We start from the raw sequence: 111,440 nt of genomic DNA, 5'->3' as shown, positions 1-111,440 counted from the left end.
ATTTACCCCCGCCTCGGGGCCTTCATCGAGGGTGCTAATGGCAGTCAGGTCCTCCTCATCCAGGGCGAAGTCGAAGACGTCAATGTTCTCCTTCATCCGCTGGGGATCGGAGGACTTGGGGATGGCCACCAAGCCCTGCTGTACGTGCCAGCGCAACACCACCTGGCTCACCGTTTTGCCGTGTTTGCCGGCGATTCGTGTCAGGACTGGCGCGGACAGCAACCCCGACCCCGCACCGAGCGGGCTGTACGATTCTGTAACGATCCCGTGCCGCTCGTTGTAGGCGCAGTCCGCGGAGCGGTTCACCGAGGGGTTGAGCTGTATCTGGTTGACGGCCGGCACCACCTCGGTCTCCCACATGAGCTGTTCAAGGTGAGCCGGCTTGAAGTTCGATACTCCGATCGACCGGACTTTCCCCTCGCCCTGCAGCCGCTCAAAGGTCTTCCAAGTGGAGATGAATTCTCCGCGGCGGGGGAGCGGCCAATGGATCAGTAGCAGGTCCACATAGTCCAGGTTGAACCGCTTCAGCGAGCCCTCAAGGCCTGCGACAGCCAGATCCCCTCCCTGGAATTCGCCGTCCAGCTTGGTGGTGATGAAAAACTCCGTCCGGTCCAGACCGCTATCACGGATCCCGGATCCGACGCCGGCCTCGTTCCCGTAGCGGACGGCGGTATCGATATGCCGGTACCCGGCTTCCGCAGCCCGTACGACGGCGTCACTGACCTCCCGGTCGTTCAGCGGCCAGGTGCCGAGACCGATCTGCGGTATCCGGTTGCCGTCATTCAGCTCGATGACTGGTGCTTGTGCCATGCGGAAGAGTCTTTCCTATCGGGGGCAGTTTGCCCAGACCCCGTTTGCTGCCTTGAGTGTCCATTCTTGCTATCTTCCGAGGTCAGGCCGGGGCACTCTTGGACCTCCCGGTTGTTACGATGAGCGCAAGGGAGGCATATGCAGATCTTGCTCGCTAGGCGTGCCGTGGTGGACGTAGCCGTTGCCATGGCTGTTTTCCTTGTGTCCGGCAGCTGGATCCTCGCCGTCGCAGGTGCTCAAGCAACCTACTTCCTTGCCGCCATGGGCGCCGGACTGGCGGTGGTGGGAAATGCCGCGACCTCTGTCCTAAGCCGCAAGCCCCGGCTGACGACAGCCGCGGACCGCGTTACCCTGATTCGCGCTGTGTTGGTTTCGTGTTGCGCGGCGATGGCGGTTCCAGCGTCGTTTGGCGGAACCGGAACCGGGCCCGGCGTGCCGGTGGTGGTGCTGGGTGCGGCGGCCTTCCTTCTTGACGCGGTGGACGGGGCCGTTGCGCGGCGGTTTGCCTGCGAGAGCCCGGCGGGAGGCCGGCTGGATGTCCAGACCGATGCGGCGCTTGTCCTCGTACTGTCGTGCGCGGCTGTACCCATCGTCGGTCCCTGGGTCCTGGCCATCGGACTCATGTGGTACGCCTTCGTAGCAGCCGGATGGTTCCGGCCTGAACTGAAACGAACTTTGCCTGTTAAGCGGTTGCGCAAGGTTATTGGTGCGTACCAGCCCTGCGCCTTGCTGCTGGCGCTTACGCCGGGGGTGCCCGGTGGAATCAGCACCGTTGCCGTTGTCCTGGCGCTTGTTGCGCTACTGGCTTCGTTCGGCCGGGACGTCGTGGAACTGGAGCAAGGCCACCGGAATTGGACCGGCCGGCACTCGAGCACCGAACTGGTGAACTGATGGCCTCGGCTCAACTGGCTCTTCCGCCACTTCTCGCTGGCCTTGGTGCTCTGGACTAACCACGGCCCCGCTGGTAATCCTTGGAGTGGCCCGGCAAAAGAAAATCCTGGCCCTTCCAACAGCTAAGGATCCAGACCATGAGCGAAACGCCCGCCAACGCGGAGCGGAACCCGGCTGACCAGAACGAGGACCAAGACCAGCCCAGGGACGCTTCGCCCGAGGGCTTCCCCTTCGACCCCAGCCAGGACCCGCCCCAGGAAGAACCTGCAGTTCCTCACCAGGACAACCCCGGACCGCCGACCGGCCCGGACGGCGAACCTGATGAGCCGGCGCTGGAGGATCCCCAGCGGCCCCCGGCCCGATGAGAAACGCCCGGTAGAAACCGCACGGCAGGAAGCCCTCATGCTGCCGCCGGAATGGCTGCTCCAGGGTTGGCGATGCTAGAAGGGCCGCCGGACCCACTTGATGAGATTCTCGCTCATATCCATGAATCCGTGGTCAACCACCTGGAGCTTCGGCTGAGAGTCGTGCCATTGCACCACCTCGCGCGCACCGGAAGAAAACGGCACGGTTGCCGCAAAAGTGGGCACCAGTGTCTTGATCTTGGAATTGTCGAACAATACGGAGTGTGACCGGTCGCCGAGCAGCCAGGGGCCGCGGACGGGATCAAGGGCGGCGATGGTTTCCGAGGCAACGTGAACCAATTCCGGCTCGGCAACCCCTGCCGCCTGGGCGAATTGACGGTAAATCGCGTCCCATGTCAGGAACTCGTCCGAGGTGATGGTGTAGCTTTCACCCACTGCTTGGTAGCGGCCCAGTAACCCCACGAAAGCCTTGGCGAAGTCGCGGCTATGAGTGACAGTCCACAGCGACGCCCCGTCGCCGTGCACCACAACGGGCAAACCCGCCCGCATCCGGTGGATGTCCGTCCATCCTCCCAGCAGCGCGATCTTGGTCCGGTCGTACGTGTGTGATGGGCGCACCACCGTGACCGGGAAGCCCTCCTCCCGGTACGCGTGCAGCAGGAGATCCTCACACGCGATTTTGTCCCGTGAATACTGCCAGTGGGGATTCCGCAGCGGAGTTGATTCCAGGATGGGGAGCCGGGATGGCGGCTTTTGGTAGGCCGAGGCCGAGCTGACGAACACGAACTGTCCGGTGCGGCCGCGGAACTGCTCCACTGCGGCGTTGGCGTGCTCTGGAGTGAACGAGATGAAGTCTGCGACGGCGTCGAATTCACGTGTACCCAGAGTGCTGCGGACGGCTGCGGGATCGCGAATGTCCGCCTGTAGGAGCTCCGTGCCGGCGGGCGCCGGACGGTCGACCGATTGTCCCCTATTTAGGACGGTTACCCGGTGCCCAAGCTCCACCGCGTGCGCGACTGTCGCGGCGCTGATCACGCCGGTTCCGCCGATGAAAAGAAGGTCCAGCGCCGCAGCGCCCCGGGAGCGTTCCTGAGCCGACATGAGGTCTTCCGCGCCGGTCACCAGGCATAATCCTCGGGGGCGGTGCGGTGCCCTGGGAAGATGGCATCTAGCCGCTTGAGGGCATCCTCGTTCAGCGGCACGTCCACGGCCCGGATGGCGGCGTCGAGCTGTTCCTGGGTACGGGGGCCGACGATGGGGGCGGTCACGGCGGGCTGGTGAAGCAGCCACGCGAGAGCTACGTCTCCGGGCTCATGGCCCAGTTCCTCGGCGAAGTCCTCATACTCCCGGACCTGGCCGTGGTGTTTCTTCAGAGTTTCTGCCGCCCGCCCCTCAAGGCGCCGGACGCCGTCGCGCTCTTTTTTGAGCACCCCGCCAAGGAGCCCGCCGTGCAGCGGAGACCACGGGATGATCCCCAGCCCGTACTGCTGGGCGGCGGGAAGGACCTCCAGTTCCACGTTCCGGGTCAGCAGGTTGTAGATGGACTGCTCGCTTACCAGTCCGGTGTAGTTGCGGCGGGCGGCGGCTTCCTGTGCCTGCGCGATGTGCCAGCCGGCGAAGTTGCTGCTGCCCGAGTAGAGGATCTTGCCCTGCTGGACGGCCACTTCGATGGCCTGCCAGATTTCGTCCCACGGCGTGTTCCGGTCCACGTGGTGGAACTGGTAGAGGTCGATGTAGTCGGTTTGCAGCCGCTTGAGGCTCGCATCCAGGGCGCGCCGGATGTTCAGGGCCGAAAGCTTGGACTCGTTGGGGCGGTCCGTCATGGCGCCGTAAAGCTTGGTGGCCAGCACGGTGCGCTCTCGGCGCTCGCCTCCTTTGGCGAACCAGCGGCCGATGATCTCCTCGGTCCAGCCGCGGTGTTCGGTTCCGCCGTAGACATTCGCGGTGTCAAAGAAATTGATCCCGGCGCCGAGGGCGGAGTCCATGATCGTGTGAGCGGCGGATTCCTCGGTTTGCGGGCCGAAGTTCATGGTGCCGAGGCAAAGCCGGGAAACCTTCAGGCCCGAACGGCCCAGATGTGTGTACTGCATGGTTGGTTGTCCTTTGGCTTAGAGCTGGGAAAAGGCGGCGACGGCGGGATCTGCGCCGATGCGGGACCCGGCCTCCAGTGCGTTGATGGACTCCACTTCAGCGGCGTCAAGTTGGATCGCCGCAGCCGCGAGATTTTCCCGCATACGGGTGGAGTCCGCGGACTTGGGTATGACGATATTGCCGGAGGCCAGGTGCCAGGCCAGGACAATCTGCGCGGGTGTAACCCCGCGTTCCCTGGCAAGACTGGTGACGGCCGGTGCGTCCAGGTCCGCGCCCTGCCCCAGCGGGCTGTAGGCCTCTACTGCGATTCCGTGGGAGCGGCTTTTGGCGGCAAGGGGGGCCTGCTGGAATGTGGGGTGGAGTTCGAACTGGTTCACCGCCGGCACCACCTCTGCGTCCGCGAGAACGGTTTCCAGGTGCTGCTCCAAAAAGTTTGAGACTCCGACTGCACGGGCCTGGCCGGCCGCGTAGATTTTTTCCAGTTCCTTCCAGGCCTCACCATAGAGTCCCTGCGACGGCACCGGCCAGTGAATCAGGTAAAGGTCAACGAAATCCAGCCCCAGGGCATTGCGGCTGTTCTGGAATGCCTCGTGCGCGTTGCCCTGCTCACCGTTGCGGAGCTTCGTGGTGATGAAGAGTTCCTCGCGCGGGATGCCCGAGGCGGCGATGGCCGCGCCCACCCCGGCCTCGTTCCGGTAGGCCGCTGCGGTGTCAATGTGGCGGTATCCGGCTTCAAGGGCATCCTCGACGATCCGCTGCGTCTCCTCTGGCGGCACCTGGAACACGCCAAATCCCAATTGCGGGATGGAGACGCCGTTGTTGAGCGCGAGTAGCGGGATCTCCAAGTCCTGCGGCACGGAACGCTGCCGGGACGTTTGAGCGCTGGATTCCGGGGTCTGCGACATCTGATTCTCCTTGTTGCATTTGGGTGGCTGGTTACGAGCCTATGCATCCGGAGCCCCCGAGTCAGCAGCTGTGGCTGTCCCTGTTTTTCCTAGGTTTGCCAGTCCTACCATCGTTGTAGAAAACCAGGTCCCGAAGGCGTCAGAATGGAGTCCATGGGTCAGAGCGCCGAATTCGGCAAATTCCTCAAGGCAATGCGGTCGCGGCTGAAACCGGAAGTGGCCGGCATCACTGACGGCGCCGGGGCAAGGCGCGTCCCGGGGCTGCGGCGGGAGGAGATCGCCCGGCTGGCCGGTGTCAGCACGGACTACTACACCAGGCTGGAGCAGGGCCGGAACATCCACCCGTCGCGGGCTGTGCTGGATTCGGTGGGGCGGGCCCTCAGGCTCGACGCCGGAGAGCAGGCCCACATGATGGACCTCCTGGAACACTGCGCAGAATCGACGCGGTCGCCGCTGCCCGTCCAGGCGGTTCGGCCAGCGCTGCGCCAGCTGCTGGAAGCCGTGGGCGACGTGCCCGCGCTTGTCCTGGGGCGGCGCACGGACGTCCTGGCGGGTAACCGGATGGCCTTCCTGCTGTTTGCTGACTTTCCGGAGCTGCCGCAGGGGAAGCGGAACCTGACCCGCTGGCTCATCCTCGATCCGCGGGCCCGTGAGCTTTTCCGGGACTGGAAGTCAGTGGCGGCGGAGGCCGCGGGGGCGCTTCGGGTCGACGTGGGGCGCCATCCCAATGACGCTCAGGCAAACCAGCTGGTGGGAGAGCTGGCCGTGCACAGTGATCATTTCCGCCAATGGTGGGCGGGCCACCGCGTGGCCACCCGTTCGTCGGGCAGCGTGCGGCTCCATCATCCTGCGGTTGGCGATCTGGAACTGAACTTTGAAAATCTGGTCCTACCGGACGACGCCGACCAGATGCTTCGCATTTATTCGGCCAGGCCCGGCTCGCCGTCCGCGGACGCCCTGACCCTGCTGGGCAGTCTCGGCGCGGGCACCACGGCTAACAGCAGGGTTGGAAGCACGACGCCGGAGGAGGCTGCCGCTTTCGGCACGCCGGAGGCGGCGTCCAACGCTGACGTTAGGCCGAACCCCACCGGTCCCTGACCGGCTTCCCCGCCGGGCACGCTTCGCGGTCAGACCATCCGGGCCGGACGCCTGTGCTGATGCCCAGCTGGAGCTCAGGATTCTATCCATTCGCCCATTGGGCCGGTGTGGCGCGTTTCATAGCCTTGGGGGAGGAACTTCCACCAGCCCTCCGACCTAAGGATGACATTCAACGATGAAACGCATCGCACTGCTTCGGGAACGCCAGACACCCTCTGCTTCGACCGGAACCCACTGCCCGGCGTCGGGGATGTGGGCCCCTGCCGACTTGCCGGACGAGGCACACGCATTCTTTGAAGGACAGGTATTTCCCGCGTTCCAGGGGATTCCCACCGTGTGGCGCCGGAGAACTGTCGGCCAGGATTAAGCAAATAATGCGGCGCCGGCTGGACCCCAACCGGCGCCGCATTACTCGTTGCGCTAAGGCCCGGTCAGTCCGGGTATCGCTCGGTCAGTCCCGCTCCAGGCGGAACCCGAGCTTGAGGGTGACCTGCCAGTCCGCCACCTGGCCGTTCTCAAGGTGGCCGCGGACCTCCTTGACTTCGAACCAGTCCAGGTTGCGCAGCGTCTTCGCGGCGTCGGAAATGCCGTTGCGGACGGCCGCGTCGATGCCTTCGGTCGAGGTTCCGACAATTTCAGAAATGCTGTAGGTGTTATTAGACAACTTCGCTCCTCGTGATCGCCATCGATACCCGGCTGCGGGCCGTTCCTGCAGAGTATCGGACGCGGCGCCCGGGGACTAGGCTTCCAGCACGTAGCTTCTGAGGTCGCTAAGGGTCTGCTGCATGTGAGCGTCCATGGCACTGCGGGCCTGCTGGGGATCCCGGGCAGCCAGGGCCTCGTAGATGTTCTGGTGGTGCCCGATCGCATGCTCCTGGATATCCGGCACCTTCGAGGTTTCGGTCCGCCCCTTTTCGAGAACGCGGTGCAGCGGTTCAAAGAGGACGGCCACAAAGACGTTCTCAGACGCCTGCAGTATCTGGTCATGGAAAGCCAGATCGGCGGCAACAAAGCTCGCCACGTCATTGTTCTGGTGCGCCTTCCGCATGTCCGCCACGCAGTCCCGAAGGCCTTCAAGCTCGGCGTCGGTAATGCGCTGTGCCGCGAGCTCGCAGGCGCCCGTTTCCAGCATCCGGCGCAACTCGATCAGCTGGACCGCGGCGGCCGGGCCGTTCTGCCCCTCGGAGGTGGCCCGCAGTACTGCCTCGAGAGACGACCAGCGGTTCAAAGGGTTCACGAACGTGCCGCGGCCCCGTTCCACACTAAGGATGCGCTGCGCCTCGAGGGTCTTCATCGCCTCCCGGACTGTCATGCGGCTGACGTCGTGCCGTGCGCTGAGTTCCAGTTCTCCCGGCACGCTGCTGCCCGGCGGAAACTCGCCGGCGATGATGCGGTCAAGGAGTTCGTCGGCGACGACGCCCACCAATGATTTGCGTGCCATTTGTTCCGTTCAGCGTGTGGGGCCTCTACAGCCGGAGATGTCTGCACAAAGTGTACTTGCGCGCGTGCTGTGCGTTATGCCACACTAGCACCAAACAACAGATGTCTGACATCTGACAAGTTATCCGCAAGACAGTTTCGACACAACGGAGTGCACAGTGCCCCTCGAATCCGACGTTCTGGCCGCCTTTCCCGCCGAGCTCCAGATCCTTGCCCGGCAGGTGGCCGACGCTGTTGCGGCCACTGCTGCCACGTCCCCGCGCGTCCTTGTGGTGCTCGACGACGATCCCACCGGCACGCAGTCGGTGGCGGATCTCCCTGTGCTCACCCGCTGGGAAGTCGAGGACTTCCAGTGGGCCCTCCATCAGGGTAAGCCCGCCGTGTATGTGCTGACGAACACCCGCAGCCTCGACCCCGCAGAAGCGGCTGAACGCAATGAAGAGGTGGTGCGCAACGCCCTTGCCGCTGCCCGCGACGGCGAAGGAGAGGTAAAGCTCGGCTTCGTGAGCCGCAGCGACTCGACCCTCCGCGGACACTTCCCCTTGGAACCGGACGTCATTGCCGCGACGGTGGCGGCCGAAAGTGGCGAGTCAACGGACGGCGTCGTGATGGTTCCGGCATTTCCCGACGCCGGCCGCGTCACCATTGGCGGCGTGCACTATACGCGCGGCCCGGAGGCCGGCCAGCTGACGCCGGTTGCGGAGACTGAATTCGCCAAGGACGCCACCTTCGGCTTCGTTAATTCCGAGATGGCCAAGTACGTGGAGGAGAAGTCGCAGGGGCGGTTTGCCGCAGACTCCGTGATTGTGCTGGACCTGAACATCATCCGCGCCGGTTCCGCCACCGGCCAGGCTGAGGTGTCGGCCAAGGCAATCGCTGACGCGATCGAGCCGGCCGCGCAGTCCACGCCCATCGTGGTGGACATCGTCACGGAAAACGATATGCGCGCCCTGGCCCTGGGCCTGGAGGAGGCCGAGCGCCGCGGCAAGAAGCTGCTCTATCGTGTGGGCCCGCCGTTCATGCGCGCCCGGATCGGCCAGGACATCAGGCCTGAACTCAGCGGCGAGGAAGCGTACGCGGGGAACACGCCCTCCGAAGCCGGCGGCCTGATCGTCGTCGGCTCCCACGTGGGCGTTACCAGCCGGCAGCTCAAGGTGCTCACCGAGCGGCACAGCAGTGCGCGCATTGTGGAGATCGACGTCGAAAAGCTCCTGGGCGAGGGGGCAGACGCCTACCTGAACCAGACGGTGGAGTCCGTCGTGGAGTCGCTGCGCAGCGGCGACGTCATTGTCCACACGAGCCGCCTGCTCATCAAGACCGATGACCCGGCCGAAAGCCTGCGGATCGCGCGCACCGTGTCCGCCGCCGTCGTCGCCGTGGTGAACAGGACGCTGAAAACCTTTCCGCCGCGGTTCGTCATCGCCAAGGGCGGGATCACGTCCTCGGATGTGGCGGCGCACGGGCTGGAGATCCGGCATGCGATCGTCCGCGGGCCCATGCTGCCGGGCATCGTGAGCCTGTGGGAACCGGTCGACGGCCCGGCCAAGGGGATCCCGTACATCGTTTTTGCCGGCAACGTCGGCGATGACGAGTCGCTCGCCCAGGTCACCAGCAAGCTCAGCAACACCTTCTAGCAACCGCTGGTCGAGCTTGTAGAGACCGCGATTTCGACGAGCTCAATCACCGGTCCCCTATGCCACTCTCATTGGAGAACACACCATGACCTCGAATTACACAGTCACCGTCCTCGGACTCGGTGCCATGGGACTGCCCATGGCGACCCGCCTCGCCAGCCAGTTGACCGTCCACGGCTTCGACATTGCCGAACCGCGCCTGCGCCTCGCCGAGGAATCCGGTGTGAAGACCTTCGCTTCCGCCCGGGATGCCGCCCAGGACACTGACGCGCTGCTGCTCGCCGTGCGCAACAGCGAACAGCTCGACGACGTCCTGTTCGGCGGAAACGGCGTGGCCTCCGTGCTGAAGCCGGGCGCCGTCGTCATCCTGACCAGCACCGTGGGCACGGAGGCCATCCCGTCCACCGTCGCCCGCCTGGCCGAGTTCGGCGTCGGGCTCGTGGACGCCCCGCTGTCCGGCGGTCCGAAGCGTGCAGGCGAAGGTGACCTGCTGATCGTCGTCGGTGCCGAACCCGCAGCGCTGGAATCGGCGCGGCCGGTTCTGGAGCTGCTCGCATCCACCCTGACCGTCGTCGGCGACAAGCCCGGTGACGGGCAGGCGCTCAAGACCGTCAACCAGCTCCTGTGCGGCATCCACATCGCGGCGGCTGCCGAGGCAATGGCATTGGCCGATGCCCTGGGCCTGGACCAGGCTAAGACCCTGGCCGCCCTCGAGGCCGGCGCCGCGGGCTCCTTCATGCTGTCCAACCGAGGCCCGCGCATCCTGGAGGCCTACACCGAGGAAGGCGCCGAGGTGCTCAGCCGCCTGGACATCTTCGTTAAGGACATGGGCATCGTGGGCAAGGCCACGCGCAGTGCAGGCCTCGCCACCCCCGTTGCCGCCGCCGCCGAGCAGCTGTACCTGCTGGGACAGGCCCACGGGCTAGCCGGCGCCGACGACTCCGCCGTCATCAAGGTGGTTGCCCCCACCAAGCGCACCTTCGGGGAAGGCTGATGCGGGCGCAACTCGACGAGCTGGTGGTTTCAGCGCTTAAACAGGGGTCGGCTGTGCCGGCGTTCACCTGCTACGACTTCACCACGGCCCTGGCCGTGGTGAGCGCCGCGGAGGAAGCAAAGCGTGGCGTCATCCTGCTGGTGGCGCCGAAGACGGCCGGCACAGCCAACGGACTGAGGCTCATCTCTGCGCTCCGGGGCCTGGCGGACGCCGCGTCCGTGCCGGTTGCCGTGCAGCTCGACCACGCCTCAGACCTCGACGTCATCACTGCCGCCGTCGCGGCTGGGGCGGATTCCGTCCTGGCGGACGGTTCGGCGCTGCCGTACGAAGAGAACATCGCCTTGGTGAATGCAGTGCGGTTCGCGCTCGAGGCCCAAGGCCATGCCGGTGTGGTCCTGGAGGCCGAACTCGGCGGCCTGGCCGGCGACGAGGACAAGGCGTTCGGCACGGAGGGCGACGGGGCGGGCAACGAGGCTGCCGGGCTCACCGACTCCGCCCAGGTGGAGGACTTCGTGGCTCGGACAGGCGCGCAGCTGCTCGCCGTGGCCGTGGGCAACGTCCACGGAAAGTACAAGGGCGAGCCCCGGCTGCGCTGGGATGTCCTGCAGGACATTGCCGTGCGGACGCACATCCCGCTGGTGCTCCACGGCGCTTCCGGCATTCCGGCGGACGAACTGGCCAAGGCCCCTGCCATGAACGTGGGCAAGGTCAACTTCAACACCGAACTCCGCACCGGCGTCCTCGCCACGCTCGAGGAACAGGTTCCCGCGCACCGGGCCGACGGCGAGAACCTGCAGGGGCTGCTGGCCCGGTGGAACGCCGCCGCGAAAGACTTTGGCGCGAGCGCACTGGCGACCCTCAGCCGCTGACGGGATCTCGTCCACGTATCGCGACTTCGGGGGCCTTTAGCGGCCAATATGTGGACAAAAACTCCAGACCCCACATGAGGGGCAAGTTGGCGCACAATGGAAACTACAACGACGTAAGCGAGTTCCAGTGGTGGGGGCGCCATGAAGAATTCCACGGAGCCGGCGGCGGGGACGGACGTGGCCGGGCCCGCCCGGGACCTGGCCATCGATTTCGCGCGCTTAGTTTGCCTCGCCCTGGTGGTGGTGGGGCACTGCATGATGACCAGCCCGGTGCTGCACCCCGACGGCACTGTCACCACGGAAAACACCCTGGCCGAGCAGGACTGGTTCGAGCCGGTCATCTGGGTCTTCATGGTGATGCCGCTGTTCTTCGTGGCCGGAGGCATCACCGGGGCGCAGTCCTGGCTCCGCATGCAGGCGCGCGGCGGCAGCGGCTTTGAGTTCATCCAGTCCCGGCTGCTGCGCCTGGTCCGTCCGGCGGCAGCCCTGCTGGCGGTCATGTTCGTCGGCCTGTGGGGCGCGCTGCTGGCCGGTGTGGATCCGCAGGTGGTGCAGCTGCTGGCCAGCGGGGCCGGCATGCCGCTGTGGTTCCTCGCGGCCTATCTGGCGGCCCAGCTGAACATTCCGCTCCTGGTGGGGCTACACCGGCGTGCCCCCTGGCTGACTCTGCTGGGCCTGGTGGCGTGCGTGGTGACGGTTGACTGCTTCCGCGGGGCTTTCCCGGCGCTCGCTTACATCAACATGGTGTTCGTGTGGTGTGCCGCGCAGCAACTCGGGTTCTTTATGGCGGACGGCTGGCTGGACCGGTGGAGCGGGTCGCAGCTGGCAGGGCTGATCGCCGCGAGCAACCTGCTGATGCTCGTTCTGGTGGTGCTGGGCCTATACCGGGACAACATGCTGGTGAACCTGAATCCGCCCAACCTCAGCCTGTTCCTGCTGGGTATCTCGCAGGCGGCGGTGCTGCAGCTGTCCCGGCCGCTGCTGAATGCACTGGCCGAGGTGCGCTGGATCCGTGCGGTGATGGTCGTCGCCGGCCGGCATGCCATGACTGTCTACCTTTGGCACCTGCCGCTGCTGGCGGCCATGACCGGGCTGCTCCTGTTGACCGATTTCCCCAAACCCGCCTCGGGCAGCGCGGAATGGTGGTGGTCACGCCCGCTGGTTTTTGTAGGGGTGGTAATCCTCCTGCTGCCGGCGGTCCTCCTGTTCGGGCGGCTTGAGGAACGGCCGACGCCGGCCCTGCACTCACGCGGCCGGGCGCCGGGCGCTGTGGTGACCGCCGTCGTCGTCGTTTTTGTCCCGGTTGCTGACGCCGCCGTCAACGGCCTGACGCTGGGACTCCTGGGCGGCGGTGCCGCCTGCTTCGTCCTGGCCGTGCTGTTGCTGGGGCGCGTTCCCGCGCGCGGAATTCGACCATTGCCAGCACAGCCATTAAGTGCCAATGTCGAACCATGACCGAGAACACGACAGCCCCCGAGGACCAATTCACCCCGGACGTCACAACCTTCCGGAATGATGCCCTCCACCGCTACGAACTGCACGTGGGCGGGAAGCTGGCGGTGGAGGTCAGGTTCGAAGACAAGCCTGGGCATGTGGACTTCATCCACACCCAGACGTCCGAGCAGTTCCAGGGCCACGGTCTGGCCAAGGTGTTGATCCACTTTGCCCTCGACGACGTTGTGGCGGCGGGCAAGCGGATCATCCCGCACTGCCCGTTTACGGCCCGTTACCTGCGCAAACACGAGGTGTACACGCAGTGCATCGACTGGCCCGAGGCAGCCGCGCCCAAGCTTCTGGGCACCTGAAGAACCCACGCGGCAGGGTCACTACATGCTGTGAACAGCGGTACTTGTGACCGCGGGGACATTTCCGTACGATCGGGCGAGGGCTATGCAGTTGGCCTTCAGACTCTCTATTTTGGGGATCCCTTTGAACAACAACTGCGGGTGCCGGGATGGCTGACGCCCTGATGAACGAAGAAGCTATGCCTGAAGACGTAGCCGGCGGTCCCATGACGGACGAGGAACTGTGCCGTCTTCTGGACGGGTGCCTGAACGAGGCCGTGGACCCGGGTGCAGCCCTCGCATCGATGCCGGATGCCGCGTTGGCCCGGCTTGCGGACGGGCTGTACCGGCATTTGGACACGCCCAGCCCTGCTTTCGGTGCGCGCTTCTGGTACGTCCAGGTCACCGAGGAGCTCCGGCTGCGCCACCTTGGCTCGTACCAGCCGGCCGCCGTTGTTCCGGGCGCCGTCGCAGCGGCAGGCCCGGTGGCGAGCGAGGTCCCGGCCGGGTAGGTGCGGGTGCTCAACTGTCCGTTCGCGCTGGGTGGGGATTACGACGGCGGGGGCTGCTTTGCCCCGTTCCGTTGCCGATGCGTCCGTTGCCATTGCGCCGCGTGCCAGAAAAGCAGGCCAAGGGCTCCGACGAGCCCGGCGAAAAGGATCTGCGGCGCGAACGTGATCCACATGTAACTGACGGGCATGACCTGCGGCTCGGTACCTGAATTCAGTGATTCCTGCGCGAGCGTGAAGACTCCGAACGGCGACACCAGCAGGATCGCCACGAGAACCCACAAGGCGGCGATGAATGGGTTCACGGCGAGGCGGCTCCGCTGCCCGGAGTCCACCGCCTCGTAGGGTGCGAATCCTGGTTGCCCGGAAGCGGTTGGCTGCCCGGCGCCTTGGTATCCAGCGCCTGGTTGTCCCGGCCCAAAGCCCGGCTGCCCAAATTCCTGCCTGCCCTGGCCAGCTATTGAATGGCCGAGCCGGCCGTCAGCGGCGGGCCTCAAGCGCCCGTATCCGGTGGGATTCCCCTGCGGATCGACTTCGCGAAAATTTATCGGATCATGCTCACTGCCGGACATGTCCCCCTGCTTTCTGCTGCGGTCGACGCCTCGTGCCAGAAACTCTACTCCGCCTGTCCCGCACTGTCCCCGGTGGCACCGGCGCTGTCACGGGACGGGCATTATGTGCGGTTCGGCCTCGTCGGGAAAGTCAATGACCCCGGATATCCACGAAAGTCCCCGATCTGGGCAGGTCGCTTGAATTACATCACGGAAGTTTGACTAAAAGGCTCCTAAGTAAGGCTGTCCTTGCTTGGTCCCGTTGCTGGTGCCTGGTGCATATCCCGCCGAAAAAAGGATGAACTATGAAGCTGCTGCCCGACGTGGACGAGCCACGCGCGGACTTCGAGGCCGGTACCGGAATTGAGGCCCAAAACCCGTATGCCCGAGGCGCCGGCCTGGCTGCTTCCAGCCTCGACTTCGGGTCCGGCGTCGAACTCGCCCTCGCCGCCAGCAACCAGCTGTTCAATGCCCGGAATGCGCCGCGCTACGTGGCCCAGGTGCTGCAGGGCGTCAACGCTGTGGCCACCAAACTCGAGCGGACCTCGCAGCCGTTCACTGGCATCGGCCCGGCCGAGATGAAGCGCCGCGTGGACGCCGTGGACCTGGAGCGGCCGCTGCCGGATACCGCGGCTGCACTCGAGGAGCTGCAGCACACCTACCTGCGGGACGCCGTGTACTTCCATGATGCGAAGTACGCCGCGCACCTGAACTGCCCGGTGGTCATTCCCGCCCTCGTGGGCGAGGCGGTGCTCTCGGCCGTGAACTCGTCCATGGACACATGGGACCAGAGCGCGGGCGCCACCATGATCGAGCGCCGCCTCATCGACTGGACGGCAGAGCGGCTCGGTCTGGGGAATGAGGCCGACGGCGTGTTCACGTCCGGCGGCAGCCAGTCCAACCTGCAGGCACTGCTCATTGCCCGCAACCATGCGGTGGCCAGGCTGCGGCAGGATCCGGCGAACGAGGGGCTCCGTCTCCCGCTGCTGCTGGAGAAGCTGCGGATCTTCACGTCAGTGGACAGCCACTTCAGCATCCAGAAGTCCGCCTCCATGCTGGGACTGGGATTCGACGCCGTCGTATCCGTCGCCTGCGCGGCGGACCACCGGATGGATCCGGCCGCTTTGGCCAGCGCGCTGGCTACGGCCCACGACGACGGCCTGATTACCATGGCGGTTGTGGGTACGGCCGGGACCACTGACTTCGGCGCCGTGGATCCGCTGACCGACCTCGCCGCCCTGGCCGGAGCCTACGGCGCATGGTTCCACGTTGATGCTGCGTACGGCGGTGGGCTCATGGTCTCCAACCGCCACCGCCACCTCCTGGACGGCATCCGGCTGGCGGACTCCGTCACGGTGGATTTCCACAAGACCTTCTTCCAGCCGGTCAGTTCCAGCGCCCTGCTGGTCCGCGAGGGTGCAATGCTGCGCCACATCACCTACTACGCCGACTACCTCAACCCGGAAGCTGCCGCGCGCGCCGAGATCCCCAACCAGGTGGACAAAAGCATCCAGACCACGCGCCGGTTCGACGCCCTCAAGCTGTGGCTCACGCTCCGGATCATGGGCGCCGATGCCGTTGGCGCCCTGCTCGACGAGGCCATCGACCTGGCTGCCCGGGTGGGCTCGGTACTCGCTGACGACAATGACTTCGAGTTGGCGGCCGAACCCCAGCTGAGCACGCTGGTTTTCCGGTACCGTCCCGTCCTGGCAGACGGAACGCGGCTTTCGGAGGGCACGGCCGATGAGCTGAATCCGGCCATCCGCGCGGCCGTGTTCGCGTCCGGCCAGGCTGTCGTGGCGGGCACCACGGTTGCCGGACGGCACTACCTGAAATTCACGCTCCTCAACGCCGAGGCAGCGCTCGAGGACATCGGCGAGATCATCGGCCTGCTCCGAAGCACGGGCGAAAGCCTGCTGGACGCCGGAGTCTGGTCTGCCGGTCTTCCGGGTGCCGGCTCCGCCGCATGGACGGAGGCGCACGCATGAGCACGCCATCATTCAGCACCCCTGCATCGAGCACCTCAGGCAAAGGCCGCGTTTACGACTTCGCCGGGATCGGCGTCGGGCCTTTCAACCTGGGGCTCGCCGCGCTGAGCGAACCGATCGAAGGCCTGGACGGCGTGTTCCTCGAGCGCCGTGAATCCTTCGACTGGCATCCCGGCATGATGCTGGAGCCGGCCCATCTGCAGGTGCCGTTCATGGCGGATCTGGTGACTCTGGCGGATCCGACTTCACCGTACTCGTTCCTGAACTTCCTCAAGCAGACCGGGCGTCTCTACCGCTTCTACATCCGCGAAAACTTCTATCCCCTGCGGGCAGAGTACAACCAGTACTGCCAGTGGGTCGCGGGCCAGTTGGGGTCGGTCCGGTTTGGCGCGGACGTCACCGAGGTGACGTACGACGGCGGCGTGTACATACTTTCGGTGGACGGCCCGGCCGGTCCGGAGGTGCTTCGTGCGCGCCGACTGGTGCTCGGTACCGGAACATCGCCCTACATCCCGGACGCGTGCCGCGGGATCCTGCGGGCCGGGGGACCGGTCCTCCACAACGCGGACTACCTCGCGCGCAAGGGCGAACTCCAGCAGCAGCGCAGCATCACCATCGTCGGCAGCGGGCAGAGTGCGGCGGAGATCTACTACGAGCTGCTTCAGGACATCGATGCGCACGGGTACCAGCTCAACTGGGTCACCCGCTCGGGCAGGTTCTTCCCGCTGGAGTACACCAAACTCACCCTGGAGATGACCTCGCCGGAGTACGTCGACTATTTTCACGGACTCCCGCAGGACCGGCGCGACTTCCTGATCAGGAGCCAGAAGAACCTCTACAAGGGCATCAACTCCGAGCTCATCGATTCGATCTACGACCTCCTGTACACCAAGAGCCTCTCCGGCATGGTGGACACCCGGCTGCTCACGCATTCGACCGTGACGGGTGCCGGCTGGAACGCCTCCACCGGGTCCCACACCCTGGAGCTGTCCCACGGGGAGCAGGGCGCCGACTACTCGCTGGAGACGGAGGCGGTGGTCCTGGCCACTGGATACGCGTACTGCGAGCCGGCATTCCTGGCTGGCGTGCAGGATCGCATTGCCCGGGACGGCGACGGAAGGTTTGCCGTGCGGCGCAACTACGGCACCGGCGTCGAACCCGGCGAAATCTTCGTGCAGAACGCCGAACTTCACACCCACGGTTTCGTCACACCCGACCTCGGCATGGCCGCCTACCGGAACTCGTGCATCCTCCGGGAAATCGTGGGCCGCGAGGTCTATCCGGTGGAACGCAACATTGCCTTCCAGGAGTTCGGCGCGCCCTCGGAGGCGGACGAGGCGTCGCCAACCGGAGTAACTGCACAGGCGGAGGTGCCCGCATGAGCTTCACGTTCCGCTGCCTCGACGCGGCCGCCGACGCACCGCTCATCCACAGCTGGGTCACCCGCCCGTACGCCTCCTTCTGGGGGATGCTGAAGGCGACGGTCGAGGACGTCGTGGAGGAGTATTCCAAAATCCAATCCAGCGGACATCACCACGCGCTGCTGGGGATCGACGACGGCGTTCCCGCCTTCCTGATGGAGGAGTACCTGCCGGATTCATCGCCGCTCTCGGGCGTCTACGCCGTCCAGCCCGGCGACATCGGCATGCACCTGCTCGTGGCTCCGCCGCAGGGAACGCCGCGCAACGGGTTCACTGCCGGCGTCATGGAGTCCGTCCTGGACCGGCTCTTCCAACAGCCCGGCGTGGAGCGCGTGGTGGTGGAGCCCGACGCCCGCAACACCAAGATCCACGTCCTCAACGCGCGCCTGGGCTTTGAGCCCGCCGGCGAGGTGGCCCTTCCGGACAAGCAGGCCCTCCTGAGCTTCTGCACGCGCGAGTCGTTCCACTCCGCCCGTGCCGCCCGTTCTTCCACCCCGATCAACCAGGGAGCATCACTGTGACCACACTTGAACTTGAAACTGCCCTGGCGGCCGGAAATTCGGCAGCCCACCTCACACCCGAACGCTGGGCTGCTGCCAACAGGCACCTGGTCCGCAAGGCGCTCGCCGAGTTCTCGCACGAGCGGATCCTGGTTCCGGAGCCGGTCAGTGACAGTTCGGGGAACGGCGACGGCGGGTTCCGGGTCCGGAGCGATGATGGCACCGCTGAATACCGCTTCGCCGCCCGGATCCTGCACCTGGACCACTGGTCCGTCGACGCGGCTTCCATTACCTGCAGCCGCGACGGGCAGGACGCCCCACTGGATGCGCTGCGGTTCATCACCGAATTCTCCGGCACCCTCGGCATTCGCCAGGAGATGCTCCCGGTCTACCTTGAGGAGATCAGCAGCACGCTCTCCAGCCACGCGTTCAAGCTATGGGTGGGCCAGCCGTCGTCGGCCGAGCTGGCGGCCGGCGTGACCCGCGGAGCGGATGCAGCCATGGACTTCCAGACGATTGAACGCAGCATGACCGAGGGGCACCCGTGTTTTGTGGCCAACAACGGCCGGCTGGGCTTCGGAATCGGAGACTACCGTGCCTTCGCCCCGGAGGCAGGAGCCCCGGTGCAGCTGGAATGGCTCGCGGTGCACGGCAGCAAGGCTGACTTCACCTCCAGCGCAGGACTGGACTACGCCGCCCATCTTGAAGCCGAGTTGGGCACGGGCGCGCTGGCTTTCTTCGACGCCAAGCTCGGTGCCCTGGGCCTCGACCCGGCCGAGTACGTCCTGATGCCGGTGCATCCGTGGCAGTGGGAGAACAAGCTGACGGTCACGTTCGCGGCAGAGATCGCGCAACGGCACATCGTCCACCTCGGGATCGGGGCCGACAACTACCAGGCACAGCAGTCCATCCGCACGTTTTTCAATTCCACGGCGCCGGAGAAGACGTACGTGAAGACAGCCATGTCCGTCCTCAACATGGGGTTCATGCGCGGGCTGTCGCCGCAGTACATGAAGGCAACGCCCGCGATCAATGACTGGCTCCAAGACCTGATCGCCGGTGACGAGGCGCTCCAGGGCAGGGGGCTCGCCATGATCCGCGAAGTGGCGGCCATTGGCTATCACAACGGCTATTTCGAGGCAGCCGCTGCGAAGGAATCGCCTTACCGCAAGATGCTGTCCGCGCTGTGGCGGGAGAGCCCGCTGCCGCTGCTGAAGGACGGGCAGCAGCTGGCCACCATGGCCTCGCTCCTGCACGTGGACGCCGCGGGCAAACCCATGGTGTCCGCGCTGATCGAGCAGTCGGAGCTGGAGCCTGGCGCGTGGCTGCGGCAGTACTTCGAGGCGTACCTCGTGCCGCTGGTACATTGCCTGTACCGCTACGAGCTCGCGTTCATGCCCCACGGCGAGAACGTGATCCTGGTCCTCGAGAACGGCGTGCCAGTCCGCGCCGTCATGAAGGACATCGCCGAGGAGATTGTGGTGATGGGGGACAGGCTCGACCTGCCCGAAGCAGTGTCCCGGATCAAGGCGGACATTCCCGACGGCGACAAGGTTCTGTCCATCTTCACTGATGTGTTCGACTGCATCTTCCGTTTCCTTGCGGCCCTTCTGGAGCACGACGGCGTGCTCAGCGGCGAGGAGTTCTGGCGCACGGCGGCGGCCGCGGTTCGCGACTACCAGGGTGAACACCCGGAGCTGGCTGACCAGTTTGCCCGCCACGACCTGTTTGCCCCGGACTTCGAGCTGTCCTGCCTGAACCGGCTGCAGCTGCGCAACAACCAGCAGATGCTGGATCTGGCCGACCCGTCGGGGGGCCTGCAGAAGGCAGGCAGGCTCGCGAATCCGCTGGCCAAATTCGACTGAACTCCGCCGCCCGGCGGGGCTGATCTCAGCGGCGCGGCGGGGCTAGGCTGTTGGCATGACGCCCAACACCGCCAAACCCACAGCCCTCGTCACCGGCGCCACCGCGGGACTCGGCGCAGAATTCGCCCGCCAGCTTGCCGAGCAAGGGAACAACCTCGTTCTCGTGGCCCGCGACACGGCGCGGCTGCAGGCGACAGCGGACGAGCTGCAGCGGCGGTACGGAACCACGGCTGAGGTGCTGACCGCGGACCTGACCGACGACGGCGGCGTGGCCACCGTCGTCGGACGCCTTTCCGACCCCTCACGGCCGGTGGACATGCTGGTGAACAACGCCGGGATCGGGCTGCTGCACAACTTCGACGAGAACCCGATCGAGGATGAGAAGAAGCACCTGAGGCTGCATGTGCAAACTGCCATGGAGCTTAGCCATGCCGCCCTCCAGGGAATGCTGGCCCGCGGTTCCGGCCGGATCATCAACGTTGCCAGCGTGGCGGCCTTCCTGCCCCGCGGTTCCTACTCGGCGGCGAAGGCGTGGCTGCTCAGCTTCAGCCGCTGGGCGAACCTCGCCTACTCGCCCCGCGGCGTGAAGGTGACCGCAGTCTGCCCCGGCTTTGTGCACACCGAGTTCCATGACCGGATGGGGATGGACAAGTCCGTGGCACCGGGCTGGACCTGGCTGCGGCCGGGCCGCGTGGTCCGCGAAGCACTGTCAGACAATGAGCGCGGGAAGGCTGTTTCCATCCCGACCAAGCGCTACAAGGTGCTGGCCGTCGTCGCCCGCGTGATGCCGGACAGGTTTACGGCAGGGCCGCCGCGCCGGCCGCAGGAGCCGGGCGTCGGTTCCGCCGCGAGCGGATAAGCACCACCACGAGGATTCCGGTGCCGGCCCCGACCACGGTCTCGACGGCGCGTTCGATAATGAGCACCTGCGGGTCCGCCGGGGCCGCCAGTTGGGTCATCAGCAGGATGACCGGAGTGAACCAGACCATCGCCAGCCCGTAGTGCCGGGTCATGAACAGTTCGGTGCCGAACTGGAAGACGATCACCAGCAGCGCCAGCACCGCGGCCTCCGCTCCCGGGAAAAAATGCAGCGGAGCCCAAGGCCCCGGCAACAGTACGACGGCGACCAGCACCAGCCCGAGGAACGTCCCCATCATCCTGTGGATGCCGCGGTGGACGCTGCTGGGCAGGTCCGCGCCGGCGAGCGGAACCGCGGCGGCCGCCATCGCCCAGTGCGGGTGGCCGCTTCCGGTCAGGACGCCTATGGTGCCAGCGGCCCCGACAGCCAGCACATAGCGGGCAGCGTGTATTGCCGCGTGGCGCCGAAAAGTTCCATGGAGGCGGACTGCCGGACGCACCGCGCCGGGATGCCAGGCCCTGCCGCGGACCCAGCCGCCGAATCCCACCAGCAATGAGAACGCCGCGGCGCCGCCGGCGATGAGCAGCGCAACATACCAGGGCACGGCAGTGGGAACGGATGCGCAGGCGCCCAGGGCCAGGATCCCGAAGAAGGGGCCGTTGGGCCGCAGCCGCACCTTGTCAGAATAGACAGACCCCACGCCCGCCAGCAGGGCTTCGATGCCCACAAGCCACCAGGAGTGCAGGCCGTTGACCGACAGGACCACGCCTACGGTCACGCCGGACAGCAGAACCAGTGCCGCCTGGAGCTGGTGTGTGAGCCGGAGCTGGTGAGGTTCAGAGCGGCCGTACATGCCGGTGAGCGCGCCGAACACGGCGTAGATGGTGAGCTCCGGCCGGCCGAGAAGCAGCAGGACGAGGGAGGGGACGGCCACGCTGATGGCCACGCGCCATGCCGAAAGATGGTCATTGTTGGCAGGGCCAAAGCTGTGCAGCTGCCGCAGATGGTGAACTACAGACTGCACCGGCACGACCCCCTTCATCCTACGAAATTAGCATTACAGCAAAGATCTCACCGCGTGCTGCGTCACAAAGTGAGGCAGGCAACAGGGCTGCCTCGACTGGGCAACTCTGGCAGCGCGGGCGGCGTGGCAGCGCGAAGGCCCGCCGGGCGTGCCCCCGCGGAAAGGGGCATACCGGACGGGCCTTCAGTCGCGTCAGCCATCAGCCGCAGCGGGCTGTAGCAGCATCAGGTGCGGGCGGGCACCTTTTTCAGGTCGTCGTCGAGTTCCTTGTCCAGATCACTTTCCTTACCCAGACCGCTGTTCAGTTCATCGACGGCCTCAAACGGCAGTTCGTCGAGGTCGATCAGCGGGTTCTCGTCCTGGGTGGCCACGAGTTCACGGGCCTCGGCCGGAGTGTCCACGCTGGGCATGGAGCCGGGCAGCGGGCGCTGGGCGGATTCTTTGAGGAAGTAGATGGCCACGGCACCAACGGCCGAGGTGGCCATCAGGTAATAGGCAGGCATCATGTCGTTGCCGGTGGCGCTGATGAGGGCAGCCACGATGAACGGCGTGGTGCCGCCGAAGATTGCCACGGAGAAGTTGTAGGCAATGCCCATGGCGCCGTAGCGGCTGGCCGTGGGGAACTGCGCCGGCAGCGCGGAGGCGAGGTTCGCCACGTAGAAGGTCACGGGGAAGGCGATCAGCGACAGGCCGGCCAGGGTTGACCAGACGCTGCCGATGCCGATCAGCATGAACGCCGGGGCAGCCAGGACGACAGTGCTGACGGCGCCGATCCAGAGCACCGGGCGGCGGCCGATGCGGTCCGAGAGCTTGCCGGTCAGCGGAATGCAAAGGCTCATGACCACGAGTACCGGGATGGTGAGCAACGTGCCGTGGACGGGGTCGTAACCCTTGGACTCGGTAAGGTACGTGGGCATGTAGGAGGTCAGTGCGTAGCCGGCGGTGTTGGCCGCCGCCACGAGGATCATGGCCACGATGATGGAGCGCCAGTAGGCCTTGACGATGCCCACCGGACCCTTTACTGCAGCCTCATCACCGGCGGCAGCGTCCTTGGCGAGTTCCTCCTGGGCGTCCAGGGTGGCCTGGAACTGCGGGGACTCCTCAATCTTGCTTCGGAAGTACACGGCGATCAGGCCCAGCGGACCGGCGATCAGGAACGGCAGGCGCCAGCCCCAGTCCTCCATGGCGGCCTGGCCCAGCGTCAGCTGCAGCACGGATACCAGCGCGGCACCCAGGGCGAAGCCGAGGTAGCTGCCCATGTCCAGGAAGCTGGCGAAGAAGCCGCGGCGCTTGTCGGGCGAGTACTCGCTCACAAAGGTGGTGGCACCGGCGTATTCGCCGCCGGTGGAGAAGCCCTGCACGAGCTTGAGGACCACCAGGAGGGCCGCTGCCCACATGCCGATTTGCGCGTAGCCTGGCAGCAGGCCGACGGCGAAGGTGCTTGCCGCCATCAGCATTAGCGTGGCCGCAAGGACCTTCTGGCGGCCAACCTTGTCGCCGAGCCAGCCGAACACGACGCCGCCGAGCGGGCGGGCGATGAAGGTGGCAGCGAACGTGCCCAGCAGGAACAGCGTCTGCACGCTCTTGTCGGCCTCCGGCAGGAACACCGGACCCATGGTGGTGATGAGGTAGCCGAATACGCCGACGTCGTACCACTCCATGGTGTTGCCCACGATGGTGCCGCCCAGGGCCTTCTTGAGCATGGGCTGGTCTACGACGTTAACGTCGGATACCTTGAGCCGGCGCCGCGCGAGCAGCTTTGGTTTCTTCGCACTCTGGGGTGCGGCCTGGTCAGTTCCGCTGGCGTTCCTGGCGCCTGCTGAAGAGTCGGTCGTGCTTCGGTCTGTGGGCATTTGGGCAACTCCTGTGGAGGTCATTTGCTTGCGACTTATAGCTGCCCCGCTCCGGGCAGGCCTTCAATTTTACGTGATTTCCATGGATTTCGAGAGTTCGGTGCCGTATGATCACCCGGTTTAGGGCGCAAAAAGGCCGTGAAGCCAGATTTGTTTTGGCCGATCTGACCCCGCCATCCTGCGGATTTACCGCGGCAGGGGCGATCGTTATCAACCTTTTTCTGGAACAGGGCTCTTCGGGCCCGATTTCACGCCGAATCCGGCCCTCCGGGCGCCCCGAATCCGGCGCCGCCGGCGGTGTGTGCACGGCGGCCGAGGGGCTGTGATTGAACCGAACCGCGGCGGTACTCGTCTGATTGGTTAGGTCCAGGTTCAGGACCCGGGACGGTGGACCGGGAGGCCGGGACTGAGCGTTCATAACTTCCAGACGGTTTTTATTACTTCCAGACAGGGTGCTCGCCATGGACTACGAGATCAGCGGTTTGCCGATGCATGTGTTGCTCGTCCACGCCACGGTGGTCTTCGTTCCGTTGGCGGCCCTTTGCACGCTGCTCAGCCTTCTCTGGCCCGCCGCCCGACGGCGTTTGGGGATCGTCACACCGCTGGTGGCCCTTTTGGCTCTGATCCTGGTGCCGGTTACGGCAGCGGCCGGCGCGTGGCTCTTGGACCGTGTCGATGTCACACCGCGGATCAACACCCACATGCAGCTCGCCGGGATGCTCCTGCCGTGGGTGGTGGGCGTGTTCCTCGTGGCCCTGGCCCAGTGGCTGTGGTTCCGCTACGGCACCTCGCAGGAAGAGGGGATGAGGCGGCGAATGGGCACCGCCGGGTCCCGCATCGCGCGGATTGTGGCCGTCGTGGTCGCCCTGGTGCTCTGCGGTGGTGCCGTAGCCTCCGTGGCGATCATCGGGGAAGCGGGATCCCGGGCGGTGTGGGAAGGATCCTTCCGGACCGGGGCCGACGACTGAGAACTTAGTCTCTTCCCGGACGGCGTGATTCTGCCTAAGGTGGACCCATGGGAACACTGATCTTCGAGTAATGGACGCGCCATGACGGCCGCAGTTCGCGGTTGACCAGTTCGCTGTTGACCAGTTCGCTGGTGACCCGCTCGCGGCTAACCAGTCGACTGTTGGCCGCCGTGCCCGGCATTCACCGCCGCAACTAACTCCGCCTTTCAGGTTTCTGCCTTCGCAATGCTTCTTAACTGGAGCAGGGCTTCTTTGCTACCCGGTGACGGCGGACTTACGGATCTAAATATGGGGAACAACTTCATTTCATCGCGGAAAGGAAGAACAAATGGCCGACTCCTACAACGGAAGCAGCATCAAGCCGGACGTCGCTGCGCATCTGGCGGAATCGATGGATAGGCCGGCGCTGCCCACTCCCGAGACCCTGGCCGTGACCGCGGCCATGGGCGGGGCAAAGCAGTGGCCGGATGGCAACGGCAAACGGCGCCACCCCAAGGAACACGGCGCAAGCCCCGGACGCGGGGGACAGGGCGCTGCTGTGACGGCAATCCACCGGACCGGCCGCCCACAGATGCCGCACTCGTCCTGACCAGCTGAGAATACGAACAGCCTGGCTTCGCCCAATATCGGGTGTCGCCAGGCTGTTTGTCTTTGGCTGGCAGGGCTGGTTCTTCAGGACTGCGGGGATTCCAACACCACCTCCGCCGGTTCCTTGTCCAGCCGCCAGCCGCGCCATACCGGGTGGCGAAGCTTGCCGCTCCCGGTCCACTCACCGAAGGTCACCTCACCCACCAGGGCCGGGTTCACCCAGCGCGCGTCCGCCCCGTCCGCCGAGGGAACGTCACCGAACGGCGATGCCTTCTGCGCCAGACCCTCCATCTTTTTCCGCAGTTCCTCAAGTTCACGCATGCTGAAGCCGCTTCCCACGCGGCCCACATACCGCAGAGTCTTGCCGTCCGGAATGCCCACCAGCAGGGAGCCCACGGTGTTGGACCGGTCGCCTCTGCCCGGACGCCAGCCGCCCACCACCACTTCCTGGGTCTGTTCGATCTTGAGCTTGATCCATGTGTGGGTCCGTTGCCCGCTCACATAGCGGCTGTCCGCGCGCTTGGCCATCACGCCTTCCAAGCCCAACTCGCGGGCGCTTTCCAGGATGTGCTCCACCTTCTCGTCGAGGGTCTCCGACAGTTCCACCGGGCACCCGCCGGGCTCGAAGAAGTCGGCGAGACGATCCCGTCGCTTCCTCAGGGGCAGCTTGCGCAGGTCATCGCCGTCGTCAGCCAGCAGGTCAAAGAGCATCATCCGCACCGGGATGGTGGCGCGGGCGCGTTTCACGTCGCCCGGCCTGGTCAGCTTCATCCTTCCCTGCAGGAGCCCGAAGTCGGGCCGTCCGGAAGGCCCGACGGCGAAGATCTCGCCGTCCGCGATGAAGTCCTGCGGGGGCCAGCAGCTCCTGTCTGTGAATTCGGGATAGCTGGCCGACATGTCGTTGCCGTTCCGGCTCAGGAGCCTGATTCGATCGCCGTCCGCCACCACGAGCGCACGGATCCCGTCCCACTTCAGTTCAAAGAGCCATTCGCTGCCGTGCAGGTCCGCCGGGGTGCCCGCCGAGGCGAGCATGGGGGCCGGGTCCTCCTGGAGGGTGCCCTTTCGGGGTGCTGCCGGCCTCGAAGCGGCCGTGCGGGCCGGGCTCGCCGGGTCTTTGGCGCCGGCCGATTCCTTGGGGCTCGCCGCTTCCTTGGTGCTGCGCGGCTTTTTCCGTGTTCCCGGGACCCTGTCCATCAGATGGATGAGCCACTGTGACTCCTCGCCGTGGCCCTTCCCCGTATGGATCAGGGCGAACCTCCTGGTGCCGCCAAGCCCGCCGCCCTCACGGCCCGTCAGTGTGGCAATGACTTCCTTGCCGTTGACCCATTTTTCGAGCTCATAGACACCCTTGTCCCAGATGCTGACGCTGCCTGCTCCGTACTCGCCCTTGGGGATGTCGCCCTCAAAATCGGCATAGTCCATGGGGTGGTCTTCGGTCTGTACCGCCAGGTGGTTCTTGTCCCCTGCCTCCGGCACGCCCTTCGGCAGCGCCCAGGAGACAAGCACGCCCTCGTGCTGCAGCCGGAAGTCGAAGTGGAGCCGGCTGGCATGGTGCTCCTGGATGACGAAGATCTCCTTGCCCGCCTGCGGCGCAGTGCCGTTGGCCATTGCCGCGTGATGCTCTTCCGCGGTGAACGGCTCGGGCGTCTTGCCTTGGTCCCGCAGGGACCGGTACTTGTTCAGCCGGGGATCCGCGTGCCCGCCGCCGCGCGGTCCGGCGGCCTTTGGAGGCTCGGGCGTTGCGTGCCTGGTGTCCGCGTGCCCGGCACCGTCAGCCCGGCCGGCGCCGGTGTGGCCTGGGCCACGGTGTCCGGTGGCCGCACTAACCGGGGCGAAGGGATCCTTGCCGGCCGCCACCCGGCGCATGACCTCCTCATAGTCCAGGTGCTTCAGCGACGGCGAACCCAACTCCCGCCAGGTCCGCGGGGCCGCCACTGTGGGGTGCAGGCGCCCGCGGAGCGAATACGGAACGATGGTGGTCTTCGCGGCATTGTTCTGGCTCCAGTCCACCAGGACCTTCCCCGTCCTGAGGGTCTTCTTCATGTCGCTGACCGCCAGGTCCGGATGGTCGGCCTCCAAAGCCCGGGCCAGTTCACGGGCGAAGGCGGAAACCTCATCCGAGCTCTGTGTCCCGTCCAGGACGGCGTACAAGTGGATCCCCTTACTGCCGCTGGTGACCGGAATGGGATCAAGTCCCACGTCCTGCAGGATGGTCTGCGCGAGCTTGGCCACCTCCACGCATTCGGTCAGTCCTGCGCCCTCCCCGGGATCGAGGTCCAGGACCAGCCGGTCGGGAGGCAGGGCAGTGCCGTGGGAGTCCACCGTCCACTGCGGCACGTGGATCTCCAGCGAGGCGATCTGTGCCAGCCACGTGAGGGTGGCCGGATCATTGACCAGCGGGTAGTAGATGGTGTTGGTCTTGTGGGTGATGGCCGCGCGGGGCACCCAGCCCGGGGCAGACTCGTCCAGGTTCTTCTGGAAAAACATCTCACCCGGCTGGGCTTCTGTTCCTACCCCGTGCACCCACCTCTTGCGGGTTGCCGGGCGGTTCCTGGCAGCCGGGATCAGCACCGGGGCCACAGCGGCGTAATACGCGATGACGTCCGCCTTGGTGGTGCCGGTGGCGGGATACATCACCTTGTCGAGGTTGGTCAGGGTCAGTTCGCGGCCGCCCACCCGCACGCGTTCCTTACCGCCGGCCATGGGGCTTCACCTCCGGGCCTACGTGCTGTTGACTTGTCCCATGAGAGCGATCTGGAAAGGCGCCATCGCGTTCGGGCTGGTCAACGTCCCCGTGAAGGTCTACAGCGCCACCGAGGACCATGACATCAGCCTCCATCAGGTGCACAACGCCGACGGCGGCCGGATCCGCTACCAGCGCCGCTGTGAGGTCTGCAGCGAGGTCGTTGACTACTCCGACATCGAGAAGGCGTACGAGGACGACGGCCGGACAGTGATCCTCACCAAGGAGGAACTCAAGGCCATTCCCGCGGAGAACAGCCACGAGATCGAAGTGGTGCAGTTTGTGCCCTCGGACCAGCTTGACCCGATCATGTTCGAGAAGAGCTATTACCTGGAGCCGGACTCCAAGTCGCCCAAGGCCTACATGCTGCTGCGCAGGGCGCTGGAGGACACCGAGCGCGTGGCCGTGGTGCAGTTCGCACTGCGGGACAAGACCCGGCTGGGTGCCTTGCGGATTCGCGAGGACGTCCTGATGCTCCAGGCGCTGCTGTGGGCGGACGAAGTCCGCGAAGCAGCGTTTCCTGCCCTGGACACGTCCATCCGCATCTCCGCGCAGGAACGTGAGATGTCCGCCGCGCTGGTGGAGTCCATGGCCTCTGACTTCGAGCCCGAGCAGTTCACTGACGACTACCAGGCACAGCTTCGTCAGCTTATCGAGGCGAAGCTGGAAAAGGGCGACGCACTGGACACGGAGGAGACGTTTGGTGCCGAGGCCGAGGGTGGCAACGGCGAAGTAATCGACCTCATGGAGGCCCTGAAGCGCAGCCTCGACAAGAAGCGCGGGGGAGGGGCAGCCGCGCAGGAGTCGAGTCAGGACGAGTCGGCTGAAGACGAGCCGGCCGAACCCGCCAAGCGCAGCGGTCGCAGCACCAGCGGCAGGGCCGCCAGCAGCCGAAGCAGCGGGAGCCGGACCAGCACCGCCAAAAAGGCCGCCGCGGATTCCGACGCCGAAACTGCCAAGAGCGGTACCTCCGGGACCCGCAGCAGGTCCGCCGCTTCTAAGTCGGGCGCTGCCGCTAAACCCAGCGCGGCTTCGAAGACCGGCACCGCGTCGAAGGCCGGCACGGCTTCCAAAACAAGCACGGCTTCGAAAACCGGCGCTGCTGCCAAGTCCACCACGAAGACCGCGTCCACGGCGAAGACCGCTCGGAAAGGCGCCTGAAAGGGCGGGCGCCCCGCCGCGCGGCTGCACGTGCATCTGCCTAGGAATTCCTGAGCGCAGAGACGAGTTCGCTCTTTTTCTTGCCTGAATACCCCTTGAGGCCGATTTCTTTGGCTTTGGCCTTGAGCTGATCCACGGTCCAGTGCTCGTAGTCGCCGGACTTGCCGCCCTTCCGGCCCACTTCGGAGCGTCCCTTATTGGCTGCCGCGTTGGAGACGCGCGCCGCCTTCTGTTTCGATGCACCCTCGTCGCGGAGCTCTTCGTAGAGTTTGGGATCTTTCAGGCTGGGACTCTTCTTCTCTGGCATGGCTACCTCCGTGGGGGACCGATCGGTCGCAGGGAACGATCGCGGGATCTGGTCAGTGCGGGATCAGGTCAGTGGGCTCCCGGACTGTCCACTTCACCCCGGGCCACAGCGGCACGCCAGGCGCCCGTCTCGATCCCGCGGGTTTCGATGAACTCCTTGAACCGCTGCAGGTCGGAGGACACCTGCTGCTCATCAACGTGGGCGGCGGCCCCGGCCCTCTCCAGCAGGCTCTCCGGCTCCCATTCAAGTTCCACGTTCACTCGACAGAGGTCCTCGCCCAGGCTCTCGAAGGTGACTCGGCCGGCGTTGCGGGGCTTGTCCTTGCTGACCCAGGCGATGCACCGGTCCGGCGTCTGTTCCAGGATCTGCGCATCGTATTCGCGCTTGACGCCCGCCACGCTGGTGCGGAAATGGAGGGAGGTTTCGTCGATCTGCTCGACCGACTCGACCCCCTTCATGAAGCGGGGGAACGATTCGAACTGTGTCCACTGGTTGTAGGCGGTGCTGACTGGTACCTCGACGTCCACGCTTTCCTGCAAGGTTTCCACTCTGTCATCCTCCTTCAGCCCGGCAGTTCCGCCGGTCGTTCGATGGCTGGCCACAGTTCCAAGCTAGTAGGGCGAAGAATCAAAAACAAGAAACTACTAAGGTTGCTTACTTAGGCGGTATGGCCCGCTGATCAGGTGCGATGTCCCCCCTCGGTCACGCACCGGCAACAAAATCAATCAAGAAACGGCTACGGCCGGCCTCCGCCGGCGGTCCCCTGAGGGGACTGCGGCGGAAACCGGCCGTAAAGCGCGCGGTGCCTATTCGGCGTCGTGATCCGTTTCCAGGATCTGGACCAGGCGCTCGAGGGCTGCGTCGGCGCCGTCGCCCTCTGCCCGGAGCACCACAACGTCGCCGTGCGATGCGCCAAGGCTCATGAGGGAAAGGATGCTGGCGGCGTCCATTGCTTCGTCGGCAGGCTCCCCTTCGCGGGCGATGGTGATGTCGAGGTCAAACTCGCCTGCGGCCTCGGCGAAGATGGCGGCGGGGCGGGCGTGCAGGCCTACGCGGCTGGCGACGGTTGCGTTACGTTCGGACATTTCTGCTCCTTGCAATTGCAGTGTGGGTTGGAGTGCTGAAGGACAACGGGATCAGACAGTTACAGGGACGGTCTCCACCGTATCAACGGCCTTGCGGGCAGCCCAGCGTTTGAGGGCCACCACGATGAGGGCCGTGACCACGGTTCCGGCCAGGATGGACACGATGAACATCACCACGTTGCCGATGGCGAAGAACACGAAGATGCCGCCGTGGGGTGCCTGGGACGTGACGCCGAAGGCCATGGTGAGTGCGCCGGTGACAGCGCCGCCGATCATGCTGGCGGGGATGACGCGGAGCGGGTCAGCTGCCGCGAACGGAATGGCGCCCTCGGAGATGAAGGAGGCGCCCAGCAGCCACGCTGCCTTGCCGTTTTCGCGCTCGGCCAGGCTGAAGACCTTCTTGTCCAGGACGGTGGCCAGGGCCATTGCCAGCGGCGGCACCATGCCCGCGGCCATCACCGTGGCCATGATCTGCCAGGGAGCCTGGTTGGTGGCGCTGCCGGCGCCGAGGCCTGCGACGGCGAAGGCGTAGGCAACCTTGTTCACAGGGCCGCCGAGGTCGAAGCACATCATGAGGCCGAGGATGATACCCAGGACGATGGCCGAGGCACCGGACATGCCGGAGAGCCAGGTGTTCAGGCCGACGGTGATGGCGGCAATCGGTCCACCCAGGAACAGGAACATCAGGCCGGACGCAACGATAGAGGCCAGCAGCGGAATGATGACGACGGGCATCAGGCCACGGAGCCAGCGCGGCACTGACCATGTTCCGATCAGGTGGGCGATGTAGCCGGCGAGCAGGCCGCCGACGATGCCGCCGAGGAATCCGGCGCCCATGAAGCCGGAGACAGCACCCGCAACGAAGCCCGGTGCAATACCCGGGCGGTCGGCGATTGCGTAGGCAATGTAGCCGGCGAGGGCGGGAACCAGGAAGCCCATGGACAGGGCACCGATCTTGAAGAAAACTGTGCCGAGGTACAGGGCGAGGTTGCCGTCGGGAAGATTGACCAGGGAGTTGTTGGCCAGGATGTCGTTGGCCTTGGTGCCCAGTGCGATGTCGAAACCGGCGAGCAGGAAGCCCAGCGCGATCAGCAGGCCGCCGCCGGCGACGAACGGGATCATGTAGCTGACGCCGGTGAGCAGTGCCTTCTTCAACTTCTGGCCGATGTGCTCACCCTTTTCGGCGGCTTCCCGCTCAGCCTGCTCCTCAGCACCGAAGTGCGGGACGCGGTGGGCGCGCGGGTTGTCAGCCGCGTCCAGCGCTTCCTGGACCATCTTGGCGGGCTCGTCGATGCCGCGCTTGACCGGCGCGTTGATGACCGGCTTGCCGGCGAAGCGCTCCTTGCCGCGAACGTCCACGTCGACGGCGAAGATCACGGCGTCGGCAGCGGCGATGACTGCGGGGTCCAGCGGCTTGGCGCCGGAGGAGCCCTGGGTTTCGACCTGCAGGTCAACGCCCACTTCCTTGGCTGCAGCCACGAGGGAGTCTGCAGCCATATAGGTGTGCGCGATGCCAGTGGGGCAGGCGGTAACGGCGACGAGGCGCCGGGGTCCGCCGGAGGCGGCGCCGCCGGAAGCAACGCCGGCAGCACTGGCGGAAGCCGTGGCGGCAGCCGTTTCCGGTGCTGCAGCGGCAGCAGGCTTGTCCGCCAGCGCGTTGTCCACGAGCTCCACGATTTCTTCCCGGGAGGAGGCCGCGCGAAGCGAACCGGTGAAGTCCTTCTTGATCAGCGAGCGGGCGAGCTTGGACAGCAGCTTCAGGTGCTCCTGGTCGGCGCCGGCCGGTGCAGCGATGAAGAAAATGAGGTCGGCGGGGCCGTCCTTGGCGCCGAAGTCGACGGGCTGGGACAGGCGTGCCATGGCGAGGGTGGGTTCGGTCACTGCGGCTGAGCGGCAGTGCGGGATGGCGATGCCGCCGGGCACGCCGGTGGCCGTCTTCTGTTCGCGGGCGAAGGCATCCGTGAAGAGGCCTTCAACTTCGCTTGCACGTCCGTTGGCGGCAACACGGCCGGCCAGGTGCCGGATCACGTCCTCGGGCGAATTGCCCAGGTTCTGGTCAAGCTCGACCAGGTCCGCGGTGATGAGCTGAGTCACTGTCAATCCTTCCGGAGGGCCGTGATGGTTACGGCGTCGGGGGTTGTTTGGTGGACTGCCGGAACGGTGGAGCCCGGCAGGGAAGCGGCGGCGGCGCCATGCGCCACAGCCTGGCGGAGGCAGTCAGCCGGGGCGGCGCCCTGGCTGGCGGCCAGCAGGTAGCCAGCCAGCGACGAGTCACCCGCGCCGACCGTACTGACTGCGGTGACCGGCGGGTGCGTGGCCAGCCACGCGCCGTCGGCCGTAACGAGGACAGCGCCCTTTGAACCGAGCGTTGCCAACACGGCCCCCACACCGGAACGCACGACGGCGGCAGCTGCCGCGGCGGCAGCGTACGGATCCGCTTCGAGTTCCTCAGCCGTGCTTGCCGAGGAAAAACCTGCTGCTGCGGCCAGTTCCGCCAGCTCCTCGGCATTGGGTTTGAGCAGGTCCGGTTTTCCGGACGCAGCTTCTGTTGTGTCGCCGGCGACGGACGCTGCCAGGGGAGCGCCGGAGGAGTCGACGGCAATCTTAAGAACGCCCGCCCCGGCGTCGGCATTGCGCAGCCGCCGGGTGACTGTGGCGTAGAAATCAGCGGGAACACCGGGCGGAAGCGAACCCGCCAGGACCACCCAGCTGGCTCCGCGCGAGCGTTCCAGGAGCAGGCTAATCAGCGCCTCCTGGGCGTCCGCGGCGAGGACCGGGCCGGGCTCGTTGATCTTGGTGGTCACGCCGCCCGGCTCCGTCAGGGCGACGTTGGTGCGCAGCGCTTCGTGGATGGCGAGCGACGCGAAGGGCACGCCTTCTTCCCGCAGGCCAGCCAGCACTGGATCGGATTCCGCGCCGGGCAGCACCGCAAGTGTCTCGAGGCCGGAGGTCACGAGGGCGCGGGAAACATTGACTCCCTTGCCGCCGGACTCCTGGCGGACGGAAACTGCGCGCTGGACTTCGCCCCGCTCGAGCGGGCCGGGCAGCGCCACCGTCCGGTCCAGGCTGGGGTTCGCTGTGAGGGTGACAATCATGCGACTACCACCTCCACCCCGGCCTCAGCGAGGGCCGCAGCTAGTTCGGAGCCGGGTTTGCGGTCAGTGATCACGGTATCCAGATCTTTCAACGAGGCGAACTGGACGAGCGTTTCCGCTTCCAGCTTGGACGAATCGGCCAGGACCACAATGCGGCGTGCCGAATGGACGAAGGCAGCCTTGACTGCGGCTTCTTCAGAATCTGGAGTGCTGAGGCCAAAGCGGGCATGGATGCCGTTTGTCCCCACGAAAGCGATGTCCGGTCGCAGCTTGCCGGCCGCTTCCACCGTGCCTTGGCCTACCGCGGCCTGCGTGAGTCCGCGCACCCGGCCGCCCAGAAGCTGCAGGGCGATGCCGGGTGTGCTGGCAAGCTTGGCGGCGATGGGAACGGCGTGGGTGATGACAAGGAGCTCCTGGGCGGGATCGGCCGGCTTGGCAGGACTTGCCGCGCCGCGGCGGGCGAGGAGGTCAGCGAGGACTTCAGTGGTGGAACCGGCGTCCAGGAGGATGCTGCTGGAGGGCCCCTTGGGGAGGAAGCCGAGCGCGGCTTCGGCGATACGCAGCTTCTGCGCCTGCCGCTGGATGGTCCGCTCGAGGATGCTCTCCTCCGTGGTGCTGAAGCGGTCTGCGGAGACGGCGCCGCCGTGGACACGGCGCACCGTGCCGGCCGATTCCAGGGCAGCAAGGTCCCGGCGGACGGTTTCGGTGGTGATGCGGAAGCGCTCGGCGAGATCGGTCACGCTGGCGCGGCCGCTGGCTGCAACGAGCCCGGCGATCTGCTGCTGACGCTCCTCGGCAAACACATACCCTCCATTGCGTACTGACTGCCCTGCATTTCCCGCAGCGCGTCTTTCCTGCATCTGTTGATGGCTTGGATCTGTTCCACCGTGACCGCTGTCACAGATCTGCAAGTACTTGACTTTATCTTCGTTCATGTTGGTTTGTCAACGAAAAACCACAGAAAACCAAAAGCGCCGGACCTGACCCGAAGGTCCGGTCCGGCGCTGCCCGGTGCGTTCACTGCTGCCGTTCGTTCCTGCGCCGCGCTAAAGGCCGTTGTCGCGGCTTTCGTTCCTGGTGATTCTCTCGCCCGTGTTGGGATCCACGACTGAGCGTGTCTCGCTGACGCGGCGCCTCCTGCCCGGGGAAGCAATGACCAGCGAGGCGATGAGGCCAATGACGCCGACGGCCATCAGGATGTAGCCGATCAGTGTCAGATCCACGTTGGGGATAAGGCCCGGCGTGATGGCCCAGGCGAGGATGGCGCCGAGGGCAATAAGGAAGATGGAGGAACCGATTCTCATGACTTGCTCCTTGCGTTCGCTGACTTCTCGCAACCCTGGTTCGTGCCGTTGGCGGGCCCCATTTGCTAAGCATGCTGTCAAGCGTCAGGCTACATCCCGGTAACTCCGGTTTCAATCAAATCCGCAGGTCAGTGGCGGGCGAGCTTTCCGGGGACTCGCTAGGCTGATCGGATGGAGACGGTTGTATGGTCCAAGCCGGAGGGGGAGCGTGCCGGCACCCCGCTGCTGGTAATGATGCACGGCTACGGCACCGACGAATCCAGGATGGTCAATCTTTTCGATTATCTGCCCAAGGATTTCACCTGCGCCGCGCTGCGGGCACCCATGCCAATCGCGAACGGTTACGGCTGGTTCCTGCTGGACTATTTCCTGACCAACGATTTTGCCGACGTCATCACCGCCGCCAATTCCGTGTTCTCCTGGATCGACTCAGCCCGGCCGCTCCACACGAGCGTGAGCCTGCTGGGCTATTCCCAGGGGATGGCCATGGCGAGCACGCTCCTGCGCCTGCGTCCGCGGGACTTCCCGGCGGTGGTGGGGCTTTCCGGGTTCGTCCTAAACAACGACCTGCTGGCGCTCAGCGAGTCCTTTGACGAGCGCCCCCCGTTCTTCTGGGGGAGGGATAAGGCGGACCTCGTGATCAACGGTGACGCAACGGCCTATACGGAGGAATGGCTGAACACGCACACCCGGCTCACGGCGCGAACTTATCCAGGCATGGGCCACGCCATGTCCAAAGCCGAGATGGTGGACGTCAGTGCGTTCCTGCGGCATTACGTCCTGGGCTGAGTTCGGGCTCCGACCAAGGGGGCGCCTCAAGGAATCAGCAGCGGAAATAAAAACAGTTGCAGGTTAAATCTGTAAGCGCTTACACTCTTCTTCGGCCGGGATCCGGCCATCAGTCGTCCGCCGGCGGTGGGCGGCTGGCAGTGCACGACCCAAGAGCGTTCGAAAGGGCAGGACCGCGCCATGCATCCTTGCGCCACCCATCCCGCGGGGATGTTCCGCTGGCTTGCCCTGAACCGCCCGCGCCCTCATCATGGACGTAGGCAAAAAATCGTGCGCCCGCGCATCGAACCGTTCTGCCTGGCCCGCAACGCCGCGGTGCAAGTGGCGGAACCGCGCGAATTCACACGCCGGACATAACCCGGGCCGGCACCTAACCAGACCGGCCGCGCAAAGCAGCGGGCGTCGCCGTTAGCGGCCAGGGCAACGCAGCCCGGTCCGCGCGAAACGCCGGACTGTCCTTCAAACTGCAGAATCACCCAAACGGAACCTTCCGGCCGGCGGCGCCCTGAATAAAAGGTTCCGAGCGGCAGGTCCATGCAGGCATACCCCTTTTTGGTCACTGGCGACCACGTTCCTGGTAATCCCCAACATATTGCTGTCCAACCCCCGAAAGGACACGGAACTAAGCATGACCGAAACCCTGAATACGAGCGCTGGCAGCCGGCCGAACAGCTGGACCGGCGCCGCCGCCATCCTCTTCGACTTGGACGGCGTGCTCACGCCCACGGCCGTGGTCCACGAGCGCGCCTGGCAGGAGCTGTTCGACGGGTATCTCGAAACCGTCCCCGAAAAGGACGGGTACCGGGAGAGCGACTACTTCGACCACATCGACGGCAAGCCAAGGTTCGACGGTGTCCGGGACTTTCTTACGTCCCGCGGCATCACCCTTCCCGAGGGTCCCGCCGATGACGATCCGGACAACATCACGGTCCAGGGCCTCGGCAACCGGAAAAACAGGATCTTCAACGACATTGTCAGCGCCGGGGTGGAGCCCTATGCAGGATCGGTGCGTTTCCTGGAAGCCGCGCTGAACCGCGGACTGAAGGTCGCTGTCGTCTCCTCCTCAAGGAACGCCCCTTCGGTGCTGCGTTCGGCAGGGCTGGCGGACCGGTTCCCGGTGGTCGTGGACGGCGTCGTGGCGGCTGAGGCAGGGCTGCCCGGCAAACCGGACCCAGCGACGTACGAGTATGCCGCCCGGCTCCTGGAGCTGCCCAGCGAGCAGTGCGTCGTCGTCGAGGACGCCGTGTCCGGCGTGCAGGCGGGCAGCGCCGGCAGTTTCCATTCGGTCATCGGTGTGGACCGCGGTGCCGGGCGGCAGACGCTGCTCGACGCCGGCGCCACCCTTGTGGTCAGCGACCTCGAGGAACTTCTCTAGTCCCGCAGCCCCAGGGCCGCAACCGGGATACCGCCGGCCCCGATAGAACTTCCAGCACCATTTTCGACCGTCTAAGGAACGCCTCTCATGGCACTCATCAACGCTGACCGCGTCCGCTTCCCCAATGATCCCTGGAAGCTCGTGGAAACGAGCCACGCACCCGGCGACGCCGGGACGCTCGAAACGCTTTTTGCGCTCGGCAACGGCCACCTCGGTGTCCGGGGTGCCCACTGGGCCGCGGCCGATGCCGCGCTGCCCGGGAGCTTCATCAACGGGTTCCACGAGATCTGGGACATCAAGCACGCCGAGAATGCCTTTGGTTTCGCGCGCACGGGCCAGCGCATCCTTTACATCCCGGATGCCAACAACTTCGCCGTGGTCATCGACGGCGAAACGCTCAGCCTTTCCGAATCCACCGTCCTGGACTACCGCAGGTCCGTGGACTTTGCCACCGGCATCTACGAGTGCGCCATCGTGTGGCAGTGCCGTTCCGGCGCCACGGTGACCACAGTGGAGCGCCGGGCCGTGGGCTTCGAAGCGCGCGGCAGCCTGGGCATCTCCCTGGAGCTTTCGGCCGACCGGGCAGTCTCCGCGGACGTCACCTCGTCCGTCATCAACCGGCAGGACCAGCCGGTGGAGGACCACTCCACCCATGACCCGCGCCGCGCGGGCCGGCACGCAGGCCGGGTCCTGCTGCCCCTCAGGATGGAGGGCGGGGACGGTTCGCTGCGCCTGTCGTGGGAGGCCGCGGAGTCAAAGCAGCGCGTGGGGATCGCCGTCGACCACTGGACGTCCGCCGGCCACCAGCCGTTCGACACCCTCGTGGACCAGGACGACAGCAGCGTCCGTTATGTGTTGGCGATTGCCGCCGAGGAGCCGTTCCGGCTCGAAAAGAGCGTCAGCTACGCCGTGGCCAGAGGTACCAGGACAGGCCTGCCCGGCGCCGCCGACGCGGAAGCGGGAGAGGACCCGGCGGCCGCGGCTGAAGCCGGGCTGAAGCCGGTCGGCGACGTCTTCGCCGAAAGCGAGGCGCACTACCGTAGCTACTGGGCCAGCGCCGACATCCAGGTGGGCGGGCAGCCGGAACTCCAGCAGGCCATCCGCTGGAACCTCTTCCAGCTTGCGCAGGCCACCGCAAGGGCCGGCGTCGCCGGCATCCCGGCCAAGGGTGTCACCGGCTCCGGCTACGACGGGCACTACTTCTGGGACCAGGAAGTTTACCTCCTGCCGTACCTGACGTATTCAAACCCCGACGGCGCGCGCCAGGTTTTGGAGTTCCGTCACGAGATGCTCCCGGACGCCAAGATCCGCGCCAAGGAGCTGAGCGTGGACGGCGCGCTGTTCCCCTGGCGCACCATTAACGGCCTGGAAGCCAGCGCGTACTACGCTGCCGGCACTGCGCAGTTCCACATCGCCGCGGCCGTTGCTTTCGCCACCAACAGGTACGTCTGGGCCAGCGGTGATTCCGAGTTCCGCGCCGGGATGGGTGCCGACCTGCTGATCGAGACCGCCCGCATGTGGGTTTCGCTGGGCTTCTTCGGCAAGGACGGCGCGTTCCACATCCACGGCGTGACGGGGCCGGACGAGTACACCGCGGTGGTGAACGACAACCTCTACACGAACGTCATGGCCCGGTTTAACCTGCGGGCCGCCGCAGCGCTGGACCACCCGGCAGTGGACGACGCCGAACGGGAGCTGTGGGAGGCGGCTGCCGAGCGCATCCAGCTTCCGTTCGATGAGCGCTTCCAGGTGTACTCGCAGGACAACGACTTCATGACCCTTGAGCCGTGGGACTGGACGACGCCGCGCTCCAAATACCCGCTGCTGCTGAACTTCCATCCGCTGGTGATCTACCGCCACCAGGTGCTGAAGCAGGCGGACACGGTGCTTGCCATGTTCCTGCAGTGGCAGGAGTTCACCGCCGAGGAAAAGCGCCGTGCCTTCGATTTCTACGATCCCATCACCACGGGGGACTCCACGCTCTCGGCGTGCGTCCAGGGAATCATGGCCGCCGAAGTGGGTTACCGCAAGGCTGCCCTGGAACACTTCACCAACGCCGCGTTCATCGACCTGGACAATACCCACGGGAACACGATCGACGGCGTCCACATCGCCTCCACCGGCGGAGTGTGGAGCTCACTGGTGTGCGGCTTTGCAGGGCTCCGCGACCAGGGGCCCGTGCCGTTCTTTGATCCGCGGCTTCCCGAGGAATGGGACACCCTGCGCTTCCAGCTGAGGCTGCAGGGCCGCCCGCTCCTGGTGGAACTCGATCAGGACGCCATCACTCTGACGGTCCTCGAGGGCGAAGCGCTGGACGTCGACGTACGCGGGGTCCGGTTCGCGGTGGCTTCCCAGCCAGTGCGCGTTCCCCTGGATCCAGTGCACGTCCCCGAGCCCTCGGTATTCCCGAGCGGGCCGCCGACCGCGAGCCTCCCGGTGGTGCGCGCACGCGAGTGACGCGGGGCTAGGTGGTGGCCTCGGCTTCGGTGGGCAGGGGGACCAGACGGTCGAGCGGATGGGCGATTTCATCCGTTGACATCCGGGCCACCAGCAGGGCCACCACCGCCATGACCGGGCACACCCCGCCCGCCACCAGGAAGATGAGCCAGATCGGGAGCACGGAGGCGGCGGGACCGGCCAGCGCCATGGACACCGGCATCAGCGCCAGGGACACAAAGAAGTCCAGGCTGGAAACCCGCCCCAGCAGGTGCGGCGGCACGCGCCGCTGCAGCAGTGTTCCCCAGATGACCATGCCCACACTGCCGGTTGCGCCGAAAATGAAAAGCGCCAGCGCCAGCAGCCAGAAGCTATCCATGAGCCCCACCGCCGCCAGCGGCAAGGTGCCCGCCCCCCAGCACACCATCATGACGGTCAGGTAGCGGCGCGGGAGCCGGACCGACGCCGTGACCAGCGAGGCCACGGCGCTGCCCACTCCCATGACGGCCAACAGAAAACCGAACATGCGGCTGTCGCCGCCCAACTGGTCCCGGATCACGAAGGGCAGGAGCACTTCAATTGGCCCGATCAGGAACAGCACCGAAATGCAGGCCCAGAGCAGGGTCCAGAGGAGCCACGGCGTCCGGACCGTGTAGCTTACGCCCTCGCGGAGGTCGGAGAAGAAAGAGGCCTTGGCTGGTGCCTTGGCGGAGCCGTCCCCCGGGGCCCCCGCATGCGCATGCTCCGAACCGTTCCCGGGGGCCTGCAGGGCGTGCTGGCCGAGGAAGTTCAGGATGACGAACGCCAGCAGGTGGCACACCGCCACGCCGGTCACGGCGTGCGACGGCGACAGTGCGGCAACGACGACGCCTGCCACGGCAGGACCAGCCGCCTGCTGAAGCGTGGGACGCAGCGTCCCTTCCATGCCGTTGGCCGCCAGCAGGTCCTCCGGCGGCAGGATCCGCGGCAGAATCGCGGAGTAGGCCGGGAAGAAGAACGCGGCCCCCACACCAAGGATGAAGGCGCCGGCCACCAGGTGCCAGAGCTGAAGCCAGCCTGCCATCGCCAGCCCGCTGACGGTTGCGATCACGGCAAGATTGGTTCCCTCGACGGCGATGATCAGCAGCCGCTGAGGAACGCGGTCCGCTGCGATGCCGCCGGCAAGAACGAACGCCACGAGCCCCACGCTGCCTGCGGCGGCCACGAGGGACAGTTCAAGCGGACCGCCTCCGATGTGGATGACCTGATAGACCATGGCCACAGCCCACATGCCCGAGCCAAAGATGGACACGGCCAAGGCGCCGATCAGCACGCGGTATTCGCGGTGGGAAAAGGGTCGGAGCGCGCGGGGGAGAGGCACGCGGCAATCTTAGGCCGAGCCTCTGCCGGGTGGAACGTGCCCGGCGGGATAGGCTCGAGCCATGGGGAACACACCGGCCAGGCCGGGGCGGCGCAATGTGGCGCTGATCGGCGCAAACTTTGGCCTTGCCCTGCATCCGGTGGACCGGAAAGGCGTCCATATTGCAGGCGAACCTGCCAGCTGCTTTGCTTCGTTCTGGGTGGCTGACTGGTCCCGGTGGGGAACCGGGGCGGTCCTCATGGTGGCCACGCTCCAGGGCTGGCGCAGCTACGGCTCCAACGAATTCTTCGCCTCGTCCCTCGCCACCGAACTGACGCGCTTCTTTCCGGAAGCCGCGCGATTTCCGCTCGCCGAGGTCAGCCACACCCAGGACGAGTTCGACGTCGAACTGGACCTTGAACGCGGGTTCCGGGCGACCGGGCGGCGGGCCGCCCTCGAAATCTCCGGAGTGCTGGACCGGCGTCAGTTCTCCGCGCCTGACTTCCAGCTGGGGTCCTCCAGCGCCTCGATGAGCAACATCTACCATCCGTGCAGCACGGGAAAACTCTCCGAGTTCGGCGTCGAATGGCCCGGCGCCCCCACTGTCTACCCCGGCCCGCGCGGGCCCTCCTCCTCTGCGTACATGGCGGTGGCTGAGTCCTGGGCGATGTGACGGCCTGGTTCAGCGGCAGGGTGATCAGCATGCTTGGTATGTTGGTCAGTGGCCTAGTGTTAAGGCTAGACGGCGGCATCCGCTGCCGGTTGTTCCGAGGTAGAGGTGATGATGGCCACGCGACGTAACCCCGCGATGAGAATCGCGCAGGAAACAGCCCACAACGCCGTGTTCGACGCTCACGGCAATCCCAAGCCCGGCGTTCACAACGTGCTACTGCGGGCCGTGGAGATCCAGCGCCCGCTGGTGGTCGCGTACATCCGCCGGCTCCAGCGCCGCAACCCGCGGGCATCCGCCGCCCAGCTCGCGGACATCCTTGAGCGCGACTATCTCCGGGCAGTGACCGGCGGGGGAGCGCTGGTGGGGGCCACCGCCGTCGTTCCCGGAGTCGGCACTGTGGCGTCGCTGGGCCTCTCCGCCGCCGCAACGGTTGGCTTCCTCGAGGCGACAGCCCTCTACGCCACCTCGCTGGCCGAACTTCACGGGATCCGGATGACCGACCCGGAGAAGGCCAGTACCCTGGTGATGGCCGTGATGCTCGGCGAGGAGGGGACCGCGCTGCTTGGTTCGCTCAGCGGCCAGGCCATGGGCCGGGGCAAGGGTGCCAGCCAGGCCTGGGGAAACGTGCTGGCGGGCAGGATGTCGCAGTCCGGGGCCGGTTTCATCCGCGAGCGCATCCAGAAGGCCTTTCTGCGGAACCTGCTCAGGAGGCAGGGAACCGCCCTGTTCGGACGTGCGCTGCCGTTCGGCATCGGAGCGGTGGTGGGGGGCGCGGGAAACCTCATGATGGGCCGCACCGTCGTGGCGAACGCAAAAGAGGCCTTTGGGCCGATGCCGGACACTGTGCCGGGGGAGCTCAAGCCTGCGGAAGCGGCAGGCCCCTCGTTGGAATCCGGCAAAACGGAATCTGGCACGACGGAAGGTGGCACCGGTGGATTTGAACGCTGACCTCGGGGAGTCCTTCGGCTCCTGGACCATGGGTGATGACGCGGCCATGTTCGAGCTCATCACGAGTGCCAACGTGGCTTGCGGCTTCCATGCCGGGGACCCCGTGACGATGCTGGACAGCTGCCGCGCCGCCTATGAACTGGACGTCACGGTCGGCGCCCACGTCGGCTACCGTGACCTCGCCGGCTTTGGACGCCGCTCCCTGGACATGTCCTTCGACGAGCTGTTCGGTGACGTCCTGTACCAGCTCGGTGCACTGGACGGGGTTGCGCACGCGGTGGGCGCCACGGTGGACTACGTCAAGCCGCACGGCGCCCTTTACAACCGGGCATTCCACGACGCCGAGCAGGCCGCCGCGCTGGTGGCAGCCATCCAGGCCTACGATCCCGGCCTGCCGATACTGGGGCTTCCGGGGTCCGAGCTGCTGAAGCAGGCCCAGGACGCGGGGCATCCTGTTTTTCGGGAGGCGTTTGTGGACCGCGCTTACCTGCCGGACGGCACACTGGTGCCGCGCTCGCAGGAAGGTGCAGTGCTGCACGACGTCGGCCCGATCGTTGAGCGGGCAGTTCGCCTGGCGCTCAAGGGCGAGGTAGTGGCGGTGGACGGGACCGTGGTCCGGGTCGACCCTGATTCGCTGTGCATCCATGGCGACACCCCCGGCGCCGTGGAAATGGCTGCCGCCGTCCGGGCAGGTCTTGAGGAAAACGGGGTCGAACTGGCGCCGTTCGCCTAAGGGCGCGCCCGTGAATTACCGCTCTTCCCGGCGTGCTTCGATCCGCCGCTCGAGGAGCCGTGCTGTTACCGGCGGATCCAGGGCCGGTGGCACAACGCTGCGCAGAGCGGGCACCAGCCCGGCCGGCTTGGCGGGGGTGAAGAGCCAGGCGTTGAAGAAGCTCCCCAGGTCCTGGCCGGACAGCTCCTGTGCCAGGTCAATAAAGTCTGCGCTGGAGACATTGCCGCCGGCATGGGCATGCGTCCACTCGCGGAGGATGTTGAAAAACACGTCATCGCCCACGAGGACGCGCAGCGCCTGAAGGGTCATCGCGCCGCGGACGTACACCGGGGGGTCGAACAGTGCCGCCGTGCCGGGATCGCCGATCTTCACGGCCCAGAACGGTGCCGCGGCTGGGATCGCGGCCGCGTAGAAGGCAAACAGTTGCTGGGGGGTTTCCCGGCCCTCGTGTTCACTCCAGAGCCACTCGGTGTAGCTCGCAAATCCCTCATTCAGCCAGATGTCCTGCCAGCCTTTGACCGCCATGTCATCGCCCACCCACTGGTGCGCCAGTTCATGGACTACCACTGAGTCACCTCCCTGCCGGTCCTTGAAGAAGTTCTTGGCGTAGATGGGCCGGGTCTGGTTCTCCAACGCGAAGCCAAGGCCACTCAGGTCATCCACAACTCCGCCGGACGCGCTGAAGGGATACCGGCCGAAGTATACGGACAGGAAGTCGATGATCTCGGGCTGCCTCTTGAAGGACGCCTCGACACGCTCCCCCAGCGGCGGAGGACTGTCCGCGCCGGCTGTCCACCGGACGGTGTTGGGCGGGCTTCCCAGGGGCGGCGCCGCAGCAGCCCATCCATCCAATTTGTTCCCGTCATCCTCAAAGGATGTGGTGCCATCTCCCGTTGAGACTGTGATGTCGTCAACGAACACGCCGTCGAACGGCACGACGTTATCACTCATGTAGGTGATGGCTACGTCCACGCTCTTCCCGGCGAAGCGGCCCAGATCGAACGCCCACTGTTCCCAGCCGGAGCTTGGCCCGGTAGCGGCCCACCACTGCCCCGTACTGCCGGATGATGTGCACGTCCCGTCGCCCTTGTCGGTCAGATAGTGCTTCAGGAACGGGTGGAGCACCAGCCGGTCGGGACATGCAATTCCCGGGCTGTCCGTGGTGTGTCCGTTGCCGTCCCGCAGCGTGGTCCAGCTTGCGGCGCCAGTCAGCCGTGCTTCCACGAAGGCGAAGTCGAACTGCGGTTCTATATCCCGTTGGAGCCCGAACGAGAGTGTGGCGCCGGTCGTCGGGACACTGATGGTCCTCATCAGGCGCGTGTAGGAGTTCAGGCTGCTGTGGGACCAGGCGAAGTTTCGCCCCGTTTTGACCGTCACCACCGGCTTGAAGAGGTCGGGATCTATGGCATCAACGTACCTGATCCGGTCCTTCTTGTAGTGGTGCAGTTGGAACTCGCCGACGCTCGCGGTGGCCAGGTAGGTGGCCATGGGTTCTGCCGCCTGCCAGGTCCACGTCGCTTTGCCATCCTCGGACTCCTCGTCGCGCAGCACGCCGTTGGCTACCACCTCCAGGCCGTCCGGAACGGTGATTTTGAACGTGAAGGACGCCTTGTCCAACGGATGGTCATTGGCGGGGAACCAGGTGGCCGCCACGTGTGGCTGGCCGATCACCAGGGAGCCGTCGTCGGTCCGAAGGAATCCCGAAACTCCGAACTGGTCAATGGTCGGTTGCGGTACGCCGTCGTAGTGCACCACCGCCTCGAACTCCCGGCCGTCCCTGATTCCCCTCTGGGGAGTCACTGTGAGCTCCGCACCGCTGCGGCTGAAGGCGGCGCTCCTGTGGTTGACCTGGATTCCGCGGACAGTCAGCCCCTCCAGGTCCAGGTTGAACGACGAGAGGTTCTGGGTGGCACGGGCGCGTATGGTGGCGGAGCCTGCGAGGAGCCCGCTGGCCGGGTCGTAGCTGAGCTCCAGCAGGTAATGCTCGACGTCGTAGCCGCCGTTGCCGTCCCGCGGATAGTACGGATCACCCAACCCAGGCGCACCCGGTCCAAAGCCCGTGTCGCCGGTATCTGCAATGACCGACGTCATGCCGCCAGTTACCGCACCGGCAGGCGCAGGCAGGGCAAGTTGCGACGGGAGGAGGACGGTGAGGGCGAGGGCCCAAGGGAAAAGGGCGGAGCGGAAACGACGGGCAGTTAACAGGCTCATGGCGCCTCATCCGAATATCCCCAACAATCGCCGCGGTGCCGGATCCGTAGGCTCCATCAGGTGGGCCGAACGGACGGGACGGGCAGGAGACCCGGCGGCGCGATTGACACCTAAGGTGGCCCGGGGAGATCAGCCCTGTCAAGAGCCTTTTGGTGCACCCGGCGGATGGGTACTCGGGCGCAGCCCGTCAGCCGAACGTCAGGTGGGCCACCGTGAAGATGGCGAGCCCTGCGAGCGAGCCCACCACTGTGCCGTTAATCCGGATGAACTGCAGGTCCTTGCCCACCTGGAGTTCGATCTTCTGCGACGTTTCCTCGGCATCCCAGCGGGCTACGGTATCCGTGATCACCCCGGCAATGTCTGACCGATAGGTGCGGACCAAATAGCCGGCCGCATCGCCGATCCAGGCGTTGACCTTGCCTGCCAGCTCTTCATCGTTGACCAGACGGGTGCCGAAATCGCGGACGGCCGCCTTGAACTTCACTGTCAGCTCGCTGTCCGGATCGTCGACGGCGGAAAGCAGTGCGCCCTTGATGGTCGCCCAGGTCCGGGACGCCAGTTCCCGGACCTCCGGGTCGCCGAGCACCTGCGCCTTGATGCCCTCTGCCCGGGCGATCATTGCCGGATCGTGCTGCAGATCCTGGGCCAGGTCCGTCAGGTACTTGTCGATGGACAGCCGGACCTGGTGCTGCTGGTCATCCTGGACCGCCCGGGTGAATTTCAGCAGCTCGATGTAGACCTTGTCGCCCACAAGGCCGTCCACGAAGCTGGGCACCCACTGCGGGGAGCGCTCCGTGACGAGCCGGCTGACCATCTGGTGGTTGGCTGCCACCCAGTCCGCTGCCCGGTCCACGAGGAGGTCCACCAGCTTGTGGTGGTGCCCGTCGGCGAAAATCCGCTCCGCCATGCGTCCCACCGGCGGTCCCCAGGGCGGAGCCAGGAGGTGCTTGCGGACCATTCCCTCGATGACGGCCTGGACGTCGTCGTCGTTCAGCACTTTGAACGTTCCCCGGATGACCGCCGCGCCCTCCTTGGCCACCCGCTCGGCGCCGCCCGGCCCTGACAGCCAGCTGCCCACCTTGCCGGAGATGTTGATGCTGGCCAGCTTGTCCTGGACCACCTGTTCGGAGAGGAAGTTGGTCTCCACGAACTCGCCAAGGGACGCGCCGATCTGGTCCTTGCGGCGCGGAATGATGGCGGTATGCGGGATTTTCAGCCCCATGGGATAGCGGAACAGGGCCGTCACTGCGAACCAGTCGGCCAGGGCGCCCACCATGCCGCCTTCCGCCGCGGCCCGGACGTACTGCAACCACGGGTACTGCTTTTGCAGCGCGAACGCGGCGACGAACACCACAGCCATGGCAATGAGGAGGCACAACGCCACCAGTTTCATCTTCCGGAGTGCCGCCGCCTTTTCGGCGTCGCCCGCTGTGAGCTGCCGTACGACGGCGGAACGCGCCGGGGCGCGCCCGTCCTCTTCCGGACGATCACGGGTGGCCTCCCCCGGGGGAGACGCCAGCTGGGTGGTTGGCTCAGAGTTCACCTGCATGTGCCAAGCCTAGCCCCGCTTTGGCGGCCGCGGTCCGCTAACGTGTGACCATGACAGCCGACGAGTCAGCCCCAACCCGTCCCCTGGTCTACGCCCACCGGGGTTCCAGCGCGGATTTCGCCGAGCACACCAGGGCGGCGTATCTCCGGGCGCTCGCCGACGGCGCGGACGGTGTGGAGTGCGATGTGCACCTCACCCGCGATCAGCACGTTGTCCTGCTGCATGATTCCAACCTGGACCGGACCTCGGACGGCACCGGTCCTGTGGCTGAACGGACCGTGGACCAGCTGCGGCTGCTGGATTTTTCGGCCTGGAAGGGCGTGCGGATCCCTGAGGCTTACGGGCCCAGGTCGGAACAGTTCCTTACCCTGCTGGACCTGCTGGACCTGCTCCGGGCTGCCGAGCGGGACGTCGGGCTGGCCATCGAGCTGAAGCATCCCAGCCCCTACCAGCTGAAGCTGGAGGACAGGGTGCTGCAGCTGCTGAGGGCAGAGGGATGGGAGGCAGGGACATCCATGCTGGACAACATCCGCGTCACCTTCATGAGCTTCAGCCCCGACTCGGTCAGGCACCTGCGCAAGGCCGTGCCCGCGGAGTTCATCTGCCAGCTCGTGGACGACGTGAACGTCACCGGAATCCGCGAGGAACTTGGCCTCGGGCCTTTCACGGGCAGCGCAGTGGCCAACGTGATGAAGGCCGCACAGCTGGAGGGGGAGCGGATCCTCGACGGTGGCGAAGCGGGCATGGCCGGGCCGGGCATCGACTACGTGCGCCGGCATCCGGACACCGTGCGGCGCTGGCGGGATGCCGGCCGCCGCTTCCGGGTCTGGACGGTGGACGCCGAGGCTGACGTGGCGCTGTGCCGGGGGCTGGGCATCCAGGAGATCACCAGCAACCGGCCGGCGCAGGTGCTGGCCCAGCTCCAGCAGCCAGCCCTGGCAGCAAGCTCGGGCGCGACTCGAGCACAGCCACCGCTGTGATTGAGTGGTGGCATGCCCATCGCCTGGCCCCCGAAACTCCTGCGTTCTCCTGCGGTCCGTGTTGGCCTGTCCATCAGCATCGCCACTGGCCTGTACGGGGTGTCCTTTGGTGCGCTCTCCGTGACCTCGGGCCTGGACTTCTGGCAGACGATGGCACTGAGCTTCCTGCTTTTTAGCGGCGGCTCCCAGTTTGCGTTCATCGGGGTGGTCGCCGGCGGCGGCTCGGGGCTGGCGGCTATGGGAGCAGCCACCCTGCTGGGAATGCGCAACGGCATCTACGGCATGCAGCTCAACGTGTTGCTCCGGCCGCGGGGGTGGCGCCGGTACGCGGCCGCCCAGTTGACTATCGACGAGTCCACGGCCACAAGCACCGGGCAGACGGATCCTGCCGAGCAGCAAAGGGGCTTCTGGGCCGCGGGCATCGGGATCTTCGTACTTTGGAACCTCTTCACCGCGGTGGGTGCCCTGGCCGGAAGCGCGCTGGGAGATCCGAAGCAGTGGGGGCTTGACGGCGCAGCCGTCGCGGCGTTCCTCGGCCTGCTGTGGCCGCGGCTGAAGGGCAGGGAACCGGTGGCGATCGCCGTTGTCTGCGCACTGGCAACCGTGCTGGCTGTGCCGTTCGTCCCGGCGGGCGTCCCCATCCTGATTGCCGCGGTGGTGGCCGCCGTTATCGGCTGGCTCAGCCACGGCCGCAAGGACGAAGGGCTTGAACCGGACATCGACCCCTACACGGAGCGCCATCCCGGCCATCACCCTGGCAACGGCACCAGCGCCGGCAACGGCATCAATGGGACCAACGCCGGAGGTGCCAAATGAGTCTGTGGGTGTGGTTGCTGCTGGCCTGCCTCTTCGCCTACGCGTGGAAGCTGGTGGGTTACCTTGTGCCGGCCAGCCTGCTGCAGAACCCCAGGATGTCCCGGATCGCAGGAACCATGACCATCGGGTTGCTGGCGTCCCTGGCGATCGTCAACACCCTGGCTACCGGGCAGGCCCTGGTGCTCGATGCCCGCCTGGGCGCCCTGGCCGCCGCCGCTGCGGCCCTGTTCCTGCGGGCGCCCTTCCTGGTTGTTGTGCTGGCGGGGGCCGGAGCCGCTGCATTGCTCCGGCTGGCCGGCTGGAACTGAAACGCCGGGGACTCCCTGCAGGCAGCCACAACTGTTCTGAGTGATGCGCGTCACAGTCGTTGTATGCTCTAAAGGTAGAGGAGTTGTGAATATGAAGGCCGTCAGCAGACTGTCCCGCACCCGTGCCACGGACGCGCCGTTCGAAGTGAAAGCGCCGGTGGACGTCGTCCTCGAGCACCTGCGGCAGGTGGGGCCCGCAGTGGCCTGCCTGCGGAACGAATCCTCGCGGCTGGCCGGCTGGGGCGAGGAACTTGCCCGCCGCCTGGTTTCCGGGAACCGTCTGGTCACGGCCGGAAGTGCCGGTTCGGCGGCCGAGGTGCAGCAATTCACCGCGGAACTGCTGGGGCGCCATGCCAGTGAACGCCAGCCGTTTTCCGTGATCGCCCTGCGCCCGGGTGCGGCGGCAGCAGGGGCTGCATCCGTCAGTGCCGTCGAGATTGCACAAGGGCACGCGGAAGAGGTTGCCAGCCAGGTGCGGGCCCACATCCGTTCCGACGACGTTCTCCTGGCGGTCTCGGCCAGCGGGCACCGGCATGCACTGCTGGAGGCCACGGCGGCGGCGCGGGCCGCCGGAGCCACCGTCTGGGCTGTCACGGGCGCGGCCCCGAACCCGCTGGCCCAGGCCGCCGATGAAGCAATTTGCATCAACGCACCCAAGCCCCAGGTGCGGGAAGCGCAACTGATCGCCCTGCAGGCGATGAGCGAATGCCTGGCTGCCGCCCTGCACGCGCTGTCCGCCCGGCCTGAGCCGCGCCGCTGATCCCGAAGCCCGGGTGAGCGCCGGGACATAAGCGCCCGGTAGGGCCCCTTCAGCAGGGGTGGGCTCAGGTAACGGGTCTGGGCTTAGGCAACTCCGCGGGCGTCCGGGGAAGCAGGCACGGACCGCCTGGCGAGCTCTTCGGTGGCGAGATCATACCAGTCCTGTGCGCCGTAGACGGGAGTCGGCGTATCGAGGTTGCGGTAGAGCGCGTCCACGAGGATGCCGAGTTCGTCCGTGGTGGCAGCCATCAGAGTTGTTTCAGGATCCGTTGAGTGGTTCATGAAGTGTGCGAGCTGTGAGCGGTTCATGATGACACTGCAGGCCTGAGTTGACCACATGCAAGGAATGACATGGTGTGCTCCGTATATGAAGATGCCCGAGGCTGACTTCCTAACCCACCGGTGTGCATAGCTTACTGTGCTGGCCCGGTGTACGGAATATGACGGTTCTTCTTCCGGCCAGATCCTTCCGGTACTCCCCGCGTGCCCGAACCTGCCGGTTACTCGAACTGCGACGCCGGGAGCGGCACCTGCGGAGGCAGCGGCCTGGTGGGACGTTCCGCGCGGATGGCGTCCTCGACAAGGGCGGCCGGCCGGCGCCAGGCGTCGGATCCGGGTTCCATGGTGTCGACTACTCCGATCAGCATTGCCAGCAGCCGCACCATGTCTGTCAGTGAGATGTCCACCCTCAGGGTGCCCTGGTCCTGGCCGCGGCCAAGGAGCACGCCAACAGACTCAATCAGGCTTCCGGTAATGCCGGTGAGCAAATCCCGCCGCCCGGCGACGGCGCCGAGCAGGTTGGCGTTGTCACTGGCCGCGGTCATCACGGCGTCGATGACCCGGAACAGGCCCTCAGCCGCATCGGTGCCCGCAAGGGCGACGTCGATGACCGGGTCCACGTTGAGCCTCAGTTGGCGGTTGAGGGCAGCCAAAACCAACTGCTCCTTGTCTGAGAAATTCCGGAACAGCGTCGCCGGACCCACTCCCGCGGTGGCAGCAATGGTCTGCAGCGGAACATCGGGGCCGTACTGCCGGAAACACTCGCGGGCGGCATTAATGATCTTGTCCACATTGCGTGCAGCGTCAGCACGAAGGGGCTTGCGCTCTACTGCGAGGTTCATGAAATCAAGGTTAGCAACGCAGTGTCAGCCTGACTCCGTTACCCGTTGGTAGCTCCGAATATGACACAGCACACGCTCCGGACGGCAGATTCCGCCATGGCAGACTGGACGCATGTTGCTTGCATTTTCAGTCGCCCCTTCCGGAATTCCCGCTGACCCCGCCTACGCCGCGGCGGGTGCCGGGGACGCCTCCGTGCATGACGCCGTGGCTGCCGCCGTCAAGGTTGTCCGGGAATCGGGGCTGCCCAATAAGACGGACTCCATGTTCACCACTGTCGAGGGTGAATGGGACGAGGTGTTCGACGTAGTCAGGCGCGCCACCGAGGCCGTGGGGAAATTCGGCAGCAGGGTGTCCCTGGTGATCAAGGCCGACATCCGGCCCGGCTATTCCGGTGAGCTCACCGCGAAGGTGGAACGCCTGGAGGGTGCCCTGATCCAGGGCGACTGACGGCCATGACGATTGGCCGCGGCAGCCTAGCCCGGCCGGGCGCTTGCTGGAAGACTGTGCCCATGTTTGAGCACAAGCCGCGGCCCGAGTGGGCGGCCGTAGAAGAATACCTGTCAGACGTCGTCGTCCACCCCGACGATGCCGTCCAGCGCGCCGTCAGGTCTGCCGAAGAGGCCGGGATGCCGCCGATCGAAGTGACCCCGAATGCCGGAAAGCTTCTGAAGCTGCTGGTGGCGGCATCGGGTGCCCGCCGGGTGCTGGAAATCGGCACCCTGGCTGGCTATAGCACAATCTGGATGGCCCAGGGCATGCCCGACGACGGACGGCTGGTGACGTGCGAATACCTCCCCAAACATGCCGAAGTGGCCCGGGCCAACGTGGACGCGGCCGGCGTGGGCCACAAGGTGGAGATCCGGGTAGGCGCGGCGCTGGACACGCTCGCCGCCCTTGAAGTCGAAGGAGCCCAGCCGTTCGACTTCGTCTTCATCGATGCGGACAAGGAAAACAACCCGCAGTACCTGGACTGGGCCGTGCGGCTGGGCAGGGCCGGAACCAGCATCGTGATGGACAACGTCGTCTGGGAGGGTGTGGCGCTGGACCCGTCCCTGGACGAAGTCAATGCCCCCGGAATCATCGGCGCCCTGAAGATGATGGGGGAGGACAGCCGGCTGGACGCCACTGTCATCCAGACCGTGGGATCCAAGGGCTGGGACGGCTTCGGGCTGGCGCTTGTTCGTTAGTCTGCTTTCAGCAACAGCCACCGCAAGTCACCCACAGCGAAGCACCGCCCGCGTACTGGGTGTACGCGGGCGGTGCTCTCCTTGCTGGGCGTTTCAGCGTGCTGGGGAGCCAGCTACAGGATGGCGCTCATTGAATTCCAGCCGGTGCCGATCTGGGCGCTGCCCGCGAAGCGGCCGGTGCCGTTGCCGCGGTAGAGCCAGAGCCTGCCGGCGGAGTCCCGGGCTGCCAGGTCGGCCTTGCGGTCTCCGTCGAAGTCGCCGGGAGCGACGATGCCGTTGAGACCGTTCCAGCCGGTGCCGATCTGGGCGCTGCCCGCGAACCCGGCCGAGCCGTTGCCGCGGTAGAGCCAGAGCCTGCCAACGGAGTCCCGGGCCGCCAGGTCGGCCTTCCGGTCTCCGTTGAAGTCACCAATGCCTACGATGCTGTTCAAGCCGTTCCAGCCGCTGCCGATCTGGACCCTGCCCAGGAAGCTGGTGCCGCCGTTGCCCCGGTAGAGCCACAGCTTTCCGCTTGCATCGCGGGCGGTCAAGTCAGCCTTGCGGTCTCCGTTGAAGTCACCGACACCGACGATGCTGTTCAAACCGTTCCAACCCGAACCGATTTGGATCTTGGCAAGGAAGGTTCCGTTACCGGTGCCGCGGTAGAGCCACAGTCTGCCCGACGAATCCCTGGCCACGACGTCGGCCTTGAAGTCGCTGTTGAAGTCCCCAGCGCTGACAATCGCCGTCATGGCGTTCCAGCCGACTCCGACCTGGGTGCGGGGCAGCAACCGTCCGGTGCCGGTCCCGCGGTAGAGCCACAAAGTCCCGCTGCTGTCCCGGGACAGTGTGTCGGCCTTGCCATCAAGGTTGAAATCCTGAGCCTTGACGGTTGAGGCAGTTACGGTCGATCCAATTTGCACAGCCCGGCTGGCTACCGGGCTGACGTTGCCAGCGGCGTCAGTGGCACGCACGTGGAAAACGTGTGTGCCGCTTGCCTGTGCGTCCCACGTCTTCGGCGAGGCGCAAGTCGGATCCCACGCCATGTTTGCCGGCTGCAGCTGGCATTCGAACCGGGCGCCCGTGTCACTGCTCGTGAAGCTCAGGGCCGGGGTGGTGTCCAGGGTCGGCGAAGACGGGAACGGCGCCACTATCGAAACGGCAGGAGCGGCCGTGTCCACGGTGAAATTGAGGGTCCCGGAATTCAGTCCGCCGGCGGCGACCGCGCGGACGGAGTGGCGGCCCTGGGCCAGCGGCGCCAGCTTCAGAGAGTAGGTGGAGCCGGTGAGGGTGGTAGCCCTGGGAGCGCCATTGTCCACGATCAGCTGAACAGGGCCCGCGGTTCCAGCGGGCAGCGTGCCCGTGATGGTGGGCGCGGTCACGTTGGTGATGTTATCGGAGTTTGAGCGGCCGCTGTCGCTGGCTGTAGCCAGATCGGGGGTATTGGGACCTCCGACGGAGTCGGTTGCAATGAGGCCCTGGACGGTGAAGTTGCTCTGGGTGATGGTGTTGATGCCCGGCCCGCCCGCGTCAGGGCCGGAGACTGTCACGGAGTTGATGCCCGAGGGGGCGCCGGTGACAGGCCGCGCGGTGTTGATGTCGCCGAGTGTGCCGGCCGCGGCGCCAACCTGCGTGAGGAATGTTGCCGTGGTGCCCCTGCCAAAGTCACCCAGGAAGGCTGCGCCGACGCCCGCCCAGTCGCAAGCAACTGTGTCAGTGGGTGCGCAAGCGCCGGCGTCCGTCGTCTGGTTGATTCTTCCGCCCGCGTCAGCCGTGATCGTCTCAACGCCATAGGGGTGGGTGATCGTGTACTGCGCGTTGGGCCGCAGGCCATTAAAACGGAACCGCAGGCGGGCAAAGCCCATCTGCTCGCCAGGCACGACCGGACCATTGACGTGTGCCGCTTCCAAGGCCGCTTCATAGCTGCCGAGAGTTCCGACATCCGCAGACGCGGAAAACCAGAAAGCTTCCTCTGGGAAGTTGCCCGGGTACGAGGCCGGCTGGTCCGGGTTCGGGGGTTCAGAGAGGCAGCCCTTGCCGGCCTCGTAGCAGAGCTGCAGCCGGACGGTGCCGTCCGAATACCAGGTGGGGAACCCTGTGGAGTCAACCGGGCCCATCCCGGCGGTTTCCGCGTTTGCCGGCATAGCGCCGAGGGGTGACAGGGCGGCGGCGAGCAGGGCGCCGGCAACGGCCGGGGCGATGCGGCCGAGCGTGGTGGTGGACTTGGTGTGCGCTGACCCGGAGCGGTTGGCTCCGTCGGGCATCTTGGGCCGTACAGATTGCGAGAACATTGAGACTCCTTGTGGACACTCGATTTGTGGCCCCCAGTACCTTCAAGGCCAGGCCGGAAAGTCGATTCCCAACCACGACAACAGTGGATGCTGCACCTTGGATAAAAGTCGGATAAAGCCGGTGGGATACAGGGGCCTGCGCGAGCCAAAGCCCGCGTGCAGCCCCGGCTGTGGCGGGGATGGTGCGGACTTCCGGTGGAGCAACCGAATTAGACCATCGATTTGAGGGGGCCCAATTGGGGGTGCCCCTTAGAACCCCCACCCTTCCCAGCCCGGTCCGGCTTTTTCCAACCCCGCCGGGACATCCTCGGAGCATCCCAAACCGGTCTCGAACCCAATCGGAAGGAGGCCCGGTAATGACCGTGTCCAGACGAAATGTTTTGCTGCTGGGTGGCCTCGGCGCCGTCGGAGCGGGTGTGCTTTCACTCCCGCGGGGCGAGGTGGAGGCCAAGTCTGTTAGCCGGCTGAGCAGCGCAGAGATGCCCAAGCCGTTCCAGGCGGCGTTCGTGAAACCTCCGGAGCTGGCGCCGGACAGGACGGGGGTGGACCCCGCTGACGGCAAACCAGTCAACTACTACACCGTGACCGAGAAGGCCGAGATGGCGTCCATTCTGCCGCGGCTCAAGACGCCAATTCTGGGCTACAACGGGATTTTCCCCGGCCCCACGATCAGCCTCGACCAGGGCACCAAGGCAGTGGTCCGGGTCAGGAACAAGCTCCCGGCAACTCACCCGAACGATGGCCACGTGCTCGCCACGTCAACGCACCTGCACGGGTCAGCCTCGCTGCCGCAGTTCGACGGGTACGCCAGTGACGTCACGCATCCCGGATTCTTCAAGGACTACCACTACCCGAACTTCCAGCCCGCCCGCACGCTCTGGTACCACGATCACGGCGTACACTTCACGGCGCAGAACGCGTACTCCGGCCTGGCCGGCCAGTACCACATGCACGACCCGATGGAGCGGCAGCTGCTCCCGCAGGGCGACTTCGACGTGCCGCTCATCATCTCCGATGCGATGTTCGCGGCCAACGGCGCTTTGGGGTATGACGACAACACCCACTCAGGCCTATGGGGGGACGTCATCCTGGTCAACGGCAAGCCGTGGCCAGTCATGAAGGTCCAGAAGCGCATCTACCGCTTCCGCGTGCTGAACTGCAGCATTTCCCGCTCAGTACGGCTGACGCTGAGCACCGGCGATCCCCTAATAATCGTGGGCACCGACGGCGGCCTGGTCCCCACACCGCAGAGAGTGGCCAACTACCGCCACGCCGGGGCAGAGCGTTATGAGGTGCTCATTGATTTCCGCAAGTATAAGACCGGCCAGCGGATCGAGCTACGCAACCTGTCCAACCCGAACAACGTTGACTACGACTTCACGAACAAGGTGATGGCCTTCGACGTCACTGATGACGCGGTCAACACCAGCGACCCGACCTGGAACACGGTACCGGCACAGCTGGCACCCGCGAACGAGGTCATGGCGATGACCGAGAAGCAGGCTACCAAGGTCCGGAAGTTCCGGGTCAAGCGGAACGACGTCACCAACATGTGGACCATCGACGACGACAGCTGGCAGGACGTCATTGCCAGTGGCTACAAGAAGGTCGCCGCCGAGGTGGACCTGGACGCCGTCGAGGTGTGGGAAATCGAGAACAAGTCCGGCGGCTGGTTCCACCCGGTTCACATACACCTCGTGGATTTCAAAATCCTCAGCCGCAACGGGCGGGCGCCGCTTCCCCAGGAGCTCGGGCCCAAGGACGTCGTTTACGTGGGCGAGGGCGAGACGGTCCGGCTGCTCATGAAGTTCGGTCCGCACCGGGGCCGCTACATGGTGCACTGCCATAACCTGCCGCATGAGGACCACGACATGATGGTGCAGTTCCGGGTGGGGCTGAAGGAAGATGACAACGATCCCAACGATCCCATGACGGCGGCGCTGCCCCAATGGGACGGCTAGCGGCGCACAGGGCCGACCCGAAGTCCCGGGCGGCCCCCAAAAGCGTTGCCGCCATCGAGAGTCCTGCCGGATCCCCCCGGCAGGGCTTTCGGGGGAGGACAATCACGACGGCGGTGCTGCTCGCCGCTGTCCTTTTGGCCTCGCGCCTGTGGCTGGTGGAGCCCGTGACGGTCAGTTCGGAAAGCATGGAGCCGGCACTGCCTAAGGGCAGCACGGTGCTGATGTTCAAACCCGGGCCGGCGCTCGGTTCGCCCAAGGCCGGAGACCTGGTGGTGTTCACCAGTCCGGAGGACGGGAACCCTGCAGTCAAACGGGCCATTGCCTTCGGGGGCCAGACCGTTGCCATCGAAGATTCGGTGCTGGTGGTTGACGGGGTTCCGCAGGCCGAGCCGGGCATCGACCACAGCCGCATCGACGGCACCTACTTTGGTCCGGTCACGGTGCCGGCCGGGCACGTCTTCGTCATGGGTGACAACCGGGCGGGCTCCATCGATTCACGGGCCTACGGAAGCGTGCCGTTGGAAGCGCTGCAGGCAACAGTACTCTGGCCCTCCGGCCGGTAGGGCACATGCCCGTGTCACAAAGTCCCTTGCCCGAAAGATACGTATGCTGGGAATCATCCTGGCCGGCGGCCAAGCCGGCCAGGCCTGGACATGCATCGGTGACGGCAGCGGAGGAAGACATGAAAGCATCCGAGACTCTGGCCAGCAGTCTTCAGAAGGTCCTCACTGACCTGATCGAGCTGCACGTTCAGGGCAAGCAGACGCACTGGAACCTGGTGGGCACCAACTTCCGCGATCTGCATCTGCAGCTGGACGAAATCGTGGACAGCGCACGGCTGCTTGCCGACCAGACGGCCGAGCGCATGCGTTCGCTGCATGCACTTCCGGACGGCCGGGGCGCCACCGTCTCGTCGGGCACCCGGCTGGAGCAGTTCCCTGCCGGTCTGACCGTAACCAAAGACACCGTCAAGCTCGTCACCGCGAGGCTGGAACAAACGGTCAAGACCATCCGCGATGTCCACGATGACGTGGATGAAGAAGATCCCACAAGCGCGGACCTTCTGCACGAGGCCATCACCCGGCTGGAGCAGCTGGCTTGGATGGTGAATGCGGAAGTGATGCCGGCTTCTGCGTCGGTGACCGCTCCGGAACAGGGTTAGCAGCGCCATGACCCGGTGCCCCCGACCGTCAGCGGACGCTGCATGAACACTCCGTACCGCCAGTGGCAGCCTGTCCGCTTCAGCCCGGCGCCGCCCCGGGAGGACGCCGTCGGACCTGCACCCGAAGCCGAACCTGTACTGGACATTGAGCAACTGCTGGAGCGGGTGGCTTCCGCTGTGGGGGACGTCCCTGCCCTGCTGGCCATCGCCCAGCAGGCCGGCCGTTCTGCGCCGAAGCCCGGTGACGGGCGGACAGCCCGGCTCTGGGAACTGCTGGCCTCCGTAGCTGCCGTGGACGTGGCCGCAGCGCGGGTTCTGGAGCCGCACCTGGACGCCGGCGCCATCCTGTCCCAGGCGGGAACGCCGGGGTCCTTCACAGGATCGTGGGGTGTCTACGCAGCCGAGGGCCCGGGTACACGGCTGACCGCTGCGTCGGCTTCGGCCGCAGCTGACGGGCGGCCCGCCGCGGGGACAGAACCCGCGGGGACAGAACCCGGCAGGTCAGCATATGCCGAGCCAGAGCCCAGCGGGACATCCGGCAGTGTGCGGCTGACCGGCTCCAAGCCCTGGTGCTCGCTGGCCCAGTTCGTGGACCACGCGGTGGTGACCGCGCACACCGTCACGGGCGGCCGGGCGGCCTTTGCCGTTGATCTCAGGGCCTCCGGCGTCACCTGCGATGTGCCGGAATGGACAAGCCACGGACTGCGGGAGCTCCCCAGCGGAACTGTCCACTTTGACGGGGTGCCGGCCGTGCCGCTCGGCGGTGACGGCTGGTACTTCCAGCGCCCCGGTTTTGCGTGGGGCGGCATGGGCGTTGCCGCATGCTGGCTGGGCGGCGCCGTGGCGCTCGGCCGGCACTTCGAGGCCGCCCTCCAGCGGGGAGCGAGGTCCCAGCGCGAGCCCGACCAAGTGGCACTCGCGGCCCTGGGTGAAGTGGACCGGCTCCTGACCTCCACCGTCCAGTACCTCGCCCGGGCTGCTGAGGCCGTCGACGCCGCCGAGGCCGGCGACGCCCAAGCGCACCCGGAATCCGGCGCCGCCCGGACGGACCCGGATTCCGGCGCGGAAGCGGCCGACGGCGGCACTGTTGGCGGGCGGGGCGAGGCCCCAGCCGGCGCAGTTGGCGGGTGGAGCGAGGCGCTCCGTGTCCGGGGAACTGTTGCCGCCGCCGTCGAACGCGTCCAGCTCCTGGTGAGCCAGAACCTGGGGCCCGGGCCCCTTGCCTTCGACGAACGGTACGGCAAATGCATGGCGGACCTGTCCCTCTACGTGCGGCAGCATCACGCAACGCGTGACGACGCCCAGTTGGGCGCACTCACCCTCAAAGGGGAGCACGCATGGTGACGTTCTCGCATGCGGATGCCGGAACCAATGAACGCGGCTGGCGCCTGCGGCATCGCCTGGAGGAAAGGCACGGCAATATCTATGGCACTTCCGGGCGGATCGTCGCCGCGGCGCCGCACGGTTTTGGTGCCTACCTCTGTGCCCTGGGCGTGGAGGCGGCTGCCGCTCTCCGGAGCAGCTAAAAGCTGCGCTCGACCCCGGGCAGCAACCTGTGCCGGCAGCTGCCCGGAGTTCACCTCAGGCAGTTCAGTGGCTGCTGCCGTTGCCCCGGCTGGCGGTGGCTCCGCCGCTGCCGTTCCGGCGCTCACCGTCCTGGCCGCCGTGCTGGTCGTCCTTGCCGTTGCCTTCCTCGCTGTACTTCTCGCGCAGTTCGCGTCCCAGGCGGATGTCTTCTTCTTCCTTCTCCTGGAGCTTGTCGCTCTTCTTCGTATCGCGGGGCGGGAGCTGGAGCGTGTCCTCAGCTTCAATGCCGGCCTGCAGCTGCCGGCCACGCTCCATCTCGGCGTCGAACTCGGCGCCAAAAAGCAGGGACATGTTAAGGATCCAGAGCCACAGCAGCATGACGATCACTCCGCCGATGGCGCCGTACGTCTTGTTGTAGTTGCTGAAGTTACCCACGTAGAAGCCAAAACCAACCGAGGCCAGCACGAAGATAAACAGGGCGATGAGGGAACCGAGGCTCATCCAGCGGAACTTTGGCTGGCGGACGTTTGGAGTGAAGTAATAAAGGATGGCGATGACAACGATCACCAGCGCGACGATGACCGGCCACTTCGCGATGTTCCAGACGGTCAGGAACACTCCGCCCAGGCCCACGGCATTGCCGACGGCCTCAGCCACGGGGCCGCTGATAACCAGCATTGCGGCGAGCAGCGCGACGATGATCAGAGAGACCACAGTGACGCCGAGCATGGTGCCGCGAAGCTTTACGAATCCCCGGCCCTCATCTATTTCATAAATCCGGTTCATCGCCCGTCCGAACGCGGTCACATACCCTGACGCGGACCAGATGGCTGTCGCGAGACCGATGACCAGTGTGAAGCCGGCGGCCGGTGAGGTGGTCAGCTCCTGGATTGGCCCGCGAATCATCTCCACCGCCTGCCCGGGCGCGACGCCCTGGACGATTTCCAGGAGTGCCGACGTCGTCTTTTCCGCCTGTCCAAAGATGCCGAGCAGCGAAACAAGGGCGAGCAGGGCGGGGAAGAGCGAGAAGATCGCGTAGTAGGTAAGTCCCGCGGCGAGGTCGGGGCATTGGTCCGCAGTAAATTCACGCAGGGTCTTGCGGGCAATGTACTTCCACGATGGCTTGTCCACATCTGTGGGGCTGTCCGGCTTTCGCCTGTCATCCGGGGCAGGCGCGCTGCCCGCCTTTGCTGTGCTGGTCTCCGGGGCTTCTTTCGTAGCCATGGGGCATCCTTTCGTTCGCGGACGGGGCCATGTTCCGGAAGTGACGGAACATTCCCTGCCCGCTGTCAGGGGTTTGGGCTCGTGGGTTGTGCGACAGGTCGCATCGGCCGTCAGCCGCTACTGTCCGGGCGCTCTGGGTGGGTTGCGGCGGTCCAGGGTTAATGGGTCGGTGCCCAGCGGATCATCGGCCGGCTGCTTTCCGTCCAGCGGATCGTCCGCCATCCGGTTATCTGACTGCGGGGTCTCCGCCAGCTGGCTGGAAGCCAGCGGGTTGGGATCCTGGCCATGGCCGCTGCTGCGCGGGCGGCCGCCCGCCCGTTCGGGACCTGTGCTTTCCGCGTCATCGGGCTGGCCCGCCCCTGCGCCCTGCAGTCGTTGGTTCTCGGTCATGGTTGGTACCTCTCCAGCATCTCGGGTTGAGTACAACCGGCAATCACTCGCCATAAAATAGTAAGCATGATTACTATTAGATAGTAAGTACCCTGATGGCCGCTAGTTCAACCGGCCGCCCGCTCCGGCATTGGGCCGGACGCAGGTGACCGGGCCCTGACGGATAGTCACGTGCTCGAAAAGAGAGAGGTGGATCCACGGTGGACCCAAGTGCCTGGATTTGGATCGTCGTTGTAATCGTCGTCATCGCACTCGTTGTGGTGCTTCTGATGTCCAGCCGCAAGCGCAGGGAGGCGTTCCGGCAGAAGCGCGATGAGCAGAACCGCCAGCACGCAGCCGAGATCCGCAGGAAGGCGGAGAACGCTGACCTTGAGGCGCGCGAAAACGAGGCGCGGGCCATGCACGCCAAGGCTGACGCTGAGAAAGCGCAGGTAGAGGCTGCGCGGCTTCGCCAGGAGGCCGAGCAAAAGCAGTCGGCCGCCCAGGACCTCCGGACGGATGCCGAGAAGCACCAGTACAAGGCGAACGCCCTTGACCCGGACGTGGACGAGGACGGCAACCGGCGCGACGATGCCCGGGCGGATGCCGGAACTGGCGACGCGCGGATGAATGAAGGCGGCATGGACGCGCGGGACACCGCTAATCGGGACACTGGCAGTCGTGCCGATGACATGCGTGACGTTGACGCACGCAATGCAGATGCCCGCCCGGATGCTGACGCCACCACCGACGCTACCCGCCGGAACACCCCGCGCGAGTAACGCGCCGTCGGGTTTTCCCGGCGACCGGACCTTCAGTCCCGCCGCCGGGTTCTCCCGGGGAAAGGGACCTTCAGTCCCGCCACCGGGCGGCCGGGGAGCTAGCGCCGGCGCATGAGCGTCAAGAGGCTGCGCCGCGGCTTGAGCGGCGGAGAGGCCGGCACGCCGGCACCCTTGCCCATGCCGTCAATCACCTCTTGGATGGCGGTAAGTGACGGCGTGTGCGGCTCCCAGCCGAGCTCGTTCCGGATCCGCGCGGTGTCCATGATCGGTGCACCCGCAGCCATCTCCACCCACCCCGAGTCCGTCTGCTGCAGCCGCAGCCGCCAGGTGCCGCCGACAAAGGCGTGCAGCGCGCGGACCGGAATGGGAAGAATTCTCCGGGCCGAAAAAAGTCTGGCCAGGTTTTGCGGCGTGACCACCGGTTCTGCCGCCACATTGAAGGCCCCGCTGGCCCTGCGCTCAAGCACGCGCCAGTACGCGTCCGCGACGTCGTCGGCATGCACCGCCTGGAAGACCAGTTCGTCGGGAATTGGCAATACCGGCAATGCCGGCCGGCGCGGGACGAACCGCGGGTGGACCCACCCCAGGAAGTACCTGCCGATTTCGCTTCCGGCGTCTGCCTGGAAGATGAGCCCGGGGCGTAGCCTGGCCACGGCAACCGAGGGATTGGCCGCAGCGAACCCGTCCAGCAGCTTTTCCTGCTCCGCCTTGTGCCGGCTGTAATGTGAGCCCTCCATGCCTCCCGCCGGCCACGATTCATCCACGCGGCGGTCCTTGGACGACTTGCTGTAGGCGCCAACGGAGGAGGCGCACACCACATGATGCACGCCTGCGTCCCGGGCGGCCGCCAGCACGTTCGCCGTCCCGGCGACATTGGTGCGGTGCAGCAGTGGGAGGTCCCGGTTCGGTTGGATCTGCCAGGCAAGATGCACCACGGCGTCTGCGCCGGCAAAGGCCTTGGCCAGGTTCTGTACCGCACCGTCACCGCCCACGTCCAAGGCATGCCACTCCACGCCCGCGTAAGGCGGCCGTGAAGTGTCCGGAGTGCGGCGGCTGATGCCTACCAGTTCCAGCCCGCCGGGGTGTTCCTGCCGGGCGTTCTGAAGCCTGCGCAGGAGCGCTGTCCCTGCATTGCCGCTGGCACCCGTGATCGCGATACGCATGAAATCCGCTCCGTCCATTGCCGTGGAAAGTGACGGCCAGGCCGCCTGGTACCGGTGCCGTGGCCCTGGTGCTTCTTTTGAGCCTAGCGCCTCGGGCCATTGTGTAATAAGCACGCTTATGATTTCCTTCTTCTAAGTCTTGCCGCAGGCTTTCTCGAGCTCCCGATCGAAGGAACCCACGACAATGCCAGAAACTCCGCCCTCCTTGTCCGCTTCCTTCCCCGCCCGCACAGCACCCCGGCCAGCGACCCCGGTGGCGCCCCAGACCGGGCAGCTGCACGATGCTTTCCAGAACGAGCTGGTGCTCAATTACCTGGATCTGGCGGAGTCGCTCGCCTCGCGGTTTGCGGCCCGCGGGCGGGAGCGCTCAGACCTGGTCCAGGTGGCCTATCTGGGGCTCATCAAGGCCGCCCGCGGTTTCGATGAGGAGAAAGGCGAAAGCTTTCCTGCCTACGCGGCGCCCACCATCAGCGGCGAACTCAAGCGCTTCTTGCGGGACCGGTGCTGGACCGTCCGGCCGCCACGCCACATCCAGGACGTCCGGACGCAGCTCCTGCACACTGCCCCTGACCTGGCCCAGTCGCTGGGCCGTGTTCCCTCGGCGCAGGAATTGGCCAGTGAACTGGGCGTCACACCGGCTGACGTCCGCGAAGCTCAGGCAGCCGGCAGCAGCATGCATCCCGACTCGCTGGACAGCCCGGATCCCTGGGGTGGGCCGACCATGGGCGAGGGGCTGGTCTCTCCGGACCAGCCGATAGAGCACCTCGAAGAACTCGTGTGCCTCCACGAGGCAATCCAGGAGCTGGACCCTGACGATCGGGAGATGCTGTACCGGCGCTACTTCCGCGAGGAGACCCAGGTGGAACTCGGCAAACGGTTCGGCATCTCGCAGATGCAGGTGTCCCGGCGGCTGTCCCGGATCCTGGTCTGGCTGCAGCACCGGCTGCTCGATGAGGAGGACCGGGGCGGCGAGGGCCGGAGCGGGGACCGGGACGGAGGCAGCGCCCGCAGCGCCAGGGCAGGCAGCGACCGCGCCAGCACGGATTAGCTGAGCCGGAGCTGCCCTACAGCCGCCATGACGTCCTCCACTGAAACTGCCAGCAGCGCCGGATCAGGAGTGGCCGCGAAGGTGTCGCCGCGGCGCACCTGAGCGTCAGTCAGCACGATGTGCGGTCCCGGCGGCGGTCCCCAGACCTCGGCCGGGGCCGGACCGAAAAGAACCACCGAAGGCCGCGAATACGCTGAGGCGAGGTGCGCGGCTCCGGTGTCTGCGGACACCACAAGCCGGGACTCGGCGATGGCGGCCATGAATTCGGCCAGCCGCAGCCGCCCCGCGAGGACCTGGCCTTCGGGGAGCCCAGCGAGCCGTGCAACATCCAGCGCCCGCGGCCGTTCGGCCGAGCTGCCGGTGAACACCACCCGGTGCCCATCCGCTGAGAGGGTACGGGCCACTTTGGCAAAGCGGTCCTCGGGCCACAGCCGGCTGCCGTAGGCGGCCCCCACGTGCAGCACCGTGGCCCCGGGGCAGGGGCTGGGAACGGCCGGCGGGAGGAGTCGGAAATCATCCGGTTCTGCCTCGATGCCGTGCCACTGCAGAAGTCTGGTCCACCGCTCCCGCTCATGGATTTCCTCCAGCCAGGCAGGACCCGGCCGCTCCGGGGTCCAGTGGCCGACGACGGTCCTGGGCCGGACGGCGGCGAGCCGGGCCTCACTTTCCGGTCCGCTGCCGTGCAGGTTCACGGCGATGTCGACCTTGCCTGCCTCGATGGGAATCGGAACATCGAGGCCGTGGGTGGGAAGCAGGTCGTAGCCGCCAACCAGCTCCAGCGCATCTTCCAGCCAGTCTTGGGCCGCATACAGCAGGCGGTGTTCCGGATAGGCGCGCCGCAGGGCGCGCAGCGCCGGCACAGCAACCAGCAGGTCGCCGAGCTTCAGTGCCCGCAGGACCAGCAGGACCGGTTGTTCGTGCTTGCCGTTCGTTGCTTCCACTGCCGTCCTTTTCTTCCTCGGGTTGGCTCTGCGGGGCCGCCTGTCGAGGATTCTAGCCGAGAAGAAGTGGGCGGCCGGTTGTTTAGGTCTCTGCCGGTCGGGGAACGGAGGGGATATGGCAACTAACGCTTTGACGCTCAAGGCTGTGCTGTTCGACCGGGACGGGACGCTCGTGGTTGACGTGCCCTACAACGGTGATCCGCAGAGGGTCGAGCCGTTTCCCGGAGCGCGGAGCGTCCTCGACGGACTGCGCAGCCTCGGCGTGGCCACCGGCGTCCTGAGCAACCAGTCGGGCATTGCCCGCGGCCTCCTGACGGCGGCGGAGGTGGACAGTGTGAACGCGCGGGTGGAGGACCTGCTGGGCCCCTTTGATGTCTGGGAAGTCTGCCCGCACGAAGCCAGCGACGGCTGTCTGTGCCGGAAACCCGCGCCGGGAATGATCCACAGCGCCTGCCGGCGCCTTGGCATCGACCCGTCGGAGGCGGCCTTCATCGGCGACATCGGCAGCGACGTCGAGGCGGCCGCAGCCGCCGGCGCACGGGGTGTCCTGGTCCCCACTCGGCAGACCAGAACGGAAGAAGTCGAGGCCGCCGCCGAGGTAGCCGCGGACCTCGAACAGGCCGTTGCGCTGCTGTTCGGGGAGCTGCCGCTTCGGAGACCGGTGCTTCGAGGACCGGCATGAGCAGGGTCCTCGTGGCCCGGCTGGACAGCGTCGGGGACGTCCTCCTGGCAGGTCCGGCAGTCCGGGCGGTGGCGAACGGACGGCGGGCCGACGGCGGCAGCCCCAACGACGTCGTCGTGCTTTGCGGACCGCAGGGCCAGTCGGCGGCGTCGCTGCTGCCCCACGTTGCCGACGTTTATTCCTGGGATTCCCCGTGGATCAGCAACCCCGCTCCGGCGGTCACCGGACCGCATCTGGACTCGCTGGTGGGCTATGTCCGGAATTCCCGCATCACCGAGGCCGTCATCCTCACCTCCTTCCACCAGTCGCCGCTTCCGCTCGCACTCCTGCTGCGGCTGGCCGGCGTGGAGCGCATCACCGGGGCCTCCACTGACTACGCGGGCTCCCTCCTCGACGTCAGGCTGAAGCCCGGCGAGGACTTTCCCGAGGACCAGCCGGAATCGGTGCGGGCGCTCGGCATCGCCCGCGCGGCGGGCTTCCGGCTCAAAACGGGTGACGACGGAAAACTCATGGTCAAGAACCCTCCCGGCATCCGGCACCTGGTGGGGGAGGGCCCCTACGTGGTGGTCCACCCGGGGGCAACGGTTCCGGCCCGGGCCTGGCCGCCGCTGCACCATGCGGCGGCCGTGGAACTGCTGGAGGGCGCCGGCCACCGGGTGGTGGTGACCGGCGGCCCCGGGGAAACCGCCCTCACCGCCACCGTGGCCGGCCCCTCCGCCATTGACCTCGGCGGACGGACGGACCTTTCCACACTGTCCGGTGTCCTCGCCAGCGCGGACGTCGTGGTCACCGGAAACACGGGGCCAGCCCACCTGGCTGCCGCCGTCGGAACCCCCGTGGTGAGCCTGTTTTCCCCGGTTGTGCCGGCCGTGAGGTGGGCGCCGTACGGCGTCCCGCTGGAACTGCTGGGCGACCAGAACGCGCCGTGCCGGCTCAGCCGCGCGCGGGACTGTCCGGTACCGGGACATCCCTGCCTCAGCTCGGTTTCGCCGGAGCAGGTGGTGGACGCGGTGGAACGCCTGCTGAGCGGGGTCTCCTCGCTCAGCACACGGAGAAAGGTCCGGAAACAATGAAAATCCTGCTCTGGCACGTGCACGGGTCGTGGACGGACGCCTTTGTCCGCGGCCGGCACGAGTACCTGCTGCCGGTCCTGCCCGGCGGCGGTCCCTGGGGACTGGGCCGGGCAGACCGGCCCTGGCCTGCTTCCGTGCGGGAGGTCGCGCTAGCGGATCTGGATGCAGGCAGCGTTGACGCCGTCGTGCTGCAGCGTCCGGAGGAAGCCGCGGAGGTGACGCGCGTCCTGGGCCGCCGGGCCGGCGTCGACCTTCCCGCCGTGTACGTGGAACACAACACCCCCAAGGGCGATGTTCCCTTCACCGTCCATCCGCTGGGGGACCAGAACGGCATCCCGGTCGTCCATGTGACCCATTTCAACGAGCTGTTCTGGGACAGCGGCCGCGCACCCACCAAGGTCATCGAGCATGGCATCGCGGACCCCGGCTACCTTTACACGGGCCAGGTCCCGGAGCTGGGCGTGGTGGTCAACGAACCGGTGCGCCGCGGACGGGTGACGGGCACGGACTTGCTGCCCCGTTTCGCCACCGCAGCCCCGCTCCAGGTCTTCGGCATGGGCGGCGACGGGCTGGCGAAGGCTACGGGAATTCCGCCGGCGCACCTCACCGTCCGGGGCGACCTGAAAACCGCGGAGCTGCACCGTGAACTAGCGCGCTGCCGGGCATACCTGCACCCCCTGCGCTGGACCTCCCTTGGGCTGGCGCTGCTGGAGGCGATGCACCTCGGCATGCCGGTCCTGGCGCTGGCCACCACCGAGGCGGCACGGGCCGTCCCGCCGGAGGCGGGCTGTATCTCCACTGACGTGGAGGAGCTGCGCCGGTGTGCCCGGCAGCTGGTCAACGACCCGGAGGAGGCCCGACGGCGGGGCAAAGTTGCCCGGGAGGCGGCGCTGGAGCGCTATGGGCTGGAACGCTTCCTGGCCGACTGGGATGAGCTGCTGGCGGACCTGGTGCCAGCCGGAGACGGAGGGAAAGTACAGGGGGAGGGGCGGCAGCAGGGGTCTTTGGAGGGGGCGCCATCCGGCGATGCAGCTCTGAAGGGGTCCGGACCGGATGCCCTCACCGCGGCGCGAGAAGGGAATATCCATTGAAGATCTCAATGATTTCGGAACACGCCAGTCCTTTGGCAGCGCTTGGCGGAGTGGATGCCGGCGGCCAGAACGTCCACGTGGCGGCCCTTTCGTCGGCACTGGCCCGTCGGGGTCACCGGGTAACTGTCTACACGAGGCGTGACTCGCCGGATTTGCCCTCGAGGGTGCGGGTGCATCCCCGGCTCGAGGTGGTGCACGTGGATGCCGGGCCTGCCGAACATGTGCCCAAGGACGAGTTGCTGCCCTTCATGGGCGCCCTGGCGGACGGCGTGGTCCAGGACTGGGGCGACTCGCCGCCGCACGTGGTGCACGGTCACTTCTGGATGTCCGGCGTCGCCGCGCTGGACGCCGCACGCCGTGATCCGGGAGGCTTCCGGGTGCCCGTCGTGCAGACCTTCCACGCATTGGGTACGGTCAAGCGCCGCCACCAGGGCGCCGCCGACACGAGCCCGGCCGAGCGGCGTTTCCTCGAACCGTCCGTGGGCCGCTCGGCGGATCGCATCCTCGCCACGTGCTCGGACGAAGTGTTCGAGCTGAGGACGATGGGCATCGATACCCGCCGGGTTTCCATCGCCCCCTGCGGAGTGGATCTGGAACTCTTCTCCAGCGACGGTCCGGCCGACCTTCCCTCCCGCTCCCACCGCATCCTGTCCGTGGGCCGCCTTGTCCCGCGCAAGGGCATGGACCTGGTGATCCGCGCGCTGCCGTATCTGCTGCAGGCGGGGTTCGACGACGTCGAGCTGCTTATTGTGGGCGGTGACGCGGACGCGGGCGGGCAGGATCCGGAGGCGCGCAGGCTGCTGGACCTTGCCCGTGACCTCGGGGTGGCGGGCCATGTGGAGCTCCGGGGCCAGGTGCCCCGGGAGGCCATGCCCGGAGTCTTCCGAAGTGCGGACGCCGTGGTCTGCACGCCGTGGTACGAGCCCTTCGGGATTGTTCCCCTGGAGGCCATGGCCTGCGGCGTTCCGGTGGTCGCCGCTGCGGTGGGCGGCCTGACGGACAGCGTGGTGGACCGGGGGACCGGCCTGCACGTGCCGCCGAAGGACCCGGAAGCCATCGCCGAAGCCATTGGCACCCTGTTGGCCAGCCCGGACCTTCGCGCCAAACTCGGGCGTGCGGGCGAGCGGCGGGCCAAAGCCCGCTACTCCTGGAGCAGAGTCGCCTCCGAAACCGAAAAGGCTTACCAGTTGGCTATCGCAGGCTCTGCGGACGCCGGCAGCCTGGAACCGATGGAAGGAGCGGCACTGTGACTCCGGAATCCCTGCGGGAGGCTGAGCTTCCTGCCATGCACCGTGTTGGCACACCGGGTTTGCCCCCTCCGGACGCGGTCTCCTCCCCTGAGGAGGCTGGACACAAGGCTGGGCACGACGCCGGGCACGACGCCAATCCGGGCCCGCGCGAAGCAGTGCGGACCCACCTGGAAAACGTCCTGCCCGCCCTGCGGTCCCTGGAAAGCCAGGCAGACACGCTGGCCGCCTGGGGTGTGGAACTGGCCCAGCGCCTGCTGAGCGGGCAGAAACTGCTTGCCGCCGGGAACGGCGGGTCCGCCGCCGAGGCACAGCACCTCACTGCGGAACTTGTGGGCAGGTTCGACGGCGAGCGGATGCCCTTTTCCGCGATCTCCCTGCACGCGGAGAGTTCGGCCGTCACGGCGATTGCCAATGACTACGGCTACGAAGAGCTCTTCGCCCGGCAGGTCCGCGCCCACGGCCGGTCGGGGGACATCCTCGTGCTGCTGTCCACGAGCGGCCAGAGCCCCAACCTGCTCCGTGCAGCAGAGGCGGCCTCCAGGCTGAACGTGACCACGTGGGCCCTGACCGGGCCGGCGCCCAACCCGCTGGCATCCTGCTGTGATGATGCTGTGGCCATCGACGCCATATCGGCCAACGCCCAGGAGGGGCACCTTATTGCGCTGCACGCCATGTGCCGGGCCTTCGAAGCCGAGGTGGTCCGCAAGGGCCAAGGTGTTCCCGGGCCGGGGGCTGATCGCCGATGAGGATCTCCGTGGTTGGCGACGTTTTGCTGGACGTGGACCTTTCCGGTGAGGCAACACGGCTGTGTCCGGATGCGCCGGTGCCGGTGGTGGACGTCTCCGATGTCCGGCGGCGGGCCGGCGGCGCCGGACTCGTGGCCAGGATGCTGGCCCATGACGGCCACCGCGTCACTCTTGTGACAGTGCTTTCCGACGACGATGCCTCCCTTGAGCTGGAAGGCGCCCTCGCCGGGGTGCACGTTGTCTCCGGGCCCTCCGGTGCCAGGACCCCGGTAAAGACCCGCGTCCGGGCAGGCCGCCAGCCGGTGGTGCGGGTGGACGAGGGCTGCGGTCGGCCGGAGGTGCCGGCCGCGACGGCGGGTATGCTCAGGGCGCTCGAGGGCGCCGAAGCGATTGTGGTGGCCGACTATGGTCGGGGTGTTGCCGCGAACCGGGAGATCCGTGACCTCCTCGCCGCCCGCGCCGGCGACATTCCGATCGTGTGGGATCCGCACCCCTCCGGCGCCACACCCGTGCCCGGGGTGGCCGTGGTGACCCCAAACTTGTCCGAGGCTGCCAAAGCCGCGGACTGCGGTACCGCCACGCCTGCGGCGATTGCAGCAATCGGCACCCTGCTGCTGGACCGCTGGCAAAGCCAGGCGGTCCTCGTGACCATGGGGGAGCAGGGCGGCGTGTTATCTCGGCGCGACACTTCACCCCTGGCCATCCCTGCCCCGCCCACCGAAGTCACTGATCCCTGCGGCGCCGGCGATCGGCTCGCGGCCAGCCTGGCCGTGCACCTGGCAGCGGGCTGCAGCCTCAGTGATGCCGCGGAACGTGCGATCAACGAGGCTGCGGCCTTCCTCGGTGCCGGCGGGGTGGCTTCCCTGCCGGACCGCCACCGGCCGGTCTGGCACCACAGCCGCGAGGAAGACGCCCTCGGCCTTGCCCGGCGGGTACGCGCCAACGGGGGAACCGTCGTTGCCACGGGAGGCTGCTTCGACCTCCTGCACGCGGGCCATGCCCGCACGCTGGCGGCTGCCCGGGACCTGGGCGACTGCCTGATCGTGTGCCTGAACTCGGACGAGTCGGTCCGCCGGATCAAAGGTGAGCAGCGGCCCATTGTGAGCCAGCAGGACCGGGCAGAGCTCCTGCTGGCACTCGAGTGCGTGGACGCCGTCCTGGTCTTCGGGGAGGACACCCCGGAGGCCTGCCTGGGAACGCTGCGGCCGGACGTCTGGGTGAAGGGCGGCGACTACCGTGCGTCGGACCTTCCTGAGGCCGGCCTGGTCGAGAGCTGGGGAGGGCGCTGCGTGACGGTGCCGTTCCACCAGGCCCGGTCCACGTCCGTCCTCGCGGATGCCCTGGCGAAGGTCAGCTGACCTGCATACCAAATCTTGAACTAGTCCCAAGCGAAAGGAACACCATGACTGAATCGAGTTTCAAGCCCGGCCGGGTGCTGGTAACAGGCGGTGCCTCCGGACTGGGGGCCGCCGTCGTCGATGCCGTACTGAAAGCCGGCGGAACGCCGGTGGTGCTGGACCGGGACATCCGGAACGTGTCCGCGGTGAAGGCCTTCGAAGTGGACGTCTCGGACCGCATCGCTGTGACTGAGGCAGTCCGGCAGGCAGCCGAGACTCTGGACGGGCTGGACGCCGTGGTCACCGCGGCCGGCATTGACCGGTGCGGCAAGCTGGAGGACGTGGCCGCGGACGAATGGGAACGCGTCATCGGGGTCAACCTGATGGGCACGGTCTCCGTTGTCCGGGCGGCCCTTCCGTACCTCAAGGAGTCCCGCGGCAGGGTGGTCACTATCGCGTCCACGCTGGGCAAGCGGGCCCTGCCGGAGGCCACCGCCTACTGCGCCTCAAAATTCGGCGTGGTGGGGTTCAGCCATTCGCTGGCGGCCGAGACGGGCGGCGAGATCGGCGTGACCACCATGATTCCCGGCGGCATGAAGACGCGCTTCTTCGACGACCGGGCCGAGCAATACAAGCCGCAGGACGATTCACGCCTCAACGACCCCGGCAATGTGGCGCAGGCAATCCTGTTTGTCCTCTCCCAGCCCACCGGTTGCGAGGTCCGCGAAATGCTTATCTGCCATGAGGAAGAGGGCTCGTGGCCGTGAGTTGGAGTACGTCCTCGTAGACTTCCCCGGGTTCGACGGCCTTCACGGTGGATTCGTCATGAGGGCACCGTGGGGCCGTCCATCCGACCTGAGTAATATCCACGCCGCACACCTCACAGCGCGTGGCCCAGCCCAGGTGGATCCGGTGCAGGCTGCGGCCCAGAGGTGCGGCATTGATGGCGTTGCCCGTCCAGTAGATGCCTACCGTGGGTGTGCCCAGGGCCTGGGCGAGGTGGCGCGGTCCGCTGTCGTTCGCCACCACGACCGCGCTGCCCGCCAGCAGGGCGGCGAGCTCACCGAGGCTGAGGTTGCCGGCCAGTGACTCTATACAGGGGCGGGCGGCACCGGACCCGCCCGCAGGCGATTGTTCCGTGCTGGCCCGGCCTGTGCTGGACTGGCCTGTGCTGGGTTGGCCGGTGCTGGGTTGGCCGGTGCGGAATTGGCTTGTGCTGAAATGTTCGACGGCGAGTTCCACCACTGTCTCGGCCAGTTCCTTTTCGCTGCTGTCGCCCACCACGTAAACCCGGAAGCCGTCGTCGGCAGCCTTCCGTGCCACCGCGGCGAAGCGTTCGGCTGGCCAGCGCCGGCGCGGATCCGTCGCGCCCGGATGGATCACCAGCACGCGGCCCTGCCCGGGTCCGCGGTTGCCTTGCCCCGGATCGTCGTTGCCTTGCCCGGGCGCGGAGTTGCCCAAAGGCAGGTCCTGGGCGAGCTGCTGGCCAAACTCAGGCAGCGCCTCGAGCCTCGCTTCCAGCTCACGGGGAGGGGCCCCGGCGAATCCCGCCACCTCAAGGGCCCGGAGCGGCTCGTGCTGGTAGTACAGGTAGGGCACGGTCCGCTCCAGCGGAGCGGCGTCCGGGGTTCTGGTGCCCACGGTGTGCCGGGCGCCGAGGAGGAGCAGGAACGGATTCGAGTACCGGCCGCCGCCGTGCAACTGGACGGCCAGGTCAAAGTTCCTGGCGCGCATCGCTGCAAAGAACCGCTCCGTTTCGGCGTCGTCTTCCGGCCCCGGGCGGACGCCTTCCGCGAACGGCAGAATCACGGTTTCATCCACCGGTCCCGCCGTCTGCGCCAGCAGTTCAGCATGCACCGGCGTGCCCAGCAGGGTGATGCTGGCCCCAGGGTAAGCGGCCTTCAGGGCTGCTACCGCCGGGAGGGCGAACATCAGGTCGCCCAGCCCGCCGCCACGGAGAACGGCGATGCGGGAGACACGGCTGAAGGGTTCTAAAACGGGGCCGATTCCGTGCCCTGTGATGCGTGCTCCGCCGAAGTCGGCGTTGAAGAGTTCCATGGTGTCAGCCCTCTCGGCTCCGGATCGTTGCTCGGGATGCGTCCAGGTGGGGATCGGATCAGTGGGGCCCACCCTACGGTGCATTGGGCCTGTTTTGCCAGCTCAGAAAACCCGGCATGCCAGCTCAATAACACCCGCCCTGCAAGCTCAGGGAGAACCGGCCCGCCGGCCGGTAAGACCCGTCCTGCCAGCACTGAAAACTCCTGCCGGAGGCGCGTGTAAACCCTCCGGCACCGGGGTACGGATCACCGCAGAGAGGGGCGGGAACGGACGCCCGGCAACACTGAGCAGCATGCCTAAAGACCAGTGTCTTGAGACAAGTGCCTTGGAGAACGAGAATCGAAGGACCAGCGTCTGGAGACCCAGCGCCTGCAGCCCCGGCGGCACAGGCCAAGCCCCAGTGAGGAGCCACATGCAATCCACAATCACCAGCGAGCTGGCGAACGCGGAAGACACGCTCACCATCCTGAACCCGCGAACCGGGGAAGCTGTCGGCAGCCTTTCCATCGCCGGCGCAGATGATGTGGCAGGAGCCGTGGCGGCGGCCCGCGCTGCCCAACCCGGCTGGGCTGCCACCCCTCCCGGGGAGCGGGGCCAGCTGCTGCGCGAGGCCGCACGGGCGCTGGAGGCGGCCGCTGCCGGACTTGCGGATCTGAACGCACAGGAGACCGGCCGTCCGGTGGATGAGGCCCTTGCCGGTATTGCCGCCGGGGTTTCCACGCTGGAGCAGTATGCGGAGCTCGGTCCCGTACACCGCGGCCACAGCCTTCGCGGCAACGTGCTCGCAGCGGACTACACCGTTGCCGAGCCGCGCGGCGTGGCTGTCCTGCTGACGCCGTGGAACGATCCCGTCGCCGTGGCCTGCGGGCTCATAGGGGCCGCCCTGGTTACCGGGAACACGGCCATTCACAAACCAAGCGAGCGCTGCCCCCACGTGGGACAGCTGCTGGGGGAGGCGCTGGCGCCGGTATTTCCGACCGACGTGCTGGTCACGCTGACCGGAGGGGCCGACGTCGGGACCCTCCTCACGCAGCAATCCGACGTTGATATGTTCGCACACGTCGGTTCCAGCGCGACCGGTGACAGGATTGCGCGGGCGGCGGTGCTGACGGGCGCGTACGTCATCAGGGAGAACGGCGGCAACGATCCGCTGCTGGTGGATGCGGACGTGGATCCCGGCTGGGCCGCGGAGCAGGCGGCGATCGGGGCCTTCAGCAACAGCGGGCAGATCTGCACGTCGGTGGAGCGGATCTACGTCCACCGGTCCATTGCCGAACCGTTCTGCCAGGCGCTCGCTGGACAGGCCCGGGACCGGAACACCGAACGCCGGCTCGCCCCGCTCGTGGACACCCGGATGCGGGACACGGTCCACCGGCATGTGGCCGAGGCGCTGCAGCTGGGTGCGCGGGCCCTGGAGGGCGGCACGGTCCCGGACGGGCCGGGCGCCTTCTACCCGGCCACGGTCCTCGTTGACTGCACCGAGACAATGGACGCCATGGCCGAGGAAACGTTCGGCCCTGTCGCTCCGGTGCGTGTGGTGGACAGCTTCGAGGAAGGGCTCGCGCTCGCCGCGGCCGGCCGGTATGGACTTGCCGCCACCGTTCTGACCGGCACCATCGCGCACGCCCAGCAGGCCGTCGCCGCCTTGCCGGTGGGGACCGTCAAGGTCAACGAGGTTTTCGGGGGCGCACCCGGCGGGGCGGCCCAGCCCCGGGGCGAAAGCGGGCACGGGTTTGGCTACGGACCCGAACTCCTGGACGAATTCAGCCGCGTCAAGGTGGTGCACATCGCTGCGCCGCCTGCGCCGGCAGCTCGTGAAATCAATGGGGCAGCGTCATGACCGCCGAGCCGGTGCTTTCGGAGCAGCGCGGCCTTGCGGCGTGGCTTCCACGCAGGCTGGCCCAGGAACATCCTGCCGTCACCGTGGTGGGTGACTTCATGCTCGACGGCTGGTGGAGCGGCACGATCGACAGGATGTGCCGCGAGGCCCCGGCTCCCGTGGTGGACATCGCCCGGCGTGACTTTGCCCCCGGCGGTGCCGCCAACACCGCCATGAACCTGGCCGCACTCGGCGCCCGTGTCAGTGTGGCCGGAATCATCGGAGCGGACGACGCCGGGGCGGAACTTCGGCGCCAACTGGTCGCCGCGGGGGTGGACACCACGCTGCTCACCGAACACCCGGACATGGCCACCCCTACCAAGATCCGGATCAGCAGCGGCGGGCAGGTCCTCCTGCGCTTCGACGACACCGCGGCAACTGTCCCGGCCGACGCCCTGGCGACGTTCGAGGCGGCCGTTCCCGCCGCCGTCGGATGCCAGAACGCGGTGGTGATCTGCGACTACGGAACGGGCGTCCTCGCGGAACCGGTCCGCGGCCGGCTCATCGAATCCCTGGCCGGGCGCGGGCAGGACACGCTTGTGGTGGTGGACGCGCACGATCCGCGCCCGTGGGCCGGACTTGAGCCGGACCTGGTCACGCCCAACGCGCAGGAGGCCGCCCGGATGCTTGACCTCCGGCTGGGCAGCGGGCCCGAGCGTGCGGCCGTGGTGACCGAGCACGCCGGCGAGCTGCTGCGGGCGACGGGAGCACGCGCCGTCGTGGTCACGCTGGACCGGGACGGGACGGTCCTCATTCCAGCCGCCGGAAACCCGCACCGGACGTGGGCACGGCCTGCCACCGAGAAGCAGGCCTCCGGTGCAGGCGACACTTTCGTGGCCGCCCTGACCCTGGCGCGTGCGGCGTCTCTGCCGCTGACGGCCAGCCTGGACCTGGCGCAGGCCGCTGCGGACGTGGTGGTCCACCATCCCGGGACGTCGGTGTGCGGCACGGACGAGCTGGGCCGCTACCTGGAAAGCTTCGGGGACGCCGCCCTGGCGGCAGACGAACTGGAGCGGCACATCCGGGCCCACCGCAACGACGGCCAGCGCGTGGTTCTGACCAACGGCTGTTTCGACGTCCTGCACCGCGGGCACACCCGGTACCTCAACCAGGCCAAGCAGCTCGGCGACATCCTGGTGGTGGCGCTCAACAGTGACGACTCCGTCCGGAAGCTCAAGGGGCCGGGCCGTCCCATCAACAGCGTGGCGGACAGGGCCGCCGTGATCGCAGCCCTGTCCTGCGTGGACTACGTGACTGTCTTCGACACCCCGACTCCGATTCCCCTGATCGAACAGCTGCGTCCGGAAATCTACGCCAAGGGCGGGGACTACACGCCGGAGATGCTGGCCGAAACCGAGGCCGTGGAGGCGTACGGCGGCACGGTCACCATCCTCGACTACGTGGCCGAGCGTTCCACAACGGCAATGGTCCAGCGCATCCGTAACGGCGAGGGCGCCCCTGTCCCGGAGGGGTAAAACCGCTGGCTGGGCCCGCTTGCGGCCTGCCAGTGATCGAGCTCTGACCGGCGGGCCCCATCACCACGGTCAACTAGGCTTGAAGCATGACGGAAGCGGCGGAGAACTGATGGGACGGCACACCAAGTCAGGCGGGAAGCCGGGTTCCAACGCAAGCAGCAAAACAGGCGGCAGAAGAGGCACAGCAACAGCCTCCGGGGTGCTGGACGTTCCCAAGGGAGCGCGTGCAGACGGCCCCGTCGAGGGCGTCTACTACATCGACACTGGCGACTGCGAGCTTATCGCCGACCAGGACAACTCCATGGGCTGGCTCCTGCGCATCAACGGCGTGATGAGTTCCCACATAGACCTCGCCGATCCGCTGTTCCTCGACTTCGAGTACATGCGCTGGATGTCCGCCCTCATCGAATCCCGCTGGAAGCCTGAGACGAAGCCCAGGCTTCGGGGTCTGCACCTGGGCGGCGGAGCGTGCTCACTGGCCCGCTACTTCCACTCGGCCTACCCGGACGCCCGCCAGGTGGTGGTGGAACTGGACGGAAAGCTCGCCGAGTACGTCCGCGGCTGGTTCGACCTGCCCAAGGCCCCGCTGCTGCGCCTGCGCGTCGGCGAGGCCCGCGCCGTGACCGAGACCCTCACTTCGGACACCCGAGACTTCATCATCCGCGACGTCTTCGCCGGCGCGGTGACCCCGGTTGCGCTGACCACGGCCGAATTCAACGAACATGTCCGCCGGGTGCTCGCGCCCGGCGGCATTTACGCGGTCAATTCGGGCGACGGTCCGGACCTGAAGAATGCCCGGGAGGACGCAGCCACCATCGCAGCCGCCTTCGAACACACCATCATCATCGCGGACCCCGCCATGCTGAAGGGGCGCCGCTACGGCAACATGGTGATGGCCGGCAGCGACCAGCCGTTCGACGACGATCCGCAGCTCGCGCGGCGGCTCCTGGGCGGGGCGGTGCCCGCGCACATCTGGGACGACGCGAAGGTGCGGGCCTTCGCCGCCGGAGCCCAGGTGCGCCATGACCCTGCGCCGCCACCGGCTGCTGAGTAACAGCCCTTATGGCTGCCCAAAACGGCACCTACTCAGCAGCCGATGAGGCCCGTCCCTGCCCGAGCAGCCACTCCCGGTGCGCGGTAGTTTGTTCGCGCAGCGCAGTCACGACGGCGGCGACGGCCGGCCGGCGCATCGACTCCGGGCGCAGGACCATCCAGTAGGGCAGCCGTTCCGCGATATCCCCGGGCAGCAGGCGCACCAGGTCCTCGTGCCTGTCGGCCATGAAACAGGGGAGGAACCCCACCCCGGCTCCTGCCCGCGTGGCCTCGACGTGCACAAACACGTTGGTGGAGCTGACGCCGTCGCGCATTGCCGGCACCAGCCGCCGCGGTGCATCAAGATCGTCCACCTGCAGCATGGAGTCCACGAAGTACACGAGCGGATGGGCGGTCAGGGCCTCCACCGACTCCGGGGTTCCGTTGGCCTCGATGTATGAGCGGGACGCGTACATTCCGAGCTCGTACTCGCCGAGCCGGAACGCTTCGGCCCGGTGCACCTGCGGCTCGCCCACCACCACCTCGATGTCCAGCCCCGAGCGCTGCTGGAGCGCCCGGCGCGTGACGGTGACGATCTCGACGCTGAGCCCCGGGTGGTCCCTCCTCAGCCGGGCCACCGCCGGAGCGGCGATGTACGCGCTGAAGCCGTCGGTCGCCGTCATGCGTACGACGCCGGTAACCGGGTCAGGCGCGCGGCCTGACGGTCCCAGCGCACGCACCGCCGTTTCCACCTGCTCAGCCACCAGCACGGCTTGGGCGCCGAGTTCGGTCAGCTCCCAGCCACCGGAAGCCCGCGCGAGAACACGGCCGCCCAGGGCCTTCTCCAGTGCGGCGATCCGGCGTGAAACCGTGGTGTGGTTCAGGCCCAGGACCTGGGCCGCCGTCGTGAATTTCGCCGAGCGGGAGACGGCGAGCAGTACCAGCAGGTCGTCCGGGTTGGCATCCATATCTGCAATTTTGCACGAAACCAGTGCCTGATTAGTCATTGAACCGCGGTCCGTCTGCAGGAATACTCGGGTGAATCGGAAGTGCTGCACGTATTGGAAGTGAACGGCGTGCGGCACGTGTCAACGTGGACACTTGGAGGAGCAGACTGTGGACGCACAAGGTCCGGACGTGGAAAAAAACCTGAACGGCCGCAAGGCGCTGGTTACCGGCGGTGCCAGCGGCATCGGCGCGGCCTGCGTACGGGAACTGGCCGCCAGGGGGGCCAAAGTGGTGGTGGCCGACGTCGATGAAGCCGGCGCCGCGGCCCTCGCCGATGAGGTGGGCGGCACGTCCTGGGCTGTCGATCTCCTGGACGTTGAGGCGCTGGCCGCGCTGAGCCTGGACTGCGACATCCTGGTGAACAACGCCGGCATCCAGCGCATCAGCCCGATCGAGGACTTCGATCCCGTGGCATTCCGGCGGATCCTGGCACTCATGCTTGAGGCACCGTTCCTGCTGATCCGTGCCGCTTTGCCGCACATGTACGCCAACGGCTTTGGGCGCATCATCAACCTTTCGTCCGTGCACGGTCTCCGGGCTTCCCCGTTCAAGAGCGCCTACGTCTCGGCCAAGCACGGGCTTGAGGGGCTGAGCAAGGTGACGGCACTTGAAGGCGGTGAGCACGGGGTCACGTCCAACTGCATCAACCCCGGTTATGTACGGACCCCGCTGGTGGAGAAGCAGATCGCGGATCAGTCGCGTGTCCACGGGATTCCGGAGTCGGAGGTCCTGGCGAAGGTGATGCTTACCGATTCCGCTGTGAAGCGCCTGGTGGAACCCGAGGAGGTGGCATCCCTGGTTGCATGGCTGTCCTCCGACGCCGCCGGAATGGTCACCGGGGCCAGCTACACGATGGACGGCGGCTGGTCCGCCCGGTAGTCCCACCGTCGCGGGCGGCCCACGTTAGCTTTTGGAACCGGTCAGGACGAGGGTGCCGCCGAGCCCGATCATCATCACCCCGCCGGTTGTAGTGACAGCTGCCACCCGGCGGGGTGAGCGGGCGAACCACTGCCTCGCAGTTCCCGCGGCCAGCGCCCAGACGCTGTCCGAAACCAGCGCGATGGCCAGGAACGTGGCACCAAGCAGGGCGAGTTGGGCGGGAATGGCGCCGGCAGCATGGTCCACGAACTGGGGGAGGACCGCCACGAAGAACACGACGGACTTCGGATTCGTGGCCCCGACAATGAAGCCTTCACGCAGAATCCGCCGGGTGGTCGCCGGCCTGGACGGATCAGGGCCTGAAGGGCCGCCCCGGCGGTGGAGCACAGCCTGGATTCCCAGATAGATGAGGTAGGCCGCGCCGGCAAACTTCACCACGGTGAACAGCAGCAACGACTCAGCCAGCACCACGCCGAGCCCCAACGCTACGGCTGTGATCTGCAGCAGTTCTCCGGCCGCGTTGCCGATGACACTCAGCAGTCCGCCCCGCCGCCCCAAAGCCAGCGACCGTCCGATGACGAACAGGACGCTGGGACCCGGCACGGCGATGAGCAATGCGGAGACCAAGGCAAATGCCAACAGATTCTGCAGCGGGAGCATGCCTGATGGTAACGCTGGCGGCGTATACCCAGCCAGCCACACGTTGGGCCCGTCATCCGTTCCGGATGACGGGCCCAACGTGTGGCCTTGCCTTAGGCCCCTACTTCACAAACTCGTTGGTGTAGGTATCCTCCAGCTTGATGGCCTTGTCGCCGATTTCCGGGTTGGCCACGCGCTGGGTCTTCAGGACGGCTTTGACGCCGTCTTCGGTGAAGGCGCCGTCCTTGCTTAGCGTCTCTTTCAGCTCAGCAATAACCTTGGCATACAGCGCCTTGTCCCCGCCCGCGAACTTTTCGGGCATCTTCGCAGCGATCTCTTCACCGGAATGTCCATCGATGAACTCAAGCGTGCGCTTGATTGCCTTCGCGAGCTTGCCGGCCGTCTCTTTGTTCTGTTCCAACCACTCGGCCTTGGCATAGAGGCTGGAGGAAGGCCAGGCGTCAGTCTCGAAAACTTCCTTCAGTCCCTCGGCGGTACGGACGTCCTCGAGGACCGGCAGGTCGTGTCCGATCCGCTTGTTAAGCACGGAGATGTCCGGCTCGAGCATCACGGCCGCGTCAACCTGGCCCTGCTCCATTGCGGCCACGGCCGAGGAGCCGGCGCCGATGGCGGACACGGCGGCGTCCGTCTGCTGCAGGCCGTTCTTGGCGAGCAGGAACTTGATGAACATGTCTGTGGAGGACCCGGGGGACGTCACCCCCACATTCTTGCCCTTGAGATCGGCTATGGACTTGATCTTGCCTTCATTCTTCGGTGCCACGAGCAGTGCAAGGCCGGACGACCGGCCCATATCAACGAAGGCCTTGACGCTCTGGTTCTTAGCCTGCATCTGGATCGTGTGCTCGTAGTAACCGCTCGTCACGTTGGTGCTGCCGCCGATCATGGCAGTGAGTGCCTTCGAGCCACCCTGCAGGTCCTGCAGTTCGACGTTCACGCCTTCCTCCTGGTAGTAGCCCAGTTCCTGGGCGAGGGTGGTCGGGAGGTAAGTGAGGAGGGTCTGGCCGCCGATGCCGATGGTTACCTTGGCACCGCCGGCACCGCCGGCACCGCCGGCACCGCCGGAAGCGCCTGGGCTGCCGGTCTGTCCGGGAGGCGCCGCGGATGGCGCACCGCAGGCCGAGAGGGCCAAGGCTACGGAAGCGATGAGGGTGAGCGGCCTGACAAGCCGGCGGTGCCTGTGCTGGCCTTCGTTGTGTTTCATCGTGGTGTCCCTTCAGGCAGTGATGTTGGTTTAGGACGACTGGGCGGGGCGCCACCGAAGGAGGTGCCGCTCCAGGCGGTTAACAAGGAGGTCGATAATCAGGACCACGATCATCAGGATGAACATCCCGGCAAAGACGCCCTTCGTGTCGAAGACGCCTTGGGCCTGGGCGATCGCATAGCCGACGCCGGCGGACGCGCCGAGATACTCGCCCACCACGGCGCCGGTGATCGCGAAACCGACACTGATATGCAGGCTGGAAAAGATCCAGGTCAGTGCGCTGGGGATGAACACGTGGCGCAGTAGCTGCTTCTCGGATGCTCCGAGCATCCGGGCATTGTCGACCAGGACCCGGTCCACACTCTTGACACCCTCGAGGGTGTTGAAGAAGACAATGAAGAACACCAGGGTGAAGCCGAATGCGACCTTGGACCAGATGCCCAGCCCGAACCAGAGCAGGAAGATCGGCGCCAGGACAACGCGGGGGAGGGCGTTGAACATCTGCAGGAACGGATCCAGCAGCCGCTCAAGAAAACGCACGCGGGCCAGGACGAACCCCAGAAGGAGCCCGGCGGCAGCGCCCACCAGAAAGGCGAGGATGGCTTCCTGCATCGTGATCCACAAGTGCGGGAAGACAAACCCTGATGACACCCACAGCCAGACGGTCTGGAAGATGTCGGACGGAAGCGGAAAGAAGAACTCGTCAACCAGGCCGGTCCGCACGGATAGTTCCCAGGCGCCAAGGACTGCCGCAGTGAGGATCAGCTGAGCCGTCCGCATGGCAAGCGGCGATATGTCGCCCCTGCGCCTCCGGCGGCGCGTGCCTCTGCCGTCCAAGGCCGCAGACAGCCCGTTCTTCTTGGATCCCACGAGCGTCATGCGACTTCGCCTTCTTCCGCCATGGCCGTTTCATAGGTTTTGGAGACTTCGATCTTCAACCTGCCCCAGATTTCCCGGTGGAGGGCAACGAACTGCGGGTCATCCCGGATGTCGAGCAGGTCGCGCGGACGCGGGATGTCAATTTCGTAGCTGCCCACCACCGTGCTTCCCGGCCCCGCCCCAAGGATCACCACCTCGTCGGAGAGGGCGATGGCCTCATCCAGGTCGTGCGTGATGAAGACGACTGCCTTGCCCGATTCCTGCCAGAGCTGGAGCAGTTCGTTCTCCATGATCTGGCGGGTCTGCACGTCCAGGGCCGAGAACGGCTCGTCCATGAGGAGGATATCGGGATTGACGATCCAGGCCTGGGCGACGGCGGTGCGCTTGCGCATGCCGCCACTGAGCTGGTGCGGATAGCGGTCCGCGAAATTCTTCAGGCCCACCTTCTCGATCCAGCGCCGGGCCTCTGAATGTGCCTCCGCCTTCGATACGCCAGCCATGGTCAGGCCCAGGCTCACGTTGTCGATTACGGTCTTCCACGGCAGGAGGGGATCCTGTTGGAACATGTAGGAGGCCCGGCGGTTCACGCCGCTCACAGCTTCGCCGAAGCTCTTCACCTCACCCACGCTGGGGCTCAGGAGGCCCGCCGCCATGTTCAGGATGGTTGACTTCCCGGAGCCGGTGGGACCGACGATCGAGACGAAGCGGCCGGGTTCTACCTTGAGATTGATGTCGCGCACGGCAAAGTAAGTTTCACCCCCTGGCGTGGGGAACTGCTTAGTGCACCCGGTGAGTTCCACCGCGTACTTTTTCGGGTCTGCCTGTGCAGCTGGCATCATTGCACTCTTCCCGGCCGACGCTGGCCGATTCTGGTCGCTGCTGATTCTTACTCGCGGAACATTGGTGCGTCCCTCCGCTCGCCCAACCGGTTTGACGATTTGGGAGAGTGGCCACATCGTGGGTTCACCATCATGATGTGGACCTGATGCTAGCAGTAACCTCTGTCACACTCAATGCGCAATTGGCTGCGGGCGCCGGCGGGGCGGCCCCGCGCGCGCAGCAACCGGACACTCTTACACTTTGTCCATGAGTTCCAACGATTCCTCGGGGACGCCCCTGCTGGTCCTTCGAAAGATCACGGGCATCCTGGACGTCTTTTCGCTTGAGCGGCCGGAGCTGTCGCTTGCCGAGATCCGAGCGGCCACCTCAGTCCCGCATTCGACTGTCCAGCGACTCGTTGCAAACATGGTCCAAGAGGGCATCCTGGACCGACATGGGGACAAATTCAGGGTGGGTGTCCGGATGGCACACTGGGCCGCTCCTGCCACCCAGGGCCTTGACTTCCTTGAGCTGCTAAGTCCTGTCCTGCGCAGGCTGCGGGATGAGCTCGGTGAAACGGCCTGCATATTCCGGGAATCCCAGGGCAAGCGGGTATGCATCGCGCTTGCTGAAACACGGCGGATGCTCAGAAGGGTGGTGCAGGTGGGCGAAATCATGCCGCTGCACGTCGGCGCGGCCGGCCGGGTACTCCTGGCATGGAACCCGGACGTGGCAGAGCGGGTGTACCGGTCCGGGCTCCAAACAATGACGGAGCAGACCATCACAGATGCCTCCGACCTGGAAGCTTCCGTCATGAAGGCGAGGGCGGACGGGTTTGCCATAACCACCGGAGAACGCGTCTCGGGCGCTAGCGGTATCTCGGCGCCGATCTTTGGACCGCAGGCCGAACTGTACGGTGCACTCACTGTCATGGGGCCGGCGATGCGGATGCCGTACGACGTTTGCTCCTCGTGGGTGGAGACCGTTCTGGCTGCTGCAGAAGAATCGACCCGGGTCATCGGAGGAACAATCCCGCGGGAGGGTCTACCCATATCGTGGATTTAGGTCCACAATATGGATAACACAGGGGTTCCCGGTCAGCCGCTTTAGTAGGCTCCGCTGACCAGGCCCCCATTCTCGAACCGCGAACGCTGCCCCAGAGTTCCTGCGTGGCAGAACAGGAGCCCCAATGGCGAACGCATCCGAAACGACCACACAAGCGGCCGGTATGGCGGCGCAGTCAACTGGTCAGCAGGGGGCCGCCCCACTGGTGGGCGTCCGGGTCCTTGAACTTGGATCCCTGATTGCCGGGCCCTTCGCAGGCCGGCAGCTTGCCGATTTCGGTGCGGAAGTGATCAAGATTGAGTCCCCTGACAGGCCGGATCCGATGCGTGAATGGGGCCGCAGCCGGCTCAAGGACCATACGCTATGGTGGTCGGTGCAGTCCCGCGGCAAGAAGTGTGTGACGCTTGATCTCAAGGTGCCACGGGGGCGGGAACTGTTTCTTGAGTTGTGCCGTGAGGCGGATGTCATCCTCGAGAACTTCAGGCCGGGAACGCTTGAAAAACTTGGGCTGGCGCCGGAGGAGCTGTGGAAAGCGAATCCGGGCCTTATCATCGCCAGGGTCTCAGGCTATGGCCAGACCGGGCCCGATGCGCAGAAGCCCGGGTATGCCTCTGTGGCCGAAGCCCGTGGTGGCCTCAGGTACCTCAACGGTTATCCCGATCAGGCGCCTCCGCGAACCGGCATCTCCCTGGGCGACAGCCTGGCGTCACTGTACGCCCTGCAGGGCATCCTCATGGCCCTCTATTGGCGGGACGCCCGAGGCGGAACGGGCCAGGTGGTGGATGTGTCCCTCGTTGAAGCCTGCTTCTCCCTGCTGGAGAGTGCGGTGCCGGACTATGCCGCAAGCGGGGTGGTCCCCGGGCCCAGCGGCTCTGGCCTGAAGGGGATAGCTCCGTCCAACATATTCCGTTCCAGCGACGGCAAATGGGTGGTGATCGCTGCCAACCAGGATTCCGTGTTTGTGCGCCTGGCAGCGGCGATGGGAAGACCGGAACTCGTCAGCGATGCGCGGTACAGCAATCATGCGGCACGGGGCGCCCACCAGGAGGAGCTGGAATCGCTGATCGCCGAGTGGGCAGGAGGCTTCAGCCACGAGGAACTCACCGCGCTGCTGGACCGCCACTCCGTTCCCAACAGTCCGGTGAGCAGCATCGAGGACATCTTCGACGACCCCCAGCTGCGCGCCCGGGAGATGCTCGTGGACGTTCCCGATGACAGACTGGGCAGCGTTATCCAACCCGGCATCGTGCCAAAACTTACGCGAAGCGCCGGCGGGATCGGCTGGAGCGGTCCTCTGCAGCCCGGCTCGCACAACAGGGATGTGTACGAAGGGCTGCTAAAGCTTTCGGACGAGGAACTGCAGCACGCCAAAGAGCAGGGGGCCATCTGATGAATACCCAGCCGCAAAGGACCGTTTCCATCGTGGATGTGAGTCCCCGGGACGGGCTGCAAAATGAGAAGGTGCCCGTTAGTACCGAAAACAAGCTGCGGCTCATCGATGAACTCATCGCCCTGGGTGCCCGCCGCATTGAAGCGGTCAGCTTCGTGAATCCGCGAAAAGTCCCGCAGATGGCGGACGCGGATGCCGTCATGGCTGGCGTGTCCCGCGACGCCGGGGCGAGCTACATCGGGCTCGTCCTGAACACAAGGGGTGCCACGCGCGCTGTTGATGCCGGAGTTGACGAGATGAACTACGTGCTGCCGGTGACTGACGCCTTTGCCGCTGCCAACCAGAACACCACTGTGGCGGCGGCACTCGACGCCTTGGAAGAGGTGTCCTCGATCGCAGCCGCGGCGTCGATCCCGCTTACGGTGACCGCCGCCGTCGCCTTTGGCTGCCCCTACCAGGGTGATGTCCCCAAGGAGCAGACGCTCACCGTCATCCGCGGTGCCATGGAGCGCGGGAAGCTGGCGGAAGTGGCACTTGCGGACACGATCGGATGTGCGGTGCCATGGCAGGTCGGCGAGCTGTTTGCCGACCTGGGCCAGGAGACCGAAGTCCCACTTCGCGCGCACTTGCACGAGACACGGCACACGGCGCTCGCAAACACCTATGCCGCCATGGCGGCAGGCGTAAGAACCTTCGACAGCGCGGTGGGCGGCCTGGGCGGCTGCCCCTTCGCCCCCGGCGCCGCCGGCAACATCTCCACCGAGGACCTTGTGTGGATGCTGGGCCGCGGCGGGTTCGAGACGTCCATCGATCCGGCGCGTGCCATAGAGCTGGGCCGGTGGATCTGTTCGCTGGTGGAGGCGTCGCCGCGCTCCGGACTCGCCGGGGCCGGCGCATTCCCGGGTGCTGCCTGAGCTTTCAGCCAGCCGGGTTGCCTGAGGCCCGGATGTACTCCTCCACGGCGGACTCCGGCACGCGGTAGGACTTGCCGAACCGGTCCGCCGCAAGGGTTCCGGCCCGGACCATCCGGTAGACGGTCATTTTGGAAAGTCGCAGGGCCGCGGCCACCTCGGCAATGGTGAGATAGGCAGTTGGCAGGTTGGCGATGGACATGGAATCGGCTCCTGTTGGTCGTCGGCTGGACTGGCGGGATGACCCGCCTAGTCCGGCCGCCTCAGTTGCCGGTGGTCGTAGAAGTACACCCGGTCCGAGGACCGGATCCCGATCGACCGGCCGTTCTTGACCACCACAGTGCCTTCCCGCCTGCCGTTGAACGGATCGTCGCCCAGCAGAACGTCGCCGATCTTGTAGGGAACAGCGGCCGTGCGCGCCCGCTGCAGCGTCTGGGCCAGGAAGCCGGACAACCGCCCGGATTGAACATTTTGTGCCGGCGCCCCGGCCTGGATTTCCAACATGAGGACCACTCCTTCACAGTGTGACCAATCGTCGAATCACTGGCGGCGCGGGGCCGGTACGTCATCCGGGATATATAGCCCAGCCGGCTGGCACCGTGTAGTCCACTCTAGGGAGCAATCACATGCGTCACACGGGTAACATGTACCTCATTTATCACACCATGCACTCGCGTAACAGGCGTCGAGTACCTGTCTTTTCCTATTTTTACTACTTGTTTTCGCGAATTCCAGCCTGGAGCGGCATTTTCGCGGAAATCCTACTCAGTTTCGGCGACCACGGGCAGTGGTGAGGTCTCGTCCTTAAGGTGGGCCCGGCGTCGTCCGTTGCCCCTGACCCAAAGCCGGTAGGCGGCAACCAGCAGCCCCAGCCACACAGCCCCCACATAGAGGGCCACCCGGGTGTCCTCGAAGAAACCAAGCACCGCGATCACCAGTCCCATGAAGGCGATCGTGAGGACGGACGCCGCCGGCCACCAAGGGGAGGGGAATTCCGACGCCGGCAGGCCATTCCGGGCGATCTCGCGTTTCATCGCCACGTGCGAAGCGAGAATCATGACCCACACCCAGACCGTGGCGAAGGTGGCGATGGAGGCTATGAGCAGGAAGACATCTTCCGGGATGAGCGCATTCAGAACCACTCCCACCAGCAGGATTCCGGTCATCATCACCACAGTCATCCACGGCACGCCATGCCGCGACACCCGTCCGAAGCTCTGCGGGGCGTGGCCCTGCTTGGCCAGACCGAAGAGGATCCGCCCGGCGCCAAAGATGTCGCTGTTGATGGCGGACAGTGCGGCGGTTATCACTACGGCGTTGAGGATGTGGGGTGCAGCGGGAATGCCGAGGCCGCTGAAGATCTGGACGAACGGACTGCCGTTGCTGCCGATCTCATTCCACGGAAAGAGGCTCATCAGCACTCCGAGGGTCAGCACGTAGAACAGCAGGACCCGGACCGGCACGGTGTTGACGGCCTTCGGGATGACCTTCTTGGGGTCGGCTGCTTCCCCAGCCGTGATGCCGATGGTTTCAATCCCGCCGAAGGCGAACATGACGACGGCGAACGAGGCCAGGAGCCCCTCGAAGCCGTTCGGGAACAGGCCGCCGTGCTCCACGAGGTTGCCCAGGCCCGGGGCGGCTGAGGCGTCACCGTTCTGGAAGCCGAACGCGAGGATGGCCGCTCCGCCCGCGATCATGGCGATAATTGCTGCAACCTTGACCAGCGTGAACCAGAATTCGAGTTCGCCGAAGACCTTCACGCTCAGCAGATTCAGCGCCGCGAGAACGAAGATGATGGCCAGGATCCAGACCCACCGCTCCACGGACGGGAACCAGAAGCCCATGTAGATGCTGAACGCGGTGACGTCGGCGATGGCCACGATCGCCATCTCGAAGACGTAGGTCCAGCCGGTCACGAATCCGGCCAGCGGGCCAAGATAGCGGCTGGCGTACTGCCCGAAGGATCCCGAGACCGGATGCCGTACTGCCATCTCCCCAAGGGCGCGCATCACCATAAACACGGCGGCGCCGCCGATCATGTAGGCGAACAGCACGGCGGGGCCGGCTTTTTGGATGGCTGAGGCCGAACCGTAGAACAGGCCGGTGCCGATGGCGGAGCCCAGTGCCATGAAGCGGATGTGGCGGACGTTGAGTCCGCGGTTCAGAACGGTTTCGACGGCGGCTCCAACGGCGGTACGTGCCGTTCCGGTCCCGCTTAGGGGCGCCAATTCATCTCTTGTTTGGGCTTGTTGCATGCCAATACCTTCTCGTCATTGGGAGGGGGATCGCTATCCAGCAGACCACGTCTACCCGAGCTGTGATGAGGCTCACGGGGTCTTGGTGTCTTCGATTTCAGACTGTGCGGCTTCAGACCGGCGCTCGGAATTTTTGGCGCGACCTGGCGGGTAATGCCCTCAAATCCCGGTTTTGAGGGCGTTACCTGCCAGTTCGCACGCCTCTGAAAAGCGCCCCGCCCTGGCCTGCCTCAGCGATACCCGGTCGCGTCAGCCGGCAGCCCGGCCTCCTGGATCTCCTCCAGATAGCGCCAGCAGTCTGGCCGGGAGCCGTCCACGTCGGTAAAGCCGTATTCCTGCGCAAGCCCGCCGGAGGAGAAGGTGCCGCCGGTCCGGCGGTGCACGTCAGGGTCGGCGGCGAGGGCGGCGACCGCCCGGCCCACAAAGCGCGGGCTTTCGGAGATGGCGGCGAAGTGCGCATTCGTGGCGGCCGCCTCGCGCCAATTGGCTTCGGTCGCGCCGTAGTGTTCGAGCATCATTTCCGAGCGCATCCAGCCCGGCGTCAGTGCCACGGCCGTGCACCCGAAGGCCTTCAGCTCCTCGGCCTGGCTGAAGGCGAGCCGCAGGACGGCGGACTTGGCGAGATCGTAAAACGCGGAGAGCCGGTAATGCGCTGCGTTGTACTCTCGAGTTCCGTCCGTCATTTCCACCACCAGTCCTCCCGGCCGGCGGATGAGGAGCGGCAGCGCGAAGTGGCTGGTGATCAGGTGCGTGTCGACGGCACCGTGCAGCATCCGCAAACCGCCGTCAAGCTCGTGTTCCCACAGGGGCGTGTTCCACTGGATGAGGTTCTCGCCGCCCCAAATGTCGTTCACCAGGATGTCCAGCCGGCCGTGCTCGCCGTCTATACGACGGACCAGCGTTTCCACCTCCGCAGCGTTGAAATGGTCCACTGCCACTGCGATGCCGGTTCCGCCGGCCGCACTGACCATAGCGGCGGTTTCTTCAATGGTTTCGGGGCGACGATAGTCGGACGTCTGGCGCCTGGTGGTGCGCCCGGTGCAGTAGACCACCGCCCCGGCCTCACCAAGGGCCACGGCGGTACCGCGGCCTGCCCCTCGCGTGGCCCCGGCAACCAGAGCTACCTTGCCGTTGAGCGGAGATTCCATGGACAAACGCTACCTCCGTGCGCGGGAAAGGGGGATGATGGGCGGGCTGTGTGCGGGCGCGTCTGGAGATGTCCGGTATCCCAGACAGATGCGCTTCTGGAGGGGGTTTGTAGTCAGCGGGCTGGGCGCAAACTTTAAGTACGGGATACCGGACACCGTTCGGCGATACCTGAAGACAGATAGACCGCCTAACGGCGAGGCCCGGAGGACATATGGCAGGCACGATGGCCGCAACGGCGGCAAAGCGGCCGGAATCAGCAGTCAAGGCGAAAGTTCCAGCGGCCGAAAATACCTTGCGGATCCTCAAACTGTTGGGTTCCAAGCGCGGGCCGATGGCGGCGTCGAACATTGCCACGGCCTTGGGACTGCCCCGCTCAAGTGTGTACCACCTCCTTGGCGTCATGGAGGCGAACGGCTTTGTCCTGCATTTGCACGAGGAACAGCGGTACGGCCTCGGCATCAGCGCCTTCGAGCTCAGTTCCGCGTACTCGCGGCAGGAACCGCTGTCTCGGCTTGGGCGGCCCATGCTGGCATCACTCGTTGATGTCCTTGGCGAAAGTGCACACCTGGCGGTCCTGCACGGACGGGATGTGCTCTACATCGTGGAGGAGAGGGCCAAGAACCGGCCGTCCCTCGTGACCGACGTTGGCGTCCGGCTGCCGAGCCACCTCACCGCCAGCGGCCGTGCCATCCTTGCCGCGCTGCCGAAGTCCCAGGTCCGTGCGCTCTATCCGAACGCCGCCGCCTTCAGTGCCCGGCACGAGGTGGAGGGCGCCATCATGAAGTACTCCGCGCTGTCGTCGCACCTTGACCGGGTGCGGCAGCGTGGATACGCCACGGAACACGGTGAGGTGACACCCGGCTTTGGCTCCATAGCCGCCGCGGTCACCGATCATCTTGGATGGCCGACGGCGGCAGTCGCCGTCACGTTCCTCGAGGACAAGCTGCCGGAAGACCAGTGGCCGGTGCTCGCCGCCCGCGTGCAAAAGGTCGCCGATGAACTCTCGGTGCGCATCCACGGCCGCCCATCGAAGTAACAGCCCAAGCAGGTCGCAGCACAGGGCGTTCCCGGCGCCGGCACCGCCCTCACCTGCTACCCAGTGGGGTCTGGAATACCGGACAGCACCCGCCGGAAACCCCTGTCTGGCCCGCTCAGAAGGGGCTTTAGTTGATACAGAAGCACTTTCGCTCGATTCACGATTTCCCTAACAACACAGCATTCCGCAACACACTCAACAGCGATACAACACATTCCCGCGATACGAAGGAGCCACCATGGCACCCGCCGATTTCACCACCGGTGCCCGCCCGGTCAAAGCAGCCCGAGGCACCGAGCTCACCGCCAAGTCCTGGCAGACCGAGGCACCCCTGCGCATGCTCATGAACAACCTCGACCCCGAGGTCGCCGAACGCCCGGATGACCTGGTGGTCTACGGCGGAACCGGCCGGGCCGTGCGCTCCTGGGCCGCATTCGATGCCATCACCCGCACCCTGGAAACCATGGAAAAGGACGAGACCTTGCTGGTCCAGTCCGGCAAGCCGGTGGGCGTCTTCCGCACTAACGAATGGGCGCCTCGCGTGCTTCTGGCCAACTCCAACCTCGTTGGCGACTGGGCTACGTGGCCCGAATTCCGCCGGCTCGAGGCCGAGGGCCTGATGATGTACGGGCAGATGACGGCCGGCTCCTGGATCTATATCGGCACGCAGGGCATCCTGCAGGGCACGTTTGAAACTTTCGCAGCAATCGCCCGCAAGCTCACTGGGGACAGCAATGGCACGCTCGCCGGCATGCTGACACTGACCGGCGGCTGCGGCGGCATGGGCGGCGCCCAGCCCCTCGCCGTCACCCTGAACGAGGGCGCCTGCCTGATCGTCGACGTCGACGAGACCCGCCTCCGCCGCCGCGCCGGCAAGCGCTACCTGGACGAGGTGGAGACCGACCTCGACGCCGCAATCGCCAAGGTCCTGAAGGCCAAGGAGGAGCGCCGTGGCTGGTCCGTGGGCTATGTGGGCAACGCCGCCGAGGTCTTCCCAGAACTCCTTCGCCGGCACAAGGCCGGTGAGCTGACCATCGACATCGTCACCGACCAGACCTCCGCCCATGACCCCCTGAGCTACCTACCGGAAGGCATCACCGTGGACGAATGGCACCGCGAAGCCGAGGCTGACCCGGAGGGCTTCACCAAGAAGGCGCAGGCATCGATGGCCAAGCACGTCCAGGCCATGGTCGAATTCCAGGACGCCGGCGCCGAGGTGTTCGACTACGGAAACTCCATCCGCGACGAGGCCCGCAAGGGCGGCTACAGCCGGGCATTCGAATTCCCCGGCTTCGTCCCGGCCTACATCCGCCCGCTGTTCTGCGAGGGCCTGGGCCCGTTCCGCTGGGTCGCCCTCTCCGGGGATCCCGAGGACATCGCCGTCACCGACAAAGCCATCAAGGAGCTCTTCCCGGAGAACCAGCACTTGCACCGCTGGATCGACGCGGCCGCCGAGCGCGTCGAATTCGAAGGCCTGCCGGCTCGCATTTGCTGGCTGGGCTACGGCGAACGTGCCAAGGCCGGGCTGCTCTTCAACCAGCTGGTCAAGGAAGGCAAGGTCAAGGCTCCCATCGTGATCGGCCGCGACCACCTGGACTCCGGCTCCGTCGCCTCCCCGTACCGGGAAACGGAAGCCATGGCCGACGGCTCCGACGCGATCGCGGACTGGCCCATGCTCAACGCCCTCCTCAACACCGCCTCCGGCGCCACCTGGGTTTCCCTCCACCACGGCGGGGGAGTAGGCATCGGCCGCTCCATCCACGCCGGCCAGGTTTCCGTCGCCGACGGCACCGATCTCGCCGCGCAGAAGCTTGAGCGGCTCCTCACCAACGATCCCGGCATGGGCGTGATCCGGCATGTCGACGCCGGCTATGACCGCGCCGTCGACGTCGCCAAGGAACGCGGCGTCCGAATCCCCATGAACGAAGCGCGCTAACCAACGCCCCACCCCGCATCGACTGCTCCGTAACCGCCGTTTTGAGCTCCCAAAAGGGCGGTTACGGAGCAATCGATCAGAAACAAAGTAGGAATCATGACACTTACAACCCACGAACCGCTCACTGTTACCCTCGGTGCTAGCGGTGCCACGCCTGAGGACCTCGTCGCCGTCGCACGCCACGACGCCAAGGTGACCATCTCACAGGACGCCCTGGACACCGTCGCGAAGGTCCGCGCACACATCGACGAACTGGCCCACAGCGACGTGCCCGCGTACGGCATTTCCACGGGCTTCGGGGCGCTGGCCAACCGCCACATTCCCGGTGAGCTGCGCACCCAGCTGCAGAAGTCGCTGATCCGCAGCCACGCGGCCGGCATGGGCCCCGCGGTGGAACGCGAAGTGGTCCGCGGCATCATTTTCCTGCGCGCCAAGACCCTCGCCTCGGGCCGCACCGGCGTCCGGCCCGTGGTCCTGCAGACCATGGTGGACGTGCTCAACGCCGGCATCACCCCGGTGGTCCGGGAGTTCGGTTCGCTGGGCTGCTCCGGCGACCTCGCACCGCTGTCCCACTGCGCCCTGGTCCTCATGGGCGAAGGCGAAGCGACCGGACCCGACGGCGAACTGTACGGCGTCGCCGGCCGACCCACGGTTGCTGAGCTGCTCGCCGCGCACGGCATCGAACCGGTGACACTCGCCGAGAAGGAAGGGCTGGCGCTGGTCAACGGCACCGAGGGCATGCTGGGCATGCTCCTGATGGCGATTGCGGACCTGCGGCAACTGCTCACGACGGCGGACATCACCGCCGCGCTCAGCGTCGAGGCGCTGCTCGGCACCGACCAGGTGTTCCTGCCCGAGCTGCACGCCGCCCTCCGGCCGCACCCCGGCCAGGCGGCCAGTGCGGACAATATGCTCCGGGTCCTGTCCAACTCGGCCATCGTGGCCTCGCACCGCGTGGGCGATTCACGTGTTCAGGACGCATACTCACTGCGCTGCGCCCCCCAGGTCGCGGGCGCCGTCCGGGACACGGTGGACCACGCCGAGCTGGTGGCTTCCCGTGAACTCGCGGCCGCCATCGACAACCCCGTGGTCCTGCCTGACGGCCGGGTCAGCTCCAACGGCAACTTCCACGGCGCCCCGGTGGCGTACGTGCTCGACTACCTGGCCATCGCCGTCGCGGACCTTAGCTCCATCGCCGAACGGCGCACGGACCGCATGCTTGACCCGGCCCGTTCGCACGGCCTGCCGGCGTTCCTGGCAGCGGATCCGGGCGTGGACTCGGGACTCATGATCGCCCAGTACACCCAGGCCGGGCTCGTCTCGGACAACAAGCGGCTCGCGGTGCCCGCCTCAGTCGACTCCATCCCGAGCTCCGCCATGCAGGAGGACCACGTGTCCATGGGCTGGCACGCCGCCCGCAAGCTCCGGAAGGCCGTGGAGAACCTCCGCCGCGTTCTCGCGATCGAACTCGTGACTTCGGCACGGGCGATAGACATGCGCACGCAGCTATCCGATGGCCAGCTGACCCCGGGTCCTGCGGGGGCGGCCGTAATCGAAGCGCTGCGGACCGTCGTCGGCGGTCCGGGCACGGACAGGTTCCTCTCACCGGAGCTCGAGGCCGCCGATCGGCTTGTCGGCTCCGGTGCGGTGCGGGCGGCAGCCGAATCCGCCGTCGGAAACCTCGTCTGACGGTGAACAAAGTGCACCGCCGGCAACCATTTGCCGGCGGTGCCGAAATACTCTGCAACGCGCCACACGAAGGCCGAAGAGTGTAGTAGAACTGAAGGTGTAGTAAAAGTCACATCAAAGAGGCTGTGGCGGAAAAGAACATCCACAAAGGGGTAGAAGTTCAAATGAAAGCACGCGGGACAGTCCTGTCCAGACGCATCGCACACGCAGCTACGGTTTCCAACTGGGGATCGCTGCACGTGGGCGAGCGGGTCGAGATCATCAAGCATGCTCATGTCATTGCGGCAGGCGAGGTGGAGGAAGTCTCACGGAGCGGAAACGTGCTGTGGGTTATCTGCGGCGGAGTGGCGGAATCGCAGCTCTTCATGAAGTCCGACGGCGTGCAGGTGCGCCGGATGTAGTCCGGCTGAAGCCGCGCGCGGCAGGTCGCGCACCGGAAAACAAAAAGCCCCCGACCTTGGATCATTCGGCCGTTCGGCCAGAATGAGTCCAGGATCGGGGGCTTTTTCGCGTGCTAGGCCGCGATGTCCTCGTGTGTTTCACCGAAGGGAACAGACTCGTCGAGGGCCACCGTGTATCGGCCTGGCTCGAGGCGCGTGACCTTGATGCCGCAGGTGCCTTCCTGGGCAGCCGTTTCGATCAGCGTCTCCACCGCGCTTTCCAGGCCGTCGTGGACCTGGGCGGCACTCGTGAACGCCAGGTCGATGGACCGGGCATCCGCGGAGCGTGCGTCGCTCGTAGGAGCGGTTGGGCGCTCCATAGTTGCTGTGCTCATGTACTGACTTTCTGTGGTTCTGCCGGGGGCAGTAGCCCATTCTACCGGGAATCAGCACAAAGGTAAGATGACTGTCATTTGACAAGCATGTTGACGACAGTTGTCGCATCAACCATTCTTCCATGCCAGCGCATGCACACAGCCCTTTTGCGTCCGGCGGAAAGCCCCCGGCGGCGCTCCGAGCGCTAGTGTTGGTGAGGTCTGAGAGGCCGACGGCGCAGGAGGCGACCGTGTTTGAAGGTGCCAGCATCATGTTCGCCGCGGCGGGCGCAGCCGTCTTTGTTGCTGCCATCCTGCCAAAGGCGCTGCGCAATGCTCCGATCTCCATGCCCATGGTGTTCCTGGGCGCCGGCGCGGCCGCCTTCGGCCTGCTTCCCAACCTTCCGGATCCGAGCCCTCTTCAGCACCCCGAGTTGACGCTGCATCTGACCGAAATCTGCGTGATCATTTCACTGATGGGAGCCGGGCTGGCGCTCGACCGTTCGGTGGGGCGGCGGAACTGGGCGACCACCTGGCGGATGCTGGGCATTGCCATGCCCCTGTGCATGCTGGGCCTGACGCTCCTCGGACTCTGGCTGCTGGGCCTGGGACTCGCCACCGCGCTCCTCGTGGCCGCCGCACTGGCACCCACGGATCCGGTCCTGGCCTCCGAGGTGCAGGTGGGCGAGCCGGCCGACGAGGAGGAGGGCACCGACCAGGAGGACGAGGTCAGGTTCACGCTGACCTCGGAGGCGGGACTGAATGACGGGCTGGCCTTTCCCTTTGTGTACCTGGCCATTGCCATGAGCCTTGTGGGGACGGCGCCGTCGGCCTGGTTTCCGGAGTGGTTCGGCGTGGACGTCTTGTGGCGCATCGGAACGGGTTTGCTGCTCGGCTACGGCACGGGCAAGGCGCTGGCCCGGCTTTTCTTCTCCGCCAGGCACGATAGCATCCGGCTGTCCAACCACTCTGAGGGCTTCGTTGCGCTGGCCGCCACCTTCCTGGCCTACGGTGTCACCGAAATGATCGAGGGCTACGGCTTCATCGCGGTTTTCGTATGTGCTGTGACCATCAGGGCGGCGGAGCGCACCCATGGTTACCACCGCATTCTTCACTCCTACGTGGAACAGTTGGAGCGGCTGCTGACAGTGGTCATCCTGGTCCTCCTGGGCGGAGCGATCGCGCGGGGCCTGCTGGCCGACGTCGGCTGGGCAGAGGTGGGTGTTGCGCTGGCCTTCTTGGTCCTGGTCCGTCCGCTGTCCGGCTGGCTGGCACTGGCCCGCGGCAAGACCGGTCCCCGGGAACGGATCGCCATTTCCTTCTTCGGCATCCGGGGCATCGGGTCCCTGTATTACTTGGCCTACGCGCTGGGCCAGGGCGCCTTCGGGGACCGGGCGGAGTACCTGTGGAGCATCGTCGCACTCGTCGTGGCCATGTCCGTGGTGCTGCATGGCGCCACCACGGCGCCGGTCATGAAACGCCTGGACCGGCTGCGCGAACGCAGGGCCGCCGAGAAATTCGGCGACGAGGGAAAGGCCCCCCACACGCCGGTCTGATGCGGGGAAGGAAGCAGGGTCCCGGGCCGTGAATATTCTGTATTCACTCCGGTGGTGTGGTGAGCTTGGATCATGGCAGGCAAAAGGTTGATACCCCGTATGGCTCTCGGCGTGGCAAAGTTGCTGGGGTTCGTGCTTGTCAGCTGCGTCTGCGGGGTCCTCGCGGCCAGCTTCCTGGTGCCCGGGGCCGCCCTCGCCGGCACCTCGGTCAGCAGGTCCATTTCCTACTTCAACAGCCTCCCCACCGAGCTCGCGGTGCCCGCGCCGTCGCAGACCACCCGCATGCTGACGGCGGACGGCAAACTCATCGCCACGTTCTATTCCGAGAACCGCGTCCGCGTGCCCCTAAAGCAGATGTCCCCGTTCATCCGGAAGGCCGCCGTCGCCATCGAGGACAGCCGCTTTTATGAACACAGCGGCGTCGACACGCAGGGCATCCTGCGCGCGCTGACCAGCAATCTGACCCGCGGCGACCGGCAGGGCGCCTCCACCCTCACCCAGCAGTACGTCACCAACATTGTGAACGAGTCCCTGATTTCCGAGGGCCGTGAGGATCAGGTGGTCCTCAGCGGGCAGAAGACCATGGGGGACAAGCTGCGCGAGATGCGGCTCGCGATGGCATTGGAAAAGAAGTTCACCAAGGACCAGATCCTCGAGGGCTACCTGAATATCGTCTTCTTCAACCGCAGCGCGTACGGCATCGAGGCGGCGGCGCAGTACTTCTTCAGTGTTCCGGCCAGCAAGCTGAACCTGCCCCAGTCGGCACTGCTCGCGGGCCTGGTGAACAGCCCCAGCTTCTACGATCCCGTGGCCAACCCCAAGAACTCCCTGGCGCGCCGCAACCAGGTTCTCGGCGAAATGCTCAAGCAGAAGATGATCACCAAGAAGCAGTATGACGCCGCCGTGAAGTCCGCCGTGGGCGTGAAGGTCAAGCCCTCGCGGCAGGGATGCGCCGCCGCAACGATAGCGCCGTACTTCTGTGACTACGTGACCCACCTCTTCCTCAACAACCCGGCCTACGGCGCGGATACGGAAGCGCGCGAAAAGCGGCTCTTCCGCGGCGGCCTGACCATCACCACCACACTGGACAGCCGGCTGCAGGCCAGGGCGCAGGCGCAGGTGAACGCCACAGCCGGCGCCAATCCGGACAGGTGGGGCGCGTCGCTGGTCACGGTGCAGCCGGGGACCGGCAAAGTCCTGGCGATGGCCCAGAACACGGTGTACCTGCCACGGCCCGGGAAGTTTGATACCCAGCTGAATTTCAACGTGGACGCCAAGGACGCGAATGGCAACGACCTCAACGGCGCTGGCGGGTTCCAGCCGGGGTCCACCATGAAGCCCTTTACCTTCGCCGAGTGGCTGCACCAGGGCAAGACCATGACCACGGTGCTGGACGCCTCCAAGCGCGAGTACCCGCTGGGATTCCGCTGGCGGTCCTCCTGCGGCAAAGTGGCCGGCGGCTACAGCACCAAGCAGCGCAGGGCAGGACTCGAAACGGCTGATGACCTCCAGAACGCCTCGGAGGGCTACTACCGCAAGATGCCCGCGGACTACGGGCTGTTTAACTCCATCAACACGGCCACCTTTGCCGAAGCCGCCCAGCTGGACTTCTGCGGGATCCAGAACATGGTCAACGCCGTCGGGCTCCACAGCGGGCTGGACGGGACACCGATCAACATGCACCAGCTGGGCAACCTTCTGGGCGGCACCGGGGTTGCTCCGCTGACCATGGCCAACGCCTTTGCCACCTTCGCGGCCGACGGCCGGCATTGCGTGCCGGTGGCCCTGGCCGGGGTGACGGACATGGCCGGCAAGAGGCTTCCGGCGGACGCCCAGAAGTGCAGCGACAGCGTGGACAAGAGCGTGGTCCGCGGAGTGAACAAGGCCCTTCAGGACATGCTCAACAAGGGCTCGGGCATCTACATCAACCCGAAGGTGCAGAAAACCGTGCCCGTGGCGGCCAAAACGGGCACCAACAACAGCAACGGCGCCACCTGGGTGCTGGGCTACACCACAGGCCTGGCCACGGCCTCGTTCTTCGGGGACGCCCTGGAGGGCCAGCAGCGACCGGGCCGGAATCTCACTGTCAACGGCAAGCACTATGACCGCATTGACGGCTACATGATCGCGGGCCCGCAGTGGGCGAACTACATGCTCCAGGTGGCGCGGCTCTATCCGGCGGGCGCCTTCCCCAAGCCCCCGGCGTCGATCGTCAGCAAGCCTGCGGCCAAGCCCAAGGCGCCCGCCCGGCCAGCCCCGAAGCCGTCGCACAAGCCCAAGCCCAAGCCCAAGGATTAGCGGGCACAGATTGCCCGGCCCGCGAATTAGCTGGCCGGGCAAGCAGCTGCTTAGCCCAGCAGGATGCTGACCAGCCGCGCGGCAACCCGGGCCGTCCGATTGTCGATGTCGAAGGCCGGGTTCAGCTCGGCGACGTCCGCGTGCAGCAGCTTGCCGCTGGCCACCACCTGGCGGCAGACGGCACTGATCACCGGCAGTGGAACGCCATATGCGGCCGGGGCGCTGACTCCGGGAGCCACCGCCGCCGGCAGCACGTCAAGGTCGATGGTCAGGTACAGCACGTCGATCCCGCTGAGGAAATCCGCCACAAAAGCCTCCGCCGCCCCGGCAGTGCAGTCCTCATCCAGCAGGTACCGCACCCCCAGTTCCTCGGCGGTGCTGAACAGCGCCCGCGTGTTGTTGGGTTCGGAAATTCCGACGACGGCGTACTTCAGTTCGCGTCCTGCGGCCGCTTCTGCGCGGGCCATCTGGAGGAACGGAGTCCCCGAGCTGGGGGCGGCCTCATCCCTGAGGTCGAAGTGGGCATCGAGATTAAGTACGCCCAGCCGCTGGCCATCGCGGACCGCCCGGGACCCCGCCACGCCGAGGTAGCTCGCGTACGCGGTTTCGTGGCCGCCGCCCAGCAGCAAGGTGAGGTGGCCGCGGTCGAGCAGCGCGGAAACGGCGAGGCCTGCGCGGGCCTGGCCGGCCTCCAGCTCGCCGTCGCGGACCACCACGTCGCCGGCGTCCGCAGCGGGCCGGTCCGAGTGATAGGCCAAAGGGCCCAACGCACTGCGGACGGCCGCAGGGGCGGCCGCAGCTCCGGTCCTGCCCTTGTTCCGGCGCACGCCCTCATCGCTGCAGAAGCCGAGGATCACGGCGGGGCGCTGTGCAGGGGCCGGGGTGTTCGGGGCGGCAGTGTGCAGCGCAGCAGTGGTACCGGTGCCCGGGTTCACGGCCTGCCACCACCTGCGGTGCGCTGCACCGTCGCCGTCGAAACGGCCTGTCCAGGGGCGGGGTGCAGCGTCAACCGAGAGCGCGGGAAAGTCCATGCTTCAAGCTCACCGCAGGGACACAGCGAAAGCCAGCAGCGCCGCCGTCGTGATGTCTGGAATACCGGAACCCGCTTAAGCGCGAGATGGCACTCGGCGGCAGTGTCACTGGGGAACACTGCCGCCAAGTGCCATCTCAGCGGCGGGGAAGCGGAGGCTGCTACATGCCCAGCGCCTGTTCGATCGGGCCAATGGCGAAGAACAGGACGAAGGCTGCCGCGACGGCCCACATCAGCGGGTGCACTTCGCGGGTGCGGCCCTGGAAGGTCCGGATGAGGACGTAGGAGATGAAGCCGGCGCCCAGGCCGTTGGCGATCGAATAGGTGAACGGCATCAGCGTGAACGTGAGGAAGGCGGGCAAGGCGATGCCCCAGTCCTGCCAGTGGATCTTGCCGATCTGGGCCACCATCATGAAGCCGACCACCACCAGGGCCGGGGCCACAGCCTCGAAGGGCACCAGGTTGATCAGCGGGGTGAAGAACATGGCCACCAGGAACAGCAGGCCGGTCACGATCGAGGCCAGGCCGGTCCGCGCGCCCTCGCCGATGCCCGCGCCTGACTCGACGTAGATCTGGTTGGAGGACACGGAGGCGCCGCCGCCGACGATGGCGCCGAGGGCGTCCACCTGCAGCACGCGGTCAACATTGGGGATGTTGCCGTCCTTGTCCACAGTTCCGGCCTCGTTGGCCAGGCCCACCATGGTACCCATCGCGTCGAAGAAGATGCTGAGCAGGATCACGAAGGCGAGCAGCGCGGCAGCCACAACGCCCAGATGGCCGAAGGCGCCGATGGGGTTGGCCTTGCCGATCAGGGAGAGGTCGGGAGCCGCCCATTCGGTGAACTTGGGGGCAACCAGGGACCAGCCCTGCGGGTTGAAGTTCTTGCCGTCGAAGCTGGGGCCGATGTGCAGCGTGAACTCAAGGATGACGGCCAGGATGGTGGAGGCGACGATGCCGATCAGGATGGCACCCTTGACGTTGCGCACCAGCAGGGCGATGGTCAGGATCAGGCCGAAGACGAACACCAGGGTTGGCCACCCCAGGAGCTTGCCGTCAAAGCCCAGGCCCACCGGAACGGTGGTCCCGGCCGCGTCCGGGACGCGCCGGACAAAGCCGGCGTTGACCAGGCCAATGAGGGCGATGAACAGGCCGATGCCCACCACGATTGCGGTCTTGAGCCCGTCCGGAACGGCCCGGAACACGGCGGTCCGGAATCCGGTCAGGACCAGGATCATCATGGTGACGCCGGAGAGGACCACCAGCCCCATCATGTCCGGCCAGGTTAGCCCCGGGTTAGTGGCCACTGTCACGGCCACGAAGGCGTTGACGCCCAGGCCCGTGGCCATGGCAAACGGGTGCTTGGCCCACGCGCCCATGAGGATGGTCAGGATGCCGGCAACAAAGGCCGTGACCGCGGCGACGGCCTGGAAACCGAGTGTGGCCCCGGAGGAGTCCGCAACGGACAGGATCAGGGGGTTCAGCACCACGATGTAGCTCATGGCGAAGAAGGTGGCAAAACCGCCCCGGACCTCGCGGGAGAGGTTGGACCCCCGTTCGGATATCTTGAAGTACCGGTCCAGTGCAGAGCCCTGCTTGAGCATTAGTCCTCCGGTGAGAGTGTTGGGGGGTTACTTGAATCCTAGTAGGTTGCCGGGTGCCGTCCCAGCAAATTCGCCTAGTCTGTAAGGAAGTCAACACTAGGAGTAGTCCGCCCATGCGTTTCACCCGCCAGTTGCTGTCCGCCCTCCTTGGCGCGCTCGCGCTCGTCGCCCTGCTACTGACGGCAGGTCCCGCTTCCGCGCACGATGCCGCCGAATCCAGCAGCCCGGCCGACGGCGCCACCGTGGCGACGGCGCCCGCGAAGGTCTCGATAACCTTCAACAACACCCCGCTGGGGCTCGGTTCCCAGGTCAAGGTGACGGATGCCGCCGGAACCGACTGGGCCGACGGCAAGGTGGAGATCGTGGACAACGTCGCCACGCAGAACCTGCGGGAAGGCGCGCCTGCCGGGAAGTACTCGGTCGTGTGGCGGGTGGTGAGCTCGGACTCCCATCCGATAGAGGGCACGTTCTCCTTTACTGCCACGGCGGCTGCAGCGGGGGCAGCGGCGGCGCCGGTCCAAACCGTCGGTACGCCACAGCCGGGGGCAACCCAGGCCACGGGAACAGCGCCGGATTCCTCGGAACCCTTCCCGTGGAGCATCGTGATATTCGCAGCCGTGGCCCTCGGCCTGCTCATCACCCTGGGTGTGCTGGCCCGCCGGCGGCTCAGCGTCAGTGACGAGCCTGACGGCGACGGGAACTAGCGACCGCTTCGGACAGCCGCGGCGTTAGAGTGCCGCGGCTTCAGGGAGCCGTGGCTCCTGAGTATCGCGACCTCAGAGTGCGCCGGCGGGCAGCGCCGGGAAACTTCCGGTCAGTATTGAGGGCACGCTGTCCGGGTAGACCTTCGCCGAGATGGCCTGGCCCACCACCTTTGCCTGGCGCAGGACTTCCTTCGGCGTGGGCGTGATGAGCTCGCCAACGCCCACCAGGTAGATGCCGATGGCACGCATGGTTGCGACGAGGTTGGCCCCAATGGAGATGCCGAGGTCCGTGAGCATGCGCCGCAGCTGGCTGTGGGCGCAGCGGGTGAGCACGATGTGGTCGGCCAGCAGCACGCCGTCCGGGGTGTGTACGGCCCAGCGGTGGAGCGAGGCTTCCTGCCCTGTACCCATCTTGTCGAGCAACAGGGCAGACGTGTCGCTGCGGATATCCAGCTGGTGGCTCGACGCGTAGTTGCGCAGGTGCCGGAGGATTTCGTTCCGCTCCTGGAGCGAGGCTGCCTCGGCATCGTCGCACCGCTGCGGCGCGGATTTCTGGAATGACTGGCCGCCCCTCGGGGATTCGAGCCTGCTGACGATGATTGAATCAACGCCGCGTCGCCGGAGTTCCGTGGCGATTGCCAAGCCGGGAAGTCCGGTGCCTATGACCACAGTGGTGGTCCGTTCTGCGCCGCTGAGACCAGGCATGCGTGACACTACAACTTCCTCCTCGAGAATTTCGAAGCGCAGGGCATCATCGCCGTGCACAGTCCACTGCCCCAGCAAGCAGACACAAGCCATCCCCGGATGTGCGATGGGGCACAATCCGGATCGATAGTGCCTCGACATTACAGAATTTTTCGGTCGCTGGATACCCCATCCGAAGCATTGTGTTGCGGGGCTTTGCACGGCGCTACCGGCGCACCCGGAGCAGTGCGGAAAGGGCAACCGGAACGGTGCGGAAAGAGCACCCGGAGCGGTGCCGGAAGAGCACCCGGAACAGGCAGGAAAACTGCCTTCCGAAAGGCGCCAAAAAGCCGCGGATGACCCGCTTGCTAAGAGATCGCGGACCGAGAATAGTTGCTCTTAAGCGCAGGCTGTACGTAACCGGGAACCGGACGGCCTGCCGGTGCCGGCTAGACAGGCTGCTTCTGGCAGAATAGCCGCATCATCAGGCAGTATCGCGAGGAGGCGGACCACATGGACGCACACGAATTGCATCCCGACCCGGCACGGGATGGCGGTGCCCGGCACGCGAGACCCGAAGGAATCGTGGTCGGCGTCGATGGTTCGGACCACGGCCAGTGCGCCCTCGTGTGGGCCGCCCGCGAAGCCGAACGCCGCCGTAGTCCGCTCCATATCGTCACCGCCTACTCCGTGCCCATCTTTGCCGCCTCCGGACTCGACGGCGGCTATGCCACCGTGGACGACTCGGTGATCCGCGAGGGCGCGGAGGCCATCCTGCAGCACGCAGTGGACAAGGTGGCCGGCTACAACATCAGCGTCAGCGCCTCGGTCGAGAACGGGGACGCTTCGGGCGTACTGCTCGACCTGTCCGAAACCGCCGAACTGCTGGTCTTCGGCACACGCGGGCGGGGTGGCTTTGTTGGGCGGCTCCTCGGCTCCGTGAGCAGCGCGCTCCCCGCCCACGCCAAATGCCCCACGGTAACGGTTCCGCTGATCTGCTCCGACCGCTTGGGCGAGACCACCCAGGACAAGCACATCCGCGCGGAGCAGGCCAAGGCCGGCCACGGCCCCGTGGAAAAAGCTGTCGTGGTGGGAGTGGACGGGTCCGAGCAGGCCCGCGTCGCCGTCCTGGAAGCCGCGGAGCAGGCCGAACGCCTAAGTGCGCCGCTGCGCGTGATCTGCGCCGTGCCGCAGTACAGCGGCTCCCTTGCCTGGGTTCCGGCCCCGCTGGACCGGGAAGCGCTGTTCGCCGACATCCAGGTCCAGCTGAAGGCCGGGGTGGCCTGGCTGCAGAGCCATTTCCCGCGGCTGGCCATTGAGACCCGGCTGCTGGATGGGTCGCCCGTGGATGTGCTGGTGGAGGCCAGCCGGCATGTTGAGCTGATCGTCGTAGGCACCCGCGGCCGCGGCGGTTTCACCGGCATGCTTTTGGGGTCGACGTCGGACGGCGTCCTGCACCATGCCAAGAGCCCCGTAATGGTGGTGCCGGACAGGGACGACCCCCGGCTCGCCGACCGCGCCAGCTTCGGACCGATGCTCGGCGCCTCTTAGCGCATGGGCGGCCTGGTGCTCGGCCTCGGGGACCTCAGCGCCTCCATGCTGCCGGAGGTCGGCGGCAAGGCTGCCAACCTTGGCGAGCTGATCTCGGCTGGCCTCCCGGTCCCGGACGGGTTTTGCCTCACCACCGAGGCCTACGTCCAGGCCGTGGAGCCACTGGGCCTTGCAGACGTGCACCGCGTCCTTCAGGACACCCCGGCAGATGATCTCGAAGCCCTGGCCAGACTGGCCGCCAGGGCCCGCAGCCTGATCACCTCGGCAGAATTGCCGACGGCGATCGCCGGGGAGGTGCTTACGGCCTACCGGGCGCTGGACGGCGTCCCGGTCGCAGTGAGGTCCTCAGCCACCGCCGAGGACCTTACCTTCGCCAGCTTTGCCGGCCAGCAGGACACATACCTGAACGTCATAGACGCTGTGGCGCTGCTGGACGCCGTCCGGAAGTGTTGGGCCTCGCTGTGGACTGACCGGGCGGTGGCATACCGCGCCAGCCGGAACATTGATCCCGCAACGGTGGCACTCGCCGTCGTCGTTCAACGGATGGTGGACGCGGAGGCGGCGGGCGTGATGTTCACCGCGAACCCGGTCACCGGCAGGCGCCGGGAGGCTGTGATCGACGCCAGCCCAGGGCTTGGCGAGGCAGTGGTGTCGGGCGCCGTCAATCCGGACCATTTCCTGGTGGACACCGCATCCGGTTCCATCCTGCAGCGCCGGTTGGGGGACAAACGCACGGCTGTCCGGCCGCTGCCCGCGGGAGGCACCGAATCCGTCGAGCAGACGGCACCCGGCCCGGGCGCGCAAAACCAGCCGTGCCTGACCGACGCGCAGATCCGGGAACTCACGGCGCTGGGGAGCAAGGCCGAGGCCCACTACGGCGCCCCGCAGGACACCGAGTGGGCGCTCGACGTCGCCGGAAAGATTTGGCTGACCCAGTCGCGGCCCATCACCACGCTGTACCCGCTGCCGGAGAAGGCAACCCTCCCGGAGAAAGAGCAGGAACGGCCCGGCCCGGGGGAGGACCTGCGTGTCTACCTGTGCTTCAGCCTCGCCCAGGGCCTTACCCGGCCGCTGACTCCGATGGGACTTGCCGCCCTCCGGCGGATCGGCTCATCAGTTGCTGCCGCTGCGGGCTTCGACGTTCCGGACCCCCGCAGCGGGCCGCCGCCGTACGTCGAAGCCGGAGAGCGCATCTTCATTGACCTGACCGCAGCCGCCCGGAGCGCCGTGGGCCGCCGGATCATTCCCCGGGTCTTTGACGTCATGGAGGCGCGCTCCGCAAAAGTCCTGCGCAGCGTGTTCGACGACCCGCGCCTATCGATCACCCGCCGCACACCGTGGGACCTCCTCAAGCACGTGCTTCCCATAGCTGCCCGGGCCCGCGTGCCGGAAGCAGCGATCCGGGCGCTGGTCCGTCCTGAGGCGGCCCTCAAACGCCTCGACCGCTTCACCACGGAGTTCAACGCGGCGCTGGAACTGCCCCAGGGTGCTTCCCCGCGCGCGCGGCTTAACCATGCCGAGGGCATACTGTCGCGGCTCTTCCCCAACCTGCCGGCCGTGCTCCCGCTTGCCGGCCTGGGCTTCGCCATGCTCGGCCTCGCCGGGAAACTCCTGGGCGCCGGCCGACTCTTTGGTGCCGGCGAGGACGGCGGCCGCGAGGGTGGCACCGCAGGAAGCAGAAACACCGACCTGCAGCCTGTCCTCCGCGGCCTGCCCAACAACGTGACCACCGAGATGGACCTCGAGCTGTGGCGGGTCGCCACGGCGATCAAGTCCGACGCGGAATCGCTGGCCGTACTTACGGGGCATCCCCCCACGGTGCTGGCACAGCGCTTCGCCGCGGGCGACTTGCCGGCCGCAGCCCAGACCGGCGTGGCAGGATTCCTGGCGCGGTACGGGCACCGGGCTGTGGCCGAGATTGACGTCGGCATGCCCCGCTGGCGGGACGACCCCACCCATATTCTTGGCGTCCTGATGAACTACCTCCGGCTGGAGGACCCGGACCGGGCCCCTGACCGCCAGTTCAGCCAGGCAGCAGCCGAAGCAGATGCACAGATTGAGCGGCTGGTGGCCGAGGCCCGTTCGAGGGGACGCCTCCGCGCCGTGGCCGTCCGAGCGGCCCTGCGGCGGGCGCGGCTCTTCGCCGGGCTGCGTGAACTTCCCAAGTTCCAGATCGTCCTGGCACTGGCGGAGGTCCGGAAGCAGCTGGCCGAAGTCGGAGCCGTGCTGGCGGAACAGAAACGGCTCGCCCGGGCAGAGGACATCTTCTTCCTAAACCTTGCCGAAGCTCACCGGGCGCTGGATGGTGCGGACATGCAGGATCTCGTGGCACAGCGGCAGGGGGCCTATTACCTGGAACTGGAGCGGCGCCACATCCCGAGGATGCTGCTCTCGGACGGAACGGAACCGGAAACGTTGCTTACCGCCGTCGGAACCGCCGCCGGGGCACTGTCCGGGAGCCCGGCGTCGGCGGGGACGGTGACGGCGCCGGCACGTGTCATCCTCGAACCCGTGGGTGCCCACCTGGAACCGGGGGAAATCCTTGTGGCGCCGTCCACCGATCCGGGCTGGACCCCGCTGTTCCTCACGGCAGGCGGCCTGGTGATGGAGATGGGCGGCCCCAACTCCCACGGCGCCGTGGTGGCCCGGGAGTACGGCATCCCCGCCGTGGTGGGCGTCGCTGACGCCACCTCGCTGCTCCGGACTGGACAGGAAGTGACGGTCGACGGCGGCGCCGGCACCGTGGTGCCCGGCGCCTGAGGGCTGTGGCGGCTGGGGTTGGCGGCTGCCGGAGGTCGGGGCGGCTAGTGCGCTGCCTTGAAGCCGGGGGCTACTTCCGGTCCTGTGCCGGCTTCCCGCGCCGGATGTGCCGGACAAAGAGCCAGACCACAAAGAGGGCCAGGGCGGCGTAGACGGCGTAGTTGAGGTAGCGGGAGTATTGCTCCACCATTGCGTATTGCCGGCCCAGCAGTACGCCGAAGCCGATTAGCACGCCGTTCCAGATGCCGCTGCCGGCAATGGTGAAAATGCTGAAGGTGCCCAGGTGCATCCTCTCGGCGCCCGCAGGCAACGAAATGAGGCTCCGCACGCCGGGCAGCAGCCGGCCGAAGAAAATCGCCGACCTGCCGTGGCGGCGGAACCAGGCGTCCGCGTGCTCGAAGTCCTCCCGGTCCACCAGCGGTAGCTTCGACAGCCAGCGGATCGAACGCTCCAGCCCCACCTTCGCGCCCAGGAAATACAGCGCGAGAGCGCCCAGATACGCCCCCAGCGTGCTGGTCACGAAGACCAGGGCCAGGTTGAGGGATCCCTGCCGGGTCAGGAACCCGGCGAGCGGAAGAATCACTTCGCTGGGAATCGGCGGAAACACCGTCTCAAGGAAAGTAAAGAGTCCCACACCCCATTCCCCGAGCGCATCGATGGCTTGGGCGGCGAAGCCCACGATGCCTGTCAGTTCGTCGGCCGGACTGGATGTGGCACCGGGAATGCGCATTGGCGAAGGCTCCTGGAAGCTGGAAAACGGCGTCCCACCCAGTCTGGCCCACTGGGCGCGACAGGGAAAGCGGACAGCCCGGCCGGGGGCTGCCACATGGGAGGCCGAGGCGTACCCTGAGGGTATGAGCTGCGACGTCGGAGCGGAGTTGACATGACTGCGACCTGGCTGCGGTGGACACCCGCCGTGGCCGTACCTGCTGTGATAGCTGCGGGAGTCCTGGCGGGGTCCTTGCCCGCGAGCGCCCGGGATCCGTTGCCAGAGAAGACACCCGCCCAGGTGCTGGCGATGATCGGACACCACCAGACTAAGTCCTTCTCCGGCACGCTGGAGCAGTCCTCCGAACTCGGCCTGCCGGATGTCCCGCAGGTAGGGCCCACCTCGGGTGCGGGGACGGGTTCCCTCGCCGAGCTGCTGACCGGGCCGCACAGCGCCCGCGTCTACGTCGACGGACCAACCAAGGCCCGCATGCAGGTGATGGACCGGATGGCCGAGCGCGACGCCGTCCGGCAGGGCAATGAGCTGTGGCTGTACAACTCGAAGGACAACACGGCCACCCACGTCACGCTTCCGGCTGCGGCGTCGAAGGAGGCCCGCAGCCATGACATGCCGGCAGGTGTGGCAACGCCGGAGGAACTGGCTGCGAAGATGCTTGGCAAGCTGGACAACAGCACCGAAGTAGCGGTGGCCGAAGACACCGAGGTGGCAGGCAGGGCGGCATACAGCCTGGTTCTCACGCCGCGCTCGGACGTCACCCTGGTGGGCTCAGTGGCAGTGGCCGTGGACGGTGAGAACGGCATGCCGCTGAGCGTGGAGGTACGGGCCCGCGGGCAGCAGGAGCCTGCGTTCCGTACCGCTTTCTCCAGCCTGACACTTGGGGCTCCCGATCCGGCTTTGTTCAACTTCTCGCCGCCGCCGGGTGCCTCGGTGAAGGAACTTGCGGTGCCGGCAAAGCCCAACGGCACGAATGGCCAAGCCGACAAGAACCGGGCCCACAAGGATCTGGCTGACAAGAACCTGGCTGGCAGGAGCACGGACAATAAGGACCGGCGCGGGCACGCCCCCACCGTCACCGGCTCCGGGTGGGAACGGATCGTCGGCATTCCGGCCCCCTCCGCTTCTGCGCCGTCCGAGTCCCGCGAGTCTGGGAAGCAATCAGTCGACCGGCTGCTCAATGATCCCCTGCTTCGCCAGGCGACCGTGACCGTCCAGGGCGGGCGGGCTATCTCCACATCACTGGTTAATGTCCTGCTGACCGACGACGGCCGGACGTTCGTTGGTTCCGTGCCCCTGGAGCGGCTCCAGGCCGCCGCTGCCGCGAGGTGACAGCCGCTGGCCGCGCTCTTGCGCTCGAGACGAAAGGGCTGAGCAAGCGGTTCGGCCACCAGCTGGCGGTCAACAGCATCGATCTGGCCGTGCCGCGCGGCTCTGTTTTCGGCTTCCTCGGGCCCAACGGATCAGGCAAGACCACCACTATCCGCATGATGCTCGGCCTCGCCGCGCCGACCGCGGGCGAGGTCAGGGTCCTGGGGTTGGACATGCCGCGGCAGCTGGATGAGGTCCTGCCCAGGGTCGGTGCGCTGGTGGAGGGGCCTGCTTTCTATCCTTTCCTTTCGGGTGCGGCAAATCTGCACCGCTTTGATGCTGCGGACCGCCACGCCGCGCCGGCCACCCGCCGTGCCCGGGTGGCTGAAGCACTGGAACGCGTGGGTCTTTCCCATGCCGCCCGCAAGAAGGTGCGGGCTTACTCCCTCGGCATGAAGCAACGGCTGGGGATAGCCAACGCGCTGCTGGCAAGGCGCGAATTGCTGGTGCTGGACGAACCGACCAATGGGCTGGATCCGCAGGGCACGCGGGAGGTGCGGAACCTGGTCCGGTCCCTCGCCGCTGACGGCGCCACCGTGTTCGTCTCCAGCCACCTGCTGGCCGAAGTGGAGCAGATCTGCACCCATGCGGCCATCATGAGCGCCGGAAGGCTGGTGGCCCAGGGGCCCCTGGCCGGACTGCGCGAGTCGGGCACCACGCAGCTCCGCCTGGTGACGCCCGACGCCGGTTCGGCCTCGGGCGTTTTGGTGCGGTTCGGTCTGTCCCCGGTTGTGGGTCATCCAGACGGAGTGGATGCCGTCATTACCTCCAGCCTGCCTATTGGGGCAGGGTTTGAACGGACAGCAGGGCTCTCCGGTGGCGCCGGGTTTGATGGCATGGCTGGGCTCCCAGCCGCCAACGGAGGCGTGGCGCCGGAGGCGATAGTCGCTGCCCTCGTGGCGGACGGCGTACGCGTGCGCGGGTTCACCGTGGAGCGTGGCAGCCTGGAGGACCGCTTTGTGGCTTTGACGGGGGAGGGCTTCGATGTCGCACAGTGATCGGCCGGCGGCACAGGGGGCAGCAATGCCGGAACCGGAAGCTGCGGAGCCCGCAGCGCAGGAGCCCGCACCGCAGGAGCCCGCAGTGCAGCAACCGGATGGACACGGGCCGGCGGCGCTGGAACCGGCGGTGCAGCGGCTCACCGTGCGGGACGGCCCGGCGCCGGGTACCAGGCGCCGGCCGTCCAGCGGTTCGCTGCTCGCTTCGGAGCTGAAGCAGCTGTTCCGCCGTCGCAGGACCCAGGCCATGCTCCTGGCGCTGGCCGCCATCCCGGTGGTGATCGCCGTCGTCGTCCGCGTTTCCTCAGCCGTTCCCGCGGGGAGGGGGCCGGCGTTCCTTGACCGGATCAGCCAGAACGGCCTGTTCGTGGCCGTCACCGCGATGCTGGTTTCCGTTCCGCTGTTCCTCCCGCTGACCATTGGCGTGGTCGCGGGGGACACCATTGCCGGGGAAGCCGGACTGGGCACGCTGCGATACCTGCTGGTGGCGCCGGCCGGCAGGGTGCGCCTGCTGCTGGTGAAGTATGCCGGGGCTGCTGTGTTCTGTATTTCCGCTCCGCTCGCAGTGGCGCTCGCCGGCGCGGGCATTGGCTGGGTGCTCTTCCCAGTGGGTCCGGTGGCACTGCTCTCGGGCGACCTTGTGGAACCGGATGAGGCGCTGGTGAGGATGCTGCTGATCGCCGCTTATCAGGCTGTGTCGCTGCTCGGTTTGTCGGCCATCGGGCTGTTTCTGTCCACACTGACCGACGTGCCTGTCGGCGCCATGGCCGCCACGATTGTCCTGTCCGTCGTTTCCCAGGTGCTCGACCAGCTGCCCCAGCTGGAGTGGCTGCACCCGTGGCTGTTCACGCACCACTGGTTCGGCTTCGCAGACCTGCTTCGCCAACCCATCGGCTGGGATTCGTTCGGTGACAATGCGCTGTTGCAGGCGGGCTACATCGCAGCGTTCGGCGCGCTCGCGTACGGCAGGTTCGTTAGCAAGGATGTGCTGTCCTAGCGGTTTCCCCGAGCAGCGGTTTCCGGTCTCGGGGGTTAGTGGCGGGCCGAGCTAGTACCGCGCAGCGACCGGGTGGAGCTGCATGCCGGCCATCATGCTCAGCTCCGTCACGGTGATGCCCGCAGACGGGTTCAGCGCCTGAACTACCTTGCCGCCGCCGAGGTAGATCGCCACATGGTAGAAACCGGGCGCCGATCCCCAAACCAGCAGATCACCGGGCTGCGCCTGGGACAGCGGCACGTGGACGGGCGCCTGGGCGAACTGCTCCGCAGCCGTGCGCGGAAGTTGCTTCCCGATGGCCGCGAACGCGTTCTGGACCAGGCCCGAACAGTCGAAGCCGTACGCGCCCGTGCCGCCATATTGATAGAAGTACGGGGACCCCACCTTGCCCATCGCCACCGAAATGGCCGCCTGGTTTGAACCGCCGGGGGAGGGGGCAGGCTGAACCGGCGCCGGTTGAACGGGCGCTGGCGCCGGCGCGGGGGCGGGTGCCGGCCGTCCGGGCGCGGGCTGTGCTAACGCGGGAGCAGGGCGGGCC

105 protein-coding genes (1 of these 105 only partly in view) are annotated in these 111,440 nt (G+C 66.5%); 62 read left to right on the top strand and 43 right to left on the bottom strand.

Annotation, left to right across the window (positions count from 1 at the left end; translation table 11 throughout):
• Nucleotides 1-810 carry the 5' portion of an aldo/keto reductase gene (locus G9E11_RS15985; RefSeq protein WP_190607489.1) on the bottom strand. It extends 21 nt beyond the left edge of the window, so 810 of the gene's 831 nt are visible here — the first part of the coding sequence; its start codon is at nt 808-810; its stop codon lies off the left edge, out of view.
• Between the two features lie 138 nt (nt 811-948).
• Here G9E11_RS15985 and G9E11_RS15980 point away from each other — a divergent pair, with 138 nt between their 5' ends.
• Nucleotides 949-1,701, top strand: coding sequence for a CDP-alcohol phosphatidyltransferase family protein (locus G9E11_RS15980; RefSeq protein WP_190607487.1), 753 nt, complete (start codon nt 949-951; stop codon nt 1,699-1,701).
• Nucleotides 1,702-1,838: 137 nt separating this feature from the next.
• Nucleotides 1,839-2,066, top strand: coding sequence for a hypothetical protein (locus G9E11_RS15975; protein ID WP_190607484.1), 228 nt, complete (start codon nt 1,839-1,841; stop codon nt 2,064-2,066).
• A gap of 75 nt (nt 2,067-2,141) precedes the next feature.
• Here G9E11_RS15975 and G9E11_RS15970 read toward each other — a convergent pair whose 3' ends face one another.
• Genes G9E11_RS15970 through G9E11_RS15960 form a run of 3 tightly spaced genes read right to left on the bottom strand, consistent with a single transcriptional unit; the run spans nt 2,142 to nt 4,996 of the window.
• The gene (locus G9E11_RS15970; protein ID WP_190608352.1) at nt 2,142-3,167 is read right to left on the bottom strand and encodes an SDR family oxidoreductase; all 1,026 of its coding nucleotides are present in this window, start codon (nt 3,165-3,167) and stop codon (nt 2,142-2,144) included.
• 17 nt (nt 3,168-3,184) lie between these two features.
• A complete protein-coding gene (locus G9E11_RS15965; RefSeq protein WP_190607482.1) occupies nt 3,185-4,156 on the bottom strand; it encodes an aldo/keto reductase in 972 nt (323 codons plus the stop codon).
• 18 nt (nt 4,157-4,174) lie between these two features.
• Nucleotides 4,175-4,996 carry an aldo/keto reductase gene (locus tag G9E11_RS15960; RefSeq protein ID WP_311764408.1) on the bottom strand — a complete coding sequence of 274 codons (822 nt, stop codon included), beginning with the start codon at nt 4,994-4,996 and terminating at the stop codon, nt 4,175-4,177.
• 210 nt (nt 4,997-5,206) lie between these two features.
• Here G9E11_RS15960 and G9E11_RS15955 point away from each other — a divergent pair, with 210 nt between their 5' ends.
• A complete protein-coding gene (locus tag G9E11_RS15955) occupies nt 5,207-6,160 on the top strand; it encodes a helix-turn-helix transcriptional regulator (protein WP_414635201.1) in 954 nt (317 codons plus the stop codon).
• Nucleotides 6,161-6,611: 451 nt separating this feature from the next.
• Here the strand turns inward: G9E11_RS15955 and G9E11_RS15950 are convergent, their stop codons facing one another.
• Nucleotides 6,612-6,824, bottom strand: coding sequence for a dodecin (locus G9E11_RS15950; RefSeq protein ID WP_111903282.1), 213 nt, complete (start codon nt 6,822-6,824; stop codon nt 6,612-6,614).
• A gap of 75 nt (nt 6,825-6,899) precedes the next feature.
• On the bottom strand, nt 6,900-7,601 hold the full coding sequence (locus G9E11_RS15945) for a FadR/GntR family transcriptional regulator (RefSeq protein WP_190607476.1): 702 nt from the start codon (nt 7,599-7,601) through the stop codon (nt 6,900-6,902).
• A 157-nt stretch (nt 7,602-7,758) separates the two neighbouring features.
• On the opposite strand from G9E11_RS15945, the gene G9E11_RS15940 reads away from it, so the two are divergent.
• From G9E11_RS15940 to G9E11_RS15915, 6 genes are all read left to right on the top strand, one after another.
• Nucleotides 7,759-9,234 (top strand): four-carbon acid sugar kinase family protein, encoded by a 1,476-nt coding sequence (locus G9E11_RS15940; RefSeq protein WP_190607474.1) that lies wholly within the window; start codon nt 7,759-7,761, stop codon nt 9,232-9,234.
• An 85-nt stretch (nt 9,235-9,319) separates the two neighbouring features.
• Nucleotides 9,320-10,228: an NAD(P)-dependent oxidoreductase gene (locus G9E11_RS15935; RefSeq protein ID WP_190607472.1), complete on the top strand. Its 909-nt coding sequence runs from the start codon at nt 9,320-9,322 to the stop codon at nt 10,226-10,228.
• Nucleotides 10,228-11,097: a class II fructose-bisphosphate aldolase gene (locus G9E11_RS15930; RefSeq protein WP_190607470.1), complete on the top strand. Its 870-nt coding sequence runs from the start codon at nt 10,228-10,230 to the stop codon at nt 11,095-11,097. Before G9E11_RS15935 ends, G9E11_RS15930 begins: the two co-directional genes overlap by 1 nt.
• Before the next feature lie 141 nt (nt 11,098-11,238).
• Nucleotides 11,239-12,552 (top strand): acyltransferase family protein, encoded by a 1,314-nt coding sequence (locus G9E11_RS15925; RefSeq protein WP_194718275.1) that lies wholly within the window; start codon nt 11,239-11,241, stop codon nt 12,550-12,552.
• The gene (locus G9E11_RS15920) at nt 12,549-12,902 is read left to right on the top strand and encodes a GNAT family N-acetyltransferase (RefSeq protein WP_190607468.1); all 354 of its coding nucleotides are present in this window, start codon (nt 12,549-12,551) and stop codon (nt 12,900-12,902) included. Before G9E11_RS15925 ends, G9E11_RS15920 begins: the two co-directional genes overlap by 4 nt.
• 179 nt (nt 12,903-13,081) lie before the next feature.
• Nucleotides 13,082-13,393: a hypothetical protein gene (locus tag G9E11_RS15915; RefSeq protein ID WP_190607466.1), complete on the top strand. Its 312-nt coding sequence runs from the start codon at nt 13,082-13,084 to the stop codon at nt 13,391-13,393.
• Nucleotides 13,394-13,431: 38 nt separating this feature from the next.
• On the opposite strand, the gene G9E11_RS15910 is transcribed toward G9E11_RS15915, so the two are convergent.
• Nucleotides 13,432-13,695, bottom strand: a complete 264-nt coding sequence (locus tag G9E11_RS15910; protein WP_190607463.1) for a hypothetical protein — start codon at nt 13,693-13,695, stop codon at nt 13,432-13,434.
• A gap of 551 nt (nt 13,696-14,246) precedes the next feature.
• Between G9E11_RS15910 and G9E11_RS15905 the strand changes: the two genes are divergently transcribed.
• From G9E11_RS15905 to G9E11_RS15885, 5 genes are read left to right on the top strand one after another with little or no spacing between them, the layout of a single operon-like run.
• Nucleotides 14,247-15,929: a pyridoxal phosphate-dependent decarboxylase family protein gene (locus tag G9E11_RS15905; RefSeq protein WP_246468989.1), complete on the top strand. Its 1,683-nt coding sequence runs from the start codon at nt 14,247-14,249 to the stop codon at nt 15,927-15,929.
• Nucleotides 15,926-17,311, top strand: a complete 1,386-nt coding sequence (locus G9E11_RS15900) for a lysine N(6)-hydroxylase/L-ornithine N(5)-oxygenase family protein (protein ID WP_190607461.1) — start codon at nt 15,926-15,928, stop codon at nt 17,309-17,311. Before G9E11_RS15905 ends, G9E11_RS15900 begins: the two co-directional genes overlap by 4 nt.
• Nucleotides 17,308-17,871, top strand: coding sequence for a GNAT family N-acetyltransferase (locus G9E11_RS15895; protein ID WP_190607459.1), 564 nt, complete (start codon nt 17,308-17,310; stop codon nt 17,869-17,871). The genes G9E11_RS15900 and G9E11_RS15895 overlap by 4 nt, the downstream gene beginning before the upstream one ends.
• Nucleotides 17,868-19,715 carry an IucA/IucC family protein gene (locus G9E11_RS15890; RefSeq protein WP_311764389.1) on the top strand — a complete coding sequence of 616 codons (1,848 nt, stop codon included), beginning with the start codon at nt 17,868-17,870 and terminating at the stop codon, nt 19,713-19,715. The genes G9E11_RS15895 and G9E11_RS15890 overlap by 4 nt, the downstream gene beginning before the upstream one ends.
• Nucleotides 19,716-19,770: 55 nt before the next feature.
• On the top strand, nt 19,771-20,574 hold the full coding sequence (locus tag G9E11_RS15885; RefSeq protein ID WP_190607456.1) for an SDR family NAD(P)-dependent oxidoreductase: 804 nt from the start codon (nt 19,771-19,773) through the stop codon (nt 20,572-20,574).
• Here G9E11_RS15885 and G9E11_RS15880 read toward each other — a convergent pair.
• Together G9E11_RS15880 and G9E11_RS15875 are read right to left on the bottom strand one after the other, a co-directional pair.
• Complete coding sequence (locus G9E11_RS15880; RefSeq protein ID WP_311764388.1) at nt 20,513-21,598, bottom strand: FUSC family protein; 1,086 nt, start codon at nt 21,596-21,598, stop codon at nt 20,513-20,515. The genes G9E11_RS15885 and G9E11_RS15880 overlap by 62 nt on opposite strands.
• A 224-nt stretch (nt 21,599-21,822) precedes the next feature.
• The gene (locus G9E11_RS15875) at nt 21,823-23,451 is read right to left on the bottom strand and encodes an MFS transporter (RefSeq protein WP_190607450.1); all 1,629 of its coding nucleotides are present in this window, start codon (nt 23,449-23,451) and stop codon (nt 21,823-21,825) included.
• Nucleotides 23,452-23,912: 461 nt separating this feature from the next.
• Here G9E11_RS15875 and G9E11_RS15870 point away from each other — a divergent pair, with 461 nt between their 5' ends.
• Together G9E11_RS15870 and G9E11_RS15865 are read left to right on the top strand one after the other, a co-directional pair.
• Nucleotides 23,913-24,419, top strand: coding sequence for a DUF2231 domain-containing protein (locus G9E11_RS15870; RefSeq protein ID WP_190607448.1), 507 nt, complete (start codon nt 23,913-23,915; stop codon nt 24,417-24,419).
• Nucleotides 24,420-24,747: 328 nt separating this feature from the next.
• On the top strand, nt 24,748-25,008 hold the full coding sequence (locus G9E11_RS15865; protein WP_190607446.1) for a hypothetical protein: 261 nt from the start codon (nt 24,748-24,750) through the stop codon (nt 25,006-25,008).
• Between the two features lie 83 nt (nt 25,009-25,091).
• Here the strand turns inward: G9E11_RS15865 and G9E11_RS15860 are convergent, their stop codons facing one another.
• On the bottom strand, nt 25,092-27,710 hold the full coding sequence (locus tag G9E11_RS15860; RefSeq protein ID WP_190607444.1) for an ATP-dependent DNA ligase: 2,619 nt from the start codon (nt 27,708-27,710) through the stop codon (nt 25,092-25,094).
• Nucleotides 27,711-27,750: 40 nt separating this feature from the next.
• On the opposite strand from G9E11_RS15860, the gene ku reads away from it, so the two are divergent.
• Nucleotides 27,751-28,911, top strand: coding sequence for a non-homologous end joining protein Ku (gene ku / locus G9E11_RS15855; RefSeq protein ID WP_190607442.1), 1,161 nt, complete (start codon nt 27,751-27,753; stop codon nt 28,909-28,911).
• Nucleotides 28,912-28,951: 40 nt separating this feature from the next.
• On the opposite strand, the gene G9E11_RS15850 is transcribed toward ku, so the two are convergent.
• The 7 genes from G9E11_RS15850 to G9E11_RS15820 form a co-directional block, all read right to left on the bottom strand.
• On the bottom strand, nt 28,952-29,218 hold the full coding sequence (locus G9E11_RS15850) for a DUF7218 family protein (protein ID WP_190607440.1): 267 nt from the start codon (nt 29,216-29,218) through the stop codon (nt 28,952-28,954).
• A 68-nt stretch (nt 29,219-29,286) separates the two neighbouring features.
• Nucleotides 29,287-29,766, bottom strand: coding sequence for an SRPBCC family protein (locus tag G9E11_RS15845; RefSeq protein ID WP_190607438.1), 480 nt, complete (start codon nt 29,764-29,766; stop codon nt 29,287-29,289).
• Between the two features lie 258 nt (nt 29,767-30,024).
• Nucleotides 30,025-30,303: an HPr family phosphocarrier protein gene (locus G9E11_RS15840; protein ID WP_102972873.1), complete on the bottom strand. Its 279-nt coding sequence runs from the start codon at nt 30,301-30,303 to the stop codon at nt 30,025-30,027.
• A gap of 51 nt (nt 30,304-30,354) precedes the next feature.
• A complete protein-coding gene (locus tag G9E11_RS15835) occupies nt 30,355-32,397 on the bottom strand; it encodes a PTS fructose transporter subunit IIABC (protein WP_190607436.1) in 2,043 nt (680 codons plus the stop codon).
• A gap of 2 nt (nt 32,398-32,399) precedes the next feature.
• Nucleotides 32,400-33,398 (bottom strand): 1-phosphofructokinase family hexose kinase, encoded by a 999-nt coding sequence (locus tag G9E11_RS15830; protein WP_190607434.1) that lies wholly within the window; start codon nt 33,396-33,398, stop codon nt 32,400-32,402.
• Nucleotides 33,395-34,201 (bottom strand): DeoR/GlpR family DNA-binding transcription regulator, encoded by an 807-nt coding sequence (locus tag G9E11_RS15825; RefSeq protein ID WP_190607432.1) that lies wholly within the window; start codon nt 34,199-34,201, stop codon nt 33,395-33,397. The genes G9E11_RS15830 and G9E11_RS15825 overlap by 4 nt, the downstream gene beginning before the upstream one ends.
• A 243-nt stretch (nt 34,202-34,444) precedes the next feature.
• Complete coding sequence (locus G9E11_RS15820) at nt 34,445-34,702, bottom strand: DUF6458 family protein (protein WP_190607430.1); 258 nt, start codon at nt 34,700-34,702, stop codon at nt 34,445-34,447.
• Between the two features lie 171 nt (nt 34,703-34,873).
• Between G9E11_RS15820 and G9E11_RS15815 the strand changes: the two genes are divergently transcribed.
• The 3 genes from G9E11_RS15815 (at nt 34,874) to G9E11_RS15805 (ending at nt 39,323) form a co-directional block, all read left to right on the top strand.
• Nucleotides 34,874-35,491 carry an alpha/beta hydrolase gene (locus G9E11_RS15815; protein ID WP_190607428.1) on the top strand — a complete coding sequence of 206 codons (618 nt, stop codon included), beginning with the start codon at nt 34,874-34,876 and terminating at the stop codon, nt 35,489-35,491.
• A 628-nt stretch (nt 35,492-36,119) separates the two neighbouring features.
• Nucleotides 36,120-36,866 carry an HAD family hydrolase gene (locus tag G9E11_RS15810; protein WP_190607425.1) on the top strand — a complete coding sequence of 249 codons (747 nt, stop codon included), beginning with the start codon at nt 36,120-36,122 and terminating at the stop codon, nt 36,864-36,866.
• Nucleotides 36,867-36,953: 87 nt separating this feature from the next.
• On the top strand, nt 36,954-39,323 hold the full coding sequence (locus tag G9E11_RS15805; protein WP_190607423.1) for a glycoside hydrolase family 65 protein: 2,370 nt from the start codon (nt 36,954-36,956) through the stop codon (nt 39,321-39,323).
• A gap of 7 nt (nt 39,324-39,330) precedes the next feature.
• Here G9E11_RS15805 and G9E11_RS15800 read toward each other — a convergent pair whose 3' ends face one another.
• Entirely contained in the window at nt 39,331-40,662 is a 1,332-nt protein-coding gene (locus tag G9E11_RS15800; RefSeq protein WP_190607421.1) for an MFS transporter, read from the bottom strand.
• Nucleotides 40,663-40,723: 61 nt separating this feature from the next.
• On the opposite strand from G9E11_RS15800, the gene G9E11_RS15795 reads away from it, so the two are divergent.
• The 3 genes from G9E11_RS15795 (at nt 40,724) to G9E11_RS15785 (ending at nt 42,995) form a co-directional block, all read left to right on the top strand.
• Complete coding sequence (locus G9E11_RS15795) at nt 40,724-41,314, top strand: hypothetical protein (RefSeq protein WP_190607418.1); 591 nt, start codon at nt 40,724-40,726, stop codon at nt 41,312-41,314.
• A 111-nt stretch (nt 41,315-41,425) separates the two neighbouring features.
• Nucleotides 41,426-42,262, top strand: a complete 837-nt coding sequence (locus tag G9E11_RS15790; protein WP_190608344.1) for a hypothetical protein — start codon at nt 41,426-41,428, stop codon at nt 42,260-42,262.
• Nucleotides 42,246-42,995 (top strand): LamB/YcsF family protein, encoded by a 750-nt coding sequence (locus G9E11_RS15785; protein ID WP_102972882.1) that lies wholly within the window; start codon nt 42,246-42,248, stop codon nt 42,993-42,995. Before G9E11_RS15790 ends, G9E11_RS15785 begins: the two co-directional genes overlap by 17 nt.
• A 15-nt stretch (nt 42,996-43,010) precedes the next feature.
• On the opposite strand, the gene G9E11_RS15780 is transcribed toward G9E11_RS15785, so the two are convergent.
• Together G9E11_RS15780 and G9E11_RS15775 are read right to left on the bottom strand one after the other, a co-directional pair.
• Nucleotides 43,011-45,206: a M1 family metallopeptidase gene (locus tag G9E11_RS15780; RefSeq protein ID WP_190607416.1), complete on the bottom strand. Its 2,196-nt coding sequence runs from the start codon at nt 45,204-45,206 to the stop codon at nt 43,011-43,013.
• Nucleotides 45,207-45,393: 187 nt separating this feature from the next.
• The gene (locus tag G9E11_RS15775) at nt 45,394-46,755 is read right to left on the bottom strand and encodes a DUF445 domain-containing protein (protein ID WP_190607414.1); all 1,362 of its coding nucleotides are present in this window, start codon (nt 46,753-46,755) and stop codon (nt 45,394-45,396) included.
• Nucleotides 46,756-46,805: 50 nt separating this feature from the next.
• On the opposite strand from G9E11_RS15775, the gene G9E11_RS15770 reads away from it, so the two are divergent.
• From G9E11_RS15770 to G9E11_RS15755, 4 genes are all read left to right on the top strand, one after another.
• Nucleotides 46,806-47,735, top strand: coding sequence for a glycerophosphodiester phosphodiesterase (locus tag G9E11_RS15770; protein ID WP_190607412.1), 930 nt, complete (start codon nt 46,806-46,808; stop codon nt 47,733-47,735).
• Between the two features lie 12 nt (nt 47,736-47,747).
• A complete protein-coding gene (locus G9E11_RS15765; RefSeq protein ID WP_190607410.1) occupies nt 47,748-48,551 on the top strand; it encodes an AzlC family ABC transporter permease in 804 nt (267 codons plus the stop codon).
• Entirely contained in the window at nt 48,548-48,859 is a 312-nt protein-coding gene (locus G9E11_RS15760) for an AzlD domain-containing protein (protein WP_190607408.1), read from the top strand. The genes G9E11_RS15765 and G9E11_RS15760 overlap by 4 nt, the downstream gene beginning before the upstream one ends.
• 91 nt (nt 48,860-48,950) lie before the next feature.
• A complete protein-coding gene (locus G9E11_RS15755; RefSeq protein WP_190607406.1) occupies nt 48,951-49,619 on the top strand; it encodes an SIS domain-containing protein in 669 nt (222 codons plus the stop codon).
• Nucleotides 49,620-49,702: 83 nt separating this feature from the next.
• On the opposite strand, the gene G9E11_RS15750 is transcribed toward G9E11_RS15755, so the two are convergent.
• Together G9E11_RS15750 and G9E11_RS15745 are read right to left on the bottom strand one after the other, a co-directional pair.
• A complete protein-coding gene (locus tag G9E11_RS15750) occupies nt 49,703-49,927 on the bottom strand; it encodes a hypothetical protein (protein ID WP_190607404.1) in 225 nt (74 codons plus the stop codon).
• Between the two features lie 191 nt (nt 49,928-50,118).
• Nucleotides 50,119-50,739 carry a TetR/AcrR family transcriptional regulator gene (locus G9E11_RS15745; RefSeq protein ID WP_190607401.1) on the bottom strand — a complete coding sequence of 207 codons (621 nt, stop codon included), beginning with the start codon at nt 50,737-50,739 and terminating at the stop codon, nt 50,119-50,121.
• Nucleotides 50,740-50,851: 112 nt separating this feature from the next.
• On the opposite strand from G9E11_RS15745, the gene G9E11_RS15740 reads away from it, so the two are divergent.
• Both G9E11_RS15740 and G9E11_RS15735 read left to right on the top strand, forming a co-directional pair.
• Entirely contained in the window at nt 50,852-51,187 is a 336-nt protein-coding gene (locus tag G9E11_RS15740; RefSeq protein ID WP_190607399.1) for a thiamine-binding protein, read from the top strand.
• Nucleotides 51,188-51,249: 62 nt separating this feature from the next.
• Complete coding sequence (locus G9E11_RS15735) at nt 51,250-51,927, top strand: O-methyltransferase (RefSeq protein ID WP_190607397.1); 678 nt, start codon at nt 51,250-51,252, stop codon at nt 51,925-51,927.
• Between the two features lie 113 nt (nt 51,928-52,040).
• Here the strand turns inward: G9E11_RS15735 and G9E11_RS15730 are convergent, their stop codons facing one another.
• Nucleotides 52,041-54,197, bottom strand: coding sequence for a VCBS repeat-containing protein (locus G9E11_RS15730; RefSeq protein WP_190607394.1), 2,157 nt, complete (start codon nt 54,195-54,197; stop codon nt 52,041-52,043).
• Nucleotides 54,198-54,553: 356 nt separating this feature from the next.
• On the opposite strand from G9E11_RS15730, the gene G9E11_RS15725 reads away from it, so the two are divergent.
• The 5 genes from G9E11_RS15725 to G9E11_RS15705 all read left to right on the top strand — a co-directional run bounded on the left by G9E11_RS15725 (nt 54,554) and on the right by G9E11_RS15705 (nt 58,846).
• Nucleotides 54,554-56,158 (top strand): multicopper oxidase family protein, encoded by a 1,605-nt coding sequence (locus tag G9E11_RS15725; RefSeq protein ID WP_190607392.1) that lies wholly within the window; start codon nt 54,554-54,556, stop codon nt 56,156-56,158.
• Complete coding sequence (lepB, locus tag G9E11_RS15720; RefSeq protein WP_246468988.1) at nt 56,146-56,721, top strand: signal peptidase I; 576 nt, start codon at nt 56,146-56,148, stop codon at nt 56,719-56,721. The genes G9E11_RS15725 and lepB overlap by 13 nt, the downstream gene beginning before the upstream one ends.
• A 119-nt stretch (nt 56,722-56,840) precedes the next feature.
• The gene (locus G9E11_RS15715; RefSeq protein ID WP_190607390.1) at nt 56,841-57,320 is read left to right on the top strand and encodes a Dps family protein; all 480 of its coding nucleotides are present in this window, start codon (nt 56,841-56,843) and stop codon (nt 57,318-57,320) included.
• 42 nt (nt 57,321-57,362) lie between these two features.
• The gene (locus G9E11_RS15710) at nt 57,363-58,664 is read left to right on the top strand and encodes an acyl-CoA dehydrogenase family protein (RefSeq protein ID WP_246468987.1); all 1,302 of its coding nucleotides are present in this window, start codon (nt 57,363-57,365) and stop codon (nt 58,662-58,664) included.
• Nucleotides 58,658-58,846, top strand: a complete 189-nt coding sequence (locus G9E11_RS15705) for a hypothetical protein (protein ID WP_190607388.1) — start codon at nt 58,658-58,660, stop codon at nt 58,844-58,846. Before G9E11_RS15710 ends, G9E11_RS15705 begins: the two co-directional genes overlap by 7 nt.
• Before the next feature lie 64 nt (nt 58,847-58,910).
• Here the strand turns inward: G9E11_RS15705 and G9E11_RS15700 are convergent, their stop codons facing one another.
• Complete coding sequence (locus G9E11_RS15700) at nt 58,911-60,071, bottom strand: YihY/virulence factor BrkB family protein (protein ID WP_190607386.1); 1,161 nt, start codon at nt 60,069-60,071, stop codon at nt 58,911-58,913.
• A 117-nt stretch (nt 60,072-60,188) separates the two neighbouring features.
• The gene (locus G9E11_RS15695; RefSeq protein WP_190607384.1) at nt 60,189-60,461 is read right to left on the bottom strand and encodes a hypothetical protein; all 273 of its coding nucleotides are present in this window, start codon (nt 60,459-60,461) and stop codon (nt 60,189-60,191) included.
• Between the two features lie 200 nt (nt 60,462-60,661).
• On the opposite strand from G9E11_RS15695, the gene G9E11_RS15690 reads away from it, so the two are divergent.
• Nucleotides 60,662-61,222, top strand: a complete 561-nt coding sequence (locus G9E11_RS15690) for a hypothetical protein (RefSeq protein ID WP_190607381.1) — start codon at nt 60,662-60,664, stop codon at nt 61,220-61,222.
• A gap of 98 nt (nt 61,223-61,320) precedes the next feature.
• Here the strand turns inward: G9E11_RS15690 and G9E11_RS15685 are convergent, their stop codons facing one another.
• Nucleotides 61,321-62,385, bottom strand: a complete 1,065-nt coding sequence (locus tag G9E11_RS15685; protein ID WP_190607379.1) for an NAD-dependent epimerase/dehydratase family protein — start codon at nt 62,383-62,385, stop codon at nt 61,321-61,323.
• 184 nt (nt 62,386-62,569) lie between these two features.
• Here G9E11_RS15685 and G9E11_RS15680 point away from each other — a divergent pair, with 184 nt between their 5' ends.
• Entirely contained in the window at nt 62,570-63,433 is an 864-nt protein-coding gene (locus G9E11_RS15680; RefSeq protein WP_190607377.1) for a sigma-70 family RNA polymerase sigma factor, read from the top strand.
• On the opposite strand, the gene G9E11_RS15675 is transcribed toward G9E11_RS15680, so the two are convergent.
• Complete coding sequence (locus tag G9E11_RS15675; protein ID WP_190607375.1) at nt 63,430-64,374, bottom strand: glycosyltransferase family 9 protein; 945 nt, start codon at nt 64,372-64,374, stop codon at nt 63,430-63,432. The two genes, G9E11_RS15680 and G9E11_RS15675, sit on opposite strands and share 4 nt — an antisense overlap.
• A 115-nt stretch (nt 64,375-64,489) precedes the next feature.
• Between G9E11_RS15675 and G9E11_RS15670 the strand changes: the two genes are divergently transcribed.
• The 7 genes from G9E11_RS15670 to G9E11_RS15640 are packed head-to-tail and all read left to right on the top strand — an operon-like array spanning nt 64,490 to nt 71,320.
• A complete protein-coding gene (locus G9E11_RS15670; protein ID WP_190607373.1) occupies nt 64,490-65,056 on the top strand; it encodes a D-glycero-alpha-D-manno-heptose-1,7-bisphosphate 7-phosphatase in 567 nt (188 codons plus the stop codon).
• Nucleotides 65,053-66,129 carry a glycosyltransferase family 9 protein gene (locus G9E11_RS15665; protein ID WP_190607371.1) on the top strand — a complete coding sequence of 359 codons (1,077 nt, stop codon included), beginning with the start codon at nt 65,053-65,055 and terminating at the stop codon, nt 66,127-66,129. The genes G9E11_RS15670 and G9E11_RS15665 overlap by 4 nt, the downstream gene beginning before the upstream one ends.
• A complete protein-coding gene (locus tag G9E11_RS15660; protein WP_190607368.1) occupies nt 66,126-67,220 on the top strand; it encodes a glycosyltransferase in 1,095 nt (364 codons plus the stop codon). Before G9E11_RS15665 ends, G9E11_RS15660 begins: the two co-directional genes overlap by 4 nt.
• Nucleotides 67,217-68,470 (top strand): glycosyltransferase, encoded by a 1,254-nt coding sequence (locus tag G9E11_RS15655; protein WP_190607367.1) that lies wholly within the window; start codon nt 67,217-67,219, stop codon nt 68,468-68,470. Before G9E11_RS15660 ends, G9E11_RS15655 begins: the two co-directional genes overlap by 4 nt.
• The gene (locus tag G9E11_RS15650) at nt 68,467-69,216 is read left to right on the top strand and encodes a D-sedoheptulose-7-phosphate isomerase (RefSeq protein WP_311764387.1); all 750 of its coding nucleotides are present in this window, start codon (nt 68,467-68,469) and stop codon (nt 69,214-69,216) included. The genes G9E11_RS15655 and G9E11_RS15650 overlap by 4 nt, the downstream gene beginning before the upstream one ends.
• Nucleotides 69,213-70,574, top strand: a complete 1,362-nt coding sequence (locus G9E11_RS15645; protein ID WP_190607364.1) for a PfkB family carbohydrate kinase — start codon at nt 69,213-69,215, stop codon at nt 70,572-70,574. Before G9E11_RS15650 ends, G9E11_RS15645 begins: the two co-directional genes overlap by 4 nt.
• A gap of 44 nt (nt 70,575-70,618) precedes the next feature.
• Nucleotides 70,619-71,320: an SDR family oxidoreductase gene (locus tag G9E11_RS15640; protein WP_190607362.1), complete on the top strand. Its 702-nt coding sequence runs from the start codon at nt 70,619-70,621 to the stop codon at nt 71,318-71,320.
• On the opposite strand, the gene G9E11_RS15635 is transcribed toward G9E11_RS15640, so the two are convergent.
• Nucleotides 71,286-72,611: a glycosyltransferase family 9 protein gene (locus tag G9E11_RS15635; protein WP_190607358.1), complete on the bottom strand. Its 1,326-nt coding sequence runs from the start codon at nt 72,609-72,611 to the stop codon at nt 71,286-71,288. The genes G9E11_RS15640 and G9E11_RS15635 overlap by 35 nt on opposite strands.
• Nucleotides 72,612-73,023: 412 nt before the next feature.
• Here G9E11_RS15635 and G9E11_RS15630 point away from each other — a divergent pair, with 412 nt between their 5' ends.
• From G9E11_RS15630 to G9E11_RS15620, 3 genes are all read left to right on the top strand, one after another.
• Nucleotides 73,024-74,451, top strand: coding sequence for an aldehyde dehydrogenase family protein (locus G9E11_RS15630; protein ID WP_190607355.1), 1,428 nt, complete (start codon nt 73,024-73,026; stop codon nt 74,449-74,451).
• Nucleotides 74,448-75,965, top strand: a complete 1,518-nt coding sequence (gene rfaE2 / locus G9E11_RS15625) for a D-glycero-beta-D-manno-heptose 1-phosphate adenylyltransferase (protein ID WP_190607352.1) — start codon at nt 74,448-74,450, stop codon at nt 75,963-75,965. The genes G9E11_RS15630 and rfaE2 overlap by 4 nt, the downstream gene beginning before the upstream one ends.
• 109 nt (nt 75,966-76,074) lie before the next feature.
• Nucleotides 76,075-77,019 (top strand): spermidine synthase, encoded by a 945-nt coding sequence (locus G9E11_RS15620; RefSeq protein ID WP_246468986.1) that lies wholly within the window; start codon nt 76,075-76,077, stop codon nt 77,017-77,019.
• Nucleotides 77,020-77,047: 28 nt separating this feature from the next.
• On the opposite strand, the gene G9E11_RS15615 is transcribed toward G9E11_RS15620, so the two are convergent.
• The gene (locus G9E11_RS15615) at nt 77,048-77,965 is read right to left on the bottom strand and encodes a LysR family transcriptional regulator (protein WP_190607349.1); all 918 of its coding nucleotides are present in this window, start codon (nt 77,963-77,965) and stop codon (nt 77,048-77,050) included.
• 169 nt (nt 77,966-78,134) lie between these two features.
• Here G9E11_RS15615 and G9E11_RS15610 point away from each other — a divergent pair, with 169 nt between their 5' ends.
• Nucleotides 78,135-78,884 carry a 3-hydroxybutyrate dehydrogenase gene (locus tag G9E11_RS15610; RefSeq protein ID WP_190608332.1) on the top strand — a complete coding sequence of 250 codons (750 nt, stop codon included), beginning with the start codon at nt 78,135-78,137 and terminating at the stop codon, nt 78,882-78,884.
• Nucleotides 78,885-78,908: 24 nt separating this feature from the next.
• On the opposite strand, the gene G9E11_RS15605 is transcribed toward G9E11_RS15610, so the two are convergent.
• The 4 genes from G9E11_RS15605 to G9E11_RS15590 all read right to left on the bottom strand — a co-directional run bounded on the left by G9E11_RS15605 (nt 78,909) and on the right by G9E11_RS15590 (nt 82,460).
• Nucleotides 78,909-79,544, bottom strand: coding sequence for a LysE family translocator (locus G9E11_RS15605; protein WP_190607347.1), 636 nt, complete (start codon nt 79,542-79,544; stop codon nt 78,909-78,911).
• Nucleotides 79,545-79,644: 100 nt separating this feature from the next.
• Nucleotides 79,645-80,745, bottom strand: a complete 1,101-nt coding sequence (locus tag G9E11_RS15600; RefSeq protein WP_190607345.1) for an ABC transporter substrate-binding protein — start codon at nt 80,743-80,745, stop codon at nt 79,645-79,647.
• Nucleotides 80,746-80,775: 30 nt separating this feature from the next.
• Nucleotides 80,776-81,624 (bottom strand): ABC transporter permease, encoded by an 849-nt coding sequence (locus tag G9E11_RS15595; protein WP_203219256.1) that lies wholly within the window; start codon nt 81,622-81,624, stop codon nt 80,776-80,778.
• Complete coding sequence (locus tag G9E11_RS15590) at nt 81,621-82,460, bottom strand: ABC transporter ATP-binding protein (protein WP_203219255.1); 840 nt, start codon at nt 82,458-82,460, stop codon at nt 81,621-81,623. The genes G9E11_RS15595 and G9E11_RS15590 overlap by 4 nt, the downstream gene beginning before the upstream one ends.
• A gap of 250 nt (nt 82,461-82,710) precedes the next feature.
• Here G9E11_RS15590 and G9E11_RS15585 point away from each other — a divergent pair, with 250 nt between their 5' ends.
• The 3 genes from G9E11_RS15585 to G9E11_RS15575 all read left to right on the top strand — a co-directional run bounded on the left by G9E11_RS15585 (nt 82,711) and on the right by G9E11_RS15575 (nt 85,812).
• Nucleotides 82,711-83,508, top strand: a complete 798-nt coding sequence (locus G9E11_RS15585; protein ID WP_190607340.1) for an IclR family transcriptional regulator — start codon at nt 82,711-82,713, stop codon at nt 83,506-83,508.
• A gap of 124 nt (nt 83,509-83,632) precedes the next feature.
• The gene (locus G9E11_RS15580) at nt 83,633-84,898 is read left to right on the top strand and encodes a CaiB/BaiF CoA transferase family protein (protein ID WP_218625943.1); all 1,266 of its coding nucleotides are present in this window, start codon (nt 83,633-83,635) and stop codon (nt 84,896-84,898) included.
• A complete protein-coding gene (locus G9E11_RS15575) occupies nt 84,898-85,812 on the top strand; it encodes a hydroxymethylglutaryl-CoA lyase (protein ID WP_190607338.1) in 915 nt (304 codons plus the stop codon). Before G9E11_RS15580 ends, G9E11_RS15575 begins: the two co-directional genes overlap by 1 nt.
• Before the next feature lie 4 nt (nt 85,813-85,816).
• Here the strand turns inward: G9E11_RS15575 and G9E11_RS15570 are convergent, their stop codons facing one another.
• The 4 genes from G9E11_RS15570 to G9E11_RS15555 all read right to left on the bottom strand — a co-directional run bounded on the left by G9E11_RS15570 (nt 85,817) and on the right by G9E11_RS15555 (nt 89,212).
• Nucleotides 85,817-86,011 carry a helix-turn-helix domain-containing protein gene (locus tag G9E11_RS15570; protein ID WP_111903340.1) on the bottom strand — a complete coding sequence of 65 codons (195 nt, stop codon included), beginning with the start codon at nt 86,009-86,011 and terminating at the stop codon, nt 85,817-85,819.
• 47 nt (nt 86,012-86,058) lie between these two features.
• Nucleotides 86,059-86,313 (bottom strand): hypothetical protein, encoded by a 255-nt coding sequence (locus G9E11_RS15565; protein WP_190607336.1) that lies wholly within the window; start codon nt 86,311-86,313, stop codon nt 86,059-86,061.
• A gap of 257 nt (nt 86,314-86,570) precedes the next feature.
• Entirely contained in the window at nt 86,571-88,064 is a 1,494-nt protein-coding gene (locus G9E11_RS15560) for an amino acid permease (protein ID WP_190607334.1), read from the bottom strand.
• A 230-nt stretch (nt 88,065-88,294) separates the two neighbouring features.
• Complete coding sequence (locus G9E11_RS15555) at nt 88,295-89,212, bottom strand: SDR family oxidoreductase (RefSeq protein WP_190607332.1); 918 nt, start codon at nt 89,210-89,212, stop codon at nt 88,295-88,297.
• 212 nt (nt 89,213-89,424) lie between these two features.
• Between G9E11_RS15555 and G9E11_RS15550 the strand changes: the two genes are divergently transcribed.
• The 4 genes from G9E11_RS15550 to G9E11_RS15535 all read left to right on the top strand — a co-directional run bounded on the left by G9E11_RS15550 (nt 89,425) and on the right by G9E11_RS15535 (nt 94,275).
• Nucleotides 89,425-90,249 (top strand): IclR family transcriptional regulator, encoded by an 825-nt coding sequence (locus tag G9E11_RS15550; RefSeq protein WP_190607329.1) that lies wholly within the window; start codon nt 89,425-89,427, stop codon nt 90,247-90,249.
• 238 nt (nt 90,250-90,487) lie between these two features.
• Complete coding sequence (hutU, locus tag G9E11_RS15545; RefSeq protein ID WP_190607327.1) at nt 90,488-92,185, top strand: urocanate hydratase; 1,698 nt, start codon at nt 90,488-90,490, stop codon at nt 92,183-92,185.
• Between the two features lie 96 nt (nt 92,186-92,281).
• The gene (gene hutH / locus G9E11_RS15540) at nt 92,282-93,874 is read left to right on the top strand and encodes a histidine ammonia-lyase (protein WP_190607325.1); all 1,593 of its coding nucleotides are present in this window, start codon (nt 92,282-92,284) and stop codon (nt 93,872-93,874) included.
• Nucleotides 93,875-94,038: 164 nt separating this feature from the next.
• Nucleotides 94,039-94,275 (top strand): hypothetical protein, encoded by a 237-nt coding sequence (locus G9E11_RS15535; protein WP_190607323.1) that lies wholly within the window; start codon nt 94,039-94,041, stop codon nt 94,273-94,275.
• 113 nt (nt 94,276-94,388) lie between these two features.
• On the opposite strand, the gene G9E11_RS15530 is transcribed toward G9E11_RS15535, so the two are convergent.
• Nucleotides 94,389-94,649, bottom strand: coding sequence for a hypothetical protein (locus G9E11_RS15530; protein WP_190607320.1), 261 nt, complete (start codon nt 94,647-94,649; stop codon nt 94,389-94,391).
• Between the two features lie 230 nt (nt 94,650-94,879).
• On the opposite strand from G9E11_RS15530, the gene G9E11_RS15525 reads away from it, so the two are divergent.
• Complete coding sequence (locus G9E11_RS15525) at nt 94,880-96,184, top strand: cation:proton antiporter (RefSeq protein ID WP_190607318.1); 1,305 nt, start codon at nt 94,880-94,882, stop codon at nt 96,182-96,184.
• Nucleotides 96,185-96,283: 99 nt separating this feature from the next.
• On the top strand, nt 96,284-98,482 hold the full coding sequence (locus tag G9E11_RS15520; protein ID WP_190607316.1) for a transglycosylase domain-containing protein: 2,199 nt from the start codon (nt 96,284-96,286) through the stop codon (nt 98,480-98,482).
• A gap of 50 nt (nt 98,483-98,532) precedes the next feature.
• Here the strand turns inward: G9E11_RS15520 and hutG are convergent, their stop codons facing one another.
• Both hutG and G9E11_RS15510 read right to left on the bottom strand, forming a co-directional pair.
• Entirely contained in the window at nt 98,533-99,513 is a 981-nt protein-coding gene (hutG, locus tag G9E11_RS15515; protein WP_190607313.1) for a formimidoylglutamase, read from the bottom strand.
• Between the two features lie 160 nt (nt 99,514-99,673).
• Complete coding sequence (locus G9E11_RS15510; RefSeq protein ID WP_190607311.1) at nt 99,674-101,113, bottom strand: NCS2 family permease; 1,440 nt, start codon at nt 101,111-101,113, stop codon at nt 99,674-99,676.
• Between the two features lie 113 nt (nt 101,114-101,226).
• Here G9E11_RS15510 and G9E11_RS15505 point away from each other — a divergent pair, with 113 nt between their 5' ends.
• Nucleotides 101,227-101,817 carry a copper resistance CopC family protein gene (locus G9E11_RS15505; protein ID WP_190607308.1) on the top strand — a complete coding sequence of 197 codons (591 nt, stop codon included), beginning with the start codon at nt 101,227-101,229 and terminating at the stop codon, nt 101,815-101,817.
• Between the two features lie 72 nt (nt 101,818-101,889).
• Here G9E11_RS15505 and G9E11_RS15500 read toward each other — a convergent pair whose 3' ends face one another.
• Nucleotides 101,890-102,522 carry an FAD-dependent monooxygenase gene (locus G9E11_RS15500; protein WP_190608320.1) on the bottom strand — a complete coding sequence of 211 codons (633 nt, stop codon included), beginning with the start codon at nt 102,520-102,522 and terminating at the stop codon, nt 101,890-101,892.
• 492 nt (nt 102,523-103,014) lie between these two features.
• Here G9E11_RS15500 and G9E11_RS15495 point away from each other — a divergent pair, with 492 nt between their 5' ends.
• Nucleotides 103,015-104,052 (top strand): universal stress protein, encoded by a 1,038-nt coding sequence (locus tag G9E11_RS15495; protein WP_190607305.1) that lies wholly within the window; start codon nt 103,015-103,017, stop codon nt 104,050-104,052.
• A 3-nt stretch (nt 104,053-104,055) separates the two neighbouring features.
• Nucleotides 104,056-106,812, top strand: coding sequence for a PEP/pyruvate-binding domain-containing protein (locus G9E11_RS15490; RefSeq protein ID WP_190607303.1), 2,757 nt, complete (start codon nt 104,056-104,058; stop codon nt 106,810-106,812).
• 70 nt (nt 106,813-106,882) lie between these two features.
• Here G9E11_RS15490 and G9E11_RS15485 read toward each other — a convergent pair whose 3' ends face one another.
• Complete coding sequence (locus G9E11_RS15485) at nt 106,883-107,542, bottom strand: DedA family protein (protein WP_190607300.1); 660 nt, start codon at nt 107,540-107,542, stop codon at nt 106,883-106,885.
• A gap of 153 nt (nt 107,543-107,695) precedes the next feature.
• Here G9E11_RS15485 and G9E11_RS15480 point away from each other — a divergent pair, with 153 nt between their 5' ends.
• The 3 genes from G9E11_RS15480 to G9E11_RS15470 all read left to right on the top strand — a co-directional run bounded on the left by G9E11_RS15480 (nt 107,696) and on the right by G9E11_RS15470 (nt 110,902).
• Nucleotides 107,696-108,868: a LolA family protein gene (locus G9E11_RS15480; protein WP_190607297.1), complete on the top strand. Its 1,173-nt coding sequence runs from the start codon at nt 107,696-107,698 to the stop codon at nt 108,866-108,868.
• Nucleotides 108,865-109,905, top strand: a complete 1,041-nt coding sequence (locus tag G9E11_RS15475) for an ABC transporter ATP-binding protein (RefSeq protein ID WP_190607295.1) — start codon at nt 108,865-108,867, stop codon at nt 109,903-109,905. The genes G9E11_RS15480 and G9E11_RS15475 overlap by 4 nt, the downstream gene beginning before the upstream one ends.
• A 145-nt stretch (nt 109,906-110,050) precedes the next feature.
• A complete protein-coding gene (locus G9E11_RS15470; protein WP_190608318.1) occupies nt 110,051-110,902 on the top strand; it encodes an ABC transporter permease in 852 nt (283 codons plus the stop codon).
• A 51-nt stretch (nt 110,903-110,953) separates the two neighbouring features.
• On the opposite strand, the gene G9E11_RS15465 is transcribed toward G9E11_RS15470, so the two are convergent.
• Nucleotides 110,954-111,440 (bottom strand): C40 family peptidase (locus G9E11_RS15465; protein WP_190608315.1); only part of this gene is annotated, 487 nt, incomplete at its 5' end.

The organism is Arthrobacter ipis (genome assembly GCF_014694315.1).
Classification (GTDB): Bacteria; Actinomycetota; Actinomycetes; order Actinomycetales; family Micrococcaceae; genus Arthrobacter; species Arthrobacter ipis.
Note: the sequence above shows the minus strand (reverse complement) of the source record. Positions and strands in the feature narration are given on the sequence as shown.

Excerpts from the sequence above, each read along its gene's own strand:
- G9E11_RS15980 (WP_190607487.1), top strand. The coding sequence starts at position 949 with ATGCAGATCTTGCTCGCTAGGCGTGCCGTGGTGGACGTAGCCGTTGCC.
- G9E11_RS15975 (WP_190607484.1), top strand. The coding sequence starts at position 1,839 with ATGAGCGAAACGCCCGCCAACGCGGAGCGGAACCCGGCTGACCAGAAC.
- G9E11_RS15970 (WP_190608352.1), bottom strand. The coding sequence starts at position 3,167 with ATGTCGGCTCAGGAACGCTCCCGGGGCGCTGCGGCGCTGGACCTTCTT.
- G9E11_RS15965 (WP_190607482.1), bottom strand. The coding sequence starts at position 4,156 with ATGCAGTACACACATCTGGGCCGTTCGGGCCTGAAGGTTTCCCGGCTT.
- G9E11_RS15955 (WP_414635201.1), top strand. The coding sequence starts at position 5,207 with ATGGAGTCCATGGGTCAGAGCGCCGAATTCGGCAAATTCCTCAAGGCA.
- G9E11_RS15945 (WP_190607476.1), bottom strand. The coding sequence starts at position 7,601 with ATGGCACGCAAATCATTGGTGGGCGTCGTCGCCGACGAACTCCTTGAC.
- G9E11_RS15935 (WP_190607472.1), top strand. The coding sequence starts at position 9,320 with ATGACCTCGAATTACACAGTCACCGTCCTCGGACTCGGTGCCATGGGA.
- G9E11_RS15930 (WP_190607470.1), top strand. The coding sequence starts at position 10,228 with ATGCGGGCGCAACTCGACGAGCTGGTGGTTTCAGCGCTTAAACAGGGG.
- G9E11_RS15925 (WP_194718275.1), top strand. The coding sequence starts at position 11,239 with ATGAAGAATTCCACGGAGCCGGCGGCGGGGACGGACGTGGCCGGGCCC.
- G9E11_RS15920 (WP_190607468.1), top strand. The coding sequence starts at position 12,549 with ATGACCGAGAACACGACAGCCCCCGAGGACCAATTCACCCCGGACGTC.
- G9E11_RS15915 (WP_190607466.1), top strand. The coding sequence starts at position 13,082 with ATGCCTGAAGACGTAGCCGGCGGTCCCATGACGGACGAGGAACTGTGC.
- G9E11_RS15905 (WP_246468989.1), top strand. The coding sequence starts at position 14,247 with ATGAAGCTGCTGCCCGACGTGGACGAGCCACGCGCGGACTTCGAGGCC.
- G9E11_RS15900 (WP_190607461.1), top strand. The coding sequence starts at position 15,926 with ATGAGCACGCCATCATTCAGCACCCCTGCATCGAGCACCTCAGGCAAA.
- G9E11_RS15895 (WP_190607459.1), top strand. The coding sequence starts at position 17,308 with ATGAGCTTCACGTTCCGCTGCCTCGACGCGGCCGCCGACGCACCGCTC.
- G9E11_RS15885 (WP_190607456.1), top strand. The coding sequence starts at position 19,771 with ATGACGCCCAACACCGCCAAACCCACAGCCCTCGTCACCGGCGCCACC.
- G9E11_RS15875 (WP_190607450.1), bottom strand. The coding sequence starts at position 23,451 with ATGCCCACAGACCGAAGCACGACCGACTCTTCAGCAGGCGCCAGGAAC.
- G9E11_RS15870 (WP_190607448.1), top strand. The coding sequence starts at position 23,913 with ATGGACTACGAGATCAGCGGTTTGCCGATGCATGTGTTGCTCGTCCAC.
- G9E11_RS15865 (WP_190607446.1), top strand. The coding sequence starts at position 24,748 with ATGGCCGACTCCTACAACGGAAGCAGCATCAAGCCGGACGTCGCTGCG.
- G9E11_RS15860 (WP_190607444.1), bottom strand. The coding sequence starts at position 27,710 with ATGGCCGGCGGTAAGGAACGCGTGCGGGTGGGCGGCCGCGAACTGACC.
- ku (WP_190607442.1), top strand. The coding sequence starts at position 27,751 with ATGAGAGCGATCTGGAAAGGCGCCATCGCGTTCGGGCTGGTCAACGTC.
- G9E11_RS15850 (WP_190607440.1), bottom strand. The coding sequence starts at position 29,218 with ATGCCAGAGAAGAAGAGTCCCAGCCTGAAAGATCCCAAACTCTACGAA.
- G9E11_RS15840 (WP_102972873.1), bottom strand. The coding sequence starts at position 30,303 with ATGTCCGAACGTAACGCAACCGTCGCCAGCCGCGTAGGCCTGCACGCC.
- G9E11_RS15830 (WP_190607434.1), bottom strand. The coding sequence starts at position 33,398 with ATGATTGTCACCCTCACAGCGAACCCCAGCCTGGACCGGACGGTGGCG.
- G9E11_RS15820 (WP_190607430.1), bottom strand. The coding sequence starts at position 34,702 with ATGAGAATCGGTTCCTCCATCTTCCTTATTGCCCTCGGCGCCATCCTC.
- G9E11_RS15815 (WP_190607428.1), top strand. The coding sequence starts at position 34,874 with ATGGAGACGGTTGTATGGTCCAAGCCGGAGGGGGAGCGTGCCGGCACC.
- G9E11_RS15810 (WP_190607425.1), top strand. The coding sequence starts at position 36,120 with ATGACCGAAACCCTGAATACGAGCGCTGGCAGCCGGCCGAACAGCTGG.
- G9E11_RS15805 (WP_190607423.1), top strand. The coding sequence starts at position 36,954 with ATGGCACTCATCAACGCTGACCGCGTCCGCTTCCCCAATGATCCCTGG.
- G9E11_RS15795 (WP_190607418.1), top strand. The coding sequence starts at position 40,724 with ATGGGGAACACACCGGCCAGGCCGGGGCGGCGCAATGTGGCGCTGATC.
- G9E11_RS15790 (WP_190608344.1), top strand. The coding sequence starts at position 41,426 with ATGGCCACGCGACGTAACCCCGCGATGAGAATCGCGCAGGAAACAGCC.
- G9E11_RS15780 (WP_190607416.1), bottom strand. The coding sequence starts at position 45,206 with ATGAGCCTGTTAACTGCCCGTCGTTTCCGCTCCGCCCTTTTCCCTTGG.
- G9E11_RS15775 (WP_190607414.1), bottom strand. The coding sequence starts at position 46,755 with ATGCAGGTGAACTCTGAGCCAACCACCCAGCTGGCGTCTCCCCCGGGG.
- G9E11_RS15770 (WP_190607412.1), top strand. The coding sequence starts at position 46,806 with ATGACAGCCGACGAGTCAGCCCCAACCCGTCCCCTGGTCTACGCCCAC.
- G9E11_RS15765 (WP_190607410.1), top strand. The coding sequence starts at position 47,748 with ATGCCCATCGCCTGGCCCCCGAAACTCCTGCGTTCTCCTGCGGTCCGT.
- G9E11_RS15760 (WP_190607408.1), top strand. The coding sequence starts at position 48,548 with ATGAGTCTGTGGGTGTGGTTGCTGCTGGCCTGCCTCTTCGCCTACGCG.
- G9E11_RS15755 (WP_190607406.1), top strand. The coding sequence starts at position 48,951 with ATGAAGGCCGTCAGCAGACTGTCCCGCACCCGTGCCACGGACGCGCCG.
- G9E11_RS15750 (WP_190607404.1), bottom strand. The coding sequence starts at position 49,927 with ATGAACCGCTCACAGCTCGCACACTTCATGAACCACTCAACGGATCCT.
- G9E11_RS15745 (WP_190607401.1), bottom strand. The coding sequence starts at position 50,739 with ATGAACCTCGCAGTAGAGCGCAAGCCCCTTCGTGCTGACGCTGCACGC.
- G9E11_RS15740 (WP_190607399.1), top strand. The coding sequence starts at position 50,852 with ATGTTGCTTGCATTTTCAGTCGCCCCTTCCGGAATTCCCGCTGACCCC.
- G9E11_RS15735 (WP_190607397.1), top strand. The coding sequence starts at position 51,250 with ATGTTTGAGCACAAGCCGCGGCCCGAGTGGGCGGCCGTAGAAGAATAC.
- G9E11_RS15730 (WP_190607394.1), bottom strand. The coding sequence starts at position 54,197 with ATGTTCTCGCAATCTGTACGGCCCAAGATGCCCGACGGAGCCAACCGC.
- G9E11_RS15725 (WP_190607392.1), top strand. The coding sequence starts at position 54,554 with ATGACCGTGTCCAGACGAAATGTTTTGCTGCTGGGTGGCCTCGGCGCC.
- lepB (WP_246468988.1), top strand. The coding sequence starts at position 56,146 with ATGGGACGGCTAGCGGCGCACAGGGCCGACCCGAAGTCCCGGGCGGCC.
- G9E11_RS15715 (WP_190607390.1), top strand. The coding sequence starts at position 56,841 with ATGAAAGCATCCGAGACTCTGGCCAGCAGTCTTCAGAAGGTCCTCACT.
- G9E11_RS15710 (WP_246468987.1), top strand. The coding sequence starts at position 57,363 with ATGAACACTCCGTACCGCCAGTGGCAGCCTGTCCGCTTCAGCCCGGCG.
- G9E11_RS15705 (WP_190607388.1), top strand. The coding sequence starts at position 58,658 with ATGGTGACGTTCTCGCATGCGGATGCCGGAACCAATGAACGCGGCTGG.
- G9E11_RS15700 (WP_190607386.1), bottom strand. The coding sequence starts at position 60,071 with ATGGCTACGAAAGAAGCCCCGGAGACCAGCACAGCAAAGGCGGGCAGC.
- G9E11_RS15695 (WP_190607384.1), bottom strand. The coding sequence starts at position 60,461 with ATGACCGAGAACCAACGACTGCAGGGCGCAGGGGCGGGCCAGCCCGAT.
- G9E11_RS15685 (WP_190607379.1), bottom strand. The coding sequence starts at position 62,385 with ATGCGTATCGCGATCACGGGTGCCAGCGGCAATGCAGGGACAGCGCTC.
- G9E11_RS15680 (WP_190607377.1), top strand. The coding sequence starts at position 62,570 with ATGCCAGAAACTCCGCCCTCCTTGTCCGCTTCCTTCCCCGCCCGCACA.
- G9E11_RS15670 (WP_190607373.1), top strand. The coding sequence starts at position 64,490 with ATGGCAACTAACGCTTTGACGCTCAAGGCTGTGCTGTTCGACCGGGAC.
- G9E11_RS15665 (WP_190607371.1), top strand. The coding sequence starts at position 65,053 with ATGAGCAGGGTCCTCGTGGCCCGGCTGGACAGCGTCGGGGACGTCCTC.
- G9E11_RS15660 (WP_190607368.1), top strand. The coding sequence starts at position 66,126 with ATGAAAATCCTGCTCTGGCACGTGCACGGGTCGTGGACGGACGCCTTT.
- G9E11_RS15645 (WP_190607364.1), top strand. The coding sequence starts at position 69,213 with ATGAGGATCTCCGTGGTTGGCGACGTTTTGCTGGACGTGGACCTTTCC.
- G9E11_RS15640 (WP_190607362.1), top strand. The coding sequence starts at position 70,619 with ATGACTGAATCGAGTTTCAAGCCCGGCCGGGTGCTGGTAACAGGCGGT.
- G9E11_RS15635 (WP_190607358.1), bottom strand. The coding sequence starts at position 72,611 with ATGGAACTCTTCAACGCCGACTTCGGCGGAGCACGCATCACAGGGCAC.
- G9E11_RS15630 (WP_190607355.1), top strand. The coding sequence starts at position 73,024 with ATGCAATCCACAATCACCAGCGAGCTGGCGAACGCGGAAGACACGCTC.
- rfaE2 (WP_190607352.1), top strand. The coding sequence starts at position 74,448 with ATGACCGCCGAGCCGGTGCTTTCGGAGCAGCGCGGCCTTGCGGCGTGG.
- G9E11_RS15620 (WP_246468986.1), top strand. The coding sequence starts at position 76,075 with ATGGGACGGCACACCAAGTCAGGCGGGAAGCCGGGTTCCAACGCAAGC.
- G9E11_RS15615 (WP_190607349.1), bottom strand. The coding sequence starts at position 77,965 with ATGGATGCCAACCCGGACGACCTGCTGGTACTGCTCGCCGTCTCCCGC.
- G9E11_RS15605 (WP_190607347.1), bottom strand. The coding sequence starts at position 79,544 with ATGCTCCCGCTGCAGAATCTGTTGGCATTTGCCTTGGTCTCCGCATTG.
- G9E11_RS15600 (WP_190607345.1), bottom strand. The coding sequence starts at position 80,745 with ATGAAACACAACGAAGGCCAGCACAGGCACCGCCGGCTTGTCAGGCCG.
- G9E11_RS15595 (WP_203219256.1), bottom strand. The coding sequence starts at position 81,624 with ATGACGCTCGTGGGATCCAAGAAGAACGGGCTGTCTGCGGCCTTGGAC.
- G9E11_RS15590 (WP_203219255.1), bottom strand. The coding sequence starts at position 82,460 with ATGCCAGCTGCACAGGCAGACCCGAAAAAGTACGCGGTGGAACTCACC.
- G9E11_RS15585 (WP_190607340.1), top strand. The coding sequence starts at position 82,711 with ATGAGTTCCAACGATTCCTCGGGGACGCCCCTGCTGGTCCTTCGAAAG.
- G9E11_RS15580 (WP_218625943.1), top strand. The coding sequence starts at position 83,633 with ATGGCGAACGCATCCGAAACGACCACACAAGCGGCCGGTATGGCGGCG.
- G9E11_RS15575 (WP_190607338.1), top strand. The coding sequence starts at position 84,898 with ATGAATACCCAGCCGCAAAGGACCGTTTCCATCGTGGATGTGAGTCCC.
- G9E11_RS15570 (WP_111903340.1), bottom strand. The coding sequence starts at position 86,011 with ATGTCCATCGCCAACCTGCCAACTGCCTATCTCACCATTGCCGAGGTG.
- G9E11_RS15565 (WP_190607336.1), bottom strand. The coding sequence starts at position 86,313 with ATGTTGGAAATCCAGGCCGGGGCGCCGGCACAAAATGTTCAATCCGGG.
- G9E11_RS15560 (WP_190607334.1), bottom strand. The coding sequence starts at position 88,064 with ATGCAACAAGCCCAAACAAGAGATGAATTGGCGCCCCTAAGCGGGACC.
- G9E11_RS15555 (WP_190607332.1), bottom strand. The coding sequence starts at position 89,212 with ATGGAATCTCCGCTCAACGGCAAGGTAGCTCTGGTTGCCGGGGCCACG.
- G9E11_RS15550 (WP_190607329.1), top strand. The coding sequence starts at position 89,425 with ATGGCAGGCACGATGGCCGCAACGGCGGCAAAGCGGCCGGAATCAGCA.
- hutU (WP_190607327.1), top strand. The coding sequence starts at position 90,488 with ATGGCACCCGCCGATTTCACCACCGGTGCCCGCCCGGTCAAAGCAGCC.
- hutH (WP_190607325.1), top strand. The coding sequence starts at position 92,282 with ATGACACTTACAACCCACGAACCGCTCACTGTTACCCTCGGTGCTAGC.
- G9E11_RS15535 (WP_190607323.1), top strand. The coding sequence starts at position 94,039 with ATGAAAGCACGCGGGACAGTCCTGTCCAGACGCATCGCACACGCAGCT.
- G9E11_RS15530 (WP_190607320.1), bottom strand. The coding sequence starts at position 94,649 with ATGAGCACAGCAACTATGGAGCGCCCAACCGCTCCTACGAGCGACGCA.
- G9E11_RS15520 (WP_190607316.1), top strand. The coding sequence starts at position 96,284 with ATGGCTCTCGGCGTGGCAAAGTTGCTGGGGTTCGTGCTTGTCAGCTGC.
- hutG (WP_190607313.1), bottom strand. The coding sequence starts at position 99,513 with ATGGACTTTCCCGCGCTCTCGGTTGACGCTGCACCCCGCCCCTGGACA.
- G9E11_RS15510 (WP_190607311.1), bottom strand. The coding sequence starts at position 101,113 with ATGCTCAAGCAGGGCTCTGCACTGGACCGGTACTTCAAGATATCCGAA.
- G9E11_RS15505 (WP_190607308.1), top strand. The coding sequence starts at position 101,227 with ATGCGTTTCACCCGCCAGTTGCTGTCCGCCCTCCTTGGCGCGCTCGCG.
- G9E11_RS15500 (WP_190608320.1), bottom strand. The coding sequence starts at position 102,522 with ATGCCTGGTCTCAGCGGCGCAGAACGGACCACCACTGTGGTCATAGGC.
- G9E11_RS15495 (WP_190607305.1), top strand. The coding sequence starts at position 103,015 with ATGGACGCACACGAATTGCATCCCGACCCGGCACGGGATGGCGGTGCC.
- G9E11_RS15490 (WP_190607303.1), top strand. The coding sequence starts at position 104,056 with ATGGGCGGCCTGGTGCTCGGCCTCGGGGACCTCAGCGCCTCCATGCTG.
- G9E11_RS15485 (WP_190607300.1), bottom strand. The coding sequence starts at position 107,542 with ATGCGCATTCCCGGTGCCACATCCAGTCCGGCCGACGAACTGACAGGC.
- G9E11_RS15480 (WP_190607297.1), top strand. The coding sequence starts at position 107,696 with ATGACTGCGACCTGGCTGCGGTGGACACCCGCCGTGGCCGTACCTGCT.